This window comes from candidate division KSB1 bacterium, from assembly GCA_024655945.1.
Taxonomy (GTDB): domain Bacteria; phylum Zhuqueibacterota; class Zhuqueibacteria; order JANLFK01; family Oleimicrobiaceae; genus Oleimicrobium.
This window is the reverse complement of record JANLFK010000002.1, coordinates 1-115,343: the sequence shown is the minus strand read 5'-3', so window position 1 is coordinate 115,343 and position 115,343 is coordinate 1. Positions and strand designations below refer to the sequence as shown.

The 115,343-nt window shown below is 60.9% G+C and carries 81 protein-coding genes, 1 tRNA gene and 7 pseudogenes (1 of these 89 running past the window's edge); 66 read left to right on the top strand and 23 right to left on the bottom strand.

Annotated elements, in window-relative coordinates:
• The 22 genes from NUW13_03510 to NUW13_03405 all read left to right on the top strand — a co-directional run.
• Positions 1–484: the 3' end of a T9SS type A sorting domain-containing protein gene (locus NUW13_03510; protein ID MCR4438092.1), read on the top strand. It extends 896 nt beyond the left edge of the window; only the last 484 of its 1,380 coding nucleotides appear in the window; the start codon falls outside the window, past its left edge; it ends in the stop codon at positions 482–484.
• Between the two features lie 20 nt (positions 485–504).
• A complete protein-coding gene (locus NUW13_03505) occupies positions 505–3,036 on the top strand; it encodes a family 10 glycosylhydrolase (GenBank protein MCR4438091.1) in 2,532 nt (843 codons plus the stop codon).
• A complete protein-coding gene (locus tag NUW13_03500) occupies positions 3,033–5,969 on the top strand; it encodes a carboxypeptidase-like regulatory domain-containing protein (GenBank protein ID MCR4438090.1) in 2,937 nt (978 codons plus the stop codon). Before NUW13_03505 ends, NUW13_03500 begins: the two co-directional genes overlap by 4 nt.
• A gap of 101 nt (positions 5,970–6,070) precedes the next feature.
• Entirely contained in the window at positions 6,071–8,098 is a 2,028-nt protein-coding gene (locus tag NUW13_03495) for a hypothetical protein (protein ID MCR4438089.1), read from the top strand.
• Between the two features lie 4 nt (positions 8,099–8,102).
• Positions 8,103–9,071 (top strand): PorV/PorQ family protein, encoded by a 969-nt coding sequence (locus NUW13_03490; protein ID MCR4438088.1) that lies wholly within the window; start codon positions 8,103–8,105, stop codon positions 9,069–9,071.
• A 15-nt stretch (positions 9,072–9,086) separates the two neighbouring features.
• Positions 9,087–9,839, top strand: a complete 753-nt coding sequence (locus NUW13_03485) for a uroporphyrinogen-III C-methyltransferase (protein ID MCR4438087.1) — start codon at positions 9,087–9,089, stop codon at positions 9,837–9,839.
• 16 nt (positions 9,840–9,855) lie between these two features.
• On the top strand, positions 9,856–10,500 hold the full coding sequence (locus NUW13_03480) for a hypothetical protein (GenBank protein ID MCR4438086.1): 645 nt from the start codon (positions 9,856–9,858) through the stop codon (positions 10,498–10,500).
• Between the two features lie 13 nt (positions 10,501–10,513).
• Complete coding sequence (locus NUW13_03475) at positions 10,514–11,617, top strand: DUF5009 domain-containing protein (protein ID MCR4438085.1); 1,104 nt, start codon at positions 10,514–10,516, stop codon at positions 11,615–11,617.
• 181 nt (positions 11,618–11,798) lie between these two features.
• Positions 11,799–12,620, top strand: a complete 822-nt coding sequence (locus tag NUW13_03470; GenBank protein ID MCR4438084.1) for an AAC(3) family N-acetyltransferase — start codon at positions 11,799–11,801, stop codon at positions 12,618–12,620.
• A gap of 106 nt (positions 12,621–12,726) precedes the next feature.
• The gene (locus NUW13_03465; protein ID MCR4438083.1) at positions 12,727–15,504 is read left to right on the top strand and encodes a glycosyl hydrolase-related protein; all 2,778 of its coding nucleotides are present in this window, start codon (positions 12,727–12,729) and stop codon (positions 15,502–15,504) included.
• 103 nt (positions 15,505–15,607) lie between these two features.
• A complete protein-coding gene (locus NUW13_03460) occupies positions 15,608–17,674 on the top strand; it encodes a hypothetical protein (protein MCR4438082.1) in 2,067 nt (688 codons plus the stop codon).
• A gap of 345 nt (positions 17,675–18,019) precedes the next feature.
• Positions 18,020–21,211 (top strand): TonB-dependent receptor, encoded by a 3,192-nt coding sequence (locus NUW13_03455; GenBank protein MCR4438081.1) that lies wholly within the window; start codon positions 18,020–18,022, stop codon positions 21,209–21,211.
• A 40-nt stretch (positions 21,212–21,251) separates the two neighbouring features.
• Positions 21,252–23,786, top strand: a complete 2,535-nt coding sequence (locus NUW13_03450) for a hypothetical protein (protein ID MCR4438080.1) — start codon at positions 21,252–21,254, stop codon at positions 23,784–23,786.
• 44 nt (positions 23,787–23,830) lie between these two features.
• The gene (locus NUW13_03445; GenBank protein MCR4438079.1) at positions 23,831–24,841 is read left to right on the top strand and encodes a PorV/PorQ family protein; all 1,011 of its coding nucleotides are present in this window, start codon (positions 23,831–23,833) and stop codon (positions 24,839–24,841) included.
• A gap of 87 nt (positions 24,842–24,928) precedes the next feature.
• The gene (locus NUW13_03440; GenBank protein MCR4438078.1) at positions 24,929–25,990 is read left to right on the top strand and encodes a cysteine hydrolase; all 1,062 of its coding nucleotides are present in this window, start codon (positions 24,929–24,931) and stop codon (positions 25,988–25,990) included.
• A 6-nt stretch (positions 25,991–25,996) separates the two neighbouring features.
• Complete coding sequence (locus NUW13_03435; protein ID MCR4438077.1) at positions 25,997–28,315, top strand: hypothetical protein; 2,319 nt, start codon at positions 25,997–25,999, stop codon at positions 28,313–28,315.
• A 39-nt stretch (positions 28,316–28,354) separates the two neighbouring features.
• The gene (locus NUW13_03430; GenBank protein ID MCR4438076.1) at positions 28,355–30,865 is read left to right on the top strand and encodes an alpha-mannosidase; all 2,511 of its coding nucleotides are present in this window, start codon (positions 28,355–28,357) and stop codon (positions 30,863–30,865) included.
• Entirely contained in the window at positions 30,862–32,001 is a 1,140-nt protein-coding gene (locus tag NUW13_03425) for a uroporphyrinogen decarboxylase family protein (protein ID MCR4438075.1), read from the top strand. The genes NUW13_03430 and NUW13_03425 overlap by 4 nt, the downstream gene beginning before the upstream one ends.
• A 21-nt stretch (positions 32,002–32,022) precedes the next feature.
• Positions 32,023–33,255: a Gfo/Idh/MocA family oxidoreductase gene (locus tag NUW13_03420; protein MCR4438074.1), complete on the top strand. Its 1,233-nt coding sequence runs from the start codon at positions 32,023–32,025 to the stop codon at positions 33,253–33,255.
• Complete coding sequence (locus NUW13_03415) at positions 33,252–34,853, top strand: hypothetical protein (GenBank protein ID MCR4438073.1); 1,602 nt, start codon at positions 33,252–33,254, stop codon at positions 34,851–34,853. The genes NUW13_03420 and NUW13_03415 overlap by 4 nt, the downstream gene beginning before the upstream one ends.
• A gap of 64 nt (positions 34,854–34,917) precedes the next feature.
• A complete protein-coding gene (locus NUW13_03410) occupies positions 34,918–37,257 on the top strand; it encodes a hypothetical protein (protein MCR4438072.1) in 2,340 nt (779 codons plus the stop codon).
• A 23-nt stretch (positions 37,258–37,280) separates the two neighbouring features.
• Positions 37,281–38,366, top strand: a complete 1,086-nt coding sequence (locus NUW13_03405) for a hypothetical protein (protein MCR4438071.1) — start codon at positions 37,281–37,283, stop codon at positions 38,364–38,366.
• Between the two features lie 10 nt (positions 38,367–38,376).
• Here the strand turns inward: NUW13_03405 and NUW13_03400 are convergent, their stop codons facing one another.
• The gene (locus tag NUW13_03400) at positions 38,377–39,477 is read right to left on the bottom strand and encodes an aminotransferase class III-fold pyridoxal phosphate-dependent enzyme (GenBank protein MCR4438070.1); all 1,101 of its coding nucleotides are present in this window, start codon (positions 39,475–39,477) and stop codon (positions 38,377–38,379) included.
• A 242-nt stretch (positions 39,478–39,719) separates the two neighbouring features.
• On the opposite strand from NUW13_03400, the gene NUW13_03395 reads away from it, so the two are divergent.
• The 9 genes from NUW13_03395 to NUW13_03355 all read left to right on the top strand — a co-directional run bounded on the left by NUW13_03395 (position 39,720) and on the right by NUW13_03355 (position 50,542).
• On the top strand, positions 39,720–41,597 hold the full coding sequence (locus NUW13_03395; protein ID MCR4438069.1) for a hypothetical protein: 1,878 nt from the start codon (positions 39,720–39,722) through the stop codon (positions 41,595–41,597).
• A gap of 36 nt (positions 41,598–41,633) precedes the next feature.
• Entirely contained in the window at positions 41,634–43,688 is a 2,055-nt protein-coding gene (locus NUW13_03390) for a heparinase II/III-family protein (protein ID MCR4438068.1), read from the top strand.
• Between the two features lie 55 nt (positions 43,689–43,743).
• Positions 43,744–44,847: a hypothetical protein gene (locus NUW13_03385; protein ID MCR4438067.1), complete on the top strand. Its 1,104-nt coding sequence runs from the start codon at positions 43,744–43,746 to the stop codon at positions 44,845–44,847.
• Between the two features lie 39 nt (positions 44,848–44,886).
• A complete protein-coding gene (locus tag NUW13_03380; GenBank protein ID MCR4438066.1) occupies positions 44,887–45,801 on the top strand; it encodes a glycyl-radical enzyme activating protein in 915 nt (304 codons plus the stop codon).
• 76 nt (positions 45,802–45,877) lie between these two features.
• Positions 45,878–46,387: a nitroreductase family protein gene (locus NUW13_03375; GenBank protein MCR4438065.1), complete on the top strand. Its 510-nt coding sequence runs from the start codon at positions 45,878–45,880 to the stop codon at positions 46,385–46,387.
• Between the two features lie 128 nt (positions 46,388–46,515).
• Entirely contained in the window at positions 46,516–47,334 is an 819-nt protein-coding gene (locus tag NUW13_03370) for an HAD family hydrolase (protein MCR4438064.1), read from the top strand.
• A gap of 3 nt (positions 47,335–47,337) precedes the next feature.
• Positions 47,338–48,345, top strand: coding sequence for a hypothetical protein (locus tag NUW13_03365; protein ID MCR4438063.1), 1,008 nt, complete (start codon positions 47,338–47,340; stop codon positions 48,343–48,345).
• Entirely contained in the window at positions 48,342–49,442 is a 1,101-nt protein-coding gene (locus tag NUW13_03360; protein ID MCR4438062.1) for a methyltransferase, read from the top strand. Before NUW13_03365 ends, NUW13_03360 begins: the two co-directional genes overlap by 4 nt.
• The gene (locus NUW13_03355) at positions 49,439–50,542 is read left to right on the top strand and encodes a hypothetical protein (GenBank protein MCR4438061.1); all 1,104 of its coding nucleotides are present in this window, start codon (positions 49,439–49,441) and stop codon (positions 50,540–50,542) included. The genes NUW13_03360 and NUW13_03355 overlap by 4 nt, the downstream gene beginning before the upstream one ends.
• Before the next feature lie 7 nt (positions 50,543–50,549).
• Here the strand turns inward: NUW13_03355 and NUW13_03350 are convergent, their stop codons facing one another.
• The 5 genes from NUW13_03350 to NUW13_03330 form a co-directional block, all read right to left on the bottom strand.
• A complete protein-coding gene (locus NUW13_03350; protein ID MCR4438060.1) occupies positions 50,550–52,199 on the bottom strand; it encodes an amidohydrolase family protein in 1,650 nt (549 codons plus the stop codon).
• Between the two features lie 95 nt (positions 52,200–52,294).
• Positions 52,295–54,730 (bottom strand): carbohydrate-binding family 9-like protein, encoded by a 2,436-nt coding sequence (locus NUW13_03345; GenBank protein ID MCR4438059.1) that lies wholly within the window; start codon positions 54,728–54,730, stop codon positions 52,295–52,297.
• A gap of 41 nt (positions 54,731–54,771) precedes the next feature.
• A complete protein-coding gene (locus NUW13_03340; protein ID MCR4438058.1) occupies positions 54,772–55,770 on the bottom strand; it encodes a hypothetical protein in 999 nt (332 codons plus the stop codon).
• Positions 55,771–55,810: 40 nt separating this feature from the next.
• Positions 55,811–56,833 carry a dihydrodipicolinate synthase family protein gene (locus tag NUW13_03335; GenBank protein MCR4438057.1) on the bottom strand — a complete coding sequence of 341 codons (1,023 nt, stop codon included), beginning with the start codon at positions 56,831–56,833 and terminating at the stop codon, positions 55,811–55,813.
• Positions 56,834–56,893: 60 nt separating this feature from the next.
• Complete coding sequence (locus NUW13_03330; GenBank protein MCR4438056.1) at positions 56,894–57,934, bottom strand: NAD(P)-dependent oxidoreductase; 1,041 nt, start codon at positions 57,932–57,934, stop codon at positions 56,894–56,896.
• Between the two features lie 385 nt (positions 57,935–58,319).
• Here NUW13_03330 and NUW13_03325 point away from each other — a divergent pair, with 385 nt between their 5' ends.
• From NUW13_03325 to NUW13_03310, 4 genes are read left to right on the top strand one after another with little or no spacing between them, the layout of a single operon-like run.
• Positions 58,320–60,956 carry an FAD-dependent oxidoreductase gene (locus tag NUW13_03325; GenBank protein ID MCR4438055.1) on the top strand — a complete coding sequence of 879 codons (2,637 nt, stop codon included), beginning with the start codon at positions 58,320–58,322 and terminating at the stop codon, positions 60,954–60,956.
• Positions 60,944–61,714, top strand: coding sequence for a 3-ketoacyl-ACP reductase (locus tag NUW13_03320; protein MCR4438054.1), 771 nt, complete (start codon positions 60,944–60,946; stop codon positions 61,712–61,714). The genes NUW13_03325 and NUW13_03320 overlap by 13 nt, the downstream gene beginning before the upstream one ends.
• Before the next feature lie 34 nt (positions 61,715–61,748).
• Positions 61,749–63,758: an FAD-binding protein gene (locus tag NUW13_03315; protein MCR4438053.1), complete on the top strand. Its 2,010-nt coding sequence runs from the start codon at positions 61,749–61,751 to the stop codon at positions 63,756–63,758.
• A 38-nt stretch (positions 63,759–63,796) separates the two neighbouring features.
• Positions 63,797–64,483, top strand: coding sequence for a bifunctional 4-hydroxy-2-oxoglutarate aldolase/2-dehydro-3-deoxy-phosphogluconate aldolase (locus NUW13_03310; protein MCR4438052.1), 687 nt, complete (start codon positions 63,797–63,799; stop codon positions 64,481–64,483).
• Between the two features lie 29 nt (positions 64,484–64,512).
• Here the strand turns inward: NUW13_03310 and NUW13_03305 are convergent, their stop codons facing one another.
• Positions 64,513–66,183, bottom strand: coding sequence for a membrane dipeptidase (locus tag NUW13_03305; protein ID MCR4438051.1), 1,671 nt, complete (start codon positions 66,181–66,183; stop codon positions 64,513–64,515).
• A 250-nt stretch (positions 66,184–66,433) separates the two neighbouring features.
• On the opposite strand from NUW13_03305, the gene NUW13_03300 reads away from it, so the two are divergent.
• From NUW13_03300 to NUW13_03155, 30 genes and pseudogenes are all read left to right on the top strand, one after another.
• On the top strand, positions 66,434–67,432 hold the full coding sequence (locus tag NUW13_03300; GenBank protein MCR4438050.1) for a substrate-binding domain-containing protein: 999 nt from the start codon (positions 66,434–66,436) through the stop codon (positions 67,430–67,432).
• Complete coding sequence (locus NUW13_03295; protein MCR4438049.1) at positions 67,417–68,949, top strand: sugar ABC transporter ATP-binding protein; 1,533 nt, start codon at positions 67,417–67,419, stop codon at positions 68,947–68,949. Before NUW13_03300 ends, NUW13_03295 begins: the two co-directional genes overlap by 16 nt.
• Positions 68,946–69,941: an ABC transporter permease gene (locus tag NUW13_03290; protein ID MCR4438048.1), complete on the top strand. Its 996-nt coding sequence runs from the start codon at positions 68,946–68,948 to the stop codon at positions 69,939–69,941. The genes NUW13_03295 and NUW13_03290 overlap by 4 nt, the downstream gene beginning before the upstream one ends.
• Positions 69,942–70,059: 118 nt before the next feature.
• Positions 70,060–70,389, top strand: coding sequence for a Rho termination factor N-terminal domain-containing protein (locus NUW13_03285; protein MCR4438047.1), 330 nt, complete (start codon positions 70,060–70,062; stop codon positions 70,387–70,389).
• A gap of 1,301 nt (positions 70,390–71,690) precedes the next feature.
• Complete coding sequence (locus NUW13_03280) at positions 71,691–74,837, top strand: T9SS type A sorting domain-containing protein (protein MCR4438046.1); 3,147 nt, start codon at positions 71,691–71,693, stop codon at positions 74,835–74,837.
• A gap of 13 nt (positions 74,838–74,850) precedes the next feature.
• Complete coding sequence (locus NUW13_03275) at positions 74,851–75,615, top strand: hypothetical protein (GenBank protein ID MCR4438045.1); 765 nt, start codon at positions 74,851–74,853, stop codon at positions 75,613–75,615.
• A 621-nt stretch (positions 75,616–76,236) separates the two neighbouring features.
• Positions 76,237–77,616 carry a hypothetical protein gene (locus NUW13_03270; GenBank protein ID MCR4438044.1) on the top strand — a complete coding sequence of 460 codons (1,380 nt, stop codon included), beginning with the start codon at positions 76,237–76,239 and terminating at the stop codon, positions 77,614–77,616.
• A 208-nt stretch (positions 77,617–77,824) separates the two neighbouring features.
• Positions 77,825–77,898, top strand: a tRNA-Arg gene (locus NUW13_03265).
• A 126-nt stretch (positions 77,899–78,024) separates the two neighbouring features.
• Entirely contained in the window at positions 78,025–78,435 is a 411-nt protein-coding gene (locus tag NUW13_03260; GenBank protein ID MCR4438043.1) for a MarR family transcriptional regulator, read from the top strand.
• A 31-nt stretch (positions 78,436–78,466) separates the two neighbouring features.
• Complete coding sequence (locus NUW13_03255) at positions 78,467–81,544, top strand: FAD-binding oxidoreductase (protein ID MCR4438042.1); 3,078 nt, start codon at positions 78,467–78,469, stop codon at positions 81,542–81,544.
• A 171-nt stretch (positions 81,545–81,715) separates the two neighbouring features.
• On the top strand, positions 81,716–83,152 hold the full coding sequence (locus NUW13_03250) for a 4Fe-4S dicluster domain-containing protein (protein ID MCR4438041.1): 1,437 nt from the start codon (positions 81,716–81,718) through the stop codon (positions 83,150–83,152).
• Positions 83,136–84,215, top strand: a complete 1,080-nt coding sequence (locus NUW13_03245) for an RnfABCDGE type electron transport complex subunit D (GenBank protein MCR4438040.1) — start codon at positions 83,136–83,138, stop codon at positions 84,213–84,215. Before NUW13_03250 ends, NUW13_03245 begins: the two co-directional genes overlap by 17 nt.
• Positions 84,212–84,832: an FMN-binding protein gene (locus NUW13_03240; protein ID MCR4438039.1), complete on the top strand. Its 621-nt coding sequence runs from the start codon at positions 84,212–84,214 to the stop codon at positions 84,830–84,832. The genes NUW13_03245 and NUW13_03240 overlap by 4 nt, the downstream gene beginning before the upstream one ends.
• A gap of 192 nt (positions 84,833–85,024) precedes the next feature.
• Positions 85,025–85,597, top strand: coding sequence for an electron transport complex subunit RsxE (gene rsxE / locus NUW13_03235; protein ID MCR4438038.1), 573 nt, complete (start codon positions 85,025–85,027; stop codon positions 85,595–85,597).
• A 34-nt stretch (positions 85,598–85,631) separates the two neighbouring features.
• Positions 85,632–86,213: an NADH:ubiquinone reductase (Na(+)-transporting) subunit E gene (locus NUW13_03230; GenBank protein ID MCR4438037.1), complete on the top strand. Its 582-nt coding sequence runs from the start codon at positions 85,632–85,634 to the stop codon at positions 86,211–86,213.
• A 39-nt stretch (positions 86,214–86,252) separates the two neighbouring features.
• Positions 86,253–87,335, top strand: coding sequence for an FAD-binding oxidoreductase (locus tag NUW13_03225; protein MCR4438036.1), 1,083 nt, complete (start codon positions 86,253–86,255; stop codon positions 87,333–87,335).
• Between the two features lie 96 nt (positions 87,336–87,431).
• Positions 87,432–87,776: a hypothetical protein gene (locus tag NUW13_03220; protein ID MCR4438035.1), complete on the top strand. Its 345-nt coding sequence runs from the start codon at positions 87,432–87,434 to the stop codon at positions 87,774–87,776.
• 263 nt (positions 87,777–88,039) lie between these two features.
• Positions 88,040–88,615, top strand: a complete 576-nt coding sequence (locus NUW13_03215; protein MCR4438034.1) for a nitroreductase family protein — start codon at positions 88,040–88,042, stop codon at positions 88,613–88,615.
• Positions 88,597–88,935, top strand: a pseudogene (locus NUW13_03210) (acyl-CoA dehydrogenase family protein). The gene NUW13_03215 and the pseudogene NUW13_03210 overlap by 19 nt, the downstream one beginning before the upstream one ends.
• Positions 88,936–89,282: 347 nt before the next feature.
• Positions 89,283–89,657, top strand: a complete 375-nt coding sequence (locus NUW13_03205; GenBank protein ID MCR4438033.1) for an acyl-CoA dehydrogenase family protein — start codon at positions 89,283–89,285, stop codon at positions 89,655–89,657.
• Positions 89,658–89,820: 163 nt separating this feature from the next.
• The gene (locus NUW13_03200) at positions 89,821–90,000 is read left to right on the top strand and encodes an acyl-CoA dehydrogenase family protein (protein ID MCR4438032.1); all 180 of its coding nucleotides are present in this window, start codon (positions 89,821–89,823) and stop codon (positions 89,998–90,000) included.
• Positions 90,001–90,030: 30 nt separating this feature from the next.
• A complete protein-coding gene (locus NUW13_03195) occupies positions 90,031–90,153 on the top strand; it encodes an acyl-CoA dehydrogenase family protein (protein MCR4438031.1) in 123 nt (40 codons plus the stop codon).
• Positions 90,154–90,966 carry an acyl-CoA dehydrogenase family protein gene (locus NUW13_03190; GenBank protein MCR4438030.1) on the top strand — a complete coding sequence of 271 codons (813 nt, stop codon included), beginning with the start codon at positions 90,154–90,156 and terminating at the stop codon, positions 90,964–90,966.
• Positions 90,967–90,987: 21 nt separating this feature from the next.
• A pseudogene (locus tag NUW13_03185) lies at positions 90,988–92,131 on the top strand (acyl-CoA dehydrogenase).
• A 33-nt stretch (positions 92,132–92,164) separates the two neighbouring features.
• Positions 92,165–92,929 (top strand): electron transfer flavoprotein subunit beta/FixA family protein, encoded by a 765-nt coding sequence (locus NUW13_03180; GenBank protein ID MCR4438029.1) that lies wholly within the window; start codon positions 92,165–92,167, stop codon positions 92,927–92,929.
• The gene (locus NUW13_03175; GenBank protein ID MCR4438028.1) at positions 92,926–93,906 is read left to right on the top strand and encodes an electron transfer flavoprotein subunit alpha/FixB family protein; all 981 of its coding nucleotides are present in this window, start codon (positions 92,926–92,928) and stop codon (positions 93,904–93,906) included. Before NUW13_03180 ends, NUW13_03175 begins: the two co-directional genes overlap by 4 nt.
• 34 nt (positions 93,907–93,940) lie before the next feature.
• Complete coding sequence (locus NUW13_03170; protein ID MCR4438027.1) at positions 93,941–95,116, top strand: (Fe-S)-binding protein; 1,176 nt, start codon at positions 93,941–93,943, stop codon at positions 95,114–95,116.
• A gap of 73 nt (positions 95,117–95,189) precedes the next feature.
• Positions 95,190–95,945, top strand: a complete 756-nt coding sequence (locus NUW13_03165; protein ID MCR4438026.1) for an MBL fold metallo-hydrolase — start codon at positions 95,190–95,192, stop codon at positions 95,943–95,945.
• Positions 95,946–96,095: 150 nt separating this feature from the next.
• Positions 96,096–97,436: a 3-hydroxyacyl-CoA dehydrogenase family protein gene (locus tag NUW13_03160; GenBank protein MCR4438025.1), complete on the top strand. Its 1,341-nt coding sequence runs from the start codon at positions 96,096–96,098 to the stop codon at positions 97,434–97,436.
• A gap of 251 nt (positions 97,437–97,687) precedes the next feature.
• Positions 97,688–98,935 carry a 3-ketoacyl-CoA thiolase gene (locus NUW13_03155; GenBank protein ID MCR4438024.1) on the top strand — a complete coding sequence of 416 codons (1,248 nt, stop codon included), beginning with the start codon at positions 97,688–97,690 and terminating at the stop codon, positions 98,933–98,935.
• Between the two features lie 203 nt (positions 98,936–99,138).
• Here NUW13_03155 and NUW13_03150 read toward each other — a convergent pair.
• From NUW13_03150 to NUW13_03075, 16 genes and pseudogenes are all read right to left on the bottom strand, one after another.
• Positions 99,139–99,932, bottom strand: a pseudogene (locus NUW13_03150) (enoyl-CoA hydratase-related protein).
• Between the two features lie 53 nt (positions 99,933–99,985).
• A complete protein-coding gene (locus tag NUW13_03145; GenBank protein MCR4438023.1) occupies positions 99,986–100,201 on the bottom strand; it encodes an acetyl-CoA carboxylase biotin carboxyl carrier protein subunit in 216 nt (71 codons plus the stop codon).
• 12 nt (positions 100,202–100,213) lie between these two features.
• Positions 100,214–100,504: a hypothetical protein gene (locus NUW13_03140; GenBank protein ID MCR4438022.1), complete on the bottom strand. Its 291-nt coding sequence runs from the start codon at positions 100,502–100,504 to the stop codon at positions 100,214–100,216.
• Positions 100,505–100,518: 14 nt separating this feature from the next.
• Entirely contained in the window at positions 100,519–102,018 is a 1,500-nt protein-coding gene (locus NUW13_03135; GenBank protein ID MCR4438021.1) for an acetyl-CoA carboxylase biotin carboxylase subunit, read from the bottom strand.
• Positions 102,019–102,022: 4 nt separating this feature from the next.
• Entirely contained in the window at positions 102,023–102,829 is an 807-nt protein-coding gene (locus NUW13_03130; GenBank protein MCR4438020.1) for an enoyl-CoA hydratase/isomerase family protein, read from the bottom strand.
• Positions 102,830–103,082: 253 nt separating this feature from the next.
• Positions 103,083–104,680, bottom strand: a pseudogene (locus tag NUW13_03125) (methylcrotonoyl-CoA carboxylase).
• 206 nt (positions 104,681–104,886) lie between these two features.
• Complete coding sequence (locus tag NUW13_03120; GenBank protein MCR4438019.1) at positions 104,887–105,276, bottom strand: Zn-ribbon domain-containing OB-fold protein; 390 nt, start codon at positions 105,274–105,276, stop codon at positions 104,887–104,889.
• Positions 105,276–106,436 (bottom strand): thiolase domain-containing protein, encoded by a 1,161-nt coding sequence (locus NUW13_03115; protein ID MCR4438018.1) that lies wholly within the window; start codon positions 106,434–106,436, stop codon positions 105,276–105,278. Before NUW13_03115 ends, NUW13_03120 begins: the two co-directional genes overlap by 1 nt.
• Positions 106,437–106,478: 42 nt before the next feature.
• Positions 106,479–107,528: pseudogene (locus NUW13_03110) on the bottom strand (hydroxymethylglutaryl-CoA synthase).
• A gap of 34 nt (positions 107,529–107,562) precedes the next feature.
• On the bottom strand, positions 107,563–108,264 hold the full coding sequence (locus tag NUW13_03105) for a tetratricopeptide repeat protein (protein MCR4438017.1): 702 nt from the start codon (positions 108,262–108,264) through the stop codon (positions 107,563–107,565).
• A gap of 93 nt (positions 108,265–108,357) precedes the next feature.
• Positions 108,358–108,864 carry an acetyl-CoA carboxylase biotin carboxyl carrier protein subunit gene (locus NUW13_03100; GenBank protein MCR4438016.1) on the bottom strand — a complete coding sequence of 169 codons (507 nt, stop codon included), beginning with the start codon at positions 108,862–108,864 and terminating at the stop codon, positions 108,358–108,360.
• A 38-nt stretch (positions 108,865–108,902) separates the two neighbouring features.
• The gene (accC, locus tag NUW13_03095; protein MCR4438015.1) at positions 108,903–110,414 is read right to left on the bottom strand and encodes an acetyl-CoA carboxylase biotin carboxylase subunit; all 1,512 of its coding nucleotides are present in this window, start codon (positions 110,412–110,414) and stop codon (positions 108,903–108,905) included.
• Positions 110,415–110,500: 86 nt separating this feature from the next.
• Positions 110,501–112,049, bottom strand: a pseudogene (locus tag NUW13_03090) (acyl-CoA carboxylase subunit beta).
• Positions 112,039–112,896: an MBL fold metallo-hydrolase gene (locus tag NUW13_03085; protein ID MCR4438014.1), complete on the bottom strand. Its 858-nt coding sequence runs from the start codon at positions 112,894–112,896 to the stop codon at positions 112,039–112,041. Before NUW13_03085 ends, NUW13_03090 begins: the two are co-directional and overlap by 11 nt.
• A 67-nt stretch (positions 112,897–112,963) precedes the next feature.
• Positions 112,964–113,377 carry a cobalamin B12-binding domain-containing protein gene (locus NUW13_03080; protein ID MCR4438013.1) on the bottom strand — a complete coding sequence of 138 codons (414 nt, stop codon included), beginning with the start codon at positions 113,375–113,377 and terminating at the stop codon, positions 112,964–112,966.
• A 23-nt stretch (positions 113,378–113,400) separates the two neighbouring features.
• Positions 113,401–114,479 (bottom strand): annotated as a pseudogene (locus NUW13_03075) (methylmalonyl-CoA mutase family protein).
• A gap of 239 nt (positions 114,480–114,718) precedes the next feature.
• Between NUW13_03075 and NUW13_03070 the strand changes: the two are divergent.
• A complete protein-coding gene (locus NUW13_03070) occupies positions 114,719–115,327 on the top strand; it encodes a transposase (GenBank protein MCR4438012.1) in 609 nt (202 codons plus the stop codon).
• Positions 115,328–115,343: the final 16 nt, after the last annotated feature.

The following is a 115,343-nucleotide window of genomic DNA, read 5'->3' as shown; positions in this document are numbered from 1 at the left end:
GTTCTCCATAATGGGGAACTTTGCCGTGGAACTGGAGGAGGTGCCTGCCCGCTTCAGTTCGTCTCGCCCCGACCCTCACGGGGCGCCGTTGCTGGAACCGACGGACGTGGCCTTGAGCGGCGACGAAAAGACCGCCTACGTGATCGATGGCAGGGCGCGGCGCGCCTTCGCCTTCATAAGGGGAGGCTCAAGGGTCTCCAGTTTGTCCGATACGCCGCCACGTTCGCTCCACCTCCTCCATGCTTATCCGAATCCCTTCAACGCAGAGACGAAGATCACCTTCGAGTTGGCAGAGCGGCAGGTGGTGCAGTTGAGGGTGCTCAATGCCAGGGGAGAGGAGGTGCAAGTGCTATTCAGCGGTGCTCTGGGAGCCGGACGGCAGGAGGTGAGGTTCTCCGCCGGACAGCTGCCAACCGGGACCTATGTGATAGAGCTCCGCGCACGCGAAGGGCTTGCTTCTACCAAGGTGGTCCTCCTGAAGTGAGTTGCCTGAACGTGCGGCACATGGCGGCGGCATGGGCGGTCGCGGCGCTGCTATCCGTCACCCCAACCTTTGGATGGGCACAGGAGCCCTTGCCGGAAGCCCGCGGCGTGTGGATGAGCCGAGATGTGATTCTTGGCGGGCCGGCGCGCATGGAACAGGTCTTTTACCGGCTTGCCCGGGCTCATTTCAACCGGGTGCTCGTCGACGTTCAGTACCAGGGGGCAACCATCTATCCGAGCGAGGTGATGGTGGCCGCAGGGGGGCCGGGGCAGCGGGCGGAGTTTGCCGGCCGCGATCCGCTCCAGGAGGCCATCGAGATAGGGCATCGCTTCGGCCTGGAGGTGGTGGCCTGGTTCGAGTACGGCCTGATGGCGCACACGCACCCTTCCGACAGCACCGTCCGTGGGCCTCTCATCGCGGCACACCCAGACTGGCTGGCCATCAGGCGCAATGGCTCTTCCGTGGTGGCCAATGAGAACGGGTTCTTTCACTGGCTCGATCCTGCCCATCCCGAGGTGGTGAGCTTCATGGAGGACCTGTTCGGCGAAGTAGCGGCGCGCTACCCCGGGCTGGATGGCATTGAGACCGATCGGATTCGTTGTCCGTCCACAGAATTTTCGTATTCTGAGGTTGCCCGCAGCCGGTACGTAGCCGAGACCGGCGGCACCGATCCGCTCCTCATCGACACCAAGCATCCGGAATGGGCACAATGGGTGCGGTGGCGCGAGCGGCAGACGACGACCTTAGCGAGACGCATCTACCAGCGCGTCAAAACCAGGCGCCCCGATCTCCTGGTGAGCGCCGCAGTGGCCCCGCCTTACATGCTTTTGGCCGGAGAAAAATTGCAAGCCTGGAACGTCTGGGCAGACAGCGGCTACGTGGATGCCCTGGAGCCGATGCTCTACCTGCCGGACGCCGACCTGCAAAACCAACTCAACTTGAGTCTGACACTTGTGCCGGCTACCTTCTCCCTTTACCCTGGGATTGCCTACCGGGACGATGCCTCGTTGCTCTTCCAGGTGAGCCGGGTGCGGGAATCGGCCTGCGGCGGCATGACGATTTGGTACTACGGCGCGATGAAAGAACAGACGCTGCAGGTGCTCGGCCAGGGTGTCTTTGCCGAACGCGTCAATGCGCCACACACGGAGCTGATAATCGATGAGGCCGACCCGATTAGGTTCCGATGCTCGGGCTCTTGGCAAAGGGTAGAAGGTGGCTACGCAGGAACGGCTCTCTATGTGCCAGCGGGGCCTGACCAGGCCACAGCGACCTGGCAGACCTCGGTGCTGCGAGAGGGGCTTTACGAGATCTTCGCGCGATGGCCATCGATTGCAGGGGCAGCCAGGGAGGTCGTCTATCGCGTGCTCACGGGCAGCGCGGAAATTTCGTGCGTCGTCGACCAGGGCCAGAATCCCAACGACTGGGTCTTCCTGTGCGCAGACACCTTGCGGCACCGGCAGAAGGTGACGATTTCCGTCGGAGGCGCTGCAAGCGGCAAGGTCACCGCTGACGCCGTCCGACTCCTCCGGGTAGGAGAGCTGGTAGTCGATGACTGCCTGCTGCCGGACAGCGTGCACATCGAGCTCAAGTTCAGCAGGGTGGTGGACACGACGTCGGCCACAAGGGTCGATAGCTACGCCTTGGAGCCGGGCGGGAGCGTGCTTGCCGCAGAGGTGGTCTCTGGTGGGGCCTGTGCCGTGCGCCTCCAGGTAACCCCCCTTGCTGCCGGCCAGGCTTATCGGCTCCGTCTGGTCGGGGTGCGGGACAGGGCCGGCAACCTGTGCCGCACGCAGCAACTCACGGTCAGCTTTGTTCCCGATCATGTTTCGCTCCTGGTGGACGATGGTGCGCCCACCTTCAGAGCCTATGGCAACTGGGGCATCGCGAGCGAGGGGAACGACTTTGTGGGCCAGGGGTACGCAGTGAGCGGTCCGGGCAAGGGAGAGAACCGGGCGCAATGGTGGACGCAAGTGGGGCTGGATGGACTGTATGAGCTCAGCGTCAATATCCCGAACTGCCCTATGGAACTGGCACGTCGGGTTCCTTACTACGTCCTCCACCATTTCGGGCAGGACACGCTCTACATTGACCAGAGTGCGGGGCGTGGGGGATGGTCGATGTTGGGACGGCGCTATCTTCGCGCTGGCGAGTTCTCCAGCATCATGGTCGTCAATGCGGTGGACTCTGGAATGGTGGTCGCGGATGCGTGCCTCCTGCGACGGGTTTTGGATACGTCGGTGCGGCAAGAAACCCGGCCCCAGGTGCGTCCCGCACCGCAACTCCTGCCGAACTACCCGAATCCGTTCAACGGAGAGACCACAGTGTGCTTTGTGCTGCCAGGAGCGGGAACTGCGCAGGTCAGGGTCTTCAACGTGCTCGGGCAGGAGGTGGACACGGTAACCACGTCGGTGGCGTCGCCTGGCCTGCATCGAGTGAACCTTGCGCTGGGGCAGGTGCCCAGCGGCCTTTACTTCTGCCGGCTGATCTATGTCGACCAAATGGGCGACGAGTTCCCCAGTGCGTGCACGCGTAAGCTACTCTTGATTCGATGAAGGCGTTCAAGAAAATCACCCGTGCCTTGCGCAGAGTGGCGACTGCCGCAGGAGCGTTTGGCATCTTGTGGGTGTGGCAGGCCCAGACCTTGGCCCAGGTGCCAAAGGGAAAGATCGCGGGGAAGGTCATTGACGCCGAGACAAAGCAGGGCCTGCCTGGGGCCAACGTGGTCATCCAGGGGACCACGCTCGGGGCGGCAACCGGCAGAGACGGGGAGTATTACATCCTCAACGTGCCCCCGGGCACTTACACGGTGGCAGCCCGCATGATTGGCTACCGCAGCATGGTGGTGCGGGGCGTGACGGTGGTGGTGGACCGGACCAGCACCGTAGATTTCTCCCTGGAGGCGACTGTGCTGGAGATGGCCCCTCTGGTGGTGGAGGCAAGTCGGCCGGCAGTGGTGCGTGACCTGACCGCCACGGCAAAGGTGATGGAGGCGCGGGAAATCGAGACCGCGCCGGTGGAGGGGCTGCGCCGTGTCCTGGAGCTGGATGCCGGAGTGACGCGGAACCCCAACGGCACTTTTTCCATCCGCGGCGGCGGCGCATTTGAGCTGCAATTCCAGGTCAACGGCGTGGAGCAGATCTCCTCGAACACCGGCGTTCCAGGTTACAACCTCTACGGAGAAAAATCCAACACAAGCTGGAAATACGACTTTAACCCACTGGGCGTGAAACAGATGGAAATCATCTCCGGCGGCTTTAGCGCGGAATATGGAAACGCCCAATCCGGGGTGGTCAAGGTGGTGACCAAAGAGGGCGAGGAGCGCTTTCATGGCGAGTTTCGGGTCGAGCTCCGCCCGCCCGGCAAATACCACTTTGGCCCCTATCTGTACGGGCCAGAGACAATCGAATGGCAGCGCTGGGGCACGTTCGCCAAGTGGCAGGAGTGGCGGGACAAGAACGCGCCGGGCATCTCGGACGATTCGCTGAGGACGTTCTACTACGACCGCTGGGTGGCTAACCATAGCCCCGGGCCAAACAACTCCTCGAACCCGCTGGGTGTGTACGACTATCGCAGACTGGTCTATCAGCGCTACATGTTCGGGGTCGGTGGCCCTCTTGGGGGAGGCGACCGTTTGCGCTTCTATCTGTCCGGCGAATACCGGCGCGCACCCCTGCGCATCCCCAGCGTTGAACGAGTGCAGGTCTATCAAAACTACGTCCTGAATCTGAGCTGGCGGGCGGGCAGTGCCGATAAGCTCAAGCTCATGGGCCAGTATCAGGCACATCACGGCGCGGTCTGGTCGGGTTCGGAGGATGTGCGCTGGGCCTCGGTGATCGGTCAATACCCCACCTGGAAGTACTGCCTGGTCTTGGAAAGCCCAAAAGACGAAATCACCACCACGCAGACGCTCACCTGGACAAAGGTCTTCAGCCCACGCACCTTTTTCGAGCTGACGGCGTGGCATCAGCGTGAGCGCTACATCGAGCGGAACCTGCCGATTATCACCTCGACTGACCCGAGGTTGGTTCCTGCCGGCCCGTGGGACGAAGATTTCCGGCGCATCGTCTACGAGTTTACTTCCCTCTATGCGCTCGATGCGCAAACAGATGTCTGGAACCTGAGCGCGGACTTGACCAGTCAGGTGAACGCACGACACCAAGTGAAATGTGGCGTTCGCGGACAGTATTGGGACACACGCTACGCGGGCGAGTCCGGAGCGCGTATCAATGCCTTTGTCGCCTACTCGGGCTTTGCCGAGTACTATCACGCCTATCCGCGATACGTTGCCACGTATGTGCAGGACAAGATGGAGTTCCAAGGCATGGTGGTCAACGCCGGGTTGCGTTTCGACGCCTTCAACATGAACATACCCGTGCCCCTAGACCGTTTTCGACCGTTCTACCAGGGAACAGGCCAAGGAGGGGGCCCGTACGTGGGCGATGTGGGCGACCCGCGGACACGGCGCCCTGAGAGTCACCTTGCCGTTGCCCCTCGTTTCGGGCTCTCGTTCCCGGTAGGGGAGCACACCGCCTTCCGTCTGCAGTATGGCCACTTCCACTCCATGCCGCTCTTCCGGCATGCGCTCTCCAGGAACACATGGCAGGGATGGCGCATGTACGGCAATGCCGACCTCGGATTCAAAAAGACCATCAGCTATGAAGTGGGATTGCAGCAAAGCCTCGGCGGCACCCATCGCGTGGATCTGGCTGCCTACTACAATGACCGCGTGAGCCAGACGGTGAGTGCCCGCGTGCACTCACCCACCGGTTCGCAGCAGGAGGCGCCCCAGAATCCCTATTACCTCACCTATGAGAACAATGGCTACGGCGCCTCGCGCGGCATCGAAGTGGCCCTGGAAAAGGTAGCCCCGGGGGACTGGAAATATCGCTTGAGTTACGCCTTTGCCCGCACGTCCCAAGGAGCCTACGGTGCCATCGACATCTACCAGGACCCCAATGACCCGCGAAGCGTGGTGGAGCGGCGCAGCGCCAACGACTTTCTCGCCGAAGAGGACCGAACTCACTCATTTCGCGCATTGGTTTCCTACACGGTGCCCGGTCACCTGTGGCGAGAACTGCTGGGTGGTGAACCGCTCAAGGACCTGGTGTTCACCATGATATACCAGGCACGCAGTGGATCGCCATTCACTTACGTGACCAGCTACGATGAGTTTACCGACGTGGTCAACAATAGGCGCTACCCGCTGGAGGCCAAGACCGATTTGGGTATCTCGGTGCGGGTCGCCCTCGGCACGCTGCAACCTCGCCTCTCGGTGCGCATTGAGAACCTGTTCAATAATCGCTGGCTTACGCCACTTGCCGGGGAAGAGCTCCGCAACTGGGTGGAGTACGGCGTGAGCAGGGACACACCGCCCACGAGCGATAACCCGAACGACCCGCAGGCGAAGATCTACAAGCTCAATTACTTCCGGGCCTATCGCAACGCGCCGCGGGAGGTCTATTTCACGGTTGGATTGGGATTCTGATTATGCTCTCTCGGCTGCGACAAAGAATTGCGGTCCGCCGCCGGCTCTTGATAGCGTGTGCTGCGACGTGTATGCTTTCCGCTACGAGGAGCACCGCGCAGGTGGAGGCCACTGCCATTTCGCTGACGCGTGGGCAGTTGTGGGAGACGGTGAATGTGGCCAAGATGGGACCAGTCTTCCAGAATTGGGCCCGCAAGGGCTATGGCATGGATTGGCCCGGCTTTGACCCTGAGCTGATTCCGCAACAGGTGGGCGGGGGCACCAGCCACCACGTGGGCGGCGGATTTTGGGCAGGAGCGTTGCGCGCCTCCACCCAGGACAGCGTCTGGGGGGTTGCCGACTGGGCCATGTTTGCCACCTCGGTGGGGCTCTCCACGACCGACAGTCCTTACTTGTTGCTCCGCCATGGTCTGCGTTGGCCAAATGGGGAGAACCACTGGTTGCGAACGGATCCGGGCGAGGGCGAAGAGGTGGTGGACACCGCCTGGGAATTCAATCCGCAGTACCGCTTCCCCTATCGCCCGCCGCGCTTCTTGCCGGTGCGCGTGAAGCGCACTGTCCGTTGCTGGAGTGGCTCGGCGAAGGACGAAAAGTACATCATCATCGACTATGTCATCACCAACATTGCCCGCGAACCGCACATCTTCGACCCCGGGGTGGCCTCACCCGAAGTGTACCGCATCTTGGCCCAGGATTCCACTCTGCAGGACCTGTATCTTCTTTTCACCTACGCGTTCGCCATCAATGCGCGGGGTTGGACTATGCTCTTTCCCCAGCTGCCACCGGGTGCCTTGAACAACCGCTTCTTGTATGATGCACGCCAACGGATGGTCTACGGCTGGGCGGACGACTACACGCAGGCCGCCGGCAATGAGAAGTTTGACCCGTACCTCTACGGCCGCGGTGGGCCGCGCAGCGGCAAGGAGTGGTTGGCGCCTGCCTTCGCAGGGATAAAGTTTCTCTACGTCTCGCCGGACAAGCGCGGTCAGGCAAATACTATCAACCAGGTTGGCTGGTCGGTGAGCGACCCTGCCCATGCCTTCCCGTTCACTGGCCTGGAGACGAACGAACAATGGTACAATGCCATGCGCGATCTGCGCAACGCCTATCAGGCCATCCTCTTTCCGCAAGGTCTGGCTGACGAGCGCTGGGGCAAGGCGCGCATGTGGACCATGGTATCCCTCGGCCCTTGGGATTTGCGCCCTGGAGACTCGCTGCGTGTGGTGATGGCCGAGGTGATCGGCAGTGTGCGTTCCGAGATAGCGTTTGCTGCCAACGTTACAGAGCAGGACATTGCCATGGGGAGTTTGGCCGACCTCAATGCCACGGCTCAGCGGGCACAGTTCAACTTCGACCATCACTACAACGTGCCGGATCCACCAGCGGCACCGGACAGGATTGAGCTTTCGCGACTGACCGGGGCCAGAGTGGGAAACGTCATCCGCTGGGATGATGCCGGCCAGTACCTGCCCGATTCTGACTACTCCGGTGCAGAGGCCTACGACCTGGCAGGCTATCGCATCTATCGCTCCGACTATCTGCCCATAGGTCCATGGCAGCAGATCGCCGAGGTGGCAGCCAGGGACCCCAGCCTCTTCGACCCGGTTGCACACATTTACACGTTCGTCGACACTGGGGTCGTGGTGGGCTTCGGCTACTACTATGCGGTTTCGGCCTTCGATACCGGGCATGACCATTGGCCGCCTGATCCCGCAGCCGTGTTTCCGGAGACAAACAGCAACCGTGTCCCCAGTCTGGAGAGCTCATACTACCCGAACCATACGGTTTCCCCATTTGTGGCCACCTTCTCGCCGGTGAATACGACGCTCGACCAGATACTCGTGGTGCCTAACCCATTCGTCATGCGGTCCGGTTTCATTACTCCCGGTGCCCAGGATGTGATATCGTTCATGAATATCCCCAGCCCGTGCACCATTCGCATCTACACGATTCGCGGCGACCTGGTGGCAAGGATCGAGCACACCGAAGACACGGGGATTGCGCAGTGGGATCAGGTGACCGATTTTGGCCAATTTGCCGAGAGTGGGTTCTACATTTACCATATCACCTCCCATGCGCCGGCCACGAGAGGGGCTACGCGCATCGGCAAGTTTTGCATTGTGAGGTGAAGGCATGGCACGCGCGGTGTCACGGTTGGTCTTTGTCTTCGTGCTGCTGGCCTGCATGGCCACCCCGGGAAAGGGGCAGTTCCGCAAGGTTGGCACGGCGGGCTACACCTTCCTGGAGATCCCAGTCACCGCGCGTGCGGCGGCTATGGGCGAGGTGGGTGTGGCGCTGCTGGATGGAGGGCCCGAGGCGCTGTTCGTCAACCCAGCGCTTCTCGCTCACCTTGCGGGTAGCCGTGCGCTGAGCGTGTCGTATGCCTCCTATCTTGCCGAGACAAGCCACCAGGCCTGCTCTATTGCCCTAAGGCTTCCGCGGCGCATGGGGGTGTGCGGCGTCAGCATCAACCGGCTGGACCTGGGTGAGATGGTGGAGACGCTCAACGCGGACGTTGACAACCCGGGTGGCGCTTATATTGTGCGCGGCACCTACACGGCAGATGCGGCGGCCATTGGGCTCTCCTTTGCCCAGCAGGCAACGGCCTGGTTTGCTTACGGTCTTACCCTTCGCTACGTCCGGGAGCGCATCGCGGTCTACACCTCAGACAACGTGCTCGTCGACTTGGGGATGGTCTACACCACTGGGTTCCGGTCTTTTCGCATTGGCGGCTATGTGCAGAACTTTGGGGTGGACAGCCGCTACATCGGCGACTCGTTCAAGATGCCTATGGTCTTTCGGCTCGGTGCGGCTATAGAACTGCTGGGTGGGCAGAGCAGCCCATATCGTCTGACTCTGGCCGCCGATGCGCTGCATCCGAGCGACTACAGCGAGCGCCTGCACGTGGGCGCAGAATGCTGGTTGGCCAATGTGGTGGCGCTGCGCGTTGGTTACAAGTTCAACTACGACGAGGATGGCCTCACCATAGGGTGCGGCTTCAAGAAGAGCACTGGGCGTGGGCTCGTTGGCTTTGACCTTGCCCACACTGACTACCGTCGCCTGCAGTCGGTGCTGCGCATGAGTTTCTGCGCCGAGTTTTGATGAGGAAGTGTCGCTGTGAAGTGGAAATTCGTCCTCCACGTGACCTCGTGGGTCGCCATAGTTCTGGGCGCGACCTGTCCTGTGGCCTCTGGTCAGAGGCCGCGTCTGGAATCGCTTGCGGCCTGGGCCTCCTCCGGTCAGGGGCTCGGGCTGAAGAAAGACCAGCATCTGCGCCAGGCGACCGGTTGGGGAGCAGGAGGAGCAGCCTCACTGCGCCTGTCGCGCCTCGTGGCCGTGGGGGTGCGGGTTGGCTATTGCGACCTGACGATCGAGCAGGACAGAGCGGTCGAGCAGTGGAACTGGGCGTTCTGGCAGCGATTCTACGGCAACTATGTGCGTGACTTGCAGTCCAGGGACAAGTCATATCGGGCCACTTTGACGCCAGATCAACACCTGTACATGAGACAACTGGTGCCGTTCGTTGCTCTGCGCTGGCCGCAGACCAGCAGGGCTGCCCTGTGCCTGACCACCGGCGCCGGACCTTGGTTCTATGAGCGCACGCTGCGCTTGCACGAGGTCTGGCAGAAAGAATTCCCCGAGCTTGGCTATGTCTTTGCCTACGACTATTACAACCACGCTGAGGTGCGTAAGGGCGTAGTCTACGCGGCGACCTTTGAGGTGGGCGCCGAGCTCATGGTGCAACGCTTCCTGCACTTTCGCCTAAGCGGAAGGTACAGCACGGTGTTCCCGAAACGTGGGGGCCAGTACGAGCGTTTCCCTGTGACAAGCGTAGCGGAACTGGCGTGTGCATTGGTGTTTGTGTACTGAGGGAGACTGAGCGTTGGTGGCTGACGTCGGAGCCCACAAGAAAATGGCCCTCCTGCTGGGGATGACCTTCAACTTGATAACGGCCGGCGTGTGCGGCGCTGAAGACTCAGGTCAATGGTGCGCACAAGTGCACTGGGGCATGGCCGCACCCATTGGCAGCTTGCAAAATTGGTTCGCGCCGAGCGCGCGGCTGGTGGGAATTGAAGCGAGGAAATGGCTGAACAGGGGTTGGTCCTGGCGAGCGGGGGTTGAGTTTTTGGAATTCGCACAGGAGAACACTTCGCGTCTCTACTACCGCGACTTGGACCTGTCCTTCAGTTCGACAAGCGCAACAGTGCGCGGAAGCTATGCCTTGGCGTCGTGGCAGGGCGTGCATTCCTTCGTCGGGGGAGGCGTTGGCCTTCATCACTGGCGGAGCAGGCGCGGAGCCTACCAGCTGGAGGAAGTGTTGGTGCCTGCCCGCCAACAGGAGGAATGGAGCTGGGCCTTCGAGGGCAGCCTGGGGGCACGTATGGACGTGGTTTGGCGTTTTGGCTTGGTCGTGGAAATGGGATATCGTCTCATCGTGGGCGAGCTCTGGCCAGCGCTCGCTCTCCGTCTGGAAAATGTCAGCGGCCTGCAGAGCCTTTTCTGCACTTTGGGTTTGCAGATTGCTTTCTGAGAACCTCTCGTCAATGAGACAGCCGCCGCGCAAACCCGCCACCACCCGGCTTGCCTCGTTAGATGCCTTGCGCGGGTTCACCATTGCCGCAATGCTGATGGTCAACAACACTGTCCATGACCAGGCGTACCCCTCCTGGTTTCGTCATGCAGCCTGGGGAGAAGGGGTTACCTTCTGTGATTTGATCTTTCCCTTGTTTCTCTTTTGCGTGGGGGTGGCCATTCCGTTTTCGTACGCTGCCTTCAGAGCGAAGGGCGGCCCACAGCGCGCCTACTTGGCAAAGGCGCTGCGGCGGACGACGGTGCTGGTGCTCCTGGGCATAGTGCTGGTTTCCAGCATTGCCAGGCGGGTGGTGGTCGGCCTTGATGTGCTGCAGCTAATCGGCCTCGCGTACCTGGTGGGAGCGCTGGCATATCTGCTTTCGCCGCCGCTGCGCGCCGCCCTTGTGGTGCTTCTCCTTGTTGCGCATTGGGCGCTTCTTTCCTTCGTGCCATTTGCGGGCTGTCCCGGCGGCACTCTCTTGGCAGACCGAAACATCATCGGCTATTTGAACCAGAGGTACTTGGCGCGATATCACTTAGCCGGCGCGATTTCCATCGTGCCCACCGGCGCGCTGGTGGGCGGTGGCAGCCTGGTGGGCGACCTCCTGCGCAGTGGGACTGGCGGCGTGGTGAGCCGCGTGCGCCTCCTTGTGCTCATAGGTGTGGCGACCCTTGGGCTGGGCCTGTTGTGGAGCATCCAGCATCCGCTCCTCAAAGCGCTGTGGACTGCCTCGTTCATCCTCTTCGCTGTAGGAATTGCCACGCTCCTGTTGGCGCTCTTCCACTGGCTGATTGAAGGCAGAGGCTGCAGGCGTTGGGCGTTCCCCTTCGTGGTCTTCGGGATGAACGCCATCACCGTCTACTTTGTATCCATCATGGTGCGCGTGCACACCTTGCAGGAGTGGCAGGTCGCAGTTGGTGGGGGCACTCTCTTGTTGCGCGAGGCATTATGGCGGTGGCTGGATTGCCATCTCGGGGTGACCACGGGGTCCTGGGCCTACACCTGTGCCTACCTCTTTTTCTGGTGGCTGGTGGTCTACTGGATGTACCGCCGCAAGCTCTTCTGGAAGGTCTGAGGCCGTTGGTTGTTGCCCTGACACCTTCCCGCCCCAGGCGGCTGACGGCGAGCCCGGGCCTTGCCTCCGCGCAGTGGTGCATGTTTCCCAGCGTGAAATCTCGACGAGCCAGCGAATAGAACGCCACATGTCTTGCCGCAGGGACAGCGAATGCTACGCAGGGGAAGAGGAACCAGAATACATGCGCGAAAGAACCACACTCTTCGAGGACTTTCTTGACGAGCTCGGGCTGCGCCCTGGTCAGCACGTCATCGTGCATGCCTCGCTGCGCAGACTGCGCTCTGCCTTTCCTGGAATAACTGCTGAGAGGCTCATCGAGGTGGTGCAGCAGCATGTGGGGCCGTCAGGGTCGGTAGTGATGCCGGCGTTTACCTACTGTTTCAAACGCCAGCGCGGCCCGTGCGAGGTGTTCGATGCGGCGTCTACGCCCGGCAAGGTGGGAGCCCTTTCCGAAGTGTTTCGCACTATGCCCGAGGTCGTCAGGACTCGCTCTGCCACCCACTCCTTCTTGCTCTGGGGCGAAGCGGCCCGGAGCATCGGAGAGGACAATGCTCCTGAGAGTCCGCTCGGAGACGGAAGCGTCCTGGCCTGGCTGGCCGAACAGGCACAGGCGTGCGCGCTCTTGCTTGGTGTAGACTTTTCGGCTCTGAGCTTCTGCCACTATCTGGAGGTCAAAGCGCCCGTGCCCTGGGCTGGGCATTTTCCATGGAACCACATCGGTGTCTTGCCGGTGGGGGTCTCAGTGGCAGGAGAGCAGCCCCTTCGTGAAGTGCCAGGCTGCTCCAAGAACTTTGTGGCGTTTGAAAGGTACCTCCTTAGCCGCAAGAAGGTGCGGCGCGTGACCCGGGGCCCCTTTTGGGCCTACCTGCTGCAGTTGGATTTGCTCCTCAGTGAGGGGTTGCGCTTCTTCCGGAAACACCCGTATCTGCTCCTCTGCGCACCCGGTACCTGCCCGGCCTGTGACGAAAGGAGAAGGGCATTCCCGCACGGGGGAACACCGTAGACGAAAGCCCCTGGAGCTTCTGGCAGCTCAAGAATTGCTTGACAATCCCGCGCGGATTTGGTAGATTAGCGCTCCGCGTCCGGCGTAGAGCAGGAAGGAGAAGCCTATGCAAGACGTACATGGCCCTTACACCATCCACGTCGTATCCCACACCCATTGGGACCGCGAATGGCGCTACCCGTTCCAGGAGTTCCGCATGCTTCTGGTGGACATGTTCGATGCGCTCATCAAGCTTCTGGAAACCAATCCCGAGTATAAGTACTTTCTGCTGGATTCCCAGACTATTCCTCTGGAAGACCATCTGGCCATCAAGCCGGAAAACGAGCCGGTGCTGCGGCGCCTGGTTGCTGAAGGACGCATCCAGATTGGGCCATGGTACACGCTCCCGGACACGCCGGAAATCAGCGGCGAGTCCATTGTGCGCAATCTGCTCATGGGTACCCTCATCACTGAAGAGTGGGAAGGGCAGAAGTGGTCAGGCTACAGCCCGTTCTCCTTTGGTCAATCCTCGCAAATGCCCCAAATCTACTTAGGGTTCGACCTCGACCACATGTTCTTCTACAGGGGGAACAATGACCGCATCACAAAGCACGAGTTCATTTGGGAAGCGCCAGATGGCAGCAGGATCATGGGCATGCGCGCGGTGAACCCGTACGGGCGCGCCAACTGGTATGTGCATGTCTATCGTCCAGTGGCCCTGAACAAATGGCCGTTTGAATGGGATTACCACTGGCGCGAGGGGCAACTGCCGTTTCATCCCTGCGATGAGGAGCTGTGCGGCTTTGACTACTGGCTTCTGGAAGGAAAACACCTGGACAAGCTGTACCTGGAGAACTTGCCAAGGGCGCTCGCGGAGATAAAGGGTCACGCGATCAAAGGCGCCACCTGCGACCAGCTTCTCTACTTGGACGGCATGGACCAGGTCAATCCCTATCCGCGCACGCCCGAAATTATCGCTGAGGCCAACAAACTCAACACGGGCGATACCTACATCCACAGCTCGTTTTACGACTATGTGCAGGCAGTCAAGGCGCGGGCCAAAGACCTTAAGGTCATGCGTAGCGAGTTTCGCTACACCATGGTGGACGGGCTCTGGCAGAATCTCTTTCCAGGCATGCTGTGCGCCAGGATGTACCTGAAGCAACAGAACCGGACCTGCGAGCTCAAGTTGCAGAAGAACGCCGACACTTGGGCAGCCCTTGCTAGTCTCTTGGGCATGGAGTACCCGGAAGGCCTGCTGCGCCTGGCCTGGAAATATCACCTGGCCAACCAGTCCCACGACAGCATTGCGGGGTGCAGTGTGGACCTGGTGCACGAGGACGTGGAGTACGGCAATCGGCAGGTCCGCCATCTCGCCGACAACGTTACCAGGCGGGCACTGGCGCACATCGTCGCCAAGATTGACAACGCCCGTCTGCCCGGAGACGCCATCTGCCTTGTGGCCTTCAATCCGACGCAATACCGGCGCTCCGAAGTGGTAACCGCAGTGATCGACCTCCCCGAGGAGACTGCAGCCAGATGGTTCACTGTGGAGGACGAGTCAGGCGCTCAGCTTCCCGTGCAGTTCATCCGTTCCTACCCTTTTGGCCCCATCGTCAAGAACCCGTACGAGTTTCCCATCCCGTACAAGGCACGCCGGGTGCATTGCGCCATTGCGCTGAGTGAGGTCCCTGGCGTGGGCTACCGGTCGTTCGTCATCAAGCCACAACCTGGGCGCAAGCTGAACTACGGCAGCCTGTCGCCTGCCGCGAATGTGTTGGAGAATGAACACCTGCGCGCCGAGATTGCCGACGATGGGCGGATTGACCTCCTGTGCAAGACCAGCGGCACGACCTACCAGGGCTTGCACTATTTTCAGGATTTTTCCGATGTGGGTGACCACGCCACGCAGCGGTCGGCCGACCTCGACGAAGTCATCACCAGCATTGGAGCGCAGGCCGAGGTAGGCAAGGTGCTTGACGGCCCGCTCATGGTCCAGTATCGCGTCAAGGTGACGATGATGCTGCCCAAAGACGCCCTTGCCGATGGAAGTCGGCGCAATCCAGAAAGAGTGCCGTTTGAGATTGTCTCGTATGTGACATTGAAGAAGGGCTCGCCTTGCCTGGAGGTGCGAACCGAGCTCACCAACCATGTGCGCGACCACAAGCTGCTGGCCATGTTCCCATCGGGCTATGGCGCCGCGCGAAGGTCCTACTCAGAGACGCACTTTGACGTGACGGAGCGGGACATCCACCTCCCGGACACTTCCACCTGGAAGGAGCCGATGCTGCCGTACTACCCGCAATACATGTTCTGCGGCGTGCAGGGAGAGGGACACGGGCTGGCGATCCTCAACATCGGATTGCCCGAGTATGCCGTTTTCGAGGACGAACAGCGCAGCATTGCCCTCACCTTGGTGCGCACCTACCGCTTCCCCATCATCGGCGCGGACCCGGAGAATGTGGCGACCGACGAGACCCAGGTGATGTGCCAATGCCTGCGACCATTCACCTTCGACTACGCGATCTTTCCCTATGCAGGCACATGGGAGCAAGCCGGCGTGTACGAGCAGGCCAATCGTTTCAACCTCAAACTTCGCCTCGCGCAGTGCGGGCGCAGCACTGGCACGTTGCCCCCGACTCTCAGCTTCCTCGATATCCAGCCGGCCACGCTCGTGCTCTCGGCGGTGAAGAGGTCATCGCGCACAGACGGGCTCATCGTCAGGGTGTTCAATCCCACCGAAGAGGAGGTGAAAGGGACAATCACTTTCTGGCGGCCAGTTCGCAAGGCGCAGCTAGTGAAGCTGAATGAGAAGCCCATAGGCCCAGCCGAGGTGGCCGGAAGAAGTGTGGAGGTGGTGGCCAGCAAGAACAAGATCGTGAGCGTTGAGGTCTGGTTGGACTGAGGCGCTTGTTCCTTTCGTTTCCGAAGGAGGGGAAAAGGGGGATGCGAAGGAGAGCTGAGGCAAGTTCTGCTGTAGGGCACAACTAACCTGTACGGAGGAAACCATGAAACACATCGCCGTTGTGCTCGCCCTGGTGGCGGCGTTGGTCGGAGCAGGGGGGACTCTCTTGGCGCAGGGGAATCCGGAGTTCAACGGTACTTGGAAGCTTCTTCCCGAAGTGAGCACCGAAATCGACCTCTACGCCACCTTAGCCATCGACGCGACGACCAAGGAAGACGGGATTCTGCTCGTGCAGACATGGGGCACGAGCCGTCGCTTTGTGGATTCTCTCGACCTCCGTACCGATGGTTCGGTGACCAAGCTTCCCATCAAGGACCGGGTGTTTCCCACCAATGTGTTCATGGGGCTTTCCATGCCGGTGGGAGGTGAACGCCAGCTGGTGGCCCGCTGGGACAAGGGCGGCACGGTGCTCAGGGTCGAGGAGCGCTTTAGCGTGCGTGGCTCCCAGGGGCCAACTCCGGTGACATGTGTGCACACCTACGAACTGCGCGAGGGCGGTGACATATTGGTGTACGAGATTTCGCGGTCAACGCGCACCTCTGGCCCGCTCCACTATGTGCTGAAAAAGGCCGGCAAGCGCGAAGCGTTCTTCTTTCGCCTCAAGGACAATTGGGAAGTGGCGGACGGTCTTGCTGAGCAGGCGCTGCTCATCAGCCTGCAGGGCTTAGCCAATGGCAGCGGTCCCAGGCTCTACCTCCTGTATCCAGAGACATGGCCCTTCAACTATGTCAAGCCATTCTTCCAATTCGTGCAAGAGAAGCGCTACTTCACTTTCACCGAGCTCAAGTCTGTTCCTGAGGCGGTGAAAACCTTCAAGCACGCCTTGGCCGGGTACGTCGTGTGGGACCTGCAGGTGCGCACCTCGTTGATTGTGGCCTTTACCATCGCCGGCGTGGAGAAGGCGCTGGTGGTGAGCGAGGACTTTATCCCACTGGCAGAAGAGTGCGGCCTCAAGATGGTAGCGGACCTGCGCGGCAAGTTTGTGGGCATGAACGATGCCCAGATCTATCAGTGGGCCTACGACCGCTACTGGGACCGCTGCAGCCGCGACATCGTCATCTGGATGGGAGGCGATGCGGGTCCCGTCATGAAGCCCGGCGTTGCCGATTGGGGAATCTACAACCGCTGTTTCTTCAACGACCTTTCCACCAAGCCAGAAGACGTCGAGGAATACGCACTCGCCAACAAGCTGCTCAGCCAGATGAATCCCACGTCCATGGTGATGGGCTGGCATTCCTACGCCAAGGACAAAGAGCGAGACCACGTCAAGTTGGCATCGAGCTACGGCCTGCGGGTGGAAGGGCTGCACACGATCCCAAACCTGAGCTTCAGCCATCAAGTGCCGCCGACCCCTGGCTTCGTCTTTAAGAACAATCACAATGTGGTGCCGGGCAAGCGCTACAAACCGGGCAAGAAGGTCTACATTGCCTGTGTGCAGACCGACGGCATGGGGATTGGGTCATGGCACCGGCCAGGTCGGGGCGAGCTCCCCTACGCCTGGGAGGTAATCATGAATCGGCTGTGGCTGGAGCCCGCCATGCAGGAATACTACTACCGCACGGCAACCCCCAATGACTATCTTATCGGCTGTTTGTCTGGCCCGGGCTACCTCTACCCGAAGGCGGTCCCGGCGCAGCTTCTGCCTGGACTCATCGGCAAGGCCAAGGAATTCATGGAGAAGCTTGACCTGCGCGTCTTCGAGATCATGGACTACTCGGAAGGAGCCACCGTCGAGGGAAACACGGAGCTGACCAGGGAGGTGGTTGAGGCTTACTACCAGGGCATGCCTGACGTGATCGGTTTTCTCAACGGTTATGCCCCATCATTCACGTTCGCGGTCAAGAACGGCAGGCCGCTCATCTCGTACGACTACTACCTGTCACCCACAAAGCCAGAGGAAGAAGCGGTCGCCGACTTGCGGGAGCTGGCGACCATCAACAAAGTGCGGCCGTACTTCTTGCTCATGCACGTCAGGGAGGCCAGCGACGTGAAGCGGGTCAAGAATATCTTGAGCAAGTTGGGGCCAGAGTTCGAGGTAGTGCCCCTGGATGTCTTCGTGGTGATGGCCGGGAGCCAGCCAACCTTTGCAGAGCGCTTCCTCGCCAGGTAAAAAACTGCGCGAAAACGCACTGAACGAAATTTTTCTCTTGACTTTTTGTTGCGAATATGTTATAATAGGTGGTAGCACATTTAAGGCAAGTCGCTTCCCCGAGCATCATCGAGTGGAGCACAATGGTAACTTTGCGGACGCTTCATGCAGATGTGATGGTGGGGAGGATTGAGGCAGTGGTTGAGGGAATAGAGTCTTCTGCCCGTGGGCCCCGGGCGGGAGAGCTCTATTCCCTCTCTTTTTTGGCCTGGGTCTCAAGCGGAAAGGAGGTGAATGCCGGAGGGTAGGCGGTAGCGAGTCGGAGGAGTGTTGTGCGAGAGAGCCCTAAACTAGAGGAGCATGGACATGCACAAACGCATCCTACAACTGGCGCTTCTTGTTCCCATTGTCCTGGTCTTGTCGCTGGCAGCGGCCGTGCCTGTGTTCGCGGTCACCGGCAAGATTGCTGGACGGGTGACGGATGCCGACACGGGTGAGCCGCTGCCCGGCGTGAACGTCATCATCGAAGGCACGACAATGGGAGCCTCCACTGACCTGCAAGGTCGGTACTTTATCCTCAACGTCCCCGCAGGCGTCTATTCCGTTAAGGCATCATTTATGGGCTACACGGCCGTGACCAAGACCGGCGTGCGCGCGGTGACTGGGCTGACCACTGAGCTCGATTTCCAGCTCAGCCCAACCGTCATCGAAGGCCAGGCGGTCACCGTGGTTGCCGAACGGCCCTTGGTGGAGAAGACCCTCACCCAGTCCAAGACCACCATGGAAGCCCAGGAGCTGGACCACCGCTTGCCCGTGGGCAGCTACCGCGACCTGGTGGAGACGGCAGCGAGCACCTTCAGCGGCTACGTGCGCGGCGGCCGCAAGTACGAGACCAGGTACTTGGTGGATGGCGTCGATGTGTCCGACACGTACTTCTCGGGTGGCACCGGCGCGTTCGGCACTCTGGATGTTGGGCACGTCTACCAGGCGTTCCGGCGTTCCGAGCTGCGCGAGACGGCCATGACGGAGATGCTGTCGAGCGCCATCCAGGAACTGAACGTCTACGCCGGCACCTTTACCGCTGAGTACCCCACCGCTTCTGCTGGCATCGTGAACATGGTCACCAAGTCTGGTGGCCAAAACTACAGCGGCAAGATCTTCGTGCGGGGCACGCCTCTGGACAAGATCGAGCACTTTGGCACCAACCCTTACTACATGAAGGACAGCAAGAAGGACGCGCAAGACAAAATTCTTCAGATTGGCTACTTTGACGAGCGGAACACGCTTGCTGCTTCGTCGCAGATCAAGGACCAGCGTTCTGCGCAGCTGTACACATGGAACGAGCAGCTGTGCCGGGACAAGTACTACTATGATCCCGACGACTCGGTGGGCCTGGGCCGCTCCTACGAGGTTGAAGGCAATCTGAGTGGACCGTTGCCTTTCACCGGTGGTAAGGGCGGCTTCTTCTTGACAGGGCGCTACCAGAACCTGCGCACTTCCGCCATGCCCTTCGACCTGGACAAGCGCATCGTCAGCAGCTTGAAGCTGCACTATGATTTCACCAAGGATATGCGCGTGACCCTCTACGGCCAGGTCGATGATGGCGGCAAGCTGTTCAACTTTGTCAACTGGAAGTTCAACCCGAAGTGGTTGTACTACATGGAGGGTGCGCCCCGCTACAAGGACCTGGGCTTGGTGGCGTACGCCAAGTGGACCCACACGCTGTCGCCAAAGACGTTCTACGAGATCCAGATCAGCCAGAGCAATAAGACCAGCGAGCTCGGCTACCCGGATGACAACGGCGATGGCTACTGCGACATCGACGAAAAGGGCGACTTTATCGACTTCGACTCGCGGGAGGAGTACCTCCGCTACGTGGGCGGCGTAACCAAGACCGATCCGGCCACCGGCATCACCTACATCGACTGGACCACGGTCAACGGCTACGTGGGCAACTTCCTCAACGAAAACCCTGATGCTGTGCTCGGGCCGAGGGACCCCAGACGCACCTTTTTCTACAGTGCCATCGACCAGACCTACATGGAGAACAAGGTCAATTTCTGGACCACTGGCGGCCTGTTCCGTCCGCGCTACCCGGCAGCGCTCTACAGCCGCACCACGCGGAACGTGAGCACCATCAAGGGCGACCTGACCAGCCAGATCACCTACAACCACCAGATCAAGACCGGATTCCAGTTCCGCTACCACTACGTGGATGTCGACAACAAGCAAGCGGAGCTCGGTGGCGCTGGTCACCAGTACCCGATGGAGTGCTTCCACCTGGACAAGCACACGTTCTACCCGAAGGAGTTCGGCTTCTACCTGCAGGACCGCATCGAGTACGTGGGTATGATCGTCAACGTCGGCGCGCGGGTGGACGGCTATGACAACGACACGCGGCGCTTCGTGAACGATTTCCACCCCTGGGACTACATTGCCGATGCGACCGGCGCGCTCTGGGAACTGCGCCCGGTGCGTGGCGGGAAGGTGGGTTGGAAGTGGTTCTTCAGCCCGCGCTTGGGTGTGTCGCACCCGATCTCTGATCGCATGGCGATGCACTACTCCTTTGGCAAGTTCATCCAGTACCCGAACTTTGCCTCGCTGTATACCGATTACAACTTCACCAACTACTCGGCCTCTCCGTCGATGACCACGGTGTGGGTGGACCAGGAGCCTATGCGCTCCACGGCGTACGAAATCGGCTTGCAGTGGGCGCCGGTTCTGGACATCGCCTTGGACGCGGTGGTCTACTACCGCGACGTGGAGAACTATGGCAATCGGCTGTGGGGATTGACGCCGTACAAGGGTCAGGGACTCTACATCCGGAGCTCCTGGGGCCATGCCGACTCGCGCGGCATCGAGCTGACCATCGAGAAGCGTCGTACCGGCTTCTGGTCAGGGCGAGTCACCTATGCCTACTCCTACATCAAGGCGGCCCAGGTCAGGACGGGCAACGACCCGACGCAGTTGACCGCTTTCAGCGCCAGGACCGACAGCGCGAACTATGGTCAGCTGCCGCTGAAGTGGGCGGACTACTACCCGTACCGCGAGGACAACATCGTGCTGCGCGAGACCGAGAACCCGCTGGCAGGAGGCTTTGACCGCACCCACCGCTTTGGCGCAACGTTGATGTTCTACCTGCCGCTCGACTTCCAGCTGTCAGCAGTGGGCAACGCCATGAGCGGCTTCAAGTACCTGCCCACGGAGAACATCGACCTCGATCCGTGGTTCGCAGTCAGCCCCAAGATGCGTGAGGGCCCGTGGAACTACTGGCTGAACCTGCGGCTCACCTGGGAAGGGAAGCTGGCAGGCATTCGTTTCCGGCCTTTCGTCCAGGTGGACAACGTCACCAACAAGGAGAACATCCTGGCCTACAACCGCACGCCCTTCTATGAGAACATCGACCAGCAGATCTTCGAGTTGGGGCGGGACCGCAAGCCCAAGACCGGTGACGAAGGTGACCCGAAAGGCTACTGGAACGTGCCTTTCGACTGGCTGGGCCGTCCACTCTATGGGCCAGCGCGCCAGATCTGGGCCGGTCTGGAGATAGGGTTCTAAACCGCAGGTTTGCGCAGAGCATTTGAGAGGAGACTGGCACATGCAAAGGCACTCAAAACTCTTTACCACCTTGTTTCTGGTGGTAGCAGCGGTAACCCTGATCCAGCTCTCGGCCTGGGCGGAGGGACCGCAGAAGAACATGGTAATTGTCGCGGGAGAGACGTGGTGCACGTACATCCCCGCCAATTACGACTACCCCTGGCCACGACTGGCCATCCAGACCGATGTGAAGAACATTGGCTACGGCCACCCCCAGGGGTGCATCTTCCAGAACAACCGCTTGATCACCAGCGGTCTGTTCGGCAACCCGCCCTGGAGCTGGATGTCTGGGCGGCTGGCTGTCGACTTCAGCAATGGCCTCAACGCGGTGGAGTACAACCCCGACCCGGCCTTTGCTGCCATCCAAGGTGCGCTCGGGCCCGCGGGGAGCGAGAACTATGCCTACCTGAAGTACACGCCGAACGTGGCAGGGGCAAAGGACCCGCTCCGCAATTACCATGACCCGGTGGGCGGGTGCTACCTGTCGGCGGATCGCACCCACGCGTGGGCGACCTCCGCGTGGCCAACCACCCTGGGCGTAGATGTGAAGCTGACCGCTCATTCGTGGACCATGCCGTGGGGCAATCTGGACGACTTTCACATCATCGAGATCGAGCTGTACAATACCGGCCAGACTGACCTCAATGCCGACGGCGTGGTGGAGTTGACCAACAACCGCATCAACGCTCTGAACCTCTTCTACTGGCCAGGGTGTTTCCACTTCTACATCTACTACGATGGCGGACGCGCCTACTATGTGAACAACAACCGCTATCGGGCCAGCATCATCGACCTGACCCCGGATGAGAACGGTCACCCGTGGGACATTCACTGCCAGGCCATCGGCTCCACTACGGTGCGTGCCAATGACCACCCGGCCGTGACGGATTTCGGCGAGTACTTTGACGCCTACAACGGCTACGGCTGGCTGGGCGCGAAGAAGTGGAACCCCAACGCCTTGCAGTGGGAGGAGAAGTTCCTCGCGTTCAAGGACGCCAGCGGCAACCAGATTGTCCCGGCCGTGGGTGAGGGCGTACAGCGCGGCTGGTTCCACACCAACCAGCCTGGCTGGGGCGGCGTCTTCGACGGTACCCCCAAGAAGGGCCACATTGCCAGCATGGGCTGCTTCTTCGTGGATGGTGGCAAGAGCGGCGATGGGGCCAAGTTCGACCTCAATCCTAACCCGGCCATCTTCTCCGGAGGTACGGCTGGAGACCCGACGACCTTTGTCGTAAAGGATCTGTCGCAGTGGACCTATCCGGATGGTGCGCGCGAGAAGGCGACCCCGGTCGTGGTCAATGACCCGGTGACTGGTCAACCCTTGGGGATTAACCCCATTGACGCCCCGCCGCGTGGCCAGGCTATGGAGCCGAACATTATTAAGGAAGGCCTGATTAGCCAGTACCAGTTCGATGGCGACCCGATCTGCGCTATCGGCCCCTTCTCCATGGAAGTGGGCGAGAGGATCAGGCTCTACTTCTACCGTGGTTCGGGCTTCCGCATTCTTGGCCTGCGCAAGACGGTGAAGATGGCGCGCGCGGTGTTCAAGTCCATTAAGCCGGACGGCTCCTACGACGTACCCTCTGGCCCGCCGGTGCCGGAGATCAAGGTGAGCGGCTCCAAGAACGTCAGACCGCTCATCAAGTGGCAGGACCCGAGCAAGTTGGGCGCCTGCGACGGCATCAAGATCTACAAATGCGTCGCCTGGCCGCGCTACAACTCCACCGAAAAGCTCTACCCCACGCACGGAACGTGGTGGAAGACCATGGACCCGGCAGTCGACCCTGGCAAGGATGAGATCAACCCGCTGATGACCAACACCGAGTATCTCAAACCCCAGCAGGGCGACTATTGGGGCCCCTATTCGTTGGTCAAGGTAGTGCCGAAGTCTGAGTTCGCCAACTACAAGAACACCGACACCGACGCTGCCACCTACCCCTATGCGTGGGAGGACGATAGTTACACCGCTCCTGGCCAGAGCTATTGGTACTACGTGTCCAGTTACAAGGAGGGCGCTGCTGCGACGGTGCCGCCGGCCTACCAGGGACTGGACAACGTGAGCTGGTTGGAGAGCGGCAAGGTTAACATCAACGGTCGGAGTGGCTACTGGGAGAACACCTGGCCGTGGGCATGGAAGACCTCCGACTACCCCAAGGAGAGCGACATCGAGGGGCTGAAGAAACTCGGCGCTGTCTTTGTGCTTGTATCTCCGACGGCCACTGTGGCTGATATCGAGATGGGCGGGGCGAAGATCGGCGTGCGGCCGAACCCGTACAAGCGGGTGGCATTCCACGATGCCAGCGGCAAGCACCAGGTGATGTTCTACAACCTGCCCTCGCGCTGCACCATCCAGATTTACGACCTCGCCGGCATGCTGGTGCAGGAGGTCGACTACGCGGCGCCGGTTGCTACCAACGGCACCTACTTCTGGGATATGTATTCCCAAAATGGGAACGAGGTGGCAAGCGGCCTGTACATTTGGGTGGTCAAGTACAAAGGTGGCCAGCAGCACGGCACCTTTGCCATCATCCGGTAGTAGTGGTCGCGACCTGACAATCCCTAACCGAAGGAGATACAGATATGAAGGTGTCAAGAACCGTAGGCCTCGTTCTGGTGTTCCTGCTCCTGGTGGCCTCTGTGGCGGCCGCCGGGCAGTTGAGGAAACCGGGCATCGACGGCGCCGCGTTTCTGAAAATCGGTGTGGGCGCACGGATGGTGGCTCTGGGTTCTGCGGCGACCACCATCTACGGCGACCCCAACCAGATTTTCTGGAACCCGGCGGGTATCCAGACCGATGCCGGGAAGACGCTCGTTGGGCTCAACTACAACAAGTGGTTGATTGACATCGACCACACCGCGCTGGCCGTGACCCATGGCTTCGGCGACCTGGGCAGCTTTGGCCTCGGCGTCATCTACATGGGCATGTCGGACCTTGCTGCAGACCGCGACCTGGCCCCCCCGGGCTACACCGAACCGGTGCCTGAAGAGCCAGGGCTTGGCCGCTATGACACGTACAACTACTACGATCTGGCGGTCACGCTGGGCTACAGCAAGCAGTTCACCGACCGCTTCCGCATGGGTCTTTCGGGCAAGTACATCCGCGAGAGCATCGATAACGTGGCGGCCCAAGCCTGGGCGTTCGACTTTGGCGCCGTGTACGAGACGGGCTTTCGCGACCTAACCTTTGGCGCGCGCATCAACAACGTGGGCAGCGACCTAAAGTTTTACGCCATCGGGGCCTCGCTGCCGTTGTACTTCGCCATCGGCGCTTCTATGAGTGTGGCGAAGGAGGAGAACACCGCGCTGAAGGCGTTCGTCGACCTCACCAAGCCGAAAGACTGCCCGCAGCTGTACTTCGTGGGCGGCGAATGGACGCTCTACGACAAGCTGGCGCTGCGTGCCGGGTACAAGTTCAACTACTCCGGTTTCCAGGATGAGCTGACGCGGCTGAAACAGACCGACGAAGGCGCATCCTTTGGGGCCGGCCTGGCGCTGCCCATCTCCGGCATGAACCTGTGGCTGGATTATGCATTCACGCAGTTCACCACGTTCGACAACACGCACAGGTTCAGCCTGAGATTCCAGTTCTAACGGAGCCGTCCGTAGCGCAAACGGCTGTGTGTAGGTAAGTGTTGCTTTAGCGAAAAACTCCCAGAGGCAACTCTGGGAGTTTTTCGTATGCAGGGCATCGACTGCCGGCGAGGCAGCGAGCAACTCGCAGGCTGCCTCGCCGGTTTTCTGCGGGGTGACATGAACCGACGTGCCTTTTTGACCACTGTGTCCTGGGCCGCTGCGTCCCTGATGGCGATGCGAGCCAAAGTCCTCGCCCGACCGAATTTGGGCAAGCGGGCGAGGGCCACACGACAGTCCTCTGGTCCCTTGCTGGAGCTGAAAGGAGAGTACTACCGCCACTACCCGGTGGACTTTTCGCAGGGGAAGCTTGGCGCGCGCGGATTTCTTGGCTGGGGCCAGACTGTTCCCGTCGTTGTGCCCGTTGCCGAGACTGCCTTGGTCGCCATGCACATCTGGAATGTGGGTGTTCACCCGGTGCTGCCTTTCGCGCCGCAGGGCCCAGCAGGGCCAGTCATGGAGATGCTGGAGTGGGCTGCGCGTTCCGTTGCCATCACGCGCGAGGTGATTCCGCCTGTGCTCGCGGGTGCGCGCGCCGCGGGGGTGCGCGTGATCCACGTGGCCTCGGACGAAAGCTATGCGCGCAGGTATCCAGGCTACCATCGGGCAATGGCACTGGCTGGCCCGGAGCCGCCTGGTTTGCCCACCGCCAGACGCCCGGAGCAGGAACCGTACCCGGATTCGGAGAAAGGCAAGCTCCTCTTCGGCCCGCGCTTTCCAGAGGCGGTGGAGTGGTATGGCGAACGCCTGGACTTCCCCGAGGTGGCCAAACCTCAGGGCGACGAGTATGTCGCTCTGACCACGCACCAGCTGAACGCAGTACTGCGCGAGCTTGGCATATGGCAGCTCATCTACGTGGGCTTTGCCATAAACTGGTGCCTGTGGTTTTCGCCAGGCGGGATGGTAGACATGTCACGGCTGGGCTACCGCTGTTCCTGCATCAAGGAGGCAGTGACGGCGGTGGAGAACAAAGAGAGCGTGCGGGGTGAACTGCACAAGCAAGAGGCTCTGTGGCGCACGAGCCTCATGTTCGGCTACGTGCACAGCGCTGCCGATTTCGTCGCCGCGTGCAATCGTGTGGCGCGACGCAAGGTAGCGAAAGAGGGATAGGAGGTCATGATGCGTGCGGTAAGGGTGCTTGTCGTGCTTCTCCTGTCTGTGGTCGGGGCGGCTGCGCTGGCGCAGCGAGCGGTACCGATGCAGCGCTACCTTGATTTCGCCAGGGCCTCCGCCGATTGGACCTGGCAGCACTATGACTCTTTGGAAGCCGAGTGGAAGAAGACCATCGACCCGGACAATGTGTTCGGTTACCGCCCGCCGCCGCGCTTTCTGGAAATGGCCGCCATCTACGGCTACCTTTACGAGGTAACGGGGCGAACAAGCTATGCCGAGCGGGCCAAGAAGGTCTTGCTCACCTACGGCGACTACCGTGCCTTCTATCCCGACTCGGCAGCACGCAAGCGCACCGATTACGAAGACGGCGTGCCTGCACTCCCCGACTTTTTCACCACCATGCGTTACGTCCGCGCCTACGACTCGTTGAAGCGCAAAGGCTTCCTAACCCCTGCAGAACAGCAAAGGATCGACACAACCATTGGCGAAAGCATCGAGTATCTTTTCCGCACACAAGAGTGGGGGGCGATGAACCGCGGCATGCTGCGGGGCGAAACGCTGGCGTGGGCTATCCGCGCGGTACCAAACCACCCCGAGGTCAGGTACTGGAAGGTCTTGGAAGAGGCTCTGCGTGCCGATAACTGGGGCAACTGGGAGATAGAGGACGCCAGCCTCTACAATGCCGTCTGGCTCTACTCGTTGTTGAGCTACGCCGATGCGAAGAACGAGCTGAGCGAGCTGTTCCAATTGCCCGAAATGTACTACTATGCCCAGTATTTCCTGCACCTGATGTGCCCGGATGGGATGATTCCCGACTTTGGCGATTCCCACTGGCGATCCAACTGGAGCAGATTCCTGGTATTCTTTGAGGCGGCTGCGCGTGCCTACAACTCGCCGCAATTGAAATGGGCTGCGGCCACCATCGCCGGGCGCTTTCTCGACTGGAAGAACCTGCCTGACACAGGACTCGCCTATCTGCTCCTCGATTGTTACCGCTTCGGCACCGACAGGCTCACTCCGCAAATCCCTGCGGCACTGAGTTGCGAAGTCATGGAAGACGCGCAGGGCAAGAAGATTGTCATGCGCAACGGCTGGCAACCAACTTCAACCTATCTTCTGCTCAACTACAAGGACGAGGGAGACGCGGGACTCTTGTATAGGGACTACCTGCGGGACACCATCCCGGTGGAAGAGGAGAAGATGACCCATGGTCACGCCGACGAAAACAGCATTGTGCTGCTCATGGCTGGCGGGTCCTTGCTCCTGCATGACGGCGGGTATCGCGACTACATGCCCAGTGGACCCTTTGGCGCCTATCGGCAGGACTACTTCCACAATCGCGTCTGCGTGCGGCAGGAGAAAATCTTCATGGGCCAGAGGCAGGGGCAGTACCGTTACAGCATTCGCGATGCTGTTCCGGGCCAGTCGGTCCTGGACTTTTTGCACAATGCCGGGTCCTATCGCGAGGTGCGCACGCAGAAGGTGGACTTTATCACGCTGCCCGAATTCGACTACACTCGTACAAGGGTGATTGATGAGCTGCTCGGCTATGAACAGGATCGCGTCATCGCTTATGTGAAGCAGCCGGAGTTGTTCGTGGTCTTTGACATTGTCAAGGCGCGCGTCCCGGCCTTCTTCACTGCCGCGAACCTCTGGCACACGCGCAGAATCCTGGCACAAGGGGAGCACTGGTACGACACCGTGTATGACTCGCTCCAGACCGTAGCCTTTCCCACGGATACGCGGCTGCTCATCGTGTTCCCAGAAACGCACTACAAGCTGGAGGGGATAGAGCGGGAGCGCCGCTACTACCAGGATGAGCTGGTGATTCACCAGACCACCGCTCAGCACTTTGAGCTGGGCCAGACGACCGCCTTCGTCACGGTGCTGATTCCGCACCGGGCTGCCGTCCGGCCTGAACAGCTGGTGGGCAAAGTACGCTATGTGGAACCCGACCCGGAGGGCAAGGGCCTGATGGTGGAGATCGCCGACGGGGATCGGACCATCGTGGTTGGCGCCAAACGCGACTTGCGCATGGACATGGTGCGCGATTGGCGCCGCCCCAAGTACACCTACGAAGCCGGCAAGATCCGATACGGCGGATTTCAAACCAACGCCGACTTTCTCTTCTTCGTCCGCAGCGGGGACGTGCTTTCGTATACTGCAGTCAACATCAGCGGGGCGCGGTACGGCGACCAGGTGCTCTACGACCCGAGGCCGGCCCTCTTCGGCCTTGCCTTTGATGGTAGCCCGGACATGCCCGGCGTGGGTAAGATCCGCTACTGGCGTGACGAGGTGCGGCTGAAAACAGCAGGCAAGTGACAGTAAACCGCGCCGAAAAGCAAGCTCGTTCGAGGGAGGATGTGCGTGAAAGGGAAGAAGCGACTGCATTTGGTGTGCAACGCACACATGGACCCGGTGTGGCTATGGGAGTGGGAAGAAGGCGCGGCCGCAGCAATCGCCACTTTCCGCACCGCAGCAGACCTGCTCGACGAATTCACCGGCTTTGTCTTCAATCATAACGAGGCGATTCTCTACCGCTGGGTGGAAGAGTACGAGCCGGAGCTCTTTCGGCGCATCCAGGGGCTGGTGCGCGCGGGCAACTGGCACATAATGGGCGGCTGGTTTCTGCAGCCGGACTGCAACATGCCCAGCGGCGAATCGCTGGTCAGGCAGATTCTGGTGGGCAAGAGTTATTTTCGCGAAAAGTTCGGAGTGGAGCCCACCACGGCCATCAACTTCGATCCTTTCGGGCACAGCCGGGGGTTGGCACAGATTCTGGCCAAGGCAGGCTATGATTCCTACTTGTTCTGCCGCCCCGACTCCACTTTCTGCACCTTGCCCGCGGAAAACTTCTGGTGGGAAGGGTACGACGGGTCGACGGTGCTGGCCAGCCGGGTGGAGAGCTTCTACAACAGTCCCTTGGGAGGGGCGCGCCGCAAAGTAGAGACCTGGATGGCCGAGCACCCCTCTGAGGAGGTGGGGATCGTCCTTTGGGGCGTGGGCAACCACGGAGGCGGGCCTTCAAAGATCGACTTGGAGCAACTTTCGGCACTCATGCAAGAGGTGCGCGAAACAGAGATCGTGCATTCTACCCCTGAGGCCTACTTCCGCGAGTTGCGGACACGCGCGGAAAGTTTCTCTGTGCGCCGCCGCGACATCAACCCGTGGGGCGTAGGGTGCTACACCTCGATGGCCAGGATTAAGCAGCGCCACCGTCGGCTGGAGAACGAGCTTTTCATGGTCGAGAAGATGGCCACAACGGCAGCAGCGCAGGGCCTTCTGCCCTATCCGGAGGAGGAACTCCGCGACGCGCTTCTTGACCTGCTGACCAGCGAGTTCCACGACATCCTGCCCGGCAGTTCCATTCAGCCGGTGGAGGAGGCCTCGTTGCGCCTCATGGACCACGGCTTGGAAATCCTCTCGCGGGTCAAGGCGCGCACCTTCTTTGCCTTAGCCAAGGGGCAGCCAAAGGCCGCGGAGGGCGAGATCCCGGTGCTGGTCTACAACCCGCACCCGTTTCCGGTGCGCGAGACTGTGGAGTGCGAGTTCCAGCTGGCCGACATAAACTGGGATCAGACCCTATTTACCGAGATCGAGGTCCTGCACCAAGGAAGGCCTCTGGCTGCACAAGTGGAAAAGGAGCTGAGCAACCTGAGCATCGATTGGCGCAAGAGGGTGGTGTTCACTGTAGAACTGGCGCCAAGCCAGATGAACCGCTTCGACTGCCGTCCTAAGCTCGTGCCCGCCAAGGCTCGAGAGCAGCTGCGCGAGCGCGACGGCAAGCTGGTGTTTACGACTCCGGCGATGGAGGTCACCATCAACACGCGCACTGGCCTCATCGACCGCTGGCGTGTGGGGGAGGTCGACTATTTGCAGAAAGGGGCCTTTCGCGCCCTGGTCATCGACGACAATGAGGACCCATGGGGGATGCGCGTGCGGCGCTTTCGCGACGTGGTAGGCAAGTTTGCCCTCATGAGCGGGGCGCAGGCGGCGCAGTTTGCTGGCGTGAGACAGAAGACACTGAAGCCGGTCCGCGTGGTCGAAGACGGGCCTGTTCGCACGGTGGTCGAAGCCTGTTTTGCCTATGGGAGCTCCGCCATTTGCCAGCGTTACAAACTGCCCAAGCAGGGGAGCGAAATCGAGGTCGAACTCCGCGTCTACTGGGGGGAGACGAACCGGATGCTCAAGCTTTCCATTCCCACGCCGTTTGCGCAGGGACGCTTCCTGGGCCAGGTCGTCTACGGCATGGATGAGCTCCCCGCAAACGGGGATGAAGTGGTGGCGCAGAAGTGGCTGGCAGTGGTGGACGAGCAGAACCGCCGTGCGCTCACCTGCGTGAACGAGGGCACTTATGGGGCGGACTACTGGCGTGGGGAGCTGCGGCTCTCGTTGCTGCGCGCACCGGCCTACTCCGGCCACCCCATCGAAGAGCGGCCGATTGTACCCCAAGACCGTTTTACTCCGCGCATTGACCAGGGCGAGCGGCTGTTCCGCTTCTGGCTCACCGCCGGCTCCGCCAGCCAGCGCCTGATGGCCATCCACCGGGAGGCGCTGGTCAAGAACGAACGCCCCTATGCGCTCTCGTTCTTCCCGCCCGGGGAGGGAAAGCTGCCAGGCCCGGGGGTGAGGGTCGACGGTCCGGCCGTGCTGGTGACCGCAATCAAGAAGGCCGAGCAGGGCGATGGACTAATCATCAGGCTCTTCGAACCCACGGGTCAGGCGCGCACAACGCGCGTTGAACTGCCCTGGGTGCCGCTGGCGGCGGACGTTCACTTAAGGCCCTTCGAAGTGAAGACGCTTCTTTTTCGCCCCGAGGCGCGCCGGTTGGTGGAGGTCGACCTGCTGGAGCGAGAAATCGTCCGACCATGACGTCCAAGGAGCGTGTGTTAGCCACGCTGGCTGGCGAAGAGCCCGACCGCGTCCCCACCGGGGAGTTTGCCATCGACTTTGACACGGTGGAGAAACTCCTTGGGCACGAAACCTATCTGCGCGCAAAGGCCAAATCCCAGATCGCCTTTTGGGAAGGCCGGCACGATGAGGTGGCCGAAAGCTACCTGCGCGACCACATCGAGCTGCATCGCAAGCTGGAGCTGGACATCGTCACTTTCCCCATGGCAACGTGGGAGATTCCCCCGGAGACGGACGACCCTCCGCCGCGCCGTGTGGACGAAGTGACGTGGGAGGACCGCTACGGGCGCGTCTACCGCTACTCGCCCATCACCGCGGACATCACCTGCATAAAGGACCCGGTCTTGGAGAAGACCGAGTTCCGCCCGGAGATGTTCGCCGCACCGCTCGAGGTGCCAAAGCGAGACGAGCGCTCCTGGGCCATCTTAGACGGGGTAATCCAGGAGTTCAAAGATCAGAAGTTCATCTGCGGGCCCTCAGGAGGGGAAATAGGCATCGTCTTCCTCGGCGGATTGGAGCGCGGCTGCATGGAGCTGGCGGACAACGTGGAGGCCGTCAAAGCTGCCACACAGCAACTGTTCGAGCAGCAGATGGCCGCCGACCGCGTGTTAGTGCACCCGGACAGCGACGCCGTGCTCTGGGCCGCTGACTTTGCGCACAAGGGAGGGCCGTTCATCAGCCCGCATCTTTTCCGGGAGCTATTCCTGGAGGCAAACAAGCTTAGAGTTCGGCAGATTCACGAGGTGTTCGGGAAGAAGGTCATGAAGCACTGCTGCGGCAACGTCCATGCTCTCCTGGATGCATTCGTGGAAATCGGCTACGACGCGTACCAGTCCATCCAGCCCACCGCTGGCATGGACATCTGCGAGCTGAAAAAGAGCGTCGGCAAGGTGCTGACCCTGTGGGGAGGCGTGGCCGTGGAGCATCTGGTGAGTGGTACCCCCAAGGACGTGCGCAGGGACGTGCAGCGCGCCATGGCCTGCGCCAGACAAGGAGGGCGATTTATCCTCGGCAGCAGCCATTCCATCGCCGTCGGTTCGCGTTACGACAACTTCCTGGCCATGCTGGACGAATACCATAAGCTTTGTGCCTATTGACGTAGGCGAAGGAGCGAATCTGTGGCAAAGAACGTGGACATCCTTGTCGTTGCGTTGGGAGGCTATGGACTGGTGTACCTGGAAGGGCTTCTTGACCGGAAGATGGACCCAGATGTGACCATAGTCGGTGGCGTTGACCCAGAGCCCGAGCGGTGTACCCGGCTCACCGAACTGCAGGCCCTGGGTGTGCCCATCTTCCGCAGTTTGGAAGAATTCTACGGTTTTCACAAAGCGGATCTGGCCATCATCTCGTCGCCCATTCAGCTCCACTGCCCCCAGACATGCCTGTGCCTGGCGCACGGGAGCCACGTTCTTTGCGAGAAACCTTTGGGTGCCACTGTCCAGGAAGGCTGGGAGATGTTGCGTGCGCGCGATGTGGCAGGCAGGTTTGTCTCCATCGGCTATCAGTGGTCGTTCACCAGCACCATCCAGGAACTGAAACAAGACATCCGCAAGGGAGAATTCGGGGCGCCCGTCCGCCTAAAAACCATCGCCCTGTGGCCCAGAGATGAGAGCTACTATCGGCGCAACGACTGGGCCGGGCGACAGCGGGATAACCAAGGCCGTTGGGTCTTGGACAGCCCCGCGAACAACGCGTTAGCCCACTACCTGCACAACATGCTCTACCTGCTGGGCGAGCGGAAGGACGGCAGTGCCACCCCCGCGTGGGTGATTGCCGAGCTGTACCGCGCAAACGACATTGAGAACTTTGACACCTTTGCCGCCCGGATTCACACCGACCAAGGCGTCGAAATCCTCTTCTACGGCTCACACGCCGTGGAAGAGGAGGTGGGGCCGCTCATCTCCTACGAATTTGAGCACGCTACCGTGACTTACGCCGGCTGGCATTCTGAGTTCGTGGCGCGTTGGCGCGACGGCAGGCAAAAAAACTACGGCGCCCCGGACGCGCACTACCTGGACAAGATGTGGCAGGCGACCGCCTCCGTGCGCACGGGGGAGAGGCCCCTGTGCGGAATCGAAGCCGCTATGGCCCACACCGTCTGCATCAATGGCATGCACGAATCAGTGCCCGAAGTTACGCCGTTTCCTGCAGAGATCGTGCTTGTGAAAGGAGAGCCCGGCAAGCGCCTCACCTATGTCCCGGCGGTGAACCAGGGGCTGCTGCAGGCCTATGGGCGCAACGCTCTGCCCAGCGAAATAGGGGTGCCGTGGGCTGTTCGCGGCAAGGAGGTAAGGTTGATCGGCTACCGGTCGTTTCCGCAGGCTGACGCACAGGGAAGCGCATCCGCATGAGCCCATCGCAGGCGACATATGTTGCGACGGCCCGACCGGAGTTTGACGAGCTCTATCCTCGTGTCCGGGCTTTCCTGGAGCAAGACACCCTGGACCTGGTCATCGACGCCAAGCCTATTCGCGGCTACCGTTCGCCGGATAGCAAGTCCATCTGGATCCGCGACCACAGTGAGATGATGCGCGGTTTCAAGTACTTCGAGCGCGACTTGACCTCGGCCGTGGAGCACTTTGCGGAGACGCAGGCCGAGAACGGCCGCATATTTGACTTTTTCACGACGGTGCCGGAGAAGCTTCCCTCTGAGCGGGAGAACTGGGCCAAGTATGTGCGCGTGCCGGTAGAAGCCGATGTTGAATACCGCTTTGCGAAGGCCGCCTTCCTTGCCTGGCAGGCCACTGGCGACGACGGCTGGATATGCCGCATGCTGCCCAAGATGGAAAAGGCGCTGAACTACGTGCTCACCAACCCGTGGCGCTGGGACCAGGAGCACCAGCTGGTAAAGCGAGCCTACACGGTCGACACGTGGGACTTCGCCTACACGGCTGGCAAACATGACTGGCTGCAGTTCCAGATTACCGGGGACACCTACTGGGGGATCATGCATGGCGACAACAGTGGCTACTACCAGGCCTTCCAGATCATGGCCTTGCTCCACGACTACTTTGGGCAACGCAAACGTGCCTCTTACTGGCGGCGGCGCGCCCGGGAGATCCGGCGTCGCATGAACCAAGTCTGTTGGAACGGCAGGTTCTACACGCATTTTGTGAAACTGACGCCGGTGGAGATCGCTGGAGTGGACGAGGCTGAGCAACTCAGCCTGAGCAACCCGATGGACATCAACCGGGGTGTGTGCACGCAGGAGATGGCCGCCGCCATCATTCGCGAGTATCTTCGACGCAAGGAACAAGGGCGCGCCTTCGCCGAGTGGTATTCCATCGACCCGCCCTTCCCGGACGGCATCCTTGGCGATGAGAAGTTGGTGCGCGGTGCCTATGTCAACGGCGGCATCATGCCCCTGGTGGGGGGCGAGTTAGCGAAGGCAGCCCTCGAGCACGGCTTCGAATGGTATGGCGTGGACATCCTGCGCAGGTACTACCAGATGATCCGCACGAGCAACGCCACGTATCTGTGGTACTTCCCGGACGGGACGCCGTCTACCCGGGAGACGAGCACCAGTCCTGAGGCCACTCCCACCGATGGCTGGGGGTCCAGCGCCATGCTTAACGCCTTTTTGGAAGGCCTTGTTGGCGTCGAAGACCAGCTGAAGCTGTTTTCAGTGGTACGGCTGGCACCCCGCTGGCCGGCAGCAGGCGTGGAAAGGTGCGAGGCCAATCTGTGCTACGCGGTATCTGGGCGCTCCTTCGCATACCACTACGAAAACCTGGGTGACGCGGTCCGCCTGAACTTGAAGTGCAGACCCTGTCTGCTCAACCTGCACCTGCTGGTGCCTGAGGGGGGGACTGCCAGCCGGCTGTTGGTGAATGGCCGCGAAATGGAGTTCCAGCGCGTGACAGTGGAGGAGAGCCAGTACGTGGAGGCCGCGCTGCACGTGACCGGCTCCGAGGAGATATTGCTGCGGCTGGAGGCGGCCAGGCCTTGAAAAGCACCAGTGACCACCAGTCGAACGAATCGGTACTGACCAGATTCCCACGGAGGATTTCGCAATGAAGGTGAAAGACGCCTTGCAGAAGGTGCGCGTGATTGTGTACAAGGCACAGGGACCGCTGGTAGCGCAAACCGTGGCACACGAATTGGCGTTCCGGCTGCCCGGAGCCTCGGTGGAGGCAACGCGCACGCGCCGCGCGAAGCCCAGACCAGGCATGTTATGCGTCGGGACAGTGGAACATTGCCCGCTCGCTGTGGATGCCGTGCACCAGCTTCGGGCAGACCTTGCCAACGAATTTGCCTACCTGCAGCTGCAGGCCGATGGCTCCGGTGTGCTGCTCACCTCCAGGGCCAATTTGCTGTACAGCTTCATGCGCTACGTGGTCGAACACCTGGCGGATCGTGACCTCGCCCCATTTGACAAGGGTAGGGTCTTCCCGACGGCCTTCAAGTGGCAGCGCGTCTCGTACGACTACTTTCTCACGCAGGAGGGGCGCGTGCAGCGGGGCATGGACAAAGAGCGGTATATCCGCGAGCTCGCGCGCCTGGGCTTCACGCACATCGAGGTGAATGGCCTCGCCTTCCCCATGGGACTGGAGACCGGGCCCAAGGGCGAAGTCTATCCGATGTTCTACACCTACTGTCCTGCCTTAGACCAGTTTGTCTCCACGGAACTGAACAAGGGCATCTATCCGCTCTACTACCTCTCTGCTAACCTCGCCAATCTGAAGGAAAATGCGCAGTTGGCACGCAAGTACGGCCTGACGCCCGGGCTTCTCTGTTTCGAACCGCGTTCGGTGCCTGAAGAGTTTTTTGCGCGCTACCCGATGCTCAGGGGGGCGCGCGTGGATCACCCTTTCCGGAGCTTCAAGCCACGCTACAATATGACCACTGCTCACCCACGCGTGCGCGCCCATTACGCAGAGATGATGAGGAAGCTGATGCGCGAGGTACCAGAGTTGGGCTTCCTGGCCGTGTGGACGAACGATAGCGGCGCGGGCTTTGAGCATACCAAGTCGCTCTACGTGGGCCGGAACGGCGGCGCGTACTTGATTCGCGAATGGAAGGATGACAAGGAAATTGCCGAGGTGGCAGGAGAAAACGCGCTCCGCTTCCTCAGACTGTTGCGTGATGCCGCTCGGGAGGTCAACCCTGAGTTTCGGGTCATGACCCGCCTGGAATCCTTCTACGGCGAACACGACACTGTGTGGGCTGGGCTCGGCGACGGTGTCGACGTCGAGGCGGCAACCCTGATTGCTCGCGGATGGGATGTGCCCTATGCCCACCCGCAGTATCCAGAGAACAAGGCCATCAATGCCGGCAGCGTGTATCAGCTTGACTTTGACGCGCGCGAAAAGAAGTTGATGGTGGAGCTGGCTGAAAAGGGAGCGTGGGCCCACTTCTACTTTACGGCCGGGCCTCACCTCATGTTTGACCCCCTGCTGGGTGTGCCATATCCAAAGCTGACCTATCGCAAGCTGCGCGCTATGCATGCAGGCGGCGTGCAGTACCTTGCGCATTCCGGCGGCACATACCCGCCTGAGTTGGTTCCCTACAACGTGAATCACGAAATTGCCTGGCGCTATCTCTTTGACCCGAGTATGGATTTTGATGCAGAACTGGAGATCCTTGCTCGCAAGTGGGCGGGGGAGCGTCTTTCCCGCACGTTGCTAACGGCCTGGAATCTCGCCGAGGAGGCAATTCTGGCTTTCCCCATTGTGACGCCGCTCTATGCCACGTTTGGCTTCACCTGGTACCGTCTGTGGGCGCGCCCCCTGGTCCCGAACCTTGACGCGATACCGGACAGTGAGAAGGCTTTCTATCAGGACTTTGTGTGCTCGACGCCCCACAACCCGAACAACGTGGATTTGAGCCGTGACGTGCTCTTCCACTTGACCACGCCAGAGAAGAGCGAATTGGATGTGGAGAGGATCGACAGGTATCTCTGGGACCCATTGGACAGTGCTATCGAGAAGTTGGAGGCAATCGGCGAGGAGGCCACGGCTGACCTTGGGCAAGGAAATGTCATCGTAGACCACCTTGTGCGGCTGCGCGCTCTCCGCTGCTGGTTTATGACCCAGCGAAACGTGGCGGCGTGGATCGCTGGGGTGCATGGGTACATGAACGCCACCACTGCGGCAAAGAAGAGACGCTACCGCGACATGGTGCGCGATCTCATGGAGAAGGAAATCGAAAATACCGAGCGCCTGAAAAAGCTCTGGGTAAGCTCGGTGGCGTTCATGTCATTGACAGACAAAGGGGAGACACCCCTCATGTATGGCGACAATCTGGGCGAACTTCTTGACCGTCGCATTGAGCTCATGCGCAAGCACATGGATGACGAACCGTTCATCGAAGAAGGCTACATGGAGCGCAGGGCCGCCGAGTTGATGCTGTAGGGGACAGGACAGGGCGCAGACTCATGACGCACGTGGAGCGCTTTCGGCGGGTCATGGCGTTCGAGCCGGTGGACAGGCTCCCGATGATCGAGTGGGCCATGTGGTGGGACAAGACCTTAGAGCGATGGTACGAAGAGGGTCTGCCTCGCCACCTGACGGACTTTACTGAAATCAACGTATACCTGGGCCACGACCCGTACCGGCAGATTTGGGTAACCCCGCTTGCCCCGGCTTGCCCAAAGCCGGCCTCTCATGGTGCTCGGCTCGTTCGCAGCCGGCAGGAGTACGTCGACTTTAAGCGCTTTCTCTACCCTTGGCCGGCCTTCGAGGAGGCGGTGGCGCGCTCGTGGGTGCAGCCTCACGCCCGTGGTGAGCTTGTAGTCTGGTTGACATTAGATGGTTTCTTTTGGGGCCCTAGGGAGCTGCTTGGCATCGAGGAACATCTGTTGGCCTTCTACGACCAGCCGGAGCTCATCCACGAAATCAACGCGGACTTGCTGGCGTTCAACTTGCACGTGGTGCACGAGTTGTGCAGCATCCTTCGACCCGAATACATGACTTTCGCGGAGGACATGTCCTACAACCACGGGCCGATGCTGTCCAAGGCGATGTTCGACGAGTTTCTGGCCCCCTATTACCGCGAGATCGTCCCAGTGTTGAAGAGCTATGGGATCATCCCATTCGTGGACTCTGATGGCGACGTCACTGAACTCATACCCTGGCTGGAGGAGGTCGGCATCGAGGGGATCGCGCCCTTGGAACGGATGGCCGGCGTGGACGTGGCAAAGATCCGCCAGCGCCACCCGCGCTTCAAGCTGATCGGCGCTTTTGACAAGTTGGTACTGGACAAAGGGCCTGAGGCTATCCGTGCGGAGTTTGAGCGCCTCCTGCCTGTGATGCGCCAGGGCGGGTTTATCCCCTCGGCGGACCACCAGACGCCACCGCACGTGTCATTGCAGCAGTATCGCGAATATCTGAGCCTGCTGCGGGAGTATTGTCACAAAGCGGCGGTGCTCCAGGATGGGGCAAGCCCTGCAGCCGGCCCCGAACGTAGTCTTTGCGAAGAAAGGAAGCCGCCGCGGCCAATGCGCGCTGGCAGCGAGCATTGAGGCGAGGCTTCTAAAGCAGCGCCTGTAGGCTCTTTCGGGCCTTTTCTAACGTCTGGTCGATGTCCTCTGGCTGATGGGCGTAGCTGATGAACCAGCGGTCGTTTGCGAAGATGCCGGCGGCGTAGAGTCCGTCGAAGAAGGCGTTTCGTAGCTGGGTATCGCGCTGCGGCTCGCCAGTGACGAAGGTGAGGACGGGAGCGGGGGGAAGCCCTATGACCTTGGCTGGCGCTTGAAGCTCCCGGATGATATCGGCAAAGCCATTCATCAGCCGCTCGCCCATGGCAAAGATGTGCTCGTGGACCGGCTGGGCGTGCATCACCTGCATCGTAGCCTTGCAGGCAGCCAGAGAGAGCGTCTCGCCGCCATGGGTGATGGTGATGACGGTCTTTTCCAGCTGCTGCATGAAGCGCCGTTTTCCGGCGAACGCGGAGAGGGGATAGCCGTTTGCCATGGCCTTGGCATAGGCAGCCAAATCTGGGGTTACACCGAAGTACTCTTGTGCCCCACCGCGCGCCAGACGGAAGCCGGTGAGCACTTCGTCGTAGATGAGCAGGGCCCCGTGCGCGGTGCACAGCTCGCGCAGGCGGCGGAGAAACGGCGCCCCGTCAGGGTGCTGCCAGTCGTACGGTTCCACGATGGCAGCGGCGAGCTGCTCGCCCCAGTCGGCGAAGGCGCGCTCCGCAGCCGGCACGTCGCCATAGGGGATCACGTGGGTGTAGCCGCGAACCGTTGCCGGCACGCCTGCATGTGGCCAGTCTGGCACCGACCAGCCGTGGTAGCCGTGGTAGCCGACGCTCAGGACGTGGTCGCGGGCGGTGAAGGCGCGAGCCAGCCGCACACAGGCCGTGCATGCATCGGCTCCCGTTTTCAGGAAGCGGATTTGCTCTATCCAGGGCACGGTGCGCACCACCGCCTCGGCAGCTTCCAGTTCCACTGGGCCGGCCATGCTGAACAGCACGCCGCTGGACATTTGAGCGCGGACCGCTTCGTCCACCACCGGGTGCTGGTATCCTAAGATAATCGGCCCCAGGGCGCAACGGAAGTCGATGTACTCGCGCCCATCCAGGTCCCACAGCCGGCAACCTGCGCCGCGACGGATAAAAGGCGGCATGTGCGGCCACTCGGGTCTGTACCGCTTGGCATTCGTCTGGGTTGCCCAGGGGATAACCTGGAGGGCCCTTTCGTAGTGCTGGCGATGAGCAGGCGTCATAACGTCGGTCCTTTCTCAGCTTCGCTTGTGGCACGGTGACCCCGAAAAGTATGCTCCCGCGACGAGAAAATCAAGCTGTTTTTGTAGCAAGCAGGCGGCGCTTGGCCGCTCAGTATGAACAGGTGGAGCCTTGGGCATAAGACATGCGCAATCTGGCACCCGCTGACTACTATGCTCTCCTGGTCTACGCCGTCCTCCTGGTGGGGATAGGCGTCTACTTCTCCAGGTTCATGAAGGGTGCCAAGGAATTTTTCGCCGGTGGCAACATGATACCGTGGTGGGTGAGCGGCATATCGCTGTACATGGGGAATTTTACTGCCTGGACTTTTACTGGGGCGGCGGGATTCGTGTACCACACTGGGCTGTTCGGGGTCATCTACTTTCTCACCTGGTCAGTGGCGTTCTTCATCGGCTATCGGATGACTGCAGCGCGATGGCGGCGCGCGCGCGTGGTGTCGCCGGTGGAGTACACAACTACGCGCTACAACGCCACGACACGGCAGATGGTGGGGTACGTCATGGTGCTCAGCGGCATGCTGGGCAGGGGCATTACCCTGACTGCGGTCTCCAAGATTATTGCGTCCACCATTGGCCTCCCCATCGAGTGGGTGATTGTCGCAGCCGGGGTGGTGATCCTGGTCTACACCATGCTCGGCGGCTTGTGGGCAGTGACCATTGCCGACGTGGTGCAATTTCTGATCCTCATCGCCGTCACTGCTGTGGTCATGCCCTTGAGCCTGCAGCTGGTCGGGGGCCTTGGGCCCCTCTTGGAGCAGATTCCCCCACTCAAGTTCTCCCATTCGTACAGCGGCCTTGATTATGATATTCACTACTTGATTGCCATCACCGCCTTCAACATCGTGAACGCCAATTGGGCACCGGCGCAGCGCTACTACAGCGTCCCGGATGAGAAAGAGGCAAAGAGAGTGGGTTTGATGGGAAGTCTCCTTTTTCTCACCGTTCCGGTGCTGTTTGGCATACCGCCGCTGGTGGCATCTGTGCTCTGGCCGGACCTTTCCCAAACCCCCTTCTTCTCGGGCCAGTTCAAGCCGGAGGACCTCGTCTACGTCGGCATTGTGTTGAAGACACTGCCCAAGGGTCTGATTGGTTTCTTCCTTGTGGCGATGTTTGCCGCAACCTTGAGCACGATCAACGCTGGCTACAACCTTGACTCCTCGGTTATCTCCAGGGACCTGTACGCCGGGCTCATCAACAAGCGAGCAACCGATCGACAGATTCTGTTTGTAGGCCGAATGGCTACCGTCTTTCTGGGCATTGTGACCATGGGTACAGCCATCCTCTATGCCAAGAGCAACCTCGGCATCTTCAACTTGATGGTTGTCTTCCTGTCGCTCTTCTACATGCCCTTGGCCATCCCCCTCGCCTTTGGCTTGGTGTTCAAGAGTCTCCCGCGCTGGTCGGCCGCCAATGCGGTGATCGCTGGTACGCTTGCCAGCGCGGTAACCCGGTTTGTGCTCCATTGGCCGGTGGGGTTCCAGCTCTATGCGACCATCGGACTCACATTTGCTACTCTTCTCCTGGCAAGGCCGTTTGCTCATTTGCACAGGAAGAACCCTGTCGCGAGTGCGGGGTTAGCACTTCTGTGGGCTGCGGCACAGGCGATGGTGGTGCTCCATTTTGCGCCGCTCAGCGCGACCGGCGTGGCGCTGGTGTGCCTGGTGTCGGCACTCTTTGCCTTCGCCCTGCACTTTTTCGCCAGGCTCAATGCGCGGGAGTCCACCCAGGACCTGGCGCAAGTTGAGAAGTTTTTCGCCAAGTTGGCGGTGCCAATCGACGTCCAACGCGAAGTCTACGGTTCAGGCAGGCGCATGGCGTCGAGTTTGCCGTTGGTGGGGAGGCTGGCTATAACCGTTGGGGCAGTGGTATTCCTGCAGATGATGGATCCCGCATGCCGGGACGCCATCCCGGTGCGGCTGGCCGTTGGGGGGATTCTATGCGCGACCGGCGGCGTTTTTGCCTATTTTGGCACGAGGACACAGAAAGCGGCGATGCGAACATGATGAGCAGGCCAGCCTTCACAAAGAGGAGGAAAAGTCATGGCAAACCATAGCAGAGGAGGAGTGACGCGCAGGGAGTTTCTCCGCGACGCAGGCATGGCCGCCAGCCTACTGGCTGCAGCGCCAGCGATTGTGCGAGCCGGCAGCAAGGGCGGGGCTGCCCAGGCGCATGTCCCGCTCGGCCTCCTCTTTTCGGCGAACGATGTGCCGGCCCTCCAGCGGAAAGTGAATACCCCTCTGTTGCGCAGCTACTGGCAGGGGCTGCTTGACATGGACATCGCCCCGGACCGGCGTTTCCTGGAAAAGGAGATCGACCTGCACAACCACCTGCGTGACATCGACCGGGCATGCAAGATCTTAGAACGGGAGGCCTTCGTCTACCTGATTACCGGCACGCGGAACAGGGGGGCCCTGGCCCATTTGGCCGTCAAGCGTCTGCTTGAATACCCGAAATGGGACTATTTTCTGGAAGCTGGCGTGTACACAATCGGCCTGCAGCGCGCTCCGGCCACCACCATTGCCATGTCGCTTGCCTACGATTGGCTAGGCGGCCTTTTGGACAAGGATGAGCGCCAAGAGATGCGAAGGCAGATTGGTGACAAAGGCTGCGAACCGTGTTATCGCTCGCTCTTTGGCATGCGGTATCCGGAGAAGGTGGTGGGATGGGGGTTTGACCGCGAGAGCTATTGGGAAGAGCGCGACATGCGTCGCTGGCCGGAGATCTTGGACAAAACGAACCTGAAAGCTGTGCCCATGGGTGCCCTTGCCGTTGGCGCAGCAGCGTTAGAGGGCTTTGACCAGCGGACTGAACGATGGTGGGAGATGGTGGAGTATAGCTACCGCACCTTTGTCAACCGCTTTGCGTGGGACGGCAGCTATGACGAGGGTGGTTCCTATTGGGACTATACGGCACTGCACATGGCGCTCACCGTGGAAATGCTCGCGCGCAAGAGAGGCTTGCACCTTTTCGACTTGGCAAACTACCCTGGCATGATGGAGTTCATTCTGGCGCTGCAAATGCCCCACTACGACAATCCGCACTATCTGGTGAATTTTGGCGACAGTGGCCGCGGCTTTGACTCTGGTGCGGGCCTGTGGATCGCTCGACGCTCGCGTGATGGCCTGGCCCAGCACGTGGCAACGCATCACGCAGACCGGCAAAGTCACTACTCGATCATCTGGTTCGATGAAAGCGTGACCCCATCGAGTCCATCTCAGCGCGAACATCTCAAACACTTGGCCCTGGACTGGGTCATCGCGCGCACCGGTTACGAGCTTGACGACTTGGTGGTGGCCATGCGCAGCGGTGGACCGGCCAACCACGAGCATGCCGACCGCAACTCCGTGGTGCTCAAGTGCTATGGCGAGGTCCTACTTGCCGACATCAAGCGACCTCCGTACGACCACCGCCATCCTGCGTGGCTGCTCCGCACTTCCCCCGCGCACAACACGGTGCTCGTCGAAGGCATTGGGCACCAGTACCACGACGGGAAAGAAGGGACTAATGCCTCCCAGGCCTCTGCGAAGGTGGTGCGCATCGGCGAACGGCAAGGGTACATGTTTTGGGCGAGCGATGCCACCGCCGCTTACCAGCTGGTCAATCCGGACATAGATGCCGTCACCAGGACGGTGATCATTGTGCCTGGCATCCCTTGCCTGGTGGTGGTGGACAAATTGCGTAAAAGGAGCGATGCCTCACTCTTTGCCGCAAGGTGGCACGCGGAAAACAGCGACGGCAAGGGCGAGGTGGTGTGCCGCGACAATCTCTTCACTATCCTGCGACCGCAAGCGCGCTTCGCCGCAGCCTGCGCTGGGTCAGTGCCGATCGTGGTGAGGGCAGACAGGCATCCAGTCCCAGAGACGGTGGGGATATTCCCGTTCGCCGAGCTTGCCACCACGGAGCGCGCTACTGAACAGCTGCTGCTCACCGTCGGGTGCCCCTTGAGGCCGGACGACCCAGACCCGGTGATTCGCCTCAGCCGCGAGAAGGAGGTGTGGAACCTACAGGTCGCCTTGCATGACAAGCAGCTGCACCTGCTGGTCTTCGACCGTGGCACCCTGCCCGAATTCGAAGTGGAGAGCTTGACAACCTGAGGCCGGCAGGGAGTGGTCAGTCATTTCAGCTGTTTTCTCAACCACAGGAGGCAATGTGGAGTTGCGGAATCTGCCAGTGAAACGGCCAAGGCCAAACGCGGCAGAGTTCATCAGTCTTCTCCTTGGCCGCCAGGAACCGCGTCGCGTGCCGCTGGTGGAGTACATCGTCGACGACGTCGTGCTGCAGCCGATTGTCACTGAGCTTCTCGGCAGAGAATGGGTGGCCTGGAACACAGAGCGGGCGCAGCAGGTTCACTCCTTGGACAACTTCATAGAAGTGTGGTACAGGCTTGGCTACGATTGTGTGCGATTGGAACGTCCATTGCCATTTTTGAAAAAGTTCGCCGTGGCGCAGGACCCAGGCACGAGCTTCCAAAAGGACAGGGCATGGGCAGACCTGCACGGCGGGGTGATCCGGACGCGCGAAGACTTGCTGCAGTACGAATGGCCTAAGGTTGAAGATGCCGACCTTTTCGAGCTTGAATACGTGAATGCGCACCTGCCGGAAGGCATGGGTCTGCTGAGCTGCCATGCGGGGGGCATTTTCGAACACCTGTCGCAGATCATGTCCTACGAAGGCTTGTGTCTGGCGCTCCATGATGACCCAGACCTGGTGCAGGAACTGGTGGACCGCCTGGGGCGCACTTTCGAGGAGTACTATCGAAGACTCCTTTCACTTCCCCACTTGGTGGCTATCTTCCAAGGCGATGACATGGGGTTCCGCACAGGCACGTTGATCGCGCCGCAGCATTTGCGCCAATACGTGCTGCCCTGGCACAAGCGGTTTGCTGCCCTTGCTCATGAGCACGGGGTACCGTACTTCCTGCACTCGTGTGGCAATCTCGAGGCGATCATGGAGGACCTGCTGGGGACGGTGGGCATCGACGGCAAGCACTCTTTCGAAGACGCCATCCTCCCAGTGGAAGAGTTCCAGGAGCGCTACCAAGGGCGTGTAGCAGCGCTTGGGGGCGTAGACGTCAATATCCTTGCTGCCGGAACTCCTCAGCAGGTGCGGCAGAGGACGCGCACCCTGATTGAGACGTGCGGCCCGCGTGGGCGCTACGCAGTTGGATCGGGCAATTCTATTCCCAGCTACGTCCCGGTGGCCAACTACCTCGCCATGGTGGACGAGGCCGTGGAATGTGGCGCCGTCCCCTGAGTTGCAGGGGGCAAGGTGGCGAAAGACGTGACCGGGGTAGTGTTCAACATCCAGCGTTACTCGATCCATGACGGGCCGGGCATCAGGACGACGGTCTTTCTCAAGGGATGTCCCCTGCGCTGTTTCTGGTGTCACAACCCAGAGGGCCTCCGCGAAAAGCCGGAGTTGCAGTATCACCCCTCGCGATGCATTGGTTGCGGTGAATGTGCACAGGTATGTCCAGAAGGGGCACATACCGTCCGACACAGGCAGCATCAATTCACGCGACGGGCGTGCAAGGCGTGCGGGCAATGCACTTCTGGTTGTCCAACAGGGGCTCTACTCATGTGTGGGCAGCTCATGAGCGAAGAGGAGGTGGTGGAGGCCGTCCTCGGGGACCGAGTCTTCTACGAGAGCTCGCAGGGAGGGGTGACGATCTCTGGGGGTGAACCATTGCGACAGGCGGCTTTCGCTGCGGCGGTTTTGGCCCGCTGCAAGAAGGCGGGGCTACACACGGCGCTGGACACTGCGGCAGTGGGGCGCTGGGAGCAATTGGCTCTGCTGTTGCCGTATACCGACCTGGTCCTCTTGGACATCAAACACGTGCACGACGACAAGCACAGGCAGGCTACCGGCGCAGACTGTCGGGCCATCCTTGCCAATATGGAGCGGTTGCTGCAGACCGACACCGAAGTGTGCATCCGCGTGCCGGTGATTCCTGGCTTCAACGACAGCGAGAAAGACATGAGCCTCATTGCCGAGACTGTACGCCGCCTGATGCCGCCTTCCAGACAAGGGGCGAACGGCGAGCCAAGGGTCGCCTTCGAGCTCCTTCGCTTCCACAGGCTGGCGGCGGACAAGTACTCGGCTCTGGGCATGCGCTACCGTGCGGCGCAGTTGGAAGCTCCGCCTGAGGAGAAGCTCGAGACGCTGCGTCGGGTGGTAGCCTCGTATGGATTCCAGGTTCTCTCCTGACGTTTCTGATTAAGGAGCCCCGCGGGCGCTGCAGGCATCGTCCGCGCAGGTGTACCTGAAGACGTGGAGGTGAGACATGGAATTTTCGGCTCTTATCCGAGCGCGCTATAGTGTGCGTGCTTACCAAGATCGGCCGGTCGAGGAGGACAAGCTGGCAGCGGTCTTGGAGGCGGCGCGTCTGGCGCCAACTGCAGCCAACCGCCAGCCTTTTGCCCTGCTGGTAATCAAAACCAAGGGGCGAGAGGATGAGCTGCGGCGCATCTACAAGGCCGCCTGGTTCACCCAGGCGCCTCTGGTCATCGGGGTGTGCGCGCTGTCGGACAAAGCCTGGTCGCGCATGGACGGCAAGAGCTACGCCGATGTCGACGCGACCATCGCGATGGACCACTTGATACTGGCAGCCGCTGACCTTGGGCTGGGCACATGCTGGGTCGCGGCGTTTGACCCGGTGGCGGCGCGCGAGGTATTGGGCCTGCCCAAAGGTGTGGAGCCGCTCGCTTTCACGCCACTCGGCTACCCGGCCGATTCGCCACGCCCCAAGAGCCGCAAGCCTTTGTCCGAACTTGTGCACTATGACCGATGGTGAAAGAGCGGGCACATTTGCGTTCGCCCAGCACGGGTGGCACGCGTGGTAGCCGCAGGAACCGCCCCGGAGTCTCCCGTCGCAGCTCGCGAGGCGAAACCGCGACGAGCGCAGGTGACTCGCTCGCAAGGGTGCGCGAGTATGCCATCGAAATCATCAGGGCCGAGCGCATGAATGGCATCATTCGCCACGCCCTGTTCGACTTTGACGGCACGATTTCGCTGCTACGGCAAGGTTGGCAGCAGGTCATGATCCCGCTGATGGTGGAAGTGCTGCTTAGGACCCCCCAGCACGAGCCTGAGGCTGAGCTGCAGCAGTTTGTGGAGGAGCTGGTCACCGTCACCACGGGGCAGCAGACCATTTTTCAGATGATGCTTCTGGCCGAAGAGGTGCGCAAGCGGGGCGGGAAACCAGAACCCCCCGGTGTCTACAAGAGGGAGTATCTGTCCCGTCTCTGGGAGCACATCAAGGGGCGGGTGTACGCGGTGAAGAGCGGGCAAACGCCCCCAGAACAGATAATGGTCCCAGGAGCAGTGGACATGCTGCGCGCGCTTTGCGAGCGCGGGGTACGCTGCTACCTTGCCTCCGGCACCGATGAGCCCGATGTGAGGGAGGAAGCAGCCGCGTTGGGTATCGCAGGGTACTTCGCCGCCATCCATGGCGCCCAGGATGAGCGGGCCGAGGATGCCAAGATGGTAGCCATTCATGCCATCTTCGCCGAACAACAGGTGCGTGGCCCTGAGCTGGTCACCTTTGGTGACGGCTACGTCGAAATTGAAGACACCAAGAAGGTCGGGGGACTTGCAGTGGGCGTCGCCTCTGACGAGGTGAGGAGAAGCGGCGTTGACCAGCGCAAGCGCAGCGTGCTCATTGCAGCCGGTGCAGACATCATCATTCCGGACTTCAGGAACTGGCACTCCCTGGTTGCACTCCTTTTTGCCGAGAGATAGACTATGCCTTTTGCGACATTCGATCGAACCAAGATTCATTTGAAGCCGCTGGCCGAGCGGCAACACCTGGTCACCCTTGCGGACCTTCTGCGCCCAGATGAGGCGCGTGATGAACTCCATAGCGAGGAGATTCTGAGGGTAGCACTGGCGGTGGCCACCGCGCACCGGCAGGGCAAGCAGGTCGTGCTCATGCTGGGGGCGCACGTGGTCAAGTCGGGACTGTCGCGCCTGGTCATCGACCTCATCGAGCGTGGCATCGTCACGCACGTGGGCATGAACGGGGCCGTGACTATCCACGACTTTGAGCTGGCGCTGGCGGGGGCAACCTCAGAAAGTGTGGCTCGCTACATCAGCGAGGGGCAATTCGGGCTTTGGCAGGAGACCGGCAGGATCAACGACGCTATTGTCCAAGGGGCGCGCGACCAGATCGGCATGGGCGAGGCCATCGGTCGAATGATCGAGCAGGAGCAGTTCCCACAGCGAGAAGTGAGCATCCTGGCTGCCGGCTTCCGCCGGGGGGTTCCTGTCACGGTCCACGTGGGCATCGGCTACGACATCATCCACGAGCACGCCAACTGCGACGGCGCCGCCCTGGGGGCTACTTCCTACACCGACTTTCTCATTCTGGCCAACACAGTGGCAAGACTTGAGGGCGGGGTGCTGCTCAACTACGGCACTGCGGTGATGGGACCTGAGGTCTTTCTCAAGGCGCTGTCCATGGCGCGCAACGTGGCGCGGCAGCAGGGCAGGCAGATTCGCGCCTTTACCACCGCGGTTTTTGACCTGCTCGATCTGGGAGGCGAGCTTGACGGGGAACCCCCAAAGAGCGATCCCCGCTACTATTTCCGGCCGTACAAGACAATCCTCGTGCGCAGCGTGCGCGATGGTGGAGCCAGTGTCTATGTGCGCGGCGAGCATCGGCGCACGCTGCCCGCGCTGTACTGGCACATCACGCAGCTGCTGGCAGGATCACCACGACTGAGCGAACAGTCAAGGGGGGCCACACCATGACCATTCCCCGCGAGATTGTACGCAAGGCAATTACGTTCCGGCATCCGGAGCGCATTCCCCGCGACCTCTGGGTACTTCCCTGGGCCACTGACCACTCTCCGGAGGCGGTGGCCGAGGTGCAACGCCGGTTTCCCTCGGATTTCGCCGGCTCCCCCATCGTCTACAAGGCCTCGCCCAGGTCGAAAGGGGAGATGTACCGCAAGGGCACGTTTGTGGACGAATGGGGATGCCGGTTCGTGAACATTCAAGACGGCGTACAAGGAGAGGTGCGAGAGCCCCTGCTGGTCGACCTGCGCCGGTGGCAGGAGGTGAAACCACCCTACGAGATCCTGCCACAGGAGCCGGAAAAGGCCAGAAGCGTTGTCAACAAATTCTACGCCAAGTCGGACAAGTTCGTGTTGGCAGGCTGCTGCCCGCGCCCATGGGAGCGCTACCAGTTCATCAGAGGCAGCGAGCAGAGCCTCATGGACATGGCCGCGCCTGGCGAGGAAGTCGTGGAACTGCTCAACCTCATCCACGACTTTTACCTTGCGGAAATGCAGTTTTGGGTGACCACCGAGGTGGACGCGATCAGCTTCATGGACGACTGGGGCAGTCAACACGGCCTGCTCATTCATCCGGACACGTGGCGGGAGCTGTTCAAGCCGCTTTATCGGGACTATTGTGAATTCTCCCACGGCTACGGGAAGTTTGCCTTCATGCACTCTGACGGCAACATCTCAGAGATTTTCGAGGACCTGGTCGAGATGGGCGTGGACGCCATAAACTCGCAGCTGTTTTGCATGGACATTGCCGATTTGGCAAGGCGGGTGAAAGGGAAGATCACTTTTTGGGGTGAAATCGACCGGCAGCACATCTTACCCTCTCCTGACCCAGAAGAGGGGAGGAAGGCAGTGCGAGAGGTTGCCAAGCATTTGTATGACCCTGCAGGGGGCATCATCGCCCAGCTCGAATTCGGTGCGGGGGCAAATCCGGTCACGGTGATGGCCGTGTACGAAGAATGGGAGCGCGTGCCCGAGCTCTTCGCGAAGAGCTCGGGCGCTGATCCATCTGGACGAGCAAGGTCACGCAAAGGAGGCTCGCGCCGGGTCCGATGACGAGCAAAGAACGCGTGCATGCCGCGCTGCGGCGCGAGCCCGCCGACCGGGTGCCCATTTTCATGTGGTTTCACCCGGACACTGCCCAGCGCTTGGGCCGCTCCCTGGGCATCCCGCCTTCATTCGTCGGCGAAGCCATGGGCAACGATGTCCGCCAGGCCTGGGTGAACAACAACTACGCCATGGAGGGCATAACCCATGCACACGAAGGGGAGTGGCACGTCGACTTTTGGGGAATCAAATGGGTAAAGCGCGGCGCTTTCAATCAGGCGGAGGCTTATCCGCTGGAAAGGGACTCCCGAGAGGAGGTGGAGGCGTATGCTTTTCCAGCCGAGCATGTCGAGGAACTTCTTGCGCAAATGCAGCCCGTCGTGCGCCAGAAGGAGACCTGCTTCATCGGCTGCGATGTTTCGCCCTGCGTCTTTGAGATACACTGCCGGCTGCGGGGGATGGAACAGGCCCTCCTTGACCTCGCCACCGATGAGGAGCTCGCCTCGGGTCTCCTGGCGCGCTGTGCGGACTTTGCCGTCGTGCTCGCACAGGAGGCGTGTGATCGTTTCCCTTTGGACTGGCTATGGACCGGCGACGATGTTGCGTCGCACCGCGGCTTGATGATGAGCCCAGAGACGTGGCGCCGGCTCGTCAAGCCGCATCTGCGGCGCGTCGTGGCCGTGGGCAAGGAGAGGGGTCTTTGGGTTGCCTACCACTGCTGTGGTGCCCTCCGCGAGATAATCCCCGACCTCATCGAGATCGGTGTTGATGTCCTCAACCCGATTCAGTGCAATTGTCCAGGCATGGAGCCGGGAGCGCTCAAAGAGGATTTTGGGGAGAGCCTCTCCTTTATGGGCGGGCTGGACAACCTGCGCGTTATTCCCTACGGGACGTCAGAGGAGGTTTATCGCTCCACCGGCGAGCTTATCGAGCTGATGAGCCGCGACGGCGGGGGATACATCTTGGCCGCTTCGCACACCATTCCGCCAGAGACCCCGGACGAGAACATCTTTGCCCTTTTCGCGGCGGCAGGAGTGAGCCGGGAGGAGATCTTCGACCGCGCAGCCGATATCAGGCGGCGCCTACAAGGCTACCAAGACCCCATCTGACCCACCCCTACAGCGCCACCCTGTCCAAGATTCGCTGCATGTTCCGGCCGAGGATGTTGCGCTTGTCCTCCTCGGGGAGGTCCGCGTATGCCACCCAGCCAAACTGGGGGTATGGATCGCGCATGGGTGCATCAGAGCCGTAAAGCACGCGCTCCGAGCCGAGTTCCTCCAGCATGAACTCGATCACGCCATTGGTCACCGAGGTGAAGGTGATTTCCAAGAACACATTGGGAAACTGCTTGGCCAAGGCCACGTGCTCGCGGGCCACTTTCCAGCTCGTCCCTGAGTGGGCCAGGATGAAGGCAATGTTGGGGTAACGCGGGGCGATGTCGCTCACCTCTTCCTTGAACTTGTCCGAGTAGTGCAGCAGGCAAAAGAGCCTGTGTTCGTCGCCAAAGCGGTACCAGGGCGTAAACAACGGGTCGTTGTAGGGGACCTTCTGGCGTGGGTAATAGGGCTTCATCCCCAAGAAACGGCATTCCAGATGGTAGAATCGGCATTCCCGTTCCCAGTCGGTCACATAGTTTGGGTCGAGCACTGCGTAGCCGACAATCTCCTCTGGGAAGGCGCGCATGGCCTGCAGCGTGTCCTGGTTACCGAGCACGTAGTCGCCCCAGACTGCGGTCCAGGCACTGACGCAGGTCTTGGCGACGCCGAGGCGGCGGTTGCGCTCTACGACTGCCTGCGCATCTGCGCGATTCATTGCCACCCGCGAAGCACCTTTCCCGGCAGCCTGCACAATGTGGGCGTGCGCGTCGATGACCACCGAATCGCGCACCGCTTCACCGCGCAGTGCGCACTGAAGCACGTGGTCCTCCTGCTTGGGTTTTGTCGGGTAGGGCGGAGGGAGTGAGGGCAGGCGCAATAGGCGTTGCAGGTTGCCGCTGGCGATGGCGCGCCGCTGCGCCTCGGTGAGCTCTGCGTAATCCACATACGCGCGCGCTGCCCCCATGCTCTTTACGAGTGCCTCCGAGCCGAACAGGAGGCGCTCATGGCCAATCACCTCACACCAGAACTCCAGCATCCGATTACCCTGGTAGTTGGAGAATTCGAAGTACAGGTTCGGATGGCGCTGGGCAAGCGGGACCAGTGTGCGCGTGCTCTCCCAGCGCACGCTGTGCAACAGAAGGTTGAGGCGGGGAAAACGACTGCAGATCCAGTTCACCTCCTGCCAATCGATCTGCACTGCCTCGTCGTAGCGCCCGGCGTCGACAATCAGCAAAATGCCGGCTTCTTCCAAGCAGGAAAGCAGCGGGCCCAAGGTGGCTTCGTCCACGCGAAACTCGAAGAGTCGTGGAAAGATCTTCAAGGCGCGGACGTTAGCGGCCTCCATCGCGCGCACCAATTGCTCGGGAGGGGGGAACTCGCCGGTGTGGTGGGGAATGCCCACCCAGCATGGGAACAGCCGTGGGTGCCGCCTGCACTCCTCCGTGACCAGAGGGTTACCCACGGCCGGGTGCGTCTCCCGCGCCTGATGGGCGAAGACCAGCGCCCCATGCACCTGGCAGCGCTCCATTTCCGCCAACAGCGCCGCAGTGCTCCACGGCGCGCGCGGATCTTTGGCGGCCCTTCTGCCGATCGCCGCGAAACAGTCGAAGTAGATGGTTTGCCTCTGCTCCGATAGGTTAGTGCTTCCCTGGTCGCGGTTAAGAGCCACGCTTGGTCATCCTCCTGGTCAATGCTTCCCTCTCTGCGCTGAAGGCGCGGCGGCACAGTTTCGCGCCGTTGCGCCTGGACAATGTGGTGCCTTTCTCACTCGAAGCGGAGGTAACCGAAGCGCCAGGGCAGGTGGCATGCCTGCCTGCCAGTGGGGCTCCAGGCATAGAGCTCCTGAGCCTTCTTTCTTTCGGGCGTGTCAATGCGGTAAAAGTTCGCCCGCCAGGTCTCCCTAGACTTCACCGGCCGGTGCGGAGCACCATAGAGCTGGCTCAACGGGATGGCCATCTCTGCGGTCCAAGCGCGCGCCTTCCCCGGCGCATTAAGCTTCCCGTCGACGGCGGTGGCAGTCCGCAGCCCTTCAGCGTCCCACTCCTTGAGACTCTTGAAGGTGGCATCCGCTCGCTGCGGCGTGCGATCGTTGACGATGCAAGCATCGAAGACCACGTTGCGCGGGCTCAGGTTGACTTCATAGTACTGGTGCGTGGAGCTTGCAGGATTGAGGAAGACCTCCACGCACTCTTCTTCGTAGATGGGACCGTCGCGTTTACTGACGCTGCCCCAGGCGTGCTCGTCCTCGCAGCGGAAGCCCACGTACAGATGGCTCTCATCGTAAAGCAGGCGTACCTCAGTGCGGTAGCGAGGAGAAGCTCCTGTGATGGCGTCGCTCAGCACGATAGGGTGGGCCTTGTCCCAGACGGGGTCGGTCAGCGAGCCGTCCAGCGCTGGAGCCTGCGGCGTGCGCACGCAGGTCACCACGGGCAAAATGAGAGCACGTTCCGCCGCCGCAAAGTCCACTACGACCCCTTGCCCGCCGTGCTCGATGAACAGGCGGCGACTTCCGACTTCGGCGTTGAGGAACGGCCCCTTGAACAGACCATAGTCGGCGAAATTGATGGGCGTGCCGTTCAGACGCCGTTCGCCATGGTAGGCAAATTGCATGACATCTCCGGCAGAGGTAGTGTAGCTCACTGTGACGGTAGCGTCAAAGGTGTCCCGCACCAGGGTGTTGCGGCGGATGGTCCGCTTGAACTCCTCGAAAGATGGATACTCGTCTTGCTGTGCGACTTCGACAATGCAGCCGTTTTTCAAGGCGTAGCTGCGAAAACGGTAGCCTTCTGACTCCTCAATCCACTCGCCCGGTTTGAGCGGGAAGTAGGCGATGTAGGTCCGTCCGCCCTGGCCGAATATCCATCCGGAAGGGTCAACTTCCCGCCGCGCCAGGTCCTTGGGGAAATAGGTATCGACGTGCGGAAAGGTCGTGCCGGGCGGAATGTCATACAGGACGATCAAAGCATTCTTGTGTTGGAAAGTCTTCTCGTATGGCGAGCTGGACGACCACTTGTTCTCGCTGCCATAGTAGGTGTGAAAACGCGTCACCTCGTCGAGGGCAAACTTCATCTCCTCTGGGAAGAACATGCCCAAGTCTTCCTGGCCGATGTAAGGGTGAACCGAGAAAATGGAGGCGTGCCGGCTCTCGGTGACAAAGCTCACGTCCCACACATGCTGCTGAATGGGCTGCAGAATGCCGCCGCCCATCATTGAGCCGAGCGCATAGTCTTTGGTCATGTAGGTGTACTTGTAGACCGGAGGGTTTTTCTCCGTGCCCAGGCGCATGATGTTGCGCACGCGTTTGGTTTCGGTGTGCACATAGGGCCTGCTGCGGTCGATGCCGATGCGGTAGAGGACCTCTGGCAGCACAAAGTCACTGAACGCTGCGGCGAGCAGGGTGTCATCGTAGCGCGGCGGAGTCCTTCCGAAGAAAAGCCACGCCCAGCTGTTCATCACCGAGGCGGGATTTGTCTTGTCAATCAACCGTTCTGGGTACTCGCGGCTGTGAGCGCCGACGTACATTCCCTCCAAGTGCTCCACGGCAAAGTCAGCGATCAGCCAGTACAACATCCCCTTGGCATTGTCCCGCATGACAGGGTCTTCCGCCCATTGGGAGAGACCAAACATGGGTGCGAGGAAAAAGGCCATGTAGGTGGGCGAGTCGAACTCTCCCTGGCCGATGGTCGTGGTGGTGCGCATCCAGTAATCCAGCCAGGCGCGCGCTTCCTCCATGTTGTCTGCAGCCGACTTGCCTGTGTACCACTTTTCTGCCGGGAGGTCAGGGAAGGCTTGCGCCGCCAGATAGAGGCCGGTGTAGTACATGGTGAGATGGTTTTCCGTGTCGCCGCGATAGAAGCAGGCGGTGCGCATTGCCTGGCGGACTTGCTGGTTGAGGCTGTCCGGCAGCCGGTCGCGCACCGCCAGGTAGCTGATCATCAGGCTGTAGATGTCGAACATGCCTGAGGGCGACTTTTCTAAGCGGCGCAGGGCACGGGAAAAGGTGCGAAACCCTTCCTCCTTGTGCGTGGCGTTGTAGATCTTGGCTGCTGCAGAAAAGAAACTCTCGCTCTTGCTGGTATCTGCCCAGGTCAGCACCTGGTTGAGCCTTTGCTTGTAGCCAGTCTCTCCAGCCGATGCCAGACAGCCAGCGCAGAACAGAAACAACGCCGCCATCCCGAAAGCAAAGTGCACTCGTGCCATGTCAACGCTCCCAGCTGCCAGAAGGTGCAAGGTCATCAGCATCACTCGAAGAACATGTCCCAGACTTGGCTTGTTTCCAGACCGATGAAGCGCCAGTGGCCGCCGCCGTCAGTGCTGCACCAGACGCCGTCGTTGAGCGTGCCCAGGTAGACGGTGTTGTTGTCGTCCGGGTCGACGAGCACCGCGTGGATGTCCAAGACGCGCAGGCCTTCATTGCAACTCCTCCAGGTGGCGCCTCCGTCTTCGCACTTGAAGACCCCGCCTTGGAAAGTGCCGGCGTACATGGTGCGGTCGTCCTGGGGCGCAAAGGCAAGGGCGTACACGGTCTTGTGCGTCAGACTAGCGTTGGCCGGCTGCCAGGTAGTGCCACGGTCGTGAGAGAGCCATACCCCGTCTTCTTCGGTGCCCACGGCGAGCATATCGCGGTGCACGGGGTGCTGCACAATCGTCCGCACACCCAGGCCGAGCAGCCCGATGGGCTCCCACTGTTCGGCTCCGTCCCTGCTTCGGCAGACTCCAGCTTCGGTGGCACAGTAGAGAATCTCCGGGTCATCAGGGTCGATAATCACCGCAGCTGTGAAAGTGCTGGCCAGTCCGCGGTTCTTCTCCTGCCACGTCTTGCCCCCGTCCACAGTCTTGAAAATGCCATAGGCGGAAGCAGTGTAGACCACCTGGCTATTGCGCGGGTCGGTTGCCACCTTCAAGCACTCGGTGATGTTCGAGCCGGTGGTAATGGTCCACGACTGGCCGCCGTCTGGGGACTTTTGCACACCATTGCCACAGGCCAGATAGTAGACGCGTTGGCCATCGACCACAGTAGTGGCTCCGGAGAAGCACTTGGTGTAGTGCCAGCCGAGGTGCTCCCACGTTTGGCCTTTGTCTCGGGTCGCGAACAGCCCCACGCTGGGGAAGTCCCGCTTCGACAACCTGAAGACCTTGGTGCTGCGCGTCACCACGTACAAGGTGCGCGCAATTCCCATTTCGGCGAAGCAGGAACAAACCAACAGGCAGATGATAGCAACGCGCAGCAGCTTGCTCATAGCATGTCTCCCTGGCGAACCAATGAGGTGGCGACACTTCTCACGACAGCCACTTGTCCAGATTCTCCGCGACGAATGCGTCGTCGTTCAACTCCGGATAGGCGGCATACACGCGGTCGATTTCCTTCTTTTGCGCCGCGGACAGGCCCTCGCTTGGGTCCAGGGTCCAGACTCCTTGCAGGAGGCCCTGGCGCCTGAGAACCTCGTGCAGACCGACGATGCAGCCGGCAAAGCCGTGGGCGGCGTCGAAAAAGGCGGCATTGCAGTCGGTGACCTGTGCGGCGAGCGTCAGGAGCTCAGCCGGAATATCTTGGCCGCAGGCTGCGACTCCGCTTACCCGGGCGAAAAGCTTCACCGCCTTCTTGGTCCACACTGCCCAATGACCCAACAAGCCACCGACGATGCGTTTCTGCACGCGTGCGCCCCCACTGCGCAAGGAGTAGGTGGTGAGAAGGTCGATCACGATGTTGTCGTCATTGCCCGTGTAGAGAGCGATCTCCTCGCCACGCCCTGACTCCACGACGCCGCGTACCACGTCCAAGGTCCGGTAGCGATTGAAGGGGGCTATCTTGATGGCAACCACATTTTCTATGGAGGCAAAGCGTCGCCAAAAGTCGACATCAAGAACTCGTCCGCCGACTGCCTGCTGCAGATAGAAGCCGAACAGCGGCATGACCGAGGCGACCGCGCGGCAGTGAGCGATGAGCTCGCGGTTGCTCGCCTTCGGGAAGGCCGCCAGGCTCAGGAGCACTGCATGGTAGCCCAATTGGGCCGCCAGTTCTGCTTCACGCACCGCTTGAGCCGTCTTGCCTACGACTCCCGCCACCTTCAGCACCGCTCTGCCAGTGGACCTTGTGTGCCGGTCGACTTCTTCGCTTGCCAGCTCCAGCACGGGCCGCAGAAGACCTACGCTCGGTTTGCGAATGGCGAACTGGGTCGTATGCACGGCCACGGCGACACCCCCTACGCCCGCGTCCAGATAGTAGCGGGCGAGTGCGCGTTGGCGACGCTCGTCCAGGGTGCGCCGCCGCGTGAGGGCGAGCGGATGAGCAGGGATCACCATTCCCGCTCGCAAACGCGCGGCAAGCTCTGCAGGGAGAGACGGAGAGGACATCGAGGCGCCTCAGAACTTTCCGTTTCGCACTTCGAAGTGGGTTGGTTTGTGGAGGAGCGGCCGGCCGCTGGCAATCCAGTCGGCCGTCCAGCGAACCAACACTTCCAGCGGAACCCTCGGGTAGCCAAAGAGTGCAAAGGCCCGGGCCGCGTTGCTCAGGAGCGCGGTGTCGCTTTCCTGTCCTATGAACTTTGGCTTTTTGCCGAAGAGTGCGCCGAATTCAGTAGCCAACCAGCGCACCGCTGCCGTCTCAGGCCCGGTGACGTTCAACACCAGAGCCGGGGACTGACAATGCTGCAAGCAGCGGAGCACTATCGCGTTGACATCACCTTGCCAGATGACGTTCACGTGCCCCATGCTCAGGTCGATGGGCTCGCCAGCAAGCACCTTCTGGGCTATGTCCACAAGCACGCCGTAGCGCATCTCGACGGCATAGTTCAACCTGATGATAGCCACGGGCGTCCGGTAGTTTAGCGAGGCGTACTCGAACATCCTTTCGCGGCCAAGACACGATTGGGCGTATTCGCCCACCGGCTGGGGAGGGTCAGTTTCCAGCGAGCCGCCGCTCGTTATCGGCACAAGCGGATACACGCACCCCGTGGAAAAAGCCACAATTCGCGAGCTGCGGAAGCGTTCGGCCACCAGTGCAGGCAGGTAGCAGTTGATGGCCCAGGTGAGCGGGAGGTTGGCGACCGAACCGAATTTCATGCCGGCCGTGAAGATAACGTTAGGTACATCCGGCAGGTCTTCTAAGAAAGCCCGGTCGAGCAGGTCGCCGTGGATGGCCTCAATGCCTTCACGCTCCAGTTGTTCGCGGGCCTGCTCGCTTTCGAAAAGGGCCACGCCAATGATGCGGCGCGCCACCCCTGCCGCTTCTGAGGCCCGCTTAGCCATGCGCGCCAGAGAGGGGCCAATCTTGCCGCCCACGCCGAGAATGAGGATGTCCCCCTGCAGTGTAGCTAACGCCGCAACCACCTCTGGCAGGGGTTCCGAGAGGAGGTCCTCAAGCTGTGCTTCGTCGCTGATCCGAGAAGGCCAATGCGGTGCCATGCGCTCTCCTCCAAGCAGTGTCGGAGTTGGAATATATCAAATGTGGGCGAACAAAGCAAGCGGTAAAGCGATGCTGCCAGCGCACTTCCCGGTACCCGGCACCTTCGCAGGAGCGCTTTGGATACGGCAAAACGCGGTTTTGCCGGCGACAAGGGGGGAATATTCACTTTGATTTTGCCGGTTGATTTTCTATATTTGCTGTCCGCTCGGGTGCCAGCAACGCCCAATTCGACGCACTCGTTGCATTTCGCATTCGCCATTGTGACCAAGTGCGCAATCAGACCTTTGGGCAACGTAGCGCCGTTCGCACGGGTCCACTGCAACCTTTCGGACTCTGCCAGGTCAACGGTCCTCATAAACGGGAATGTCCGAGCGCGGAGGTATCATGGCGCAACATCAGCGATTCAATTTCAAGCACAAGGAAGACCTCTTTGCCAAACTGCAGGAGCTGGGACTCACCCTGCCTTACGACGAAGATCTGAGCATCCTGTTCGACAAGCTTACCATCGCCGGTAGGAGGCTGCCCAATCGCTTTCTGGTTCACCCCATCGAAGGTTTCGACGCCGCGCCGGACGGCGGGCCGGGGGATCTCACATTCCGCCGCTATCGGCGTTACGCCGCCGGCGGAAGCGGTTTCATCTGGTTTGAGGCCACAGCCGTGGTACCAGAGGGCAGGTCCAACCCGCGTCAGCTGTGGATTCACCCGGACAATGTCGATGAGTTTGCCCGGCTGGTGGAGGAGACGCGGGAGGCGGCGCGCAAGCCGTTTGGCGGTCAGCGCGATATCGTCTGCGTCCTGCAGCTGACGCACTCGGGGCGCTACTCCAAGCCCACCGGAAAGCCGGCGCCAATCATCGCTCACCACAGCAAGGTGCTTGACCCTTTGCACCAGCTGCCGCCCGATTACCCCCTGATCAGCGACGCCGAGCTGGATAGGTTGCAGGAGATGTACGTCGGCGCGGCCAAACTGGCTGCTCAGGCCGGCTTTGACGGCGTGGACATCAAGGCCTGCCACCGCTATCTCGTGTCCGAGCTGTTGGCCTCGTTCACCAGAGAGAACAGCAGGTATGGGGGTTCTTTCGAAAATCGCACGAGATTCTTGCGGGAGGTGGTGCACAAGATCATCGAGCAGGTGCCGGGCGTGTTTGTGACTACGCGGCTCAACGTCTACGATGCCATTGAGTACCCGTACGGCTTCGGGGTTTCCAGGAAGGACCATAAGGTGCCGGACCTCGGAGAGCCAATCCGGCTTGTGCGCATGCTGAAGGAACTGGGTGTGCCAGTCCTAAACCTCTCCATCGGCAATCCTTACTACAACCCGCATTACGGGCGACCTTTCGACTTTCCCATCAAGGGTGGCTACATTCCGGACGTTCACCCGTTAGAGGGAATTGACCTTTTCCTACGCATCACGCGCGACATTCAGCGGGCGCATCCGGACCTACCAGTGGTTGGCTCGGGGTACTCATGGTTGCGGTTCTTCCTGCCAAACGTGGCGGCAGGAGTGGTGCGGCAAGGGTGGGCAACGCTGATCGGGCTCGGACGGGGCGCTTTGGCCTACCCAGATTTCGTGCGCGACCTGGAAAACGTGGGCGCCATGGACCCGTACAAATGCTGCATCTCGTGCTCGGCGTGCACCCAGATCATGCGGGACGGCCTGAGCACCGGGTGCGTCATCCACGACAGGGAGATCTACAGCGTCAACTACAGGCTGGGGCGCCGCTTGGCAATGGATCGGCTCAAGGAGGAGGCGGAGCGCTGTCGGAATTGTGCCACACCGTTCTGCCAACGCGCCTGCCCTGCGCAGATCGACGTGCCGGGTTTCATAAAGGCTTTCGCTGAAGGGGATATCGAGCGTGGCTACAGGATCATGACCGAGCGCAATCTTTTGCCCGAGATGTGCGCCTACATCTGCCCGACTGAGGTCCTCTGCGAGGGGGCTTGCGTCGAGAAGATTCTCACCGACAACGCGGTGGCAATCCGGGACATGCAGCTCCTCTTGGCCAAGGAAGCCCGGGAGCGCGGTCTGGTGCGGCAGATGGTGCCCGCGCAGCCGTCGGGGAAGAGGGTGGCCGTGGTGGGTGCCGGTCCAGCGGGATTGACGTGCGCCATAGCTTTGGTACGCAAAGGACACCAGGTCGAGGTGCGCGAGGCAGCGGCACGACCAGGGGGCGTCGTCCGCCATCTCATCCCTGCCTATCGCATTCCGTACGAAAAGGCCGACCAGGAGATCGAAACCCTGCTGAAGCTTCTCCCCGACGACCGCCTGCATGTCCGGTACCAATCGCCTCTGACTGCGGAACACAATCTGGAGGAACTCCTCCGCAGTTTCGACGCCGTGTTCCTGGCCATGGGGTTGCCGGAGGGAAAAACGTTGGCGCCGCAGCCATACGAGAACCTGGTCAGTGCCATCGACTTCCTGGCTGAGGCCAAACGGGCAGGACGCGTCTCGGTGCCGCGCACCGTGGCCGTGGTAGGTGGGGGAAACACGGGGATGGACGCCGCTCTTACCGCCAAGAAGAACGGGGCGCGCAACGTATATGTCATGTGCTTCGAATCGTTTCGCACGATGCCGGCGTGGCTATCGGAAAAGCAGTCCGCGCTGCTTGAGGACATCCACTTCCTGAACTTGTTCATGCCCAAGGGTTACACCCCCGAGGACGGCAGAGTGAGGGCAGTGCGACTGGCGCATGTGGAGCTCGCCGACCCTGATCCCCGTGGGTTCTGTGCCCCGCGAGAACTGCCCGGCACGGAGTTTGAAATCCAGGTTGACTTGGTCATTGAGGCCCTGGGACAGAAAGCGCCGGACAACTTGTCGCAGCTGCTGCCAGGGGTGAAGTTGACTGCGCAGAACCTGGTGGTCATCGGACCGGGGCACCACGCAACCAGCAGGCGCGGCGTGTTCGCAGGCGGTGACATAGTGAACGGCGGCACTACCGCAGTGCAGGCCGTTGCAGATGGCCTGGCTGCTGCCGAAGAGATTGATGCCTATTTGCGGGAGGAGTCGTCATGCGCCAAGTAGCCCTGATTACTGGAGGTGCACGGGGTATCGGACGGGGAATCGCCGAAGCGCTTGCCCGCATCGACTTCGACATCGTCGTGGACGATGTCTGGGAGGCCAAGGAGGCTGAGCAGACCGTGCAGGCGCTGCAGAACTTGGGAGCGGAAGTCCTCTACGTTCAGGCCGACATCTCCAAGGCGGAAGAAAGGGCGCGGTTGGTGGAGGCCTGCCGCGCACGCTTTGGAAGACTCGACCTCTTGGTGAACAATGCCGGAGTGGCACCAGCGCAGCGCGTGGACATTCTCGAAGCCACAGAGGAGAGTTTCGACCGGGTGCTGTTTATTAACCTCAAGGGCCCCTACTTCCTGACCCAGGCGGTGGCGAAATGGATGATCGAACAGAAGCAACAGGACGCGACGCGCAGCCCGAAGATCGTCAATATCTCCTCCATTTCCGCCTATGCCTCGTCGCCCTCGCGCGGGGAGTACTGCATCTCCAAAGCAGGGGTGTCCATGATGACCATCCTGTTTGCCGATCGTCTGGCGCAGTACGGGATAAATGTCTACGAGATCCGGCCGGGCATCATTGCAACTGATATGACGAAAGCGGTGAAGGATAAGTACGACGCCCTCATCGCCCAAGGGCTGACCCCCATCGCCCGATGGGGCTCCCCGGAGGACATTGGCAAGGCGGTTGCCGCCATCGCCTCGGGCGCCTTCCCTTTTTCGACTGGGGAAGTGATCAACGTGGACGGCGGTTTTCACCTGCGCCGGCTGTGAATGTCCAGGCATTCTGCCGGGAGGAGTGGCATCCATGCGAAAGTCAGAAGTCGATATTGGCGGTTTCCGCTTTCCGATCTATCGCTGCAACACCTTGGTGATTGGCAGTGGCGCTGCCGGGCTAAACGCGGCCGTGACGTTGGTGGACAAGGGACAAGCGGACGTGCTCATCGTCACCGACCGTTGGGGTGGGGGCACCTCCAACAACACCGGTTCGGACAAGCAGACCTACTACAAACTTTCCCTCTCGGGCGAGCTGCCCGATTGCGCCCTTGACATGGCCCGCGACCTCTGCCAAGGCGGGTCCATGCACGGCGACATCGCGCTGTGCGAGGCGCAGAATTCCCTGCAGGCGTTTTTCCACCTGGTGAGCCTGGGCGTGCCGTTTCCCCACGACCGCTATGGTGCATTTGTGGGATACAAGACCGACCATGATCCCCGTCAGCGCGCGACCTCGGCCGGGCCACTCACCTCGCAGCTCATGTTCCAGGCCCTCGCTCGCGACGTGCAGAGAAAGGGGATTCCTGTGCTGAACCACCACCAGGTCATTGCCCTTTTGACCAAAGGGGCAGGCGCCGATAAGCAAGTGATCGGCGCAGTTGCCTTGGACCTGGACAGTCTGGAAACCGCGCGCCTGGGCTTCGTGCTGTTCAACGCGGTGAACGTGGTCTTGGCCACTGGCGGGCCGGCGGGCATCTATCGGGCTTCGGTCTATCCGGAGAGCCAGCTCGGCTCCACGGGCATAGCCTTGGAAATCGGCGCGGTCGCGCAGAACCTCACCGAATGGCAGTACGGCCTGGCCTCCACTGGCTTCCGCTGGAACGTCTCGGGGAGCTATCAACAAGTAATACCCCGGTACATTTCCACCGCCCAGGACGGCAGCGACGAGCAGGAGTTCCTGAACCGCTATTTCCCCAGCATGGGGACTCTCGCTACTGCCATCTTTCTGAAAGGCTATCAATGGCCGTTCGATCCCCGCAAAGTACGCAGTTATGGCTCGTCGTTGATCGACATTCTTGTCTACCAGGAGACGGTGCGCAAGGGCAGAAGAGTCTTCATGGACTTTACCCGTAACCCCAGTGGTGCGGGACTGCTGGAAGACTTTCGCTTCGACAGTCTGGCTGAGGAGGCGCGCGGCTACTTGGAGCGCTCAGGGGCGCTGCTTGACACGCCCATTCAGCGCCTGGCAAAGATGAACCAGCCGGCCATCGATCTGTACAAATCCCACGGCATCGACATCTGCAAGGAGCCTCTGGAGATTGCCGTGTGCGCGCAGCACAACAACGGCGGGTTACAGGGGAACATCTGGTGGGAGTCGAACATCAGGCACCTGTTCCCCGTGGGCGAGGTGAACGGCAGTCACGGGGTCTACCGACCAGGGGGCTCGGCCTTGAATGCCGGGCAGGTCGGCAGTCTGCGCGCAGCGACCTTCATTGCCAAGCGCTATGCGGAGGAGCCGCCTGCGGATGGATTGTTCTCCCAAGAGGCCGGCGAGCAGGTGCTGGCGAAGTTGGAGTGCGCCAGACGCATGCTCATCGAGCGCAGCAGGGACAGTGGCCTGCGGCGTACGGCGCGAAAGGAGCTGCAGGAGAGGATGTCCTCCTACGGGGCGCACATCCGCAGCAGCGGCGGGGTGACAAAGGCGGCTGCCGAGGCCTGGGAACAATTGGAACGGCTGCGCACGAAGCTGGGGGTCGCCAGTCCGCGCGAGCTGCCAGAGGCTTTCCGCGACCTCGACCTATGCCTCACCCACGCGGTGTACCTTGAGGCCATGAAGGAATATCTGGCCAAAGGGGGGCGCAGCCGTGGTTCCTACCTTGTGCTTGACCCCGCTGGCGAGCCTCCCTGTCCTGAGCTTGCTGAAGAGTGGCGGTTCACCCTCAACGAACAGGGGGCGTTCGTCAACGAGCACATCCTGGAGGTGCAATTGGACGAGGCTGGCAAGGCGCATACACGCTGGGTGCCGGTGCGGCCGATTCCCCGCGAAGACACCTGGTTCGAAAACGTCTGGAACGAGTTCCGGCGGGACAACATTATTCGCTGAGTGGCTGAGCGTTAACACGGATTGCAGGAGAGACCCTTATGCACAAGTCCCAGCAAGCATTTCAGCGGCTTAAGCAGCACCGCCTCATCGCCCTTCTGACAGCGCGCTCTGCTGCCGAGTGCGTGACAGCATTTGAGACACTGGACCCACTCGGCATAGTGCTGGAAGTGGCCTTTCGCTCGGCTGCCGCCCTGGATGGGTTGCGCGCCGTGCTGGAGAAGCATCCCGATGCCTTGGTTCTGGCCGGCACGGTGATGACGCCGCGCCAAGCTGAGCAGGCCATTGAGCTGGGTGTGGCCGGCGTCGTCTCGGCTGACTATGTGCCGGCAGTGGTGCAGACCTGTGTGGAGCGTGACGTCATGGTCGTCCCAGGTGGCCTGGGCGACGTGGGAAAACAGCTGGCGCAGAAGGCAGAGCTTTATGGCTGCGAGTTTGACCAGCTCAAGACCATGTATCCCTACCAGTGGGTCTACAAGCTCTTCCCGGCGGTGGCAGGAAACACGCTGTACGTGGAGCTGGCCAAGGCCTGGAAGGGGCCGTTCAGTGGCCTGACCGTGGTCTACACCGGCGGTGTTAGCTTCCAGAACTTGCCCAAAATCGCGGCCCTGGACCCCGAGGGCATCTTTTGCGGGTCAGCTCTGACCAAGGACATTGCCACCCCTTTGCTCATGCAGGAAGAGGCCAAGCGCTGGCAGGCCATAGTGCGAGAGACCTGCAAAGTTTGACCTCGCCGCCCTCGCTTTTGCAGGGAGGCTCAAGGCGCGCCGGCAATGGAGCCGGTTCCACACACCTCGCGGAAGACGCGCAGGAAATTGCCCCCGAGGATTTTCTCGACATCGGCCATCGTGTAGCCACGGCGCAGCAGTGTCCACGTCAAATCCGGAAGGCGGGAGCAGTCCTCCAGGCCCTGCGGTGTCCGGCCAATCCCGTCAAAGTCTGAGCCGATGGCCACGTGATCGACTCCTGCCAGCCTGGCGATGTAATCGATGTGGTGCGCCACAGTATTCACATCGGCGGGTTGACCAGTTTTCACCAAGAAGGTTGGGTAAAAAACGACGCCGATGACGCCCCCTGAGGCGGCGATGGCCAGAATCTGCTCGTCGCGCAGGTTGCGCAGGTGGTCACGGAGTGCCCGTGCCCCTGAGTGGCTGGCGATGATCGGATTCCGGCTCACCGCCAAGATATCCCGCACGGTCTGCTCGCCCGCGTGCGAGACGTCAATAACCATCCCCAGCGAATCCATCAGGGAGATGACCTGTTTGCCGAAAGGGGAAAGGCCCACGGAGGTCGAGCGTGGGTCAGAAGCCGAAATGGCCCATTCCGTGCTGTTGTTCCAGGTTATGGTCAGGCACCGGACGCCGGACTCGTAGAGCGCACGCAGCTTGGCGAGCGAATTCTCTATGGCGTGCCCGCCTTCCACGGCCAATATTCCCGCTATCCGACCGCTTGCCAAAACCTCGTTTATCTCCGTCCAGTTGGTGACCTGTGCGATGTGGGCGGAGTTGTCGGCAACCTCCTGGCGCCAGAGTGTCACATATTCCACAGCCCTCGCAAATGGATTGCTCGGGTATCGTTCCGGATCGATCCAGATGGCGAAGACCTGCACGTCCACACCCCCTTGCAACAGGCGCGGGATGTCCGTGTGGTTGTAGCTGTGCAGCTCGCCCAGGTAGTAAGGCCCTTCCTCGGCGATCTTGTAAAGGACGTCATTGTGCAGGTCCGCTACGACGGCGTGGGCGTGCACCGTCTCGAGATAGGTGACGAGTGGAGTCGCGGTGGTCTCTTCCAGAATGAGGGTATCCGGCACATAGGCGAACTTGCTGAAGGTCAACACTGTCTCGTCCTTGCTGACCTTGGGTAACTTCGCTGGAGGGTTCCCATTGGCGGGAAGACAGGCCATCAATCCTCTGCCGTGCCCTGAGTGGAGTTGCACGACCTTCTGGGTCATCACTCGGCCTTCGACCTGGACCCGAACCAAGTAGACGCCCGCGCTGCCGTGTGCTTCCCAGGCGATGGCGCTGCCCCCGGCGGGCAGAGTGAGCACACGCTCTTCCACCAGGCGGCCCAACATGTCATAGATGCCGACGTGCACCGGGCCAGGATTGGTAAGAGAAAGGGTCAGTCGCGTGCTGCCGCTGAAGGGGTTGGGGTAGAAAGGCGAGACGGAAAAGCCAGTCGGTGGCGCGATGTGCTCCTCAACCTGGCTGGGGCCCAGTGCGTAGCGCCACCTGCCCTCGGCGTCGGTCTGGGTTGAGTCGCGCCGCCCACTAGGCTGCTGTTGAATGGTCACTTGCACACTGTCGATCGGCGCGCCCGAGGTACGATCGAGGACCACCCCTTCTAAGGCCTGGGCTACCACCGCCGCGGGCCCGGCGAGCAGCCAGAGAACAACCGTTCTGCTGACCTTGGAGCGTTTCCTGGCCATGGCGACCTCCGTTTCTCTGCTCGAAGCTTACAAAACGACGACAAGAAACGCAAGCGCTTTCTGATCCCCAGGAGCGGTTGCGCCATCACTTTCTCCGGCTGACCTTTTGTACCGGGCACCGGCTCGGTTCCGTCATGGCCCGCGAGTTGTGCTGGCCGCACAAGTCTCCTTGACTTTTTCGGCAAAATTCAGTATAATTGCGACCAGGTTGCTGCACAAACGGGGAGCGGCCGACGCAGGAGGGAGGCGCATGAGAACAGGAAGAGTCGCCGTAATGCTGCTGTGTCTATCGGTGCTTTTTGGCTGCAGCCGCCGTGAGCAGGCTTCGGGACGGGTGACGATTGCCGTGATTCCCAAGGGGACGACTCACGTCTTCTGGCAGTCAGTACACGCCGGCGCAGTGAAGGCGGCCGCCGAGCTCGGCGTGGACGTCGATTGGGTGGGGCCTGAGAAGGAGGACGAGCGCCAGCAGCAGATTGCCCTGGTTGATAACCAGGTGATGAAACGCGTCAGTGGCATCGTTCTCGCCCCCTTGGACGCGCTGGCGCTGCGCAGACCGGTTGAGAATGCGGCCCGCCGGGGCATCCCGGTGGTCATCATCGATTCGGACCTCAAGGGCCCAGCCGACTGCTACGTCAGCTTTGTGGCCACCGACAATCGGGAAGGAGGTCGGATAGCTGGACGGGCGCTCGTCGAGGCGCTGGAGGGCAGGGGAAGGGTCATCCTCTTGCGCTGCATGGAAGGCTCAGCCAGCACGGAAAACAGGGAAGAAGGGTTTCTGGAGATTGTCCAACAGTGCCCGGGCATCACCGTGGTGAGCGATGAACAGCATGCCGGCGCCACCACTGCCCAGGCACTGCAAGTGAGCGAGAACCTGCTCATGCGCTTCAAAGACCCGGCAGGGGAGTTGACCGTCGACGGCATTTTCTGTCCCAACGAGTCGTCAACCTTTGGCATGCTCCAGGCCCTGCGCCGCCAGCGCTTGAGCAGAAAGGTCCGCTTCATCGGCTTCGACTCCAGCCCGCCGCTGGTAGAGGCCTTGCGGCACGGAGAAATCGACGGGCTTGTGGTGCAGAACCCATTCCTTATGGGCTACCTCGGGGTCACGTTCCTGTACCAGCATCTGAAAGGCCAGGCAGTGCAGAAGGTGGTCGACACGGGCGTGATGTTGGTGACGAAAGCCAACATCGATGAGCCGCACGTGCAGCAGCTGATCAATCCAGACCTGGAGCGATGGCTGCGCAAGTGACAGGCACGCCTCGCCTGGTGATGCACGGCATTGCCAAGCGCTTCGGTGCCACCGTTGCCCTGGCGGGCGTCGATTTTGACCTGCAGGCCGGGGAGACCCATGCCCTGGTCGGCGAGAACGGCGCCGGCAAGAGCACGCTGATGAAGATCCTGGCAGGGGCCCTCTCGCCCGACGCGGGGTGCATGCAGTTGGATGGGTCACCTTATTGCCCTCGCAACCCGCATGAGGCGCGACGGGCTGGCGTAGCCATGATCTACCAAGAGTTGGCCTTGGCGCCGCACCTGACCGTCGAAGAGAACATCGTTTTGGGGGCCGAGCCCACAAGCTGGGGCCTGCTACGCCGCAATGAAATGCGCAGGATCGCCGTGCAAGCGCTTAGCCATTTTGGCGGGCAGAGCATCCCCGCGGATGTCCCCGTGAGTCGTTTGACGGTCAACGCTAAGCAACTGGTGGAGATTGCCCGCGCCTTGGCCGTTGGCTGCACGGTGTTGATCCTTGACGAACCCACGAGCAGCCTCTCCCGCGACGAGACCGACCGCCTCTTCGCCATCCTGCGAACTCTGAAGGAGCGAGGCCTGTCCATTGTCTACATCTCCCATTTCCTGGAGGAGGTGCAGCAGATAGCCGACCGGCTCACCGTACTCAGAGACGGGATGGTTGTGGGCACCCACCCGCTTTCGGAGGTGACCACCGAGCAGATGGTGCGGATGATGGTGGGACGCGAGGTGGATGAGCTCTACCCCCACTCTCCTCGTACAAAAGGTGCGCTCGTGCTTGAGGTCCGCGCCTTGAGCGGCCGCCAGAAGCCAGTTCAGGCATCGCTCGAGCTTCACCGGGGAGAAGTGGTGGGGATCGCCGGCCTGATCGGCGCTGGCAGGACTGAGCTGCTCCGGGTCATCTTCGGGCTGGATCCCGTGCGCTCAGGGCAAGTTCGCGTGGGGGTGCATTGTGGACCTGCTTCGCCGGTGCGGCGCTGGGCAGAAGGGGTCGGTTTCTTGAGCGAGGACCGCAAGGAAGAGGGCCTGGTTCCCCATTTCGGCGTTGCCGAGAATCTCCTGCTGAGCAAGTTGGGGCAATTGCGGGCACTGAGCGTAACGCCGCTGCGCAAGCGCCGGCTGGAGGCCGAGGCGATCATTCGCCCATTGGGCATCCGCTGCAGCAGCCCAGACCAGAAGGTTGTGCACCTTTCCGGCGGCAACCAGCAGAAGGTGGCTCTGGGGCGACTGCTGGCCCACGACGTGGATGTCCTGCTCTTGGACGAGCCGACCAAGGGAGTCGATGTTGCCGCCAAGGCGACAATCTATCAAATCATCGATGGCCTGGCCACTGGGCGTCTGAGTCCAGACGGGCGGCCAAAAGCGATTCTGTTGGTGAGCAGCTATCTGCCGGAGCTCATGGGAATTTGCGATCGTATCGCCGTCATGCATCGCGGGCGACTCGGCCCCGCGCTGCCGGTCGAGGTGCTCGACGAGCACAGGCTCATGCACGCGGCAACAGTGAACGAGGCAGGGACATGAGGAGCGGGACAACAGAGGCCACGCAATCGCGCCCGGGTGTTCTCTCTCGGCCCGGTCTTTTGCTCAGCAACCTGGGCCCATTTCTCGGGCTGCTCTTCGTGTTCGGCCTGTTTGCCGCGCTCAATCCCAAGATCGCCACCCTGGCGGCCTTGGAGACTATTGTCCAACAGACCGTCATCGTCGGCGTGGCAGCCATCGGCATGACCATGGTGATTGTGTCAGGTGGCATTGACCTTTCGGCCGGCTCGATTATCTCGCTCGGCTCGGTGGTGGTTGCGCTGCTCATGGTCTCGGCAGGCGTGAGCCCGTTCTTCGCCGCGCTTGGCGGTGTGCTGGCGGGCATGCTCTGCGGTGCGGTCAACGGATTGGTGATCACACGTCTGCGCGTCGTGCCGTTCATCGTCACCTTGGGGACGCTGCTCATCGTCAGGGGGCTTGCCAAGGGGCTCGCACACAGCATGCCCATCAACGTGGAGCAGACCTGGCTAAATGAATTGCTCGCTGCCTTGCCGCCCGAGCGGAAGTGGATGTTGGTGCCGCCCGGGGCGTGGCTCATGGTGGCATTGGCAGTGCTTGTCGCATGCTTCCTCCGCTATACACCATTGGGGCGTCGCATCTTTGCCGTGGGTTCAAACGAGCAAGCCGCGCGCCTCTGTGGCGTGGCAGTGGAGAGGGTCAAGACGTTCGTGTACGTGGCAACCGGGGCGTTCTCAGGGCTGGCCGGAGTGATGCTCATGTCCTACCAGGAGCAAGGCGATCCAACTGCTGCCGTCGGCCTGGAGCTTGATGTGATCGCGGCAGTGGTCATCGGCGGGGGCAGCCTTTCGGGTGGCGAGGGGTCGATTCTCGGCACCTTGGTGGGCGCAGTGACCATGACGGTCATACGCACCGGGTGCCATCTCAACGGATGGCCTACGTGGTTGACGCAGGTGGTGACCGGTATAGTGATCGTCGCAGCCGTAGCAGTGGACCGACTGCGGCATAGGCGGTAGGTAGTCTCTTGCCACGGCCAGTGAAGGGCGGGCAGGGATGCTGGCGGCTGAACGACGCGCACTTTTGAACGCGTGCAGTGCGACGTTGACTGATGCATAGCAAGAGGAGGGTTCGTCCATGGCCTACACGTACTCGGAGCTGAAACACAAGACGGTGGCTGAGCTGAGAGAGATCGCAAAGACGCTCGAGCACGAGGCGGTACAGGGCTATACGCAGATGAACAAGGAGCATCTGCTGGTGGCCTTGTGCAAGGCGCTCAACATCGACATGCACGAGCACCGGGTGGCGGCGATACCGGAGAAGACGACCATCAAGATGAAGATTCGCGCGCTCAAGCGGCAACGGGATGAGGCAATCAAAGCCCACAAGCACAAAGAGCTGCAGCAGATCCGGCGGCAGATAAAGAGGCTGAAGAATCGCCTGCGGCGCGCGGCGGCAATGGGCTGAACCTCCGGTGAGCCACGATGGGTTTCCACACCGGCTGTCCACGTAGGCCGGTGAGTCGCCGCCGCTGGTGGTCTTGCCATTGTCGCCAAGGGAGAACTTGACGAACGCCTCGGCTTCAACCCGAGGGAGCCCCTTCTACCGAACAAGCAGTGCGCCTTGGGGCCCGGGGGTAGTGGCGAGACGAGCTTTAACTTCGCCCAGGCTCTGTGGTCGGTCGCTGCCTCTGCGCCATCCCGCTGAGCACTGGAGCCTTGAAATTGTGTGAGATTCGCCTGCCTGACACGAAGAAGCCGCATCGGGAGGATCAGGGGAAGTGGTAGGCGGAAGGGGAAGGGGCGGCGGGGCAAAGGTATCTATGCGATGCCCCTGCTGATGCATCCTGTCCGCAGGGAAGAGCCCCGACATGATTACCCCACGGGTGACCTCGGCGCGCCCCCCTTCCTCACCGCCTTGGGCGCCGCTTTTTCCCAGGGAACCCAAGCGCTGGGGCACAAACGAGGCCGGCGCCATCTTCGCAATGCCGTCCCATCGGTAGTCCATCCTCTTGTACAAGGTCGTGCCCGAGCGTCCAGGTGCCAACGTGCTCGATGGGTTGCTGAGCAACCTTGGCTGGTCGGTCAGGGTGCCGAGAGGCGATGCTCCGCGGCTTGTCGAGTACTCTTCGGAATGCGGCATCGCCGTGACCAAGATGGTCGTCAGCTTGGAAAAGGTGCTGGGCAGCATAAGGCAAGCTCGATTGCCTCCGGAGCGGCAGGCTGCACAGCGACGTTACGCCGGTGATCGGTCATCTCATTCCTCCTTTCTTGACGCAGCGTACCTTTGCCTTTCTTCCGCACCAACAGACGGCTCAAACGCCAACGGTTGCTGCACAGCGGCTGGCAAGATACTTGGCATATTTGGTAGGAGACGAGGCACATTCCTCTTCTCCCTGCAGCTTACTCACCCCATGCGTAAGGCGGTCGGCAGGCGATGGGAGCACGAGCAGGCCCACGCGTGCTCGCTGTCCTTCTGCGAGTGATCTGGCCCGCACCGGGGCGCCCACACGCCCGAAGTCCTTTCTGCAAAGTGCCCGAGTCTTGCGCCGCTCCTCAATTTTGCCCTTGACAACACGGCGTTTTTTGAGCATACTACATGAGGCGCCAGAGGTTTTGGGCCTAATCGCCGCGCCGAAGTCAGCGTGGACATCGAGCGGCCCTTTCAGCGCAAAGAGGAGGCCGAGGTCGAGTCTGTGCGAGCCGTGGTCGGCGCGCGGCAGAACCAAGGGGTTGATTTTGCCCCTCAGGTGGGGCAGGAGGTGTGCTATGCCGGGTGCACGATTGACTGCTGCACTGTCGGTGTTGGTGGCGAGCCTGGCTACCGCCGGGACATGCCTCAAACAGGTGGGGTCATCTTCTCAGACAACGCAGCCTGCCGTGCAGTTGGACGCCAACGACGTATGCACGTGGGTCATCAACAACGGGACGTTGGGGCGGCACCCCCTCACCGGGAACGCCGGCTACGAGTATCCGGCCGGAAGCGGGAAGACAGTGGTGTACGCCTCGGGCCTGTTGATTTCCGGTGTAGTCAACGGAGAGGTACGCACCGCATGCTCCCACTACAATGTTGAGTTTCAGCCAGGACGAATCTTGCCCGGAGGCGCTCCTGATAACCCCGAACTGCCTGTCTATCGCATCTACAAGATAAGGCCTGGCGATTCCGCAGACCCTGCCAGTCCCCGCTACAACCCAGACTACGCCGAATGGCCGGCTGCCCATGGCGCTCCCACCAACCCGGATGGTTCCCCTCTGATTCTGGGGGATGCGACGCTCTGGTACGTCATGAACGACGCCAATCAGCACCTCCACGACGTCACGTATCACACGAAGCCGTTGAATGTGGAAGTGCAGGTGTTGGCCTGGGCTTTCTCGTGCCCCGCGCAGGCGCTTCATTCCACGATCTTCGTTGAGTACACAATCATCAACAAAGGCTCCCAGCCCATAGACGACACGTACGTGGGCATCTTCGCCGACCCAGACGTGGGCAACGCCAGTGACGACGGATCAGCATGCGATACCGCGCTCGACCTGACCTATGCCTACAACAGGGCGTTGTCCGATCCCGTGTACGGCCTGGGGGTGCCGGCGTGGGGAGTGATGCTGCTGCAGGGGCCTATAGTGCCAGCTGCAGGGGAGACGGCCCACCAGTTCCGGCGCGGTCTGATCCGCGACGCAAAGAACCTACGGCCGTGCGCCAACATGGCGTACTACTGTGGACACCCCGTCTTTTACCAACCGCCTTACAGTCGGCAGGGCAGCTACCACCTTCACTACAACATGCAGGGCCTGGACCTTGCAGGCGCACCGCTCGTGGATCCCACCACGGGTCAAGTGACAACGTTCATGAACTCGGGGGATCCGATCGCGCGCACTGGCTGGCTTGATGACCTCTTTACGCCGCCGTGCGATGTTTATTTCATGCAGGCCACAGGGCCGTTCTCCTTGGCACCTCTGGACACGCAGCGAGTGGTCTATGCCTATTCTGTCGACGCTGGTCCTGACCCCCTGAGTAGCATCTTGGCGTTGAAAAGCGAGGCGTGCTTTGCGCGCGCCGCGTTCCTCTCAGGTTTCTCGGTGGAACCGAGCGCACTCTTTGTTGAGCTTGGGGGTGGTAACCGTCCCGTGATAGGCCTGCGGGTCAAGGTGCTCAGCCAGACCGGCGTGAGCGCGGTCAAGGCCGACTTTTTTGACTACCGTGGTTTGCTGCTGCACCGGCTTCCGCTGTACGACGACGGCATGCATGAGGATGGCGCACCTGACGACAGCGTGTATGCGAATGCCTGGAGCGCTCCGCCTAAAGATGTCGGCATGCACGTTGACCTACTCGTGTTGGATGGGCAAGGTCGCGAGCATGTGTTCGCTCATTTTCTCGGTGGCATCAGTCTCACCGAGAGATGGCGGGTGTTGCCTCCACGCACAGTGGCCGACCATGTTAACAGCGACGGCATTCCCAATCCCGGCGAAGTGGTGAAGTTTCAGGTGCCCGTGGTCAACCTCTTCGGCGAAAAGGTGCGTGCCCTCAACGTGCTCGCGGCGAGCTGGGACCCTGCAGTTGATTTCCATCTCCAGGGGTTGCGTTTTGAGGATGTTGCTCCCCGGGACACTGTCGGCGCAGGTACGGAATATTTCCTGATGAGCGTGAAACCCGGGATCACAGAACCCAAGTGTGTGGACTTTTGGCTGCGACTCTTTGACAGCGCGTATCGCGTGGTTTTAGATGGCTTCTCCCTGACAATCGAGCCGTACGCCTATGTGCCCAATGAGCTGACCGTCCATGAGGTCCCGCGCGTCAGCGACGCTTTCTTTAGGGTGCGCGTGGTCGACCCGGCTCGTCTCACTGGCCATGCCTACGTCATCACGGTCTGTGACTCCATAAACGAGAAGAAAGAGCGGGGCTTCAACCTCTGGGACCAGACTGCCGGGCTTCCTCTGCTGACCATGCACCCGCTGCCTGATGAATACGCTTGCAACATCCCGGTGACGGACGGTTTCAAGGTAGTGGAAGCCTACCTCCCCAAACGTGAATTGCGCGAGGTCACTTACCGCGATGTGCCTGGCGGGGCGCCCGCAGGGTTAGCCAGTGTCAGTCGGGGCTGGGGCTTCTTCGGGGGTGGCGTGCGCCTTGGTGGCGCGCCCACTGGTGCGTTCTATGAAGTGGAATTGGAGTTCGTCAACGACATTGACACCTCTGGTGTGATTGGGGCTCCCCATGGGCAGCTTGCCTGGCGCTACGTGCCTGGCAGCGGCACCCTTGGCAGCGGACCGTATCGCTGTCCCTTCCTGGTTTGGAAGGTTGTTGCCGGGCAAAGAAGAGGGCTGCTCAACGCCTGTTTCCAGGAGTTGGCGGTGGGGCCGACCAGTGATCTTGTCTGGGCACCCGATGCCTCCTCTACCGGCGGATTGGAGCTGCTCTACATCATGGCCACCGACTATGATTCGTCGGGGGCACTCTACCTCGGGAAACCGCTCCCGCGGAGCGAAGTTCTCTACGAAGCGTGCCTGCGCCTCGCCTCCCCGGATGCCCGCGTCGATGCAGGTAACGTCATCGTTTTCGATTGGGAGTACCCGGCGCGGCCGGATGCCCAGTTCCCCTTTGTGCCGACCAGAGTGGAGGAGTATCAGCCGGCTGTGGCGAGCATCTTTAGGCTCTACCAGAACTACCCCAACCCCTTCAATTCTGGCACCACCATCCGCTTCGCCCTGCAGAGGTCGGGCCCAATCACCTTGCGGGTCTGGAACGCAGCCGGGAGGCAGGTGGCAGAGCTGTGCGCCGATTGGCGGTCGGCAGGCGAACACAAGGTGACCTGGGATGGGCGTGATAGTCGTGGGAATCTGGTGAGTTCGGGCGTGTACTTTGCCCGGCTCACTGCGGGACAAGATGTCGCAACAATCAAGATGCTCCTCCTCCGCTGAGATTCGCGGGCAGTTGCCACGCAAGTGGCCCAAGGAGGCAGCCGAGGCTCAACGTTTTGCCCCTGTTGTGGTGGGAACCGTAGGCACAACAGGGCTCAGCCGTTGGCCGCGTCTCTGGCTGCTGGGGGCCACGGTCTTTCTGTGGTCGGCCGGAATGTCGTCGGCCGGGGCGAAGGTAGAACTGAGCGTCCTGAGCGGAGCAGTGGTCAATGCGCGGTCACCCCTTCTCCTTCGGCAGGAGGGATGGCCCGATGTGCGCATCAGTGCCCGCTTTCGGCCGCGACCGCTCTCTTTTCCGCTCTACTATGCGCTGCGCGTGGGGCGCGGTGGAGGCCGGAGCCTGGAGGCAGAACTCGTCCACGACAAACTCTACCTCGAAAACCCGCCGGCGGAGGTGCAGTCCTTTGCCATCACGCACGGCTTCAACCTTCTCTTCGTGAACGTTGCTTGGCAGAAGGGGAACTGGGCGGTTCGCGCAGGGGGAGGACCCGTCCTCGCTCATCCCGAGACGGTGGTTCGGGGGCAACGGCATCCCGAAACCGGCGGTTTCTTAGGCGGCGGTTACTACATTTCCGGGCCGGCGATTCAGGTGGCCTTGGGACGACGCCACCACCTTTGGCGGCAACTCTCCCTGCTCAGCGAGGCCAAGTTCACGCTGGCGAGGGCTCGCTTCCCCATTGCCCGCGGGCACGCCACCGTGACCAACGCAGCTGTGCACTTGCTCCTGGGCCTGAGCCTCGGCATTCCCGGGGCCGGAGCAGGGGGACAGAGCCCGTGACCAGGCGCATCCTGCCTGGGGGACAAGCGATTCTCATCCCGCGCGTCGACCGTGGAAGTAGGAACGTGGGGGGGACAGCAGCGGTGGTCCACGGAATTGATGTGTGGAGCGTGTCGTGAGCAGAGAGCAATGGGGGGTTGCAGTTTCCGGCAGATGACCACGCAAGCCGCCCGCGCCCGAAGAGAGCCGCAAAGACCAGGCCTGGCCTTCTCGAGGCTTCCTTCCCACTGTGTTTGACCTGCCCACCGTCCTACCCGAGTACTGTAAGCTATCGTTGTCCGGCGCGCGTCTGACACGCCTGGAAGACGCGCCCTCGCCAAATGATGCTTCTGGACCGCCGGGCAGGATGGACAAATACCTTGCTTTTGGCACAATCAGTGTGTAAATTAGATAATGCAGGAGCAAAGCATTCCCCCTGGGGGGAGGGGATGATCCTTTGATCGGTCCTGACCGTCCCGCAAGACGTTGTGCCCTTGATTTGCCCCGTTTCTTGGCAAGCGGAAGGTTACTGCCGGTCTCAAATGCGAGGTTCTTCGCACACTTTGCATCCTCTGGAGTGATGCCGTGCAACCGAGAAGGAATATGTCGCCGACAATCGCGAGTCTATGGCGGAGGCTGTCCATGCGGGTAAAAGGCCTCTGCTGTGCGAGTCTGTCATTTGTCCTTCTTGCATGCAGCCACAAAGACATCGAGAAGCCATCGCCCCTGCAGGCCGATGTGAACATAGCCATCGGCAGTACTCCGGTGGGGACCATTGCGCCTCTGCTTGGTGTCAACATCGGCCCGGCCCCCTCGGTGACCGGGCCCGCCACTGCGGACCTCACTCGAGCCTACCAGGAAATCGGCGTGACCCTTGTGCGGACCCACGACTTCTACGGGCCGTTGGACATGGCATTGATGTACCGGGACCGCACGCGAGACCCGTCTGACCCGGCAGCCTATGACTTTGCCGCCAGTGACTTCATGTGGCGTGCGATTGTGGACGAAGGCTTTGAGCCTTACTTTCGGCTGGGCGACTCTTGGAACAACGCCACGCCACCCGCCAATGCCCAGGAGAGGGCCAACTGGGTGGGTGCGGCGGTCGAGGTGGTGCGCCACTATCGTGAAGGCAAGTGGAACGGCTTCACCACGCCTTTCCCCTACGTGGAGATATGGAACGAGCCGGATAACGCGCAGTTTTGGCCGCCACCCCGCACGCGCCTTGAATTCTTCCAGCTCTTCGTGGATGCCGCGAAGGCCCTAAAGGAGGCTTTCCCCGACCTCCAGGTCGGCGGGCCTGGTATGATGCAAACCGGGTTCATGACTGCGCAAGGCAAGGAGTGGGTACGAAGCTTCCTCGGCTACCTCAAACAGAACAACACACCGCTGGACTTTTTCTCCTGGCACCTCTATTCCAATGAGCCGAGCGATTGGCTCATCGGCGCGCGGTCCTACCACAGCGAGCTGGATGCTGCTGGGTTCCCCTCGGCGACGATGCATGTTACCGAGTGGAACACCGACATCATGTTCGTCGAGGAAAAGAGCGCCGAGGCCTTTGCGCTGCGCACCGGTGGCAAGGGGGCAGCCATTCTGACGGCTGCCTGGATCGCCATGCAGCAGGAAGGAGTCGCGGCGGCGACCTTCTATCGTGGCCCGGACCCTGCCGCGGACGCGCCTACCTTCTACGGCATGTTCTATGCCGATGGCAGACCCAAACGAGTTGCGAGAGCCTTCTCGCTCTGGGCCCTCCTGACCACGTACCCGCAGCGACTGGCGGTTGCCGCTACTCCCGCCTCGTCACTTTGGATGTTGGCCGGCCTGAATGAGGCAGGGGAGAGGGCACTCCTCATTGCGAATCCCACCGCCGAGGCAGTGTCGTATGCGATCAGTGGCATCGGAGCGGGGCGCCTGAGCCTCCTGCAGGTGGACGATGCAAGCGCTGATGTCCAGCACCCCTTAGTCAACGACACGGTATTGAGCATTCCCGGCTACGCCGTGCAGCTGGTGAGGATCGAGAGGTAGTTTATGCCGCGCGGTCAGCCGGTCGGCTGTTTCGCCAAAGGAGCGGCGCGTCACAGCCTGGGGCCGGCGTTGGCACGGGTGGGCCTGCGTGGCGAGCGAGCGTCGGGGTCGGAACGCGCCTGGGAAAGGCGAGGCGAAAAGGTGCTTGATTTCCATGCGGGCAGTTGGTATATTTAGCGCGGCCGATCAGCCATGCGGCCCTCGCCCTGCGCCCATAGCTCAGCTGGATAGAGCAACGGACTTCTAATCCGTAGGTCGTGCGTTCGAATCGCACTGGGCGCGCTCTTCTTTACGCCCTTCTTTCTTTTTGGCGCGGAAGAATTTTCCTTGACAATTTCCTCCTGATATTGTAAATTGCGGCCAGTTGGTTGCCGATAGCAACTATTGCCCTTAGCAGGAAATGTGGCTATGGAAAAGCGACTCTTTGAACTCATTATGACGGTGAGCGCAAAATGTTGGGCCACCGAGCAAAAGATCATGGACCAGCTTGAGCTGTCGCCGGCCGAGTTCAATGGACTGCTCATCATGAAAGAAGAGGAGGCACTCCCGGCGTTCGAACTCTCGGCGAAAATGGGGCTCTCGCCGTCGCGGGGGAGTCGCGTGATCGACCGCTTGGCCAAACAGGGGTACGTTTCGGTGACCACTGCGGCCGAGGATCGCCGCCGCGTTAACGTGGCACTCACCAGCCAGGGGAAGCAGATGCAGCTCCGCATTGGCGAACTGATGACTGAATGCGAAGCGCGACTACTTGCTGCGCTGCCGCCGCAGGCGCACGAAAAGGTGCGCGAAGCGCTCACCTTGCTCGCTGAAGTGATGTAACAGGAACATAACCCACGCACGGAGAAATCCCATGGCGCGTCTCGACAGAAGTTATTTTCAGGCGTTTGGCAACCGCGTGACCTTCGACGAAGTGGAGCGGATGCTTTACGGGCACGACATTGCCGCCATGCCGGCGCTGGTCAGACCGTTCATAGGAAGCACGGTCCCTGACCTCGTGGTGCAGCCGAAGGACGAGGCCGAGCTTACGGAATTGGTGAAGTGGGCCTACCAACGGCGCATCCCCGTTACGCCGCGCGGCAAAGCCTCCTCTGGCTACGGTGGGGTGATCCCTGTCAAGAAAGGGATGGTCGTCGATTTCTATCACATGAAGGACGTGATCGCAATAGACCCAGAGGCGCAGACCGCGACCGTGCAGCCCGGCATCACTTGGGAGGCGCTGGACCGCAAGCTGAAGAAACACGGCTTCACCTTGCGCCTCTATCCCACCAGTTACCCCTCTTCCAGTGTCGGAGGGTGGTTAGCACAGGGCGGCGCCGGGATAGGAAGCTACGAATACGGGTACTTCCGCGACAATGTGGTCTCTGCCCGTGTGGTGTTGCCTTCTGGTGAGACACGGGACCTGAGTGGAAACGACCTCGATCTGGTCGCCGACATGGAAGGCACAACGGGGATCCTCAGTCAGGTGACGCTGCGGGTCAAGCCTGACGAAGAGCTCGACGTCGTCGCCGTGGCCTGTCCTGATGCCCACGAGCTGCAGCGTTTCGCCCAGTCGGTGATTGACGCCGACCTGCCCATTTGGGCAATGGTGTTCATCAATCCGCGCATGGCCGAGATGAAGAATCGCGCGCCCCTCATGGAGCACTATGGTCATCCCATCGAGGAGCGGGTCATCCTGCCTGCGGCCTACATTACCACCCTGGCCTTCCGCAAAGAACACAGCCAGCAGGTGCGGGAGAGGTTAGCTCAACTGCTCAAACCTTGTCAAGGCGAAGTACTCAGCGAGCGCATCGCCCGCCACGAATGGGAGCATCGCTTCAAGCTGATGATTGTCAAGCGCCTTGGACCGTCTCTGGTCCCTGCGGAGGTCATCGTTCCCCTGCACAGCCTCGGGGCAGTGATGACCGAAATAGAAAACAAGGTTCACCAGCCGGTAGTGAAAGAGGGCGTGGTGATCAGGCGTGGAGTAGGGGGGACTCCTGAGGTGGTCATCCTCGGCTTTATCCCCAGCGACCAGCGACGTCTCAGCTACAACTTTGTCTTCGGGCTGGTGATGACCATTATGAACATTGCGGGCAAGCACGGCGGGCGCCCCTACGCCACGGGTCTGTACTTCGCAAGCCGCGGCCGCGAGATCCTTGGCAAGGAGCGCCGGGAGCGAGCACGCCGCTTCAAGAAACAGGTCGACCCAAAAGGGATCCTCAATCCCCGTAAGGTTTTCGGCAACGGCCCGTTCGGCGCCTTGATGCGCCTGGCCAGCTGGTTCGAACCGTTGATTAGACCTTTTGGCAACACCGTCATCACCCAGGTGGGAGAGCGCCCCAGTGGCGAGGTGCGTGGCATGCCGCCAGACGTAGCCTGGTATGCGTATGGCTGCTCGCAGTGCGGTTACTGCATCGACGAGTGCGATCAGTTCTACAGCCGCGGCTGGGAGAGCCAAAGCCCACGCGGCAAATGGTACTGGCTGCGGCAGTTCATGGAAGGGAAGGTTGACTGGAACCAGAAAATGGTGGACACCTTCCTGGTCTGCACGACCTGTGAGCTGTGCAATCTCCGTTGCTCGGCGGCGCTGCCCATCGAGCCGGCCTGGATGAAGCTCCGCGGCAAGCTGGTCACGGACGACCGTCGCATGACCTTCCCGCCCTTTGAAATGATGGCCGCCGCCTTGCGCGGGCAGGGGAACATTTGGGCAGGCTACCGCAAGAACCGGGCTGCCTGGTTCCCCGAGGACTTGCGGCAGAAACACGGCCCCCAACACACGAGCAAGACCGTCTACTTCGCCGGGTGCACGGCAAGCTATGTCGAGCACGATATCGGTATGGCCTCCGTCCGGCTTCTGGACGCCGCGGGTGTCGATTTCTCCTACCTCGGCCAAAAGGAGAACTGCTGCGGTACCCCGATGCTGGTGGCAGGCAAGTGGGAACTCTTTGGCGAGGTGATGCAGCGCAACATCGAAGCAGTCAAGAGCGCCGGTGCCGACACGGTGGTTACCTCGTGCCCTGCCTGCGACATGATGTGGCGGCAAGTCTACCCCACGTGGGCCAAGAAACTGGGCATCGACTATGGTATCGTGACGCGCCACTATTCAGAGGTCATCGCCGGAAAACTGGCAAGGGGCGAATTCTCGTTCCCCAACGGCAAGGGCAAGGCAAAGAAGGTGACTTGGCACGACTCCTGCCACATCGGTCGTGTCTCTGGGGTGTACGAGGAACCGCGCCAGCTCATCAGAGCACTGCCTGGGGTGGAGCTGGTGGAGATGGAGCACAACCGGGCCGAGGCGCACTGCTGTGGGAGCGTGCTGACGCTGATCAAAGAGCCACCGGTCGCAGCGGAGATTGGCAAGGTGCGGCTCGAGGAGGCGATGGAAGCCGGCGCGGAAACCGTGCTCAGCCTCTGTCCCTGCTGCGAGCTTCAGCTGCGCGTCAGCGCCACCAAGAAGCAGCTGCCCTTGCAAGTCGTCGACCTTGCTCGCTTCGCCGCGGCCAAACTCGGGTACGAGTTCCCAGACCCAAATCCCGAAGTACAGGCGCAGTGGGCGGTGTTCGAGGCGATGATCGCCCTCATGACGCCGCAGGGTTTTGCCGAACTCATGAGCAGCATGTGGCCGGAGTTGATCGACGCCATGCCGTTGGGCATGGGGCCGATGATGCGCCTCATGGGCAAGGTGCCAGGGGCCTTGACGCTGATGAAGCCCTTGTTCCCGCTGCTCTTCCCCAAGTTGTTGCCGGTGATGATGCCCAAGGTGATGCCGGTCATGCTTGCACGCGTGGCCGAGCGCGTCCCAATGCCTGACTACATGCGCGAGCAAATGCCGGAACTGATGCCCCAGGTCATGCAGAACCTCATGCCGCACATGATTGGCGATATGGTGCCGCTGGTCACCCAGCCCATGATCGACTATCTGCGTGGCAAGACGGCAGTCAGCCCCTAGGCCGAGCTTTTTTGCTTGCTTTTCTCCGGAAAGTGGCTATTTTGGGCCAGACGAGCGGATTGGCAGAGGTGCTGCTGCGCGCGCACGGAGAGGGAGGCGGGTCATGATGCTGGGCGGCTTCCATTAGCAAACGGCCTTGCTTGGCAAGACTGAATTCTACGGTGCCGACACATGTTAGGCAGATACCGGAAGAGCATAAGAGGCGGTTTTCACTTTCCACGGTTGGAAGGAGAACCTCAGGGCGGCGTGGGAGAGGTTCCCCTTTCTGGCCCTCTGTGGGTGCCATTGCGGCAAGGTTTCGGCGGCACTTGTCAGGCCGTCGTCAAACCTGGTGACCGTGTGGTGCGAGGCCAAGTGCTCGGCAGGGCAAACGGCGAGCTTGGCTGGCCCGTACACGCTCCGGCCAGCGGGACGGTGGCCCAAATGGGCGCGGTTACCATCGCTGACGACCTGGTGCCAGCGATCTGCATCGAACCGGACGGCAGGAATGAGGAGGAGCGTCTGCCCGGTGCCACCCCCTCGTTTGAGCGTCTCCAGGCCGATGAAGTGCAAAACCTTCTGCATGCCGCGGGGGTCGGTTCTCTGTTTTCCCAGGGCTTACCCTCGCCTCTTACGCGCAGTCCCTTGCCCACAGAGCAGGTGAAGGTGGTTGCCATCGCGGCCCTGAGCACTGAGCCGTTTCTGCCAAGGCCGCGAGTGCTGCTCAACGGGCGATTGGACGACTTTGTAACTGGCTTGCGCGTGCTTCACCAAGCATTTCCCGAGGCCACCGTAGCTGTGGGCTACAGCCGGGCGGACAGCGACCTCTTCGGCGAGGTCTACCGGCGAACTGCGGCGCCTTCCTGGCTCACCGTCTGGCCTCTTGCGGCGAAGTACCCGCAAGAGCACCCGGCCCTTCTAGTCACCGCACTACTTTCCCGCAAGAAGGTCACTACCTCGCCAGCAGCACTCGGGGCCGTAGTCGCGGATGCGCAGGTGGTGCTCCATGCCAAGGAGGCGGTGGTCGATGGACGCCCGGTCACAAAACGCCTTCTTGCGCTGGGCGGGAATGGCTTCAGCCGCCCCGGCTATGTGAGGGTGCCCGTCGGCACCACCGTGCGCGCTTTGGTGAGCGGCCGGCTGATTGACCAGGCCCACCCCTATCTGGTGCTTGGCGGTCTTCTCACCGGCGTCCGTGTCACCGACCTGGAAGCCCCAGTGACCCGCTCGACCGCCGCACTCGCCTGCTTGCCGCTCCCTACTCAGGCGGAGTTGCTCGGCTCTTTCCGGCCAGGTGCGAAAAGTGTTTCCTCGAGCAACGCCTTCCTCGCCGCCATGCTCCCATTTGGCTCCCGGCGTCTGGTGGCCAGTCTACATGGGGAAAAGCGCCCTTGTGTGCAGTGCAACTACTGCGAAGATGTGTGCCCGGTGGAAATCATCCCCCACTTGCTCAGCAAGCAGGTGACTCACGGTTTGGTGGAGGAGAGCGAACGCTTTGGCATCTTCTCGTGCGTCGAGTGCGGGCTCTGTTCCTACGTGTGCCCATCGAAGATCGACTTGCTGGCCGATATTCGCCTTGGAAAACGGACGCTGATGCAAGAGAAGGAAAAGTATGCGGCGACTGCTTGAGCGTCTTTTCCAGAGTGCCTATGGCCTTGTGAGCAAGTACAAGGCCCTCTCTCCCTTGCGCACTGCCCTGCAGGCCCTGGATGCTTTCTTCTTCCTGAAACCAGAGGTCCCAGTGGCGCCCCCGTATGTGCGCGACCCCTTGGATTTGAAACGCTTCATGATTATGGTCGTTTTTGCGCTGATGCCCGCGACCCTGGCTTCCATCTATTTCTTCGGCTGGCGCAGCATCGCCATCATAGCAGTATCGTACGTTTTCGGCGTGGGTACCGAGTGGCTCTTTGCCTATGCGCGCAAGGAGGAGATACACGAAGGGGCATTTGTCACCTGCCTCATCTTTCCGCTGATTCTGCCTCCCACTATTCCTCTCTGGATGGTTGCCGTCGGCATCGTCTTCGCCACAGTGTTTGCCAAGGAAGCCTTTGGCGGCACCGGACGCAACATCTTCAACGTGGCGATGATCGGTCGGCTCTTCTTGGCGGTCGCCTTTCCCGCGACGATGACGACTCGCTGGCAGCAGCCGTTTCGCTCCGGCTTAGGCGGATTTGCCAAATGGACCGCGGATGTTGTCACCGGCGCCACGCCGCTCATTTCGTACAAGGCCACGCATTCCTTGACCGGCCTTAAGGAGCTGTTTGTAGGCACGGTGGCCGGCGCCCTCGGCGAGACGTCCGCACTTCTGATCCTGCTCGGGGGAGTGTTCCTTGTCGCCACCAAAGTGGCCAACTGGCGCCTGCCGTTAGGTTACTTGGGGGCAATGGCGGTCTTTTCTGCAATTGGCTCCTCGCTCTGGCCTGAAAGGTTCGCGCCGCCGCTTTTCCAGTTGCTGGCCGGTGGCGCAATGTTTGGAGCAATGTTTATGCTCACCGACCCGGTCACCTGTTGTTTCACCAAGGTGGGCAAGTGGATCTACGCCGTAGCTGCCGGCATCATCACGGTGCTCATCCGCGGCCTGTCCGGCTACGTGGAGGGCGTGATGTTTGCGATCATCTTCATGAACACGTTTGCTCCCCTGATCGACCACCTCGTCCTCATGGCCAAGTACCGGGAGGTGGCGTCGAGATGAAGGATAGAGTACGGATGGTCGTGGTGCTTGTCGTCAGCGCAGCCATTTCGGCGACAATGTTGGGCTGGGTCTATGACTACACCACGCAGACTGTTCAGATCAATCAGGAGAAAAAGCTCAAGCGCATGGTGCTGGATGCCTTTTCGATTCCGTACGATGAGGGAAATTTGCTGGAGGTTTTTGCGCGAAGCGTGGAGGAGGTCACCGGTCCCTCCGGTACCTACTACCGTGCCTACGTGATGAAAGATGGGGCCAAGAGCTACACGGGAGTTGCCTTTGAGCTCTTCGGACCAGGTTTCTGGGCTCCAATTCGGGTCATTCTGGCACTGGAAGAGGACTTGCAGACGGTGCGCGGCTTCAAGGTTGTGGAACAGGCAGAGACCCCAGGGTTAGGCGGCCGCATGAATGAGCCATGGTTTCAGGAACAGTTCAAAGGAAAAAGGGTTGTTCCCGCGTTGCATGTAGTGCATGGCGCGAAAGCAAACGGCCCCAACGAGGTGGACGCGATCACTGGTGCCACCGAGACCAGCAAGGCATTGGATCGGATCATAAGTCGGGGACTTGCCGGCTTCCTGGCGGGCATGCCCGGTGCACCCGAAGCACCTCGACAGGACTGAGCGCTTGCCGGAGTGGGAGAGAGTGATCGTCGAAGAATGGCTGTGCACATGAGGCTTGCTCGCTGACAAGCCTCACCTTCTCACAACCAGGTATACGGAAAGGCAATGGCTGATAGTACCGTCTCAGGCGAAGTGAAGGCGAAACCCCTGCGCCGCAAGGTCCCGCTCACCCAGCGCGAGGGGTGGAAGCAGATGGTCAAAGGGATTTGGGCAGAGAACCCGACCTTCCGCATGGTGTTAGGGATCTGTTCTGCTCTGGCGGTGACCAACAAGCTCACCAACACCCTGGCGATGTGCATCGCCGTGATTTTTGTCACGACGGCCTCGTCCGTGACCGTCTCGCTGCTGCGCCGCGCGATTCCGCGTCGCGTACGCATGGCGGTGTACACGCTGATCGTCGCCACGTACGTGGTTTTCGTGGATCAGTACTTGAAAGCGTTCTACCCGGCGATCAGCGAGGCCATGGGGCCGTATGTAGGACTCATCATTACCAATTGCATCATCATGGGGCGAGCAGAAACCTATGCGTCCTCTAACCCCCCGGGGCGCGCTTTCTTGGACGCCCTGGGCGTAGGCCTTGGCTATGCGATGTCGCTTATCATCGTCGCCTTTGTGCGCGAACTACTTGGGTTCGGCACATTGTTCGACCACCGTGTGCTGGGCACCTGGTGGGAGCCGTGGGTCATCATGGTGATGGCGCCTGGGGCGTTCATCGTCTTGGGTCTGTACATCTGGCTGCTGCGCGGCTTTCAAATGCGAAAGTAGCCCGTGAAAAAGGCTGCGTTCACGGGAGAAGCTCATGAGCCCATACGTCATCTTTTTCGCTGCCATCTTCACCAACAACATCGCCTTGACCTACTTCCTGGGCATGTGTCCCTTCATCGCCGTATCGCGCGACCTGAAGACGGCAACCGGCATGGGGATAGCCGTCATCTTCGTGATGTCGCTGACGGCGCTTTTCGCCTGGCCGGTGTATCACTGGCTCCTTGTGCCGTATCATGTGCAGTACCTGCAGTTGGTGAGTTTCATCATCATCATCGCGGCGTTGGTGCAAGTTGTGGAGATGGTCATCGAGCGCTTTTCGCCCACGCTGTACATCAACATGGGAGTGTTTCTGCCGCTTATCACGGTTAACTGCGCCATCCTCGGGCTTGCGCTTTTCATGATTTTGCGCAACTACTCTTTCATCCAGAGCATGGCCTACGCTGTGGGGAGCGGCATCGGGTGGATGGCGGTCATCGTGGCGATGGCCGGGATCCGCACGAAGCTTGTCTTCGCCAAAGTGCCCAAGGCGCTGGAAGGCCCGGGTATCACCATGATCATCGCGGGCCTGATGGCTCTGGGTTTCATGGGCTTTGCCGGCATCGTGAACTTGCAGTAGCGCGACATCAGTTCGACAATGTGAGGCGAGTGTCGCATTATGATACCATGGACAGCCGTTCTGGTGCTCTCGGCAGTTGCGGGTGGCTTGGGTGTAGTGTTGGCAGCATTGGACCGTTACCTTGGCACCTATGGGGAGTGCAAGATCTACATCAACGACAATGAGCCCCTGGTGGTGCAAGGCGGGAATTCGGTACTGCAGTACCTGGTTGACCACAAGATATTTATCCCGTCGGCGTGCGGCGGGCGCGCCACCTGCGGCTTCTGCAAGCTCAGGGTGCTGGAAGGGGGCGGCCTGGTGCTGCCCACCGAGGCGCCGTTTCTTTCCAAGGACGAGATTCGCCAGGGCGTACGCCTGGTCTGCCAGGTGAAGGTGAAACAGGATGTGCGCCTGCTCATCCCCGAAGCCTATCTTCGCGTACAGCGCTTCCGCACGCAGGTGGCGGAAATAGCAGACCTCACCCATGACATCAAGCGAATCGTACTCAAACTCTTGGAGCCGGACAGCATCGAGTGCAAGCCTGGCCAGTATATCCAGTTCGAGGTGCCGGGCACGAACGAGTTTCGCGCCTACTCGATGGCCTCGCCACCCAGTTGGAAGCACGCCATCGAGCTTATTGTGCGTCTGGTTCCCGGGGGGTTGTGCACAGGCTATATCTTCAACCACCTGCAGGTGGGGGACGAGGTCTACATCACCGGGCCGTATGGGGAATTCTATCTGCGCGAGGACTCGCAGCGCGACATCCTGTGCGTGGCCGGAGGTTCCGGTGTGGCGCCCATCAAGTCTATAATCACGCACCTCTTCGAGAAGGGTACGACAAGGCGCGTGACCTACTTCTTTGGCGCCCGAGCCGTGAAGGACCTCTATTTTTACCAAGAGTGCCTGGAGCTGGCGCGACAGCGTCCCAATTTCACCTACATCCCGGCTTTGTCGGCAATGGATCCGGGCGACCAGTGGGATGGGGAAACGGGGTTCATCCATACCGTGATCGATAAGAAACTAGATGGCTGCGACAACATGGAGGCTTACCTTTGCGGCCCGCCGGTGATGATTGATGCAGTCATTGAGGTGTTGAAACGCAAGGGAATGTCTGAGTCGTGCATCTATTTTGACAAGTTCTGATCCGGAGCCCTGGCCGCCGCCGGCATCCCCCGGAAGCAACGAGCAGACTTTCCAGAACGGGCCAAGGGCACGGTGCTCACATGCAGGAGGTGAGCCATGGACAAGGGTTTCTGGGAGGGCAAGACCGCTTGTTGGGAGATGCACGCCTGTCCTGAGCAAGTCCGCCGCCAGTGCCCTGCGTACCGCAACCCGGAATTCGCCTGTTGGGCCATCGCCGGGACCCCGTGCAAAGTAAACCTCACCGCCGGCGTCGACGACGACGTCACCATCTGCTACAACTGCAACGTGTACATGAGGTACGGAGGCGGACAGGAGATCGCCATCCTTCTGCCCAGCGAGGGGATGCCTCACTCTCGACTTCTTCTGGAAACTGCCCGCGCCTCCGGTTTCTGTGAGAGACGCCCGCGGCGAAAAGAGGAACACACTCCGCCCGCCACCTGAGCGCCTTGCCGGGGGCGAATCGCAGGAGCGCAAGCAGACGATAGCGAGATTTTGCTTGACGTTTTCAGAAATCTTGCTATCTCTACCGGCGTCAGGCATTGGAGGGAGCTCAATCGGCGATGAAGGAACCAACAGCACGCTGACAACTGCAGAAGGGCCTGCCGGAATTCGGTAGGGCCCTTTTGTATTTCAAAGCCCGGAGGAAGGCGAGCACTCTGGGCACATTCGCGCTCATGGCACCGTGGCATCTGCATGGAGGAGGGATGGAACTGGAGGAGGCAATTCGCAGAAGAAGGAGCGTGCGCTCGTTCAAGGCTGATCCTGTGCCTCGCTCTGTTGTAGAACATCTGTTGGAATTGGCGCAATGGGCCCCTTCGGGCATGAACCAACAGAATTGGTACTTTGTAGTGGTGACCGGCGCAAAAGTAGAGGCGTTGCGCCGGGTGGCAGAGAGGGCCTTTGACCAATACGTCCGAGCACACCTGGAACAGGTTTTCCCGGAAAAGCCTCAGGTGGTGGAGGCCACCGGGAGATTCTTTCGGACCTTAGGAGGAGCGCCGGTGGTCATCTGCGCCTACCACACTCCCTCTGTCGAGGGCGAGGTCACGGACTTGCAATCGGTGGCTGCGGCCATTCAGAACCTCTTGCTGGCGGCGGTCGGCCAGGGGCTCGGCGTGTGCTGGATGACAGGTCCTGTGCATATGGCGGAGGAGATCAACCGCATCACGGGCGTCCAGGACAAGAAGCTGCAGGCCATCATTCCGTTGGGTTACCCCGAGGGAGAAGCACCTACCCCTAAGCGCAAACCGGACCGCGTGCAATGGATTGGCTGGGAGTGACCGAAGAGCTGGCCCTGCTGCGCAGGGAGGTAGCCGAGTTCTGTGCTAAAGAGGTTGCCGCACAAGCACTCGACCACAACCGCAGAGGAACGCCGCCTATTGAGCTGATTACTAAGTCGTCGCAACTGGGGCTCTGTGCAGTGGCCGTTCCAGAAGCTCAGGGTGGCGCCGGTATGGGGGCACTGGCCGTCACTATCGTGCTCGAAGAAGTGGCCAGGGTGTTCCCTTCGCTGGCCCTGTCCCTGGCCGCACAGACCATGGTTGGAATGGTCATTGCCGAAAGTGGCGAAGACCGGCTCCAGGCGGAGCTTGGGCCCCAGGTGGCAAGCGGCAGAGAGATAGCCGCCGTGTCCCTCGTCGAGGATGCGCTGGTTGGGGCGCGGCAGAGGGAAGGCATCGCTCTGCGTGGCGAGCTGCGCCTTGTGGTCAACGGCACGTTTGCCCAATTGTTCCTCGCTGAGGTGGAAGTGGAGGGGGCAAAGCAGTGGGCCATCGCTCCTGCTCCAGCAGCGGATGTACAGTGGTGCCACGGGACGCACTGGGTTTCCGGGCCTCAGGCCTGGCTACTTTGGTGTGCGATGGCCTCCCAGTGGCGGTGGGGCAGCTGCTCCAGCAGGACCCAGCCAGGCTCTCCTTTTGGCGCGGACCCTGTCTGTCTGCTATTGCGGTGGGCATCTGCCAGGGGGCGCTCGACTGCTCCAGCAGGTACGCCCGCGAGCGCCAGCAGTTCGGCCAGCCAATTGCGGACTTCGACATGGTCCGTCGACTCCTGGGGGATGCCGCGCGGCGTGCGGCTTCGGCACGACTGATGACCTATGATGCAGCAGCGCGGATGGATCGCGGAATCCCGGTTCAAGGGCAGCTCCTCCATGCATTGACCTGGAGCAGAGAGTCCGCGATGCTCTGCGCCGACAACGCAGTGCAGGTGTTCGGAGGTTATGGCTACACCAAGGACTATCCTGCTGAGATGTTTTTTCGTGACGCCAAGTTCTTAGAAACCATGCCACCCTGTGTGAGCGAGGCGAGGTGCGCACCGGTGTAGCTGCATAAGGATTACTCGCCGCAATGCTGCCTGCGAACCTTGCTTCCGGAAAGGGCGAAGGAGATCATGCCCCGGCCAAAGGCTGGCCACAGGAAAAAGGGACAGTTTGGTCACGTTTTCCCGAGGACGAGGCGAGCAGAAGTGTGACCGGGAGAAACGTTTCATGAGCCTCTGTGAGCTGACCGCCGCACACTTGCGCTTCAGGGATGAAGTGCGAGAGTTTGCGCAACGGGTGATCGCACCCCGAGCAGCAGAGCGTGATGCCACTGAGGAATTCCCCCTCGAGTTGCTGCGGACCATGGGCGAGAAGGACTGGCTGGGCATCCCCTTCCCGGAAGAATAGGGGGGCATGGGACGAGACTGACGCAGCTACATCCTCGCCCTTGAGGAGATCTCACAAGTGTGCCCCTCGACGGCCATTGCCATCGCCGCCCACTGTTCACTCGCTTGTTACCCGATCTATGCCCGTGGCAGCGAGGAGCAGAAGCGAAGGTAATTGCCGCCTCTGCTCCGCGTAGAGAAGATTGGCTCGTTTGGCCTGACCGAGCCTCACGCCGGTAGCGACGCAGGGGCCACCGAGACGACGGTGCGGCCGGATAACAATTTTTGGGTTGTCAATGGTCAAAAGCGCTTCATCACCAACGGCAGCTTTGCCGATGTGGTAGTCTTCACCGCCAGCCATGACCCGGCGCTGAAGACCAAGGGAATTGGCGCCTTCATCGTTGAGCGTGGTACCCCAGGTTTCTCGGTCGGACGTAGAGAGGACAAGCTCGGCCTGCGCGCTTCCGACACCGCAGAACTCCATTTCGACGACTGCCGCCTGCCGCGTGACCACCTGCTTGGGGAGGAACGCCAAGGGTTCAAGGTGTTCATGGAAACACTCGACGGCGGCAGGATCGGTATCGGCGTGCTCGGCCTCGGGATTGCCGAGGGGGCATTGACCCACGCCATCAGCTTCGCCACCAGCCAACGGCGCCAGGGAGCAGCGCTCCACCGCAGCCAATGGGTGCAGGAGGTGATCGCCGAGGCGGCAACCAAGATTGAGTGTGCGCGCCATCTGATCTACCATGCGGCCGCACTCAAGGACCAGGGGGCCCGCGTGACAGCAGCAAGCGCCATGGCCAAACTCTACGCCTCCGAAGTGGGCACCCGCACGTGCCGGCGCCTCATCGACGTCGTTGGCCCCGAAGCACTTCTCGCCAGCAATCCGTTGCAGCGGCTATTGCGAGATGCGAAGCTTATGGAAATTGGCGAAGGCACCTCACAGATCCAGAAGTTGGTCATCGCCAGGGAGATTCTCGGTCGCTAATCTCTCCCCAGGAGGTCGAACATGGACTTTGAGCTCAGTCCCGACCAGAAACTGGTGCAGGAGATGGTCAGGGAATTTGCGGAGAAGGAGCTGAAGGAGAGGGCTGCACTCATCGACCAGAGCCAAGAGTTTCCGTGGGATAACATCAAGAAGATGGCCAAGCTCGGCCTCTTAGGGGTGGTTGTGCCCGAGGAGTATGGCGGCGGGGGAATGGACTTTGACGCTGGCAGTGGCTATCGAGGAAATCTCGAGAGTATGCGCAAGCACCGGGGTGATTGCCGCGGTAAACAACTCGCTGGTCGCTTACCCGATTCTCACCTTTGGTACTGAGGAACAGAAGCGCAAATACCTTCCGCCCCTTTGCAGCGCCGAAAAGATCGGTGCCTTCGGACTCACCGAACCGGTAGCCGGGAGCGATGTGGCAGGCATGCAGAGCACTGCCGTTCGCCAGGGAGACGACTACGTGCTCAACGGCGCCAAACGCTTCATCACCAACGGCGGCGAGGCGGGAATCTACGTTGTGTTCGCCTACACCGATCCGGAGAAACGCCACAAAGGGATCTCGGCGTTTGTCGTGGAACGGGGCTTCTCGGGCTTTAGGGTTGGCAAGCACGAAGAGACCATGGGCATCCGTGCCACGGCCAACTGCGAGCTGATTCTTGAGGACTGTATTGTGCCCGCCGAGAATCTCTCAGGCCAAGAGGGCGAAGGCTTCAAGATCGCCATGCACACCTTGGACGTCAGCCGCATTGACATTGGGGCACAGGCGGTGGGCCTGGCGCAGGGGTGTCTGGACGAAGCCATCCGTTACGCCAAGGAACGTCAGCAGTTTGGCAAGAAGCTCAGCGAATTCCAGTTCATCCAGGGCATGCTCGCCGAGATGGCCACCGCCATCGACGCGGCACGCTTGCTGGTGTACCGCTCTGCCTACCTGAAGGACGCCGGCACCGCACGCTTCTCCCTGGAGTCGTCCATGGCCAAGTACTTCGCCTCGGAAGTGGCCGTGGAGTGTGCGCGCAAGGCAGTGCAAATCCATGGTGGCTACGGCTATTCGCGTGAGTTTAGCGTGGAACGCTTCTACCGCGATGCCAAGGTCATGGAGATCTATGAGGGTACATCCCAGATTCAAAAGCTGGTTATCGCTCGCGCCTTGCTTGGGCTGTGAGCAGACTCTGGGAATGCAGAGAGGGGTCGGACGATGAAGATTGTCGTGTGCATCAAACGCGTACCTGAGGCGGCCGAGGCCATCCTCAGGATCGACGCCTCGGGCAAGAAGCTGGTGGAAGATACTCTCACCTTTGGCATCAACGAGACCGACAACTATGCTTTGGAAGAAGCTCTCCTGGTCAAGGAGAGACTGGGCGGCACCGTCACCTTGGTCACCGTGGGGCCCGAGGCCGCCGATGAGGTGTTGCGCATGGGACTGGCAAAGGGTGCCGATGACGGGCTGCGCATCACTCCTCCCGAAGGGGAGGAACTTGACCCCTTTGCCACAGCCTGTTTGCTGGCGCGAGAGATTCCGCCCCTCGCTCCAGACCTCGTCCTTACAGGGTGTGTAGCTGCCGACGACGGAAGCGCCCAGGTTGGGGTGAGTCTTGCGGAGCTGTTGCACATGCCACACCTTTCCCTGGTTGTCGCCATGGAAGTAGGTGCGGACGGCCAGGTTCTGGCGCGCAGAGAGTTAGAGGGTGGGCTGCAGGGAGAGTTCACCCTCCATCTGCCGGCGCTCTTTACCGTGCAGAGCGGCATCAACCAACCCCGCTACGCCTCAATCCTCGGCATCAAACGAGCATCTGCCAAGCCCATCAAGGTGGTACAAAGCTCAGCGGCTGACAGTGTCATGTGGGAAACCCGCGCCCTGGCCTTTCCCACAGCCGAGAAGAAGGCAGAGATCCTCCACGGCACCCCAAACGAAGTGGCCGAACAGTTGGTATCGCTGCTGAAAGGCAGGGCACTGCTATGAGTCGGGACGTATGGGTTCTCGTCGAACACCGGCAGGGGGCGATAGGCGAGATAACCTTCGAGCTGCTGACAAAGGGTAGACAACTCGTCGATGAATTGGGCGGCTCGCTGTGGGCGGTGTTGCTAAGCGCCGAGCCGGAGGCGATGGTAGAGGCACTGCGCGGTGCCGCCGACAAAATAGTTGTGCTCGCAGCGCCTTGCTTCGCACAGTTCCACTCGGACTACTACCAACGCGCGCTCTTGCCCTTGGTTGAGAGGGAAAGACCTTTTTTCCTGCTGTTGGGCCACACCCCTTATGGCTGGGAGCTTGCTCCCGCCTTGAGCACAGCATTGCGGATGCCGCTGGCACCCGGCTGTAGCAATGTGTGGCTGGAAGGGGAAACGGTGGTGTGCAGCAGGCCGGTGTATAGTGGCAAGATTGCCGCGGAAGGTACTCTCCGGCCCAACTGGGGCTACATGGTCACCTTTCCTCCAGGCACATGCCAGGCTACTCCAGGGGCAAAGTCTGGAGAAGTGGTGCGCATCGAACCTCCAGCGCTCCAGGCCATTGCGGAAAAAGTTTTTGCGCGCTTTGTGCAGGCACCGGCTGGCGAAGTCGACATCTGCCAAGCGCAAAAGATAGTATCCGTAGGAAGAGGTCTCCGAGAGAAAGAGAACATTAGATTGGCCGAGGAGCTGGCGCGGAGCCTGGGCGCCGTGGTGGCTTGTTCACGTCCTATCGTCGATGCGGGGTGGCTACCCAAAGACCGACAGGTCGGGTCTTCCGGCAAAACAGTCCGCCCCAAGCTCTACGTGGCAGTGGGCATAAGCGGCGAGTTCCAACACCTGATGGGCATGAAAAGTGCTGAAACCATTGTCGCCATCAACAAGGACCCCAATGCGCCAATCTTCAGTGTCGCGGATTTTGGCATCGTTGATGACCTGTTCAAGGTGTTGCCCGCGTTGACCGCCGCAGTGAGGACGGCCAAGGCTGGATAGCGACGAGAGACTGGCGAACGGAGCCTTAGAATCCATGCCGAGACCCATCGTCCCAATCCCGGAAATTCGGGAGGCCATCCTGGAGCAGGGCGGGCAGGAGGCCTATAAGTGCTACCAGTGCGGCAAGTGCATGAGCGCCTGTCCGTGGTTTGCGGTGCAGCTGACCAATTACCCAGTATATCGCTATCCGCAAGCGGTGAAGCTGGGTTCCGTCACTGCCACCGAGGACAAGGAGGAGCTGGCCGCCGAGATGGTGGACATCTTCTGTTGCCTGGGCTGCGAGGCCTGTCGGAAGAGCTGCCTACGCGGCCTCGATATGCCAGTCGTGCTGCGCGCCGTGCGTCGCGTGCTGGCCGACTTTGGCAGCGTGCCGCAGGAGATAAGAGCTGCGATGAGCAAGGTGGGCAGTAGCGGCAACCCCCTTGGCGAACCACCTGAGCGACGGGCCCTCCGGGCGCAGGAGCTCACCATATCCGCCTTCTCGCCTGAGCTGGAATGGTTGTACTTCCCCTGTTGTGTGCCTGCCTACAACCAACGCGCGCAATCCATGGCCAAAGCCACTGCCAGCATCCTGCGCCGCGCTGGCATCTCCTTTGGCATCCTTGGCCAGAAGGAGTCATGTTGCGGCGAGAGCATGCGCAAGGTTGGCGCAGAAAAGCTCTTCTGGGAACTGGCGGAGGCTAACCTCACCGCCTTTGGCGCGGCCGGGGTACGGCGCATCGTCGTCAGTTCGCCCCATTGCCTGGCGGCGTTTTCTGCGGACTATGGCGAGCGAGACGGGCACCTTGCGGTAGTCCACGAAACGCAGCTATTCGCGCACCTTATCAGCCAAAGGAGAATTGTGCCTCAGAAGCAAACGCCAAGGGTGGTGACCTATCACGATCCCTGTCTCCTGGGGCGCAAACAGGGGATATATGACGAACCACGTTCGGTGCTGCGCAGCATCCCAGGACTGCGTTTGGTCGAGATAGAGAACTTTTCGCGCGATCAGAGCATCTGCTGTGGAGGGGGAGGCGGTGGTCTGTGGTTGGATTGGCCTGTGGAAGAACGTGTCACCAATGTCCGGATCTTGCAGGCTGCGCGCACTGGGGCTGATACGCTGGCCATTGCCCGCCCCTACTGTTTGCAGATGTTCGAGGATGCCACAAAGGTGCTCAATCTCCGCCTGGAGGTGAAGGCCGTGAGCGAGCTACTCTCGGAGGCATTGTAAACCATTTTGGAATGGTGCACCAAGGACCTGCAGCCGCCGCGGAAGTCCAACTGTCCTCTTACAGGGAGAGACAATGCGGTATCGGGTGGGTGAGTACGAACTTTGTTTTCTCCAGGATGGCGCCTTTTGGCTCGATGGCGGAGGCTATTTTGGCGTCGTCCCGAAGGTGCTCTGGCAAAAACTGGTGCCCGCCGACGAGAACAATCGGGTGCGCCTGAGTATCAATCCTCTTCTGGTGCGGACTCGCGAGCATCTAGTGCTCATCGACCCAGGTCTCGGAGACAAATGGGACCAGCGGCTGCGCTCTATCTACCGAATCGAGCGGACCCCGTCTCTGCAGGAATCGCTGGCGGCCCGCGGGTACGGAGTCGATGAGATTGACATCGTCGTGGCGACGCATCTCCACTTTGACCATGTGGGGGCCTGCACTGCAGTGGATGCCGAAGGAAACGCCGCACCGGTGTTCCCTCGCGCGCGGCACTTTTTCCAGAGAGGGGAGTGGGAGGATGCCTTGAACCCAAACGAACGGACGCGTGCCGCCTATGTGGACGCCGATTTTGTCCCCCTGGCTGCAGCTAACCTCGTGCAGTTTGTCGTGGGCTCCTCGCGCATAGTAGAGGGTGTGGGGGTGGAGGTTACCGGCGGACATACGCGGTGTCATCAGATCGTGCTCATTGAGTCCAAAGGGGAAGTGGCAGCCTACTTCGGCGGCATTCTCCCCGCTGTGTCTCATCTGCTCATCGCCTACACCATGGGTTTTGATCTCTATCCGGTGACCGTCATGCACAAGCGACGTGAACTGTACCAGCGCGCCATTGAGGGAAGGTAGCTGGTTTGTCTTGAGCATGACTGCGCGATCCGCCCCGGGCACTTAGAAAGGGAAGGCGAAAGGTACCGGTTTGTTCCGGTGGTGCAGGAAGCGGACAAGGATCGATGGCCTTTGTAGAACTGCCTCGTGAGCAATCGGGAGGAAGCCGGCATGACGCTCGACGAAAGGTTGCAAAACGTTGCCGTGATCGGTGCTGCAGGCAAGATGGGGACCGGCATCGTGGCGCTGCTTGCCGTGGAGATGGCCAAGCTGCGCGCCAAAAGAGAGAACCGCCACAAGGTCTATCAGCTGCACTGCATCGACGTCAACGAAGCAGCACTGGACGCCCTGCGCGCCTATGTGAAGACGCAGGCAACAAAGGCGGCAGAAAAATCCATCGTTGCTCTGCGCGACCTCTATGCGGATCGCGAAGATCTTGTGGAAAACTCTGAAGTCGTCGCAGAGTTTGCGGACACCGCCTTGGGTATCTTGTGGCCCGGCACGGAGTTGGCGGCCGCAAGACGGGCGCATATGGTCTTTGAGGCCGTTATTGAGGACACGGCCACGAAGGTGGGGCTGCTGCGGTCGCTACGCGATCTGTGCCCGGAGGACACCTTCTTTTTCACCAACACGTCTTCGATTCCCATTGGCCTTTTGGACTGGGAGGCTGGTTTGAGTGGACGGTTGATCGGCTATCACTTCTACAATCCGCCCGTGGTGCAAAGGCTGGTGGAGGTGATCTGCCCAGCCAACATCGCCCCGGAACTGCGCGAGCTGGCTTACGAGCTGGGCGCGCGGCTGGGCAAGAAACTCTTTCCGGCCAATGACATTGCCGGCTTCATCGGGAACGGCCATTTCTCGCGCGACGGCCTGTATGCCTGCCAGGAGGCGCAACGATTGGCTGCGGAGTACAGCTTGGCAGGTGGCGTGTACCTGATGAACAAAGTGTCGCAAGATCTCCTGCTCCGGCCGATGGTGATCTTTCAGCTGATTGACTACGTGGGCGTCGACGTCTTCTACTTCCTGCTCAAGGTGATGGATGAACACATTGAGGGCGAGGAGCTGCACAGCGAACTGATCGACCGCTTTTATCAGCTTGGCATCGTTGGCGGCCAACGCAGCGATGGCAGCCAGAAGGATGGCATCCTGAAGTACGAGAAAGGACGACCTGTGGCCATCTACGACTTGGAAAAGAGGGAATACCGAGCCTTTGACCCAAAGGGATGGACGAGTGAGTTGGACGCAAAACTGGGTCCTTACCCCGAAGGCTACAAACCATGGAAGGAACTGCTTGCTGCGCCAAACAGGGAGGAATATCTGCGCCACTTCTTCGCCACGCTGTTTGCCTCCGGTACCTTGGGCGCCCAGCTTGCCGAAAAGTACCTGCGGCACTCGAAGGCGGTGGGTCAGATGCTGGTAAGCACCGGTGTGGCCAGTTGCGCTGATGACGTGAATGGCGTGTTGGTGAACGGTTTCTACCACCTGTACGGCCCAATCAACGACTTCGTGTGAGGCTCACGTTGAGGCACGTTGCCGGTACCCAGAGCCTTTTTTGCGAAGCGTTGGACGGGGAGAAACTGCCACTGAGGCTCGGAACTGGGAGAGCCGTAGGGGAGGAGTGGTGCAGAGATCCAGAGGGCGCCGACCGCTGAGGTGAGGCGCTTTCGGACAATCGGGTGGAAAGAATATTTGACAGCCAGCGGCAGGTTAGCAAGGCTGGCGGTTCGAACAAGGTAGTGCGCAGGACAGAAGAGGAAGGAGGCATGAGCAAGCTGAGGAGGGGGGTCTTCGCAACAGCTGGATACAACACCATCTCGATGGGGTCCGGTCGAGACGAATTCCATCCGAAAAAGCCACGACCGGGCATTGAGCACTACATCCTCGAAGCAGGCCGGGGAGCAATTCGGCAGATTGGCTCAGCCGAGCTTATCGACGAGGCGGTCATTGGCAACTTCATGGCCGCGCGCTTTTGCCGCCAGGGGCATTTGGCAGCCTTCCTGCCCGCCGTGGACGAGGCGCTGCGCTTCAAGCCATGTACCCGCACCGAGGGCGCGTGCGCCTCGGGTGGTTTGGCGGTATATACCGGCATCAAAAGCATCTTGGCAGAGACTGCCGAGGTTGTCCTGGTAATCGGAGTTGAAGTGCAGAACACTTTCAAGGCGGTGTACGGGTCGGACATTCTGGCCGGGGCAGCACACTATGCGGGCGAGCGAAAGGCGGGGCATGCCTTCTTCTTCCCAGCCAAGTTCGACGAGCGCGCCGCCGCCTACTTTTCCCGTTTCGGGCAGGAGCGCACCAGACGAGCCATGGCCATGTGGTATGTGCAGGCCATCGAAAACGCACGGCGTGAGCCGAAGGCGCAGGAGTACCACAACAGAGCCGAGGACCTTTTCGCTCTGGGCATGACCCCTCCCAACCCCAAGGTTTTCCTGCCCAATCTAGACGTCTACGATTGCTCCAAGGTCTCTGATGGTGCTTCGGCCATTGTGCTGGCCTCTGAAGAGGGTTTGGCGCGATTGGGCATCCCGCGCGCGCAAGCAGTGCAGCGGATCGGCATGGGTGTGGCGGAGAACGACATCACCGCCGCACCACCGGAGTTGACGGAACTGACTACCACCCGCGCTGCAGTTGACAAAGCCTACAGGATGGCGGGAGTCAAACCCGGCGACATCGGTGTGTGTGAGGTGCATGATCGTTTCACGATTAGCGGACTCCTTTCGCTGGAGGCTGCTGGGTTTGTGAGAGCGGGGGGCGCGCCTGATTTTGTAGCAGGCGGCGAAACGCGACCAGGCGGTACCGTTGCCTGTAACACCACCGGAGGGCTCATCGGTTTTGGCCACTACACCGGGGGTACGGGCGTAAGACAAGTTGTGGATGTCTGGCGTCAACTGACCAAGAACGCCGGTGAGTGCCAGGTAAAACTTCGCCCCGAGCGCCGCCTTGGGATGAGCATTAACATGGGGGGGAACGACAAGACAGTTACCGTGTTCATCTTTGCCCCTGCACAGTGATCAGCCCGAACGGGAACCTTAGGCAGAAGGGTGGGGCAAGCGTGAATTTCTGTCTCTCCGGAGGACGGCGCCGTGACGCCTGCGGGGCCCTCCTGCTCTTGCCGACAGCGGAGATCCTTAGTGACCGGCTTCAGGAGCACGTTGCCAAGCCCGCCTTTCTTGGCCTGCTTGGTCGTGCTGCCCACGCCAAGAGGCGCCGAAAGTCAGCTCCGTGTCCACACGGGTGCCCTCTTCTCGAGGAAGGCGGCAAGCCCTTCGTAGGCTTCTCCGGTGAGGAAGGTCTGGACGAACGCCTCGTTCTCCACCGCGCTCCCTGCATCCAGATCGAGCCCCAGACCTTGGTTGATGACCCGTTTTGCCAGTCGCACGGCCTGTGGGCCTTCGCTGGCGATGGTACGGGCCAAATCCAGCGCTGCCGGGAGCACCTCCTCATGCGGGACGACCCTGTCGACCAGGCCGATGTCCAGAGCGGTCTGTGCGTCGATAAGTTCGCCTGAAAGGATGAGCAGCTTGGCCCGCCCCGGTCCCACCAACCGGGGAAGGGGCTGGGTACCGGCAAAGCCGGGAATGAGCCCCAGGTTTACCTCAGGCTGCCCGAACCTGGCTCGCTCCGACGCGATGCGAATATCGCATGCCATTGCCAACTCGCAGCCCCCCCGAGAGCGAAGCCGTTGACGGCGGCGATCACCGGCGTATCCGTGGTTTCGATCTTGCGGAAAAGCTGTTGGCCAAAGGCCGCAAACGCGCCCGCTAGCTCGGCGGCAAGACTTCTCAGTTCTCCTATGTCCGCCCCGGCCACAAAGGCCTTTCCCTGCCCAGTGAGGACTACCGCCCTAATGGTCTGGTCATTGGCTATTTGGGAAAATGCCTCCCATAGCTCATGCAAGAGAGCGCTACTAAGGGCACTTAGGGTTTCTGGCCTCGTAATCCTTAAGAGACCCACGCCTCCGTCAAAAGATTTCTCAATCCACTCAAAATTTCCGCTGCGATATACCATTGCTCCGCACCTTATGCCTGTCGTCTCCAGTCAGACTGCAAGCCATGCAAGTCCTATGCGCTACTTTCGGCATGGTCTGGCTCGATCTCAAAAAGGGGCTGGCCCCCGTCCACCAGTGCCTCTTCAGCGCAGTTGAGTCTGCTCACCGTGCCGCTGACCGGTGCGCGAATGTCATGTTCCATTTTCATGGCTTGCAAGACGGCGAGGCGGTCACCCACGCGCACGCGGTCACCTGGGTGCACAAACAGGCGAATGAGTTTGCCGGGCATCGGGGCGCGCACCTAACCACCGTGTATGACTGGTCGGCCTGTGGCGCCCGGTTCGGCTGATAGGCGGGTCGCCCGCTTGACGGTAAGCCCGCAGCCGCTGATGCACACCTGGTAGTCCCCTCCCTGGCACACAAGGTACACCAGGCGCGTCCGGCTGTCTCTCGTGAGCAACCTGCTGGTAGGTGTCAGCTCTTGGCACGCCACGCGCATCGTCTTACCATCCACGGTGACCAGGTAGGCGTTCCCTTCTTTGTGGAGCGTGATGTGGTGTGTGTTGCCATCTATTTCCAGTTCCAGTTCCACGTCTGTCTCCGGCGTCAGTGGGCCATGCCGACTTTCCAGCGCCCGATCCGCTGCCACGGGGTGATTTCCTTGGGGGTGCCGGAGCGCGCAGTTCGCCTTCGCTCGAACTCGGCGACTGCAGCCGCCAGCAAAGCATCCAGTTGTGCCTCCTTGTCGGAGGCAGCACGCAAGAGTTCATCCATGAAGCGTGCCAGAAAGGCAGTAGTCGTCTCACCGGCAACGAACGCCGGCTGGTTCATTATCGCGCGTAGGAATGGAATCTCCGTGCGCACCCCCAAGATCACATACTCCTGCAAAGCCGCCACCATGCGGCGGCGAGCCTGCTCACGATCTTGTCCCCAAGCGATGACCTTGGCCGACAACGGGTCATAATGGACGCTCACCTGGCACCCAGGGAAGAGGCCAGAATCAGTGCGGACCCCCGCGCCGCGCGGCTCTTGAAGCGCCAGCAGGGTTCCTGGGCAGGGGAGAAAATCATGCGCCGGGTCCTCGGCGTAGATGCGACACTCAATAGCATGTCCGCGCTGGGTAATTTGCTCCTGACGCAAATGGAGCGGCTCGCCACTGGCGATCAATAACTGTTGACGGACAAGGTCTACACCGGTGACCGACTCAGTTACAGGGTGCTCCACCTGGATGCGTGCGTTCACCTCCAAGAAGTAGAAGGTGCCATCTTTCCCCAGGAGGAACTCCACAGTACCGGCGTTGGTATAGGAGCAAGCCTTTACGACTTTTGGTGCTGCATCAGCCATTCTCTGCCTGAGGTCGTCGTCGAGGGCAGGAGAAGGGGATTCCTCAACTACTTTCTGATATCGACGCTGCATGGAACACTCGCGTTCGTAGAGATGCACAGCGTGGCCATGATGATCGGCCAACACCTGGAACTCCACATGGCGCGGCTCCTCGAGGTATTTTTCCAGGTACAGAGAGCCGTCACCGAAGGCCGACTCAGCCTCGCGGATACCTGCTTCGAGGGCCGCTCTCAGTTCCCCCCGATGACGGACCAGGCGCATGCCTTTGCCCCCGCCACCTGCCGAGGCCTTGACCAAGAGGGGATAGCCTAATGCTTCGGCTTCAGAGGTGAGGACGGAAAGCTCGGTGGTCTTGAGCAGCATTCCAGGTATGGTGGGTACGCCAGCCCTGGCAACCGTGGCCCGCGCAGCCACCTTGTCGCCTACGAGGGCCAGAGCCGCGGAGCAGGGGCCCACAAAGGTGATGCCTTCTTGCTCGCAGCGTTGGGCGAAAGCGGCGTTCTCTGCGAGAAAGCCGTAGCCGGGATGAATGGCGTCGGCACCAGTGTGGCGCGCTGCGGCAATGACCGCGTCAACTCGCAAGTAGCTCTGCAGGGGAGGGGCCGGACCGAGGCACACCGCCTGGTCGACAAGCTGCACATGGAGAGCATCTTCATCCGCCTCCGAGTAGACAGCCACCGTCTCTACCCCGAGCTCGCGGCAAGCACGGATCACGCGCACCGCGATTTCCCCGCGATTGGCCACCAATACCTTGCTCACCATGACCTCATTGACCTCCGGACAGATCCTCGGGCCAGCGGGGGGTCCGTCTCTCCAGGAAGGCGGCCATCCCCTCTTGCGCCTCGGACCCTGCCCGCAACCGGGCTATCATTTCTGCGGTGAGCGATTTCGCCTCCTCGAGCTCCTGGTGCGCCACCTTTTCCAAGAGGAGCTTGCACGCTGCCATGGCCTGTGGCCCGTCGGCAAGCAGCTGTTCGATCCTGCGCTGCACCGCCGCATCAAGATTCGCCGGCTCCACCACTTCATTCAGCAGGCCAATGGCCTGGGCGCGTTCGGCGGAAAGCCGCTCTCCCCTAAGAAAGAGCTCGCGGCAGTGCCCCTCGCCGATTTTTTTTAGCACATAGGGCGAAATGCATGCTGGCACCAAACCGATGCGCACCTCGCTCAAGCTAAAGACGGCGTCGCGCTGCGCCACGGCCATGTCGCAGGCACACACAAACCCCATGCCGCCGCCGATTGCCGGCCCGTTGACCCGAGCGATGGTCGGCTGCGGCAAACGATAAAGCAGGTGCATGCACTCCGCCACCTGAGGAGCGTCAGCCAGATTGTCAGCGACGCTGTAATGTGCCGTCTCCTTCATCCAGTTGAGGTCGGCACCAGTGCAAAAGGAGGTGCCGTTTCCCGTGAGCACCACGACGCGCACTTTGGGAAACTCGGCAGCTAACCCGGTGAAGACGTCGATGAGTTCCGCCAGCATGCGAGCGTCAAAAGCGTTCCGCACCTCTGGCCGATTTAGCGCCACTGTTACGACTGGGCCTTGTGGGCGGAGTGGTATGGTTTGGTACTCAGTCATGGGTAAGCGCACCCGCGAAGCCAATGGTCAGCTCTGCGCCGTCTTCCAAAGAGCCATGAGCGGCGCCTCTTGTCCCCTCGCTGGGTTGACCGACGGAGACCTGTGCATGCGCGCGTTCCCTGGCCTTCGAACTTGTAGCAGACGTGGGCCGTCAAAGGTCGCCCTGAAAGCTCCTTTCACTGTCCATCTCTTGTGACATGGCCAAAGGTAACATTTGACCACTGCAGCAACGGGACGGCGTACCCTGGCCGGTTCACATCCTGAAGACGCCGTAGCGCTGTTCGGGGATAGGCGCATTGAGCGACATGGAGATACCCAACCCCAGCGCCGTACGAGTCTCAAGGGGGTCCAGCACTCCATCGTCCCAAAGACGCGCCGTCGAATAGTACGGGCTGGCCTGCTGCTCGTAGAGCTCCACGATTGGCCTGCGGAACTCCTCCATTTCTTGCGGCGTCATCGTTTTGCCTTCCCGCTTGAGCGCCTCGAGCTTGACGGTGAGAAGGACATCGGCAGCCTGGTCACCACCCATGACACAGATGCGCGCATTGGGCCACATCCAAAGGAGGCGTGGGTCATAGCCGCGCCCGCACATGGCATAGTTGCCGGCGCCGTAGGAGCCGCCGACGATGACCGTGAACTTGGGCATTGGCCACTGCGTGCACCAGCTTTGCGCCGTCTTTGGCAATGCCCCGTGCTCGTACTGCTTGCCGACAATGATCCCGGTGATGTTTTGCAGGAACAGAAGGGGAATTCTCCTCATTGTGCAAAGTTCAATGAAATGCGCCCCCTTGAGGCTTGATTCGCTGAACAGCACGCCGTTGTTGGCAAGTATGCCCACGGGGTAACCCATGATGCGCGCAAACCCGCACACCAAGGTGGAGCCATACAGCTGCTTGAACTCCTGAAAGCGGCTTCCATCGACGATGCGGGCGATAACCTCGCGGATGTCATAGGGCTTGCGCAGGTTCTTGGGAATGATGCCGTACAGCTCCTCAGGGTCGTAGTAGGGATCTTCCGGTTCGGCAACGTCGATGGGGAAGCGGTGTGGCGGATCCAGGCACTCGATGATATTCCGGCAGATCTGCAGGGCATGTTCATCGTTCTCGGCGTAGTGGTCCGACACACCAGAGATGCGGCAGTGGACATCTGCGCCGCCCAACTCCTCGTCGGTAACTACCTCGCCGGTGGCCGCCTTTACCAAGGGTGGACCGCCAATGAAGATCGTCCCCTGGTGTCGCACGATGACCGTCTCGTCGCTCATGGCTGGCACGTAGGCGCCGCCGGCGGTGCAGGAACCCATCACAACGGAAATTTGCGGTATCCCCATGGCTGAAAGGCGAGCCTGGTTGGAAAAGATGCGCCCGAAGTGGTCACGATCCGCGAACGTGCCTTCCTGCAGAGGCAGGAATATGCCCCCGGAATCCACTAAGTACACGCAGGGCAGGCGGTTCAACATGGCCACTTCCTGGGCGCGCACGTGCTTCTTGATGGTCATTGGGAAGTAGGTGCCGCCCTTGACGGTCGCGTGGTTGGCGATAACCAGGACCTCTCGCCCATGCACCACCCCTATCCCCGTGATGATGCCGGCGGCGGGCGCCTGGTTGTCGTACATATCAAAGGCGGCAAGAGGGCTCAACTCTAAGAAAGGGGTGTCAGGGTCAAAGAGCTTGCCCAGTCGCTCGCGGGCGGTCAGTTTGCCGCGAGCCTTGTGCTTCTGATGCGCTGAGGGGGGCCACCCTTCTTTGCCTCGGCAATGCGCTGCCGCAACTCCTCCACCAGACGCAACATGTGCTCTCGGTTTTCTTTGAACTCTGCTGAAGAGGTGTCGATACGGCTCTCGATGCGGAACATTGCCTGGTGCGTTCTCCTCCCGTCAGTGCTAACCATGGATGCTTGCGGCGACCCTTTCCAGGCCAGCTCCTCTGGCGTCGCCTTCCCTTTGCACCGAGGACACGGTGGCGGGTAGTCCGCTGCGCATCTCACCAGTGGCTAAAGGGAAAACCTGCCTCCCGTGCTGGTGCAGAGGACTTGGCAACGACGTGGGCCCTCGGCTGCGGCTACTCCGGCACCGCCTTGTGCCCATAGCAGACGATTCCAGCGCGGCGCCGCGCGAGGATGCGCCTGAATTCAAGTCGTACTGGCATGCCGATACTTAGCTGCTCCGGTTCACAGTCGACCAGTTGGGTGCATAACTTGGTGCCATCTGCCAAGCGCACCACTGCCAAGGCATACGGAGCCTGGTCCAGGAAAGTGCTGGGGGCCACGCGCACCACGGTGAATGTTTCCACCACTCCTTGCATTGGCAAGCAGACGGTGCGAAACTCCCGGCTCTTGCATTCTGGACAGACCAGCCGAGGAGGGTAGAAAGTGGTACCACAGTGCGCGCACTGTCCTGCCTCGAGGCGGTAACGACGCGGGATTTCGCGCCAGTACTTTGGTACAGACATCAGAGCACCTCCAGGATATGCACCAGTGTGCTGCCACCGGTGCCGCCCATGTTCTGCGTGAGCCCCGCCCTTGCGCCTTCTACCTGCCGTGCACCTGCTTCGCCACGCAGTTGTTGGACAATCTCCACCACGTGGGCCACTCCGGTGGCTCCCACTGGATGTCCTTTTGCCTTCAGGCCGCCGCTGGTGTTCACCGGCAACTTGCCGCCTAAGGTGGTTACGCCAGATGCAGTCGCCTCCCCGGCTTTTCCTCTCTCCAGGAAACCCATGGACTCCAGCACGATGAGCTCAGCGATGGTGAAGCAATCGTGCAGTTCGATGAGATCGATATCCTCGTGCCTTTTCCCAGCCATGGCCAAAGCCCGCTCCGCAGCCAGTGCCGTTGCCTGGAGGTAGGTGAGATCGCTGCGACTATGCAAGGCGATTGTGTCGGTGGCGTGCCCACAACCAATGAGCTTGACAATGGGCTTTTTGCAGATCTTCTTGGCGGTGGAGAGGGAACAGATGACAACTGCGGCCGCTCCGTCAGTAATCGGAGAGCAGTCCAACACCCGCAGCGGGTCGGCGACGACCAGGGAATTGAGCACGTCCTCGACGGTTATCTTGTGCGGGAATTGGGCGTGTGGGTTCATGGAACCGTGATAATGGTTCTTCACCGCCACTTGGGCAAGTTGCTCGCGCGTGGTGCCGAACTGGTGCATGTGTGCCCTGGCCATCATGGCATAGAGCGCGGGGAAGGTAGCACCAAAATAGACTTCGTATTCCTGGTCGGCCGCTGTGGCCAGGGCAGCGGTGGCTTGGTCGGTGCTCACGTCCGTCATCTTTTCCACACCTCCCACCAGCACCACGTCGCTCACGCCGCTGGCCACCTCCAAGAACCCTACCTTGAGTGCCAAGCCTCCTGAGGCGCAGGCGGATTCGACCCTGGCTGCCGGGATGTGGCGCATCCCCAGGTAATCGGCAAGCAGCGACGCAAGGTGCTCCTGGCCGACAAACAGGCCGCTGCTCATGCAGCCGACGTACATGGAATCGATGCGCTCCACGCCGGCGTCGTCGATGGCCTTGAGCGCCGCTTCAACAAATATGTCGCGCAGTGACTTGTTCCACAGCTCGCCCCACTCGCTCAGCCCGACACCAATGATGGCTACTTCGCCTGCCACGTCTACCTCCATCGGTTAGCATTCACGCAGCGTGTCCAGGGGCTATTCCTCTGCCATGACGATCTTGCCTCGGAACTTGGCGTAGGTGCCGTAGTCGATGTACTGCAGGTTTTTGCTGACGATATCCCAGGTACGAGGTGCGGCGTCCCGCACTTCGTCGATGCAGGGGGTGACACGCCACACGAAGCCGTCGCTTCAGGCGCCGGAGCCGTATGAGACCATGAAAATGCGCTCGCCTGGTTTAGCGCTGTCTAAGATGGCCGTCAGACCCAGGGGTGAAGAGGCAGAGTAGGTGTTGCCAATCTTGGGGCAGAGTAGTCCCGGCTTGATTTGTTCCGGGGTGAAGCCAAGCATTTTCCCCACGCGAAGTGGGAATTTGCCATTTGGCTGGTGGAATACCGCGTAGGAAAAGTCCTTCGGCTGCAGTCCCGCTTTGGCCAGCAGACCGCGAGCTGCCGAGACGATCGTGTGAAAGTAAGCAGGTTCCCCAGTGAAACGCCCGGCGTGTTTGGGGTAGAACTGGTGTTCCCGCCGCCAGGAGTCCGGGGTATCGGTCATGTAAGAATAGGTGAACTCGGCTTCGGCTACCACATTGTCTGAGCCCATGACGAAGGCGGCCGCACCTGCCGAGGCAGAATACTCCAAGGCATCACCGGGGGCGCCTTGCGATGTGTCGGCGCCCACGGCCAACGCATACTCAACCGTTTGCCCAGCAACCAGCCCCAAAGCTACGAACATGGCCTCGCTGCCCGCCTTACAGGCGAACTCCAGGTCGGCGCAGTGCACGTCGGGCGTAGCGTCGATCGCCTCGGCGACCACTGTGCCCGAGGGCTTTACGGCATAGGGGTGTGACTCGGAACCCACATAGACTGCTCCGATCGTCTTGGGGTCGATGCCTGCGCGTGCCAAGGCGTGACGAGCTGCGCAGACCGCCATCGTGATGGCGTCCTGGTCGGGAGCAGGCACCGACTTTTCTTCCAACATTAGGCCACGACGGTACGTGGGGGCGTCCGCCCCCCAGATCTTGGCGATCTCCTCGATGCGTATGCGATGACGTGGCACATAGGCACCGTAGCCGACTATGCCTACCATGGTCCTCCCCTCAGTTTGGTTTGTGTCTTTGTCCTCACAGCAAGCGTTGCGACTGACTGGTGACCTCTGAAAGCACCTCTACCATGTGACGCGCCCGGCGGTCGTGCGGGTCGAGTGCCAGTGCGCGTTTGAAGCAGGCCAGAGCCTGCTGGTCCTGGTCAAGGTGGCTGTAAGCCATGCCCAAGTGGTAGAAGGCAGCCGCATCCTTAGGAAAGGCTTCAGTAAGACGGCGCAATACCTCCGCTGCTTCCTGGTGCTTTCCCATCGCCGAATAGATGATGGCCATGTCGTAGAGCACGATGAGAGATTCCGGGCTCTTTTCCAGGCACTGCCGGTAAGCCTGCAGCGCCTCGTCGCGGCGCCCCATGTGGTAGCAGGTCAAACCGAGCCAGTGGTAGGCGATAGCACATTGCGGGTCAATTTTGGTCACCTCACGAAAAGTCTTCCGCGCCTCCGCCAACTTGCCCTGCCGGTAGTAGGCCATGCCCAATTGATGCCGTGCACTCGCGCAGCGGGGCACCTTTTGCAACAGTTTTTGGAACAACTCCACCGACCTGCTCAAGGAACCGGCAAAGTAGAAGCTCTGTGCCGTTCGGCAAAGGAGATACGGATTCTCCGGAGCCTGGCGCAGCGCCGCGGCGTATTTCTCCGCAGTCCAAGGATCGCAAAAGGTGGGAAGCAAGCGCAAACCGGCTTCGACGTCCTCGCGAGTGCAAACACGCTGTGCTTTGTCCATTGTGACGTCTCCCGTCATGGAGCCACCTTCGGCTCGGGTCTTCCGTGCAAGGCAAGACGGAGGCTCGCCTGCGTAGCCTCAAGGTGGTGCTGCCTAGGCGAACACGATCAGGAGCTGATTCTGCTCCACTGACTCCTTTTCCTTTACTTTCACTTCTTTGACCGTTCCGGCGCATGGTGCCCGGAGTTCGTTCTCCATCTTCATTGCTTCCACGACGAGCACCCCTTGACCAGCTTCAACCGCGTCGCCCTCCCGTACCCTGACTTCCAAAACCAAGCCGGGCATAGGTGCCCGGAGCTCCCAAGCCCGTTGGTGCCCTTCGGCCGCGCCGCCCAGTCGCGCCAGGGCCTCTCTCTGTGCATTCTGTGCACGGCAATGGTAGACGCGTCCGCAGTGGGCAACCCAGGTTCCTGCTGCATTCCGCTGCACCTCGAAGGAAAAGGAGCGATTACCAAACAGTACCGCATACTCGGTTGAGCTCCCGATGCGCGTCATGGTAATGGGCACGACGGTGCCATCCACGATGGCAGTGGCGCAGTGGCCTTGGCAACGCAGGTCAAATTCCAATTCGTGTCCATCGATCTCGGCGCGGTATCGCATAGGAGGAATGTTCCAAGTCAGGTCCTTGGCAAACACTTTCAGTACGTTTCGAGTGCCCGCCGCCGCCCGGCAATCTTCCAGGCTCCCATCCGGGGTGAGGCGCTGTCCGAGGGGCGCGGCGATACTTGTCGTTGGCTTTCCAGCATGCAGGCGAGCGACGCCATTGCTGCCAGGAGCTGGCGGTCGGCCGGTGCGGGTTCCGCTTTCTGTTTGGCGAACTCTTCCTGGATGAAGTGGGTAGAGAGCCTGCCTTCCACAAAACGTGGGTTGGCCATCACCGCAAGGTGGAAGGGTATGGTGGTTCTCACGCCCATGATGGTGCATTCGCTCAGTGCGCGTCGCATGCGCGCGATAGCCTCGGCGCGCGTCTGTCCCCACACAACGAGTTTGGCGATGAGAGGGTCGTAGTGAATAGAGATCTGGTCTCCCTGGCCGATGCCGGAATCGACCCTCACCCCCGGTCCTGCGGGCTCGCGATAGCTGCTCACCGTGCCTGTGGAGGGAAGGAAATCATTGTAAGGGTCCTCGGCGTAGATTCGGCACTCGATGGCCGCGCCGTGCCAGCGCACCTCCTCCTGCCGGAAGGTGAGCGGCAAGCCCGCCGCGACGCGTAACTGCTCCTTGACGAGGTCGATGCCGGTTACCATTTCGGTCACCGGGTGCTCCACCTGCAGTCTGGTGTTCACTTCCAGGAAGTAAAAGTTGCGCTGACCATCCAGGAGGAACTCCACCGTGCCCGCGTTGAGGTAACCCGCTGCCATCGCGGCCCGTACCGCCGCCTGGCCCATGGCCGCGCGCAACTCCGGGTCGACGATCGGGGAAGGCGCCTCCTCCACGACCTTCTGGTGGCGGCGCTGGATGGAACACTCTCGCTCCCCCAGGTGGCAGACAGTGCCGTGGCTGTCGGTAATGACCTGAATCACCACGTGCCGTGGTCGCTCAAGGTACTTTTCTATGTAGATGCGGCCGTCCCCGAAAGCGGACTGGGACTCTGAGCGGGCAGCCCTCACCGCTTCGGGGAGTTCCGCTGGCGTACGCGCGATGCGCATGCCCTTGCCTCCGCCACCGGCTGCTGCCTTGATGAGGAGCGGGTAGCCAACCTGCTCCGCCACCCCTGTGGCTTCCTCGACGGAGTTAATGGTCTGTTCCACGCCGGGGACAATGGGTATGCCGGCACTACTGGCCATCTTGCGGGCGGCAATCTTGTCGCCCAGCAGAGCAGTGGTTTCTGGATGCGGTCCCACGAAGACCAAACCGGCGGCCTGCACCGCCCGTGTAAAGTCAGCATTCTCGGCCAGGAAGCCGTACCCCGGGTGACTGGCCTCTGCGCCTGCCTGCAGTGCTGCCTCGACGATGCGCTCTTGGCAAAGGTAACTCTCAGTTGCCGGTCCTGCGCCGATGGGGAAGGCGTAGTCGGCGTAGCGCACATGGCGTGCGGAGCGGTCCACGTCCGAGAAGATGGCCACCGTCTCGATGCCCAGCTCCCTGCAAGCCCGCATGATGCGGACGGCGATTTCGCCGCGATTGGCGATGAGCACCCGCCTGAACATGCTCACTCCGCTCTCCCTCTGGAGCGCCCACGACAAGGAGTAAGAGGGTCCGTGTTCACAGTGCTATGCTCCGAGGTAGCCACCAGTCACAAGGGGATGTTCCCATATTTTCGCCGCGGTACAGGCACCGCTTTGCTGTCCAGAAGGGCCAAGGCTCTAATGAGGCGAGGTCGCGTCTCGTGTGGTTCAATCACATCGTCCAAATACCCGCGCTCGGCAGCTTTGTAGGGATTGGCAAACTCCGCCCGAAACTGCGCCACCTTCTCCTCGAGAGCCCGCGCTGGATCAGGAGCCTGCGCGATCTCCTTCTTGAAGATTATCTCCACAGCCCCCTGCGGCCCCATGACCGCAATTTCGGCCGTCGGCCAGGCGTAGTTAACGTCCCCGCGGACATGCTTGCTGCTCATCACATCGTAAGCCCCGCCGTACGCCTTGCGCGTAATGACCGTCAGCTTTGGTGCGGTGGCCTCGCAGTAGCCATAGAGAAGCTTTGCTCCATGCCTGATGATGCCCCCAAACTCCTGGGCGGTGCCTGGCAAGAAACCGGGGACGTCCACAAAAGTCACCAAGGGAATATTGAAGCAGTCGCAAAAACGCACGAAGCGGGCCCCTTTGTCCGACGAATCGATATCCAGCACCCCAGCTAATACCGCTGGCTGATTGGCCACGATGCCAACGGCTCGCCCCCCAAGGCGGGCAAAGCCCACTACCAAATTCTGCCCAAAATCCTTGTGCACTTCCAAGAATTCGCCCCCGTCCACGACTCACTTGATGACCTCCTTGATATCGTACGGCTTGGTGGGACTCTCGGGCACAATATCGTCCAGTTCCGAGTCCTGGCGGTCCGGCGGGTCCTCGCACGGTGCAGACGGGGGGTCCTCCAGATTGTTCAGCGGCAGATAACTGAAGAGCCTACGCGTGGTGCTCAGTGCTTCCGCCTCCGAGGTGCACGCAAAGTGGGCCACGCGCGACTTGCTGCTGTGCACCTCTGCTCCCCCCAGTTCATTGAAGGTCACCTCCTCGTGGGTGACCGTCTTCACCACGTTCGGGCCGGTGACAAACATGTAGCTGGTTTCTTTTACCATGATGATAAAATCGGTGATGGCAGGCGAGTAGACCGCGCCCCCGGCGCATGGGCCCATGATCACGCTGATTTGTGGAATGACGCCCGAGGCCTGGGTATTCCGCCAGAAGATCTGCGCATAGCCACCAAGGCTCTCCACGCCTTCCTGGATGCGTGCCCCCCGGAATCGTTCAAACCGATCACCGGGATCGCCAGGTTCAGCGCCATATCCATGGCTTTGCAAATCTTTTCGGCGAAGGTTTCGGACAATGAGCCACCGAAGACGGTAAAGTCTTGGGAGAAGACAAAGACGGGGCGGCCCTCTATGGTGCCGTGTCCGGTGACCACGCCGTCGCCGAGGTAGCTCTCTTTGTCCAAGCCAAAGTCGCGGCAGCGGTGGCGTTTGAACATATCATACTCTTCGAAGCTCCCGTCGTCCAAGAGCAGGTCTAACCGTTCGCGGGCGGTCAGTTTTCTTTGCGGTGCTGCGCTTCGATGCGCTGCGGGCCGCCGCCGAGGCGGGCCTGTTTCCGGAGGCGCCGAAGGTGAGTTAGTCGGTCATCAGAGGGTATGCTCACTATCCGCTCCTTTGGCGGCAACAATTTCCAGTGTGCCGTCGCGTTCCATCACCTTGCCGATTTTCACCCGGACGTCGTGATCAAGAGCAACCAACCATCCCTCGGCCGCAAGGCGGGGGAGGAGTTCCTTCTTGGCCTCCAAAGTGCGCAAGGGAAAGGTGTCCACACCGGCAATGTAGGCGAAGCGCACGTGGGCAGCCGTGGGCAGGAGGTCGCCCAAATAGGCAAGCCGCTCGCCTTTCGAGACGATCTCCACCATTTGGTGGCCGCGGCAGTGGCCACCAGTGAGCCGCACGGCGATGCCTGGCAATATCTCACAATCGCCCTGGACCAGTCGCAGAAGTTTGCGTTTTTCCAGCAGCCTGAGGTGATCAGTGAAGTAGGCGGCCGCGGTGCGCTCGTTAGGCCTCATCGCGTCTTCCCATTCCCACTCTTGCACCACGTGCCTCGCCTTGGGAAAAGTCGGCTCAGAGGCCTCCAACGAGCCACTGGCCACTCCTCCATCGTGATCGGCATGAAGATGGGAGAGGATGACCATGTCAACGTCTTCCCGGGCCAACCCCGAGGCCTGCAGCCCAGCCAGCAGACGGGAAGGCGCATGAAGGCCAAAGATGCGCCGCTGCTTGGCGGTGAGCAAGTCGCCCATGCCTGCATCGATGAGCACTGCAGCGTGCGGAGTGCGAACAAGCAGGGTGTTCATGTCCAGCGGTACTAAGTTGTCTTCGTCCACCGCCACCAGGTTTCGCCAGATGGTCTTCGGCACCACCCCGAACATGGCCCCGCCGTCCATCTTGAACGTGTTGTCGACAACCGTATGGATGTCGAATTCTCCCAAACGCATGCTCACGCGTTCCTGGAATAGTCGCTTGTGGAGGGAGGCACTCGCAGTACCCAGGCCAGACTCACTTTCACTGTTCCCTTTTCCTCCGCTCGCTGATTTCGCGGCGCACATAGTCGATGATCTCCTGCAGCGAGGTGCCGGGCGTGAAGAGGGCCCCGACCCCCATCTGGCGCAGGGCATGGATGTCTGTGTCGGGAATGATGCCGCCCCCGAACAGGAGAATGTGGTCGGCCCCCTGGGCGCGGAGGAGCTCTAACACCTCAGGAAAGAGCGTCATGTGGGCCCCTGAGAGTACGCTCATGCCTAGCGCATCCACATCTTCCTGGATGGCCGCACGCACAATGGCCTCGGGCGTCTGGCGGAGGCCCGTGTAGATGACCTCCATGCCCGCATCCCGCAGGGCGCTGGCGATGACCTTGATGCCGCGATCGTGTCCATCTAAGCCGGGCTTGGCAAGCAACACGCGGATGGGTCGTTCCACACTCGCTCCTGTCCCGCGCACCCTCAAATGAGCTCCGGCTCCTGGTACTCGCCGAAAACGCTGCGCAGCACATCCACGATTTCACCTTCAGTGGCGTACACCCGCACGCACTCCAGGATGGCCGGCACAGTGTTTTCCGTCCCCTCGGCGACGCGCCGCAAATCGGCAAGAACCCTCTGGACCCTGTCGTTGTCTCGTTCGGCCCGCAGGCGCTTGAGCGCCTCGCACTGCTCCCGCTCCACGGCAGGGTCAATCTCCAGGATAGGGATGGTGCCGGTGTCCCCCTCTTCTGTGAAACGATTGACCCCCACGACGATCCTTTCTTGGTTCTCAATCTGACGTTGATAGCGATACGCAGCCTCGGCGATTTGCCGCTGAAGGTAGCCCTGTTCTATGCACTTGAGTACGCCCCCGCGCTTTTCGATCTCCGCAAAATAGGCTTCGGCTCCCTTCTCCATCTGATCGGTCAATGCCTCTACGAAGTACGACCCTGCCAAGGGGTCGATGGTATTGGCCACACCGATTTCGTAGGCCAGGATCTGTTGGGTGCGCAGGGCAATCTTTACCGCATGTTCGGTGGGCAAAGCATAAGTCTCGTCCATGGAGTTGGTGTGCAGGCTCTGGGTGCCCCCAAGAACACCGGCGAGTGCCTCGTAGGCCGTTCGGATGATGTTGTTTTCCGGCTGTTGGGCGGTGAGGCTGCAGCCGGCGGTCTGGGTGTGGAAGCGAAGCAGCCATGACTCCGGCTGCTTCGCACCGTATTTGTTCCGCATGTACCTGGCCCAAAGGCGACGCGCCGCCCGATACTTGGCCACTTCCTCAAACAGATCAAGGTGAGCGTTGAAGAAAAAAGAAAGCCGCGGCGCAAAGACGTCTACATCCAAGCCGGCGGCGATGCCAGCCTCCACATAGGCGAACCCATCGGCGAGCGTGAACGCCAGCTCTTGCACCGCCGTACAACCGGCCTCGCGAATATGGTAGCCGGAGATGGAGATCGTGTTCCACTTGGGCACAGCTGGGCACAGAAGGCCATCGTGTCCGTGATGAGGCGCATGGACGGCGCGGGCGGGTAGATCCACTCCTTTTGGGCAATGTACTCTTCTCAACTTGACTGAGTTTTTGCGGAACTTCCCGCCGTTCTCGGAACCGGACACGGAGGCCCTGTAAAGAAAAAGAGGCGATCTTGCCGATAAGGAAAGCAGAAACCCTTTATCGGAGATCGCCTCATGTTTAAGATCGTCCGGTTTCCCAAAAAGCTTGGGTCGTTTTTCGAGCCCCTCCGCGACAGCTTCCTCTGGAATCACTTCGAATATTTCCGAATCCTGGTCCTACTTGTAGCGTTTGCTTTCGGCCGACGCAACATCTCCGCCCTCTATCGTCAGCTGGACCCCCCGCGGCCGACCTCACCGTACTCGCTTCAACAATTTCGTTCTCGTCCAGAGGTGGAAGCCGGAAGAGGCCCTTGCCGCGACCGCCGACCGGTTGCTCACGGCCCTCAAGCCGCGCCCGGGCGACCGAATCTATCTTGTGATCGACCACACCGAGAAGGCGAAACGTGGCGGCCAAAAGACCGACGCCGCCGAAGACAGGCCCACCAAAGCGATGCAGGCGGTCGAGTGGATCTACGACGGCTCGTCGGGCCAGAAGATTCGAGGCCACCAGTTCGTCTGTGCGACCATTGTCTTGAGCGGCGTGCAGATCCCGTTTGGAATCCGGCTCTATGTGAAAAAGGAGCACTGCGCGAAGCTCGGGATCCCCTTCAAAAAGACGACGCAGCTGGCCGCAGAACTCATCAAGGCCTTTCAGCCCCCAAAGGACGTCAAGATCACTGTGCTCTTTGATTCCTACTACCTCTGTCCAACGGTTGTGAAGGCCTGTCGCCGCAAGGGCTTTTCCTTCATCGCGCCGCTGAAGAGCAATCGAAATCTCTTCAGGAACGGCCGGCCTTGAGCTTCCGGCCGTTCCT

What these genes read in the sequence shown, in the direction of transcription:
- NUW13_03505 (MCR4438091.1), top strand. Translation starts at nt 505, where the DNA reads ATGGCGGCGGCATGGGCGGTCGCGGCGCTGCTATCCGTCACCCCAACC.
- NUW13_03500 (MCR4438090.1), top strand. Translation starts at nt 3,033, where the DNA reads ATGAAGGCGTTCAAGAAAATCACCCGTGCCTTGCGCAGAGTGGCGACT.
- NUW13_03490 (MCR4438088.1), top strand. Translation starts at nt 8,103, where the DNA reads ATGGCACGCGCGGTGTCACGGTTGGTCTTTGTCTTCGTGCTGCTGGCC.
- NUW13_03475 (MCR4438085.1), top strand. Translation starts at nt 10,514, where the DNA reads ATGAGACAGCCGCCGCGCAAACCCGCCACCACCCGGCTTGCCTCGTTA.
- NUW13_03470 (MCR4438084.1), top strand. Translation starts at nt 11,799, where the DNA reads ATGCGCGAAAGAACCACACTCTTCGAGGACTTTCTTGACGAGCTCGGG.
- NUW13_03465 (MCR4438083.1), top strand. Translation starts at nt 12,727, where the DNA reads ATGCAAGACGTACATGGCCCTTACACCATCCACGTCGTATCCCACACC.
- NUW13_03460 (MCR4438082.1), top strand. Translation starts at nt 15,608, where the DNA reads ATGAAACACATCGCCGTTGTGCTCGCCCTGGTGGCGGCGTTGGTCGGA.
- NUW13_03455 (MCR4438081.1), top strand. Translation starts at nt 18,020, where the DNA reads ATGCACAAACGCATCCTACAACTGGCGCTTCTTGTTCCCATTGTCCTG.
- NUW13_03450 (MCR4438080.1), top strand. Translation starts at nt 21,252, where the DNA reads ATGCAAAGGCACTCAAAACTCTTTACCACCTTGTTTCTGGTGGTAGCA.
- NUW13_03445 (MCR4438079.1), top strand. Translation starts at nt 23,831, where the DNA reads ATGAAGGTGTCAAGAACCGTAGGCCTCGTTCTGGTGTTCCTGCTCCTG.
- NUW13_03440 (MCR4438078.1), top strand. Translation starts at nt 24,929, where the DNA reads ATGCAGGGCATCGACTGCCGGCGAGGCAGCGAGCAACTCGCAGGCTGC.
- NUW13_03435 (MCR4438077.1), top strand. Translation starts at nt 25,997, where the DNA reads ATGATGCGTGCGGTAAGGGTGCTTGTCGTGCTTCTCCTGTCTGTGGTC.
- NUW13_03430 (MCR4438076.1), top strand. Translation starts at nt 28,355, where the DNA reads ATGTGCGTGAAAGGGAAGAAGCGACTGCATTTGGTGTGCAACGCACAC.
- NUW13_03425 (MCR4438075.1), top strand. Translation starts at nt 30,862, where the DNA reads ATGACGTCCAAGGAGCGTGTGTTAGCCACGCTGGCTGGCGAAGAGCCC.
- NUW13_03415 (MCR4438073.1), top strand. Translation starts at nt 33,252, where the DNA reads ATGAGCCCATCGCAGGCGACATATGTTGCGACGGCCCGACCGGAGTTT.
- NUW13_03410 (MCR4438072.1), top strand. Translation starts at nt 34,918, where the DNA reads ATGAAGGTGAAAGACGCCTTGCAGAAGGTGCGCGTGATTGTGTACAAG.
- NUW13_03405 (MCR4438071.1), top strand. Translation starts at nt 37,281, where the DNA reads ATGACGCACGTGGAGCGCTTTCGGCGGGTCATGGCGTTCGAGCCGGTG.
- NUW13_03400 (MCR4438070.1), bottom strand. Translation starts at nt 39,477, where the DNA reads ATGCCGCCTTTTATCCGTCGCGGCGCAGGTTGCCGGCTGTGGGACCTG.
- NUW13_03395 (MCR4438069.1), top strand. Translation starts at nt 39,720, where the DNA reads ATGCGCAATCTGGCACCCGCTGACTACTATGCTCTCCTGGTCTACGCC.
- NUW13_03390 (MCR4438068.1), top strand. Translation starts at nt 41,634, where the DNA reads ATGGCAAACCATAGCAGAGGAGGAGTGACGCGCAGGGAGTTTCTCCGC.
- NUW13_03375 (MCR4438065.1), top strand. Translation starts at nt 45,878, where the DNA reads ATGGAATTTTCGGCTCTTATCCGAGCGCGCTATAGTGTGCGTGCTTAC.
- NUW13_03365 (MCR4438063.1), top strand. Translation starts at nt 47,338, where the DNA reads ATGCCTTTTGCGACATTCGATCGAACCAAGATTCATTTGAAGCCGCTG.
- NUW13_03360 (MCR4438062.1), top strand. Translation starts at nt 48,342, where the DNA reads ATGACCATTCCCCGCGAGATTGTACGCAAGGCAATTACGTTCCGGCAT.
- NUW13_03355 (MCR4438061.1), top strand. Translation starts at nt 49,439, where the DNA reads ATGACGAGCAAAGAACGCGTGCATGCCGCGCTGCGGCGCGAGCCCGCC.
- NUW13_03345 (MCR4438059.1), bottom strand. Translation starts at nt 54,730, where the DNA reads ATGGCACGAGTGCACTTTGCTTTCGGGATGGCGGCGTTGTTTCTGTTC.
- NUW13_03340 (MCR4438058.1), bottom strand. Translation starts at nt 55,770, where the DNA reads ATGAGCAAGCTGCTGCGCGTTGCTATCATCTGCCTGTTGGTTTGTTCC.
- NUW13_03335 (MCR4438057.1), bottom strand. Translation starts at nt 56,833, where the DNA reads ATGGTGATCCCTGCTCATCCGCTCGCCCTCACGCGGCGGCGCACCCTG.
- NUW13_03330 (MCR4438056.1), bottom strand. Translation starts at nt 57,934, where the DNA reads ATGGCACCGCATTGGCCTTCTCGGATCAGCGACGAAGCACAGCTTGAG.
- NUW13_03325 (MCR4438055.1), top strand. Translation starts at nt 58,320, where the DNA reads ATGGCGCAACATCAGCGATTCAATTTCAAGCACAAGGAAGACCTCTTT.
- NUW13_03320 (MCR4438054.1), top strand. Translation starts at nt 60,944, where the DNA reads ATGCGCCAAGTAGCCCTGATTACTGGAGGTGCACGGGGTATCGGACGG.
- NUW13_03315 (MCR4438053.1), top strand. Translation starts at nt 61,749, where the DNA reads ATGCGAAAGTCAGAAGTCGATATTGGCGGTTTCCGCTTTCCGATCTAT.
- NUW13_03310 (MCR4438052.1), top strand. Translation starts at nt 63,797, where the DNA reads ATGCACAAGTCCCAGCAAGCATTTCAGCGGCTTAAGCAGCACCGCCTC.
- NUW13_03305 (MCR4438051.1), bottom strand. Translation starts at nt 66,183, where the DNA reads ATGGCCAGGAAACGCTCCAAGGTCAGCAGAACGGTTGTTCTCTGGCTG.
- NUW13_03300 (MCR4438050.1), top strand. Translation starts at nt 66,434, where the DNA reads ATGAGAACAGGAAGAGTCGCCGTAATGCTGCTGTGTCTATCGGTGCTT.
- NUW13_03295 (MCR4438049.1), top strand. Translation starts at nt 67,417, where the DNA reads ATGGCTGCGCAAGTGACAGGCACGCCTCGCCTGGTGATGCACGGCATT.
- NUW13_03290 (MCR4438048.1), top strand. Translation starts at nt 68,946, where the DNA reads ATGAGGAGCGGGACAACAGAGGCCACGCAATCGCGCCCGGGTGTTCTC.
- NUW13_03285 (MCR4438047.1), top strand. Translation starts at nt 70,060, where the DNA reads ATGGCCTACACGTACTCGGAGCTGAAACACAAGACGGTGGCTGAGCTG.
- NUW13_03280 (MCR4438046.1), top strand. Translation starts at nt 71,691, where the DNA reads ATGCCGGGTGCACGATTGACTGCTGCACTGTCGGTGTTGGTGGCGAGC.
- NUW13_03270 (MCR4438044.1), top strand. Translation starts at nt 76,237, where the DNA reads ATGCGGGTAAAAGGCCTCTGCTGTGCGAGTCTGTCATTTGTCCTTCTT.
- NUW13_03260 (MCR4438043.1), top strand. Translation starts at nt 78,025, where the DNA reads ATGGAAAAGCGACTCTTTGAACTCATTATGACGGTGAGCGCAAAATGT.
- NUW13_03255 (MCR4438042.1), top strand. Translation starts at nt 78,467, where the DNA reads ATGGCGCGTCTCGACAGAAGTTATTTTCAGGCGTTTGGCAACCGCGTG.
- NUW13_03250 (MCR4438041.1), top strand. Translation starts at nt 81,716, where the DNA reads ATGTTAGGCAGATACCGGAAGAGCATAAGAGGCGGTTTTCACTTTCCA.
- NUW13_03245 (MCR4438040.1), top strand. Translation starts at nt 83,136, where the DNA reads ATGCGGCGACTGCTTGAGCGTCTTTTCCAGAGTGCCTATGGCCTTGTG.
- NUW13_03240 (MCR4438039.1), top strand. Translation starts at nt 84,212, where the DNA reads ATGAAGGATAGAGTACGGATGGTCGTGGTGCTTGTCGTCAGCGCAGCC.
- rsxE (MCR4438038.1), top strand. Translation starts at nt 85,025, where the DNA reads ATGGTCAAAGGGATTTGGGCAGAGAACCCGACCTTCCGCATGGTGTTA.
- NUW13_03230 (MCR4438037.1), top strand. Translation starts at nt 85,632, where the DNA reads ATGAGCCCATACGTCATCTTTTTCGCTGCCATCTTCACCAACAACATC.
- NUW13_03225 (MCR4438036.1), top strand. Translation starts at nt 86,253, where the DNA reads ATGATACCATGGACAGCCGTTCTGGTGCTCTCGGCAGTTGCGGGTGGC.
- NUW13_03220 (MCR4438035.1), top strand. Translation starts at nt 87,432, where the DNA reads ATGGACAAGGGTTTCTGGGAGGGCAAGACCGCTTGTTGGGAGATGCAC.
- NUW13_03215 (MCR4438034.1), top strand. Translation starts at nt 88,040, where the DNA reads ATGGAACTGGAGGAGGCAATTCGCAGAAGAAGGAGCGTGCGCTCGTTC.
- NUW13_03200 (MCR4438032.1), top strand. Translation starts at nt 89,821, where the DNA reads ATGAGCCTCTGTGAGCTGACCGCCGCACACTTGCGCTTCAGGGATGAA.
- NUW13_03180 (MCR4438029.1), top strand. Translation starts at nt 92,165, where the DNA reads ATGAAGATTGTCGTGTGCATCAAACGCGTACCTGAGGCGGCCGAGGCC.
- NUW13_03175 (MCR4438028.1), top strand. Translation starts at nt 92,926, where the DNA reads ATGAGTCGGGACGTATGGGTTCTCGTCGAACACCGGCAGGGGGCGATA.
- NUW13_03170 (MCR4438027.1), top strand. Translation starts at nt 93,941, where the DNA reads ATGCCGAGACCCATCGTCCCAATCCCGGAAATTCGGGAGGCCATCCTG.
- NUW13_03165 (MCR4438026.1), top strand. Translation starts at nt 95,190, where the DNA reads ATGCGGTATCGGGTGGGTGAGTACGAACTTTGTTTTCTCCAGGATGGC.
- NUW13_03160 (MCR4438025.1), top strand. Translation starts at nt 96,096, where the DNA reads ATGACGCTCGACGAAAGGTTGCAAAACGTTGCCGTGATCGGTGCTGCA.
- NUW13_03155 (MCR4438024.1), top strand. Translation starts at nt 97,688, where the DNA reads ATGAGCAAGCTGAGGAGGGGGGTCTTCGCAACAGCTGGATACAACACC.
- NUW13_03145 (MCR4438023.1), bottom strand. Translation starts at nt 100,201, where the DNA reads ATGCCCGGCAAACTCATTCGCCTGTTTGTGCACCCAGGTGACCGCGTG.
- NUW13_03135 (MCR4438021.1), bottom strand. Translation starts at nt 102,018, where the DNA reads ATGGTGAGCAAGGTATTGGTGGCCAATCGCGGGGAAATCGCGGTGCGC.
- NUW13_03130 (MCR4438020.1), bottom strand. Translation starts at nt 102,829, where the DNA reads ATGACTGAGTACCAAACCATACCACTCCGCCCACAAGGCCCAGTCGTA.
- NUW13_03120 (MCR4438019.1), bottom strand. Translation starts at nt 105,276, where the DNA reads ATGTCTGTACCAAAGTACTGGCGCGAAATCCCGCGTCGTTACCGCCTC.
- NUW13_03105 (MCR4438017.1), bottom strand. Translation starts at nt 108,264, where the DNA reads ATGGACAAAGCACAGCGTGTTTGCACTCGCGAGGACGTCGAAGCCGGT.
- NUW13_03100 (MCR4438016.1), bottom strand. Translation starts at nt 108,864, where the DNA reads ATGCGATACCGCGCCGAGATCGATGGACACGAATTGGAATTTGACCTG.
- accC (MCR4438015.1), bottom strand. Translation starts at nt 110,414, where the DNA reads ATGTTCAGGCGGGTGCTCATCGCCAATCGCGGCGAAATCGCCGTCCGC.
- NUW13_03085 (MCR4438014.1), bottom strand. Translation starts at nt 112,896, where the DNA reads ATGCGTTTGGGAGAATTCGACATCCATACGGTTGTCGACAACACGTTC.